At 43.3% G+C, this 115,343-nt stretch carries 90 protein-coding genes and 5 pseudogenes (2 of these 95 only partly in view); 42 read left to right on the top strand and 53 right to left on the bottom strand.

The features are described from left to right. Nucleotides 1-356: pseudogene (locus tag AC3CH3_RS22575) on the top strand (tyrosine-type recombinase/integrase) (its annotated part extends 127 nt beyond the left edge of the window); the annotation flags it as partial. Between the two features lie 159 nt (nt 357-515). Here the strand turns inward: AC3CH3_RS22575 and AC3CH3_RS22570 are convergent. Both AC3CH3_RS22570 and AC3CH3_RS22565 read right to left on the bottom strand, forming a co-directional pair. Next, nucleotides 516-1,511: a D-alanine--D-alanine ligase gene (locus tag AC3CH3_RS22570; protein ID WP_488538512.1), complete on the bottom strand. Its 996-nt coding sequence runs from the start codon at nt 1,509-1,511 to the stop codon at nt 516-518. Between the two features lie 179 nt (nt 1,512-1,690). Then, nucleotides 1,691-2,254 carry an SPOR domain-containing protein gene (locus AC3CH3_RS22565; protein WP_488538511.1) on the bottom strand — a complete coding sequence of 188 codons (564 nt, stop codon included), beginning with the start codon at nt 2,252-2,254 and terminating at the stop codon, nt 1,691-1,693. A 216-nt stretch (nt 2,255-2,470) separates the two neighbouring features. Between AC3CH3_RS22565 and AC3CH3_RS22560 the strand changes: the two genes are divergently transcribed. Continuing rightward, nucleotides 2,471-5,152: a bifunctional acetate--CoA ligase family protein/GNAT family N-acetyltransferase gene (locus AC3CH3_RS22560; RefSeq protein WP_488538510.1), complete on the top strand. Its 2,682-nt coding sequence runs from the start codon at nt 2,471-2,473 to the stop codon at nt 5,150-5,152. On the opposite strand, the gene AC3CH3_RS22555 is transcribed toward AC3CH3_RS22560, so the two are convergent. Further along, nucleotides 5,144-6,031: a LysR family transcriptional regulator gene (locus AC3CH3_RS22555; protein WP_372073413.1), complete on the bottom strand. Its 888-nt coding sequence runs from the start codon at nt 6,029-6,031 to the stop codon at nt 5,144-5,146. The genes AC3CH3_RS22560 and AC3CH3_RS22555 overlap by 9 nt on opposite strands. Before the next feature lie 224 nt (nt 6,032-6,255). On the opposite strand from AC3CH3_RS22555, the gene AC3CH3_RS22550 reads away from it, so the two are divergent. Further along, nucleotides 6,256-8,403: a TonB-dependent hemoglobin/transferrin/lactoferrin family receptor gene (locus tag AC3CH3_RS22550; RefSeq protein WP_488538509.1), complete on the top strand. Its 2,148-nt coding sequence runs from the start codon at nt 6,256-6,258 to the stop codon at nt 8,401-8,403. 355 nt (nt 8,404-8,758) lie between these two features. Here the strand turns inward: AC3CH3_RS22550 and galE are convergent, their stop codons facing one another. From galE to AC3CH3_RS22530, 4 genes are all read right to left on the bottom strand, one after another. Beyond that, on the bottom strand, nt 8,759-9,772 hold the full coding sequence (galE, locus tag AC3CH3_RS22545; protein ID WP_017079232.1) for a UDP-glucose 4-epimerase GalE: 1,014 nt from the start codon (nt 9,770-9,772) through the stop codon (nt 8,759-8,761). Between the two features lie 82 nt (nt 9,773-9,854). Continuing rightward, complete coding sequence (locus AC3CH3_RS22540; protein WP_488538508.1) at nt 9,855-11,831, bottom strand: diguanylate cyclase domain-containing protein; 1,977 nt, start codon at nt 11,829-11,831, stop codon at nt 9,855-9,857. Beyond that, nucleotides 11,831-12,367 (bottom strand): YfiR family protein, encoded by a 537-nt coding sequence (locus AC3CH3_RS22535; RefSeq protein WP_019826590.1) that lies wholly within the window; start codon nt 12,365-12,367, stop codon nt 11,831-11,833. The genes AC3CH3_RS22540 and AC3CH3_RS22535 overlap by 1 nt, the downstream gene beginning before the upstream one ends. Further along, nucleotides 12,357-14,420 (bottom strand): TonB-dependent receptor plug domain-containing protein, encoded by a 2,064-nt coding sequence (locus tag AC3CH3_RS22530; RefSeq protein ID WP_488538507.1) that lies wholly within the window; start codon nt 14,418-14,420, stop codon nt 12,357-12,359. Before AC3CH3_RS22530 ends, AC3CH3_RS22535 begins: the two co-directional genes overlap by 11 nt. 170 nt (nt 14,421-14,590) lie before the next feature. Between AC3CH3_RS22530 and AC3CH3_RS22525 the strand changes: the two genes are divergently transcribed. From AC3CH3_RS22525 to AC3CH3_RS22515, 3 genes are all read left to right on the top strand, one after another. Beyond that, a complete protein-coding gene (locus AC3CH3_RS22525; RefSeq protein WP_488538506.1) occupies nt 14,591-15,334 on the top strand; it encodes a 5-oxoprolinase subunit PxpA in 744 nt (247 codons plus the stop codon). Nucleotides 15,335-15,497: 163 nt separating this feature from the next. Continuing rightward, entirely contained in the window at nt 15,498-16,250 is a 753-nt protein-coding gene (locus AC3CH3_RS22520) for a 5-oxoprolinase subunit B family protein (RefSeq protein WP_488538505.1), read from the top strand. Further along, nucleotides 16,243-17,193, top strand: a complete 951-nt coding sequence (locus AC3CH3_RS22515) for a 5-oxoprolinase subunit C family protein (protein WP_488538504.1) — start codon at nt 16,243-16,245, stop codon at nt 17,191-17,193. Before AC3CH3_RS22520 ends, AC3CH3_RS22515 begins: the two co-directional genes overlap by 8 nt. Nucleotides 17,194-17,373: 180 nt before the next feature. Here AC3CH3_RS22515 and AC3CH3_RS22510 read toward each other — a convergent pair whose 3' ends face one another. The 3 genes from AC3CH3_RS22510 to AC3CH3_RS22500 form a co-directional block, all read right to left on the bottom strand. Next, complete coding sequence (locus AC3CH3_RS22510) at nt 17,374-18,828, bottom strand: FAD-dependent oxidoreductase (RefSeq protein WP_488538503.1); 1,455 nt, start codon at nt 18,826-18,828, stop codon at nt 17,374-17,376. 532 nt (nt 18,829-19,360) lie between these two features. Next, complete coding sequence (locus tag AC3CH3_RS22505; RefSeq protein ID WP_488538502.1) at nt 19,361-21,799, bottom strand: ABC transporter permease; 2,439 nt, start codon at nt 21,797-21,799, stop codon at nt 19,361-19,363. A gap of 1 nt (nt 21,800) precedes the next feature. Next, nucleotides 21,801-22,475, bottom strand: a complete 675-nt coding sequence (locus tag AC3CH3_RS22500; protein WP_019826604.1) for an ABC transporter ATP-binding protein — start codon at nt 22,473-22,475, stop codon at nt 21,801-21,803. Between AC3CH3_RS22500 and AC3CH3_RS22495 the strand changes: the two genes are divergently transcribed. From AC3CH3_RS22495 to mrdA, 5 genes are all read left to right on the top strand, one after another. Then, complete coding sequence (locus tag AC3CH3_RS22495; protein WP_488538501.1) at nt 22,474-23,091, top strand: arylesterase; 618 nt, start codon at nt 22,474-22,476, stop codon at nt 23,089-23,091. The two genes, AC3CH3_RS22500 and AC3CH3_RS22495, sit on opposite strands and share 2 nt — an antisense overlap. 81 nt (nt 23,092-23,172) lie before the next feature. Next, nucleotides 23,173-24,372 (top strand): enoyl-ACP reductase FabV, encoded by a 1,200-nt coding sequence (gene fabV / locus AC3CH3_RS22490; RefSeq protein ID WP_019826606.1) that lies wholly within the window; start codon nt 23,173-23,175, stop codon nt 24,370-24,372. A 178-nt stretch (nt 24,373-24,550) separates the two neighbouring features. Further along, a complete protein-coding gene (locus AC3CH3_RS22485; protein ID WP_488538500.1) occupies nt 24,551-26,458 on the top strand; it encodes a sensor domain-containing phosphodiesterase in 1,908 nt (635 codons plus the stop codon). Nucleotides 26,459-26,578: 120 nt separating this feature from the next. Further along, nucleotides 26,579-28,234, top strand: a complete 1,656-nt coding sequence (locus AC3CH3_RS22480; protein ID WP_488538499.1) for a P-loop domain-containing protein — start codon at nt 26,579-26,581, stop codon at nt 28,232-28,234. Between the two features lie 367 nt (nt 28,235-28,601). Continuing rightward, entirely contained in the window at nt 28,602-30,500 is a 1,899-nt protein-coding gene (gene mrdA, locus AC3CH3_RS22475; protein ID WP_488538498.1) for a penicillin-binding protein 2, read from the top strand. Nucleotides 30,501-30,645: 145 nt separating this feature from the next. On the opposite strand, the gene AC3CH3_RS22470 is transcribed toward mrdA, so the two are convergent. Continuing rightward, nucleotides 30,646-31,266, bottom strand: coding sequence for a DNA-J related domain-containing protein (locus AC3CH3_RS22470; protein ID WP_488538497.1), 621 nt, complete (start codon nt 31,264-31,266; stop codon nt 30,646-30,648). A 298-nt stretch (nt 31,267-31,564) separates the two neighbouring features. Beyond that, complete coding sequence (locus AC3CH3_RS22465; protein WP_139685091.1) at nt 31,565-32,404, bottom strand: isopenicillin N synthase family dioxygenase; 840 nt, start codon at nt 32,402-32,404, stop codon at nt 31,565-31,567. A 201-nt stretch (nt 32,405-32,605) separates the two neighbouring features. Here AC3CH3_RS22465 and AC3CH3_RS22460 point away from each other — a divergent pair, with 201 nt between their 5' ends. After that, nucleotides 32,606-33,214: a DUF2238 domain-containing protein gene (locus AC3CH3_RS22460; RefSeq protein WP_019826618.1), complete on the top strand. Its 609-nt coding sequence runs from the start codon at nt 32,606-32,608 to the stop codon at nt 33,212-33,214. Nucleotides 33,215-33,302: 88 nt separating this feature from the next. Here the strand turns inward: AC3CH3_RS22460 and AC3CH3_RS22455 are convergent, their stop codons facing one another. The 5 genes from AC3CH3_RS22455 to AC3CH3_RS22435 all read right to left on the bottom strand — a co-directional run bounded on the left by AC3CH3_RS22455 (nt 33,303) and on the right by AC3CH3_RS22435 (nt 37,115). Continuing rightward, the gene (locus tag AC3CH3_RS22455) at nt 33,303-33,554 is read right to left on the bottom strand and encodes a hypothetical protein (protein WP_017067298.1); all 252 of its coding nucleotides are present in this window, start codon (nt 33,552-33,554) and stop codon (nt 33,303-33,305) included. A 21-nt stretch (nt 33,555-33,575) separates the two neighbouring features. Next, the gene (locus AC3CH3_RS22450; RefSeq protein ID WP_488538496.1) at nt 33,576-34,481 is read right to left on the bottom strand and encodes a DMT family transporter; all 906 of its coding nucleotides are present in this window, start codon (nt 34,479-34,481) and stop codon (nt 33,576-33,578) included. A 30-nt stretch (nt 34,482-34,511) separates the two neighbouring features. Then, nucleotides 34,512-36,206 (bottom strand): SgrR family transcriptional regulator, encoded by a 1,695-nt coding sequence (locus AC3CH3_RS22445; RefSeq protein WP_488538495.1) that lies wholly within the window; start codon nt 36,204-36,206, stop codon nt 34,512-34,514. A 154-nt stretch (nt 36,207-36,360) separates the two neighbouring features. Then, nucleotides 36,361-36,594: a DUF3389 domain-containing protein gene (locus AC3CH3_RS22440; RefSeq protein ID WP_019826625.1), complete on the bottom strand. Its 234-nt coding sequence runs from the start codon at nt 36,592-36,594 to the stop codon at nt 36,361-36,363. Between the two features lie 95 nt (nt 36,595-36,689). Then, a complete protein-coding gene (locus AC3CH3_RS22435; protein ID WP_488538494.1) occupies nt 36,690-37,115 on the bottom strand; it encodes a hotdog fold thioesterase in 426 nt (141 codons plus the stop codon). A gap of 139 nt (nt 37,116-37,254) precedes the next feature. Between AC3CH3_RS22435 and AC3CH3_RS22430 the strand changes: the two genes are divergently transcribed. Next, nucleotides 37,255-38,043, top strand: a complete 789-nt coding sequence (locus AC3CH3_RS22430; protein ID WP_488538493.1) for a M48 family metallopeptidase — start codon at nt 37,255-37,257, stop codon at nt 38,041-38,043. A gap of 137 nt (nt 38,044-38,180) precedes the next feature. Here AC3CH3_RS22430 and AC3CH3_RS22425 read toward each other — a convergent pair whose 3' ends face one another. Further along, nucleotides 38,181-39,263, bottom strand: a complete 1,083-nt coding sequence (locus AC3CH3_RS22425) for a site-2 protease family protein (RefSeq protein ID WP_488538492.1) — start codon at nt 39,261-39,263, stop codon at nt 38,181-38,183. Between the two features lie 356 nt (nt 39,264-39,619). On the opposite strand from AC3CH3_RS22425, the gene AC3CH3_RS22420 reads away from it, so the two are divergent. The 3 genes from AC3CH3_RS22420 to AC3CH3_RS22410 all read left to right on the top strand — a co-directional run bounded on the left by AC3CH3_RS22420 (nt 39,620) and on the right by AC3CH3_RS22410 (nt 44,105). After that, the gene (locus tag AC3CH3_RS22420) at nt 39,620-40,879 is read left to right on the top strand and encodes a porin (protein ID WP_016767434.1); all 1,260 of its coding nucleotides are present in this window, start codon (nt 39,620-39,622) and stop codon (nt 40,877-40,879) included. Between the two features lie 13 nt (nt 40,880-40,892). Continuing rightward, a complete protein-coding gene (locus AC3CH3_RS22415) occupies nt 40,893-43,325 on the top strand; it encodes a VolA/Pla-1 family phospholipase (protein WP_016767435.1) in 2,433 nt (810 codons plus the stop codon). A 222-nt stretch (nt 43,326-43,547) separates the two neighbouring features. Beyond that, a complete protein-coding gene (locus AC3CH3_RS22410; protein ID WP_017060062.1) occupies nt 43,548-44,105 on the top strand; it encodes a PhnA domain-containing protein in 558 nt (185 codons plus the stop codon). An 81-nt stretch (nt 44,106-44,186) separates the two neighbouring features. Here AC3CH3_RS22410 and AC3CH3_RS22405 read toward each other — a convergent pair. After that, nucleotides 44,187-44,570: pseudogene (locus AC3CH3_RS22405) on the bottom strand (BamA/TamA family outer membrane protein); the annotation flags it as partial. A gap of 18 nt (nt 44,571-44,588) precedes the next feature. On the opposite strand from AC3CH3_RS22405, the gene tnpA (AC3CH3_RS22400) reads away from it, so the two are divergent. From tnpA (AC3CH3_RS22400) to tnpC (AC3CH3_RS22390), 3 genes are read left to right on the top strand one after another with little or no spacing between them, the layout of a single operon-like run. Beyond that, nucleotides 44,589-44,900, top strand: coding sequence for an IS66 family insertion sequence element accessory protein TnpA (gene tnpA / locus AC3CH3_RS22400; protein ID WP_488538491.1), 312 nt, complete (start codon nt 44,589-44,591; stop codon nt 44,898-44,900). Beyond that, a complete protein-coding gene (gene tnpB / locus AC3CH3_RS22395) occupies nt 44,897-45,250 on the top strand; it encodes an IS66 family insertion sequence element accessory protein TnpB (RefSeq protein ID WP_261893880.1) in 354 nt (117 codons plus the stop codon). The genes tnpA (AC3CH3_RS22400) and tnpB (AC3CH3_RS22395) overlap by 4 nt, the downstream gene beginning before the upstream one ends. 59 nt (nt 45,251-45,309) lie before the next feature. Then, the gene (tnpC, locus tag AC3CH3_RS22390) at nt 45,310-46,857 is read left to right on the top strand and encodes an IS66 family transposase (RefSeq protein WP_488538346.1); all 1,548 of its coding nucleotides are present in this window, start codon (nt 45,310-45,312) and stop codon (nt 46,855-46,857) included. A gap of 34 nt (nt 46,858-46,891) precedes the next feature. On the opposite strand, the pseudogene AC3CH3_RS22385 reads toward tnpC (AC3CH3_RS22390), so the two are convergent. From AC3CH3_RS22385 to aspT, 7 genes and pseudogenes are all read right to left on the bottom strand, one after another. Then, nucleotides 46,892-47,731: pseudogene (locus tag AC3CH3_RS22385) on the bottom strand (BamA/TamA family outer membrane protein); the annotation flags it as partial. A gap of 256 nt (nt 47,732-47,987) precedes the next feature. Next, the gene (locus tag AC3CH3_RS22380; RefSeq protein WP_019825860.1) at nt 47,988-48,893 is read right to left on the bottom strand and encodes a LysR family transcriptional regulator; all 906 of its coding nucleotides are present in this window, start codon (nt 48,891-48,893) and stop codon (nt 47,988-47,990) included. A 155-nt stretch (nt 48,894-49,048) separates the two neighbouring features. Further along, nucleotides 49,049-49,474, bottom strand: coding sequence for a hypothetical protein (locus AC3CH3_RS22375; RefSeq protein WP_488538490.1), 426 nt, complete (start codon nt 49,472-49,474; stop codon nt 49,049-49,051). Nucleotides 49,475-49,490: 16 nt separating this feature from the next. Continuing rightward, entirely contained in the window at nt 49,491-50,663 is a 1,173-nt protein-coding gene (locus AC3CH3_RS22370) for a patatin-like phospholipase family protein (protein WP_488539089.1), read from the bottom strand. A gap of 204 nt (nt 50,664-50,867) precedes the next feature. Then, nucleotides 50,868-51,725, bottom strand: coding sequence for a pyridoxal kinase PdxY (gene pdxY, locus AC3CH3_RS22365; protein WP_488538489.1), 858 nt, complete (start codon nt 51,723-51,725; stop codon nt 50,868-50,870). 170 nt (nt 51,726-51,895) lie between these two features. Then, nucleotides 51,896-53,494 carry a bifunctional aspartate transaminase/aspartate 4-decarboxylase gene (locus AC3CH3_RS22360; RefSeq protein ID WP_488538488.1) on the bottom strand — a complete coding sequence of 533 codons (1,599 nt, stop codon included), beginning with the start codon at nt 53,492-53,494 and terminating at the stop codon, nt 51,896-51,898. Between the two features lie 155 nt (nt 53,495-53,649). After that, nucleotides 53,650-55,365 carry an aspartate-alanine antiporter gene (gene aspT, locus AC3CH3_RS22355; protein WP_488538487.1) on the bottom strand — a complete coding sequence of 572 codons (1,716 nt, stop codon included), beginning with the start codon at nt 55,363-55,365 and terminating at the stop codon, nt 53,650-53,652. Between the two features lie 471 nt (nt 55,366-55,836). On the opposite strand from aspT, the gene AC3CH3_RS22350 reads away from it, so the two are divergent. The 6 genes and pseudogenes from AC3CH3_RS22350 to AC3CH3_RS22325 all read left to right on the top strand — a co-directional run. Next, on the top strand, nt 55,837-56,049 hold the full coding sequence (locus AC3CH3_RS22350; protein WP_488538486.1) for a DUF1656 domain-containing protein: 213 nt from the start codon (nt 55,837-55,839) through the stop codon (nt 56,047-56,049). A 10-nt stretch (nt 56,050-56,059) separates the two neighbouring features. Continuing rightward, nucleotides 56,060-56,926 carry an HlyD family secretion protein gene (locus tag AC3CH3_RS22345; RefSeq protein ID WP_488538485.1) on the top strand — a complete coding sequence of 289 codons (867 nt, stop codon included), beginning with the start codon at nt 56,060-56,062 and terminating at the stop codon, nt 56,924-56,926. Nucleotides 56,927-56,935: 9 nt separating this feature from the next. After that, on the top strand, nt 56,936-58,291 hold the full coding sequence (locus AC3CH3_RS22340) for an FUSC family protein (RefSeq protein WP_488538484.1): 1,356 nt from the start codon (nt 56,936-56,938) through the stop codon (nt 58,289-58,291). A 323-nt stretch (nt 58,292-58,614) separates the two neighbouring features. Then, complete coding sequence (locus AC3CH3_RS22335) at nt 58,615-60,273, top strand: hypothetical protein (protein ID WP_488538483.1); 1,659 nt, start codon at nt 58,615-58,617, stop codon at nt 60,271-60,273. Nucleotides 60,274-60,464: 191 nt separating this feature from the next. Further along, nucleotides 60,465-62,579, top strand: a complete 2,115-nt coding sequence (locus tag AC3CH3_RS22330) for a carboxylesterase family protein (protein WP_488538482.1) — start codon at nt 60,465-60,467, stop codon at nt 62,577-62,579. Between the two features lie 84 nt (nt 62,580-62,663). After that, nucleotides 62,664-63,317 (top strand): annotated as a pseudogene (locus AC3CH3_RS22325) (phospholipase D-like domain-containing protein); the annotation flags it as partial. Nucleotides 63,318-63,338: 21 nt separating this feature from the next. Here the strand turns inward: AC3CH3_RS22325 and tnpC (AC3CH3_RS22320) are convergent. The 3 genes from tnpC (AC3CH3_RS22320) to tnpA (AC3CH3_RS22310) are packed head-to-tail and all read right to left on the bottom strand — an operon-like array spanning nt 63,339 to nt 65,619. Continuing rightward, entirely contained in the window at nt 63,339-64,898 is a 1,560-nt protein-coding gene (gene tnpC, locus AC3CH3_RS22320) for an IS66 family transposase (RefSeq protein ID WP_488538481.1), read from the bottom strand. A 59-nt stretch (nt 64,899-64,957) separates the two neighbouring features. After that, nucleotides 64,958-65,311 carry an IS66 family insertion sequence element accessory protein TnpB gene (gene tnpB / locus AC3CH3_RS22315; protein WP_261893880.1) on the bottom strand — a complete coding sequence of 118 codons (354 nt, stop codon included), beginning with the start codon at nt 65,309-65,311 and terminating at the stop codon, nt 64,958-64,960. Further along, nucleotides 65,308-65,619, bottom strand: coding sequence for an IS66 family insertion sequence element accessory protein TnpA (tnpA, locus tag AC3CH3_RS22310; RefSeq protein WP_488537056.1), 312 nt, complete (start codon nt 65,617-65,619; stop codon nt 65,308-65,310). Before tnpA (AC3CH3_RS22310) ends, tnpB (AC3CH3_RS22315) begins: the two co-directional genes overlap by 4 nt. Before the next feature lie 79 nt (nt 65,620-65,698). On the opposite strand from tnpA (AC3CH3_RS22310), the pseudogene AC3CH3_RS22305 reads away from it, so the two are divergent. After that, a pseudogene (locus AC3CH3_RS22305) lies at nt 65,699-66,523 on the top strand (phospholipase D-like domain-containing protein); the annotation flags it as partial. Nucleotides 66,524-66,823: 300 nt separating this feature from the next. Here AC3CH3_RS22305 and AC3CH3_RS22300 read toward each other — a convergent pair. The 5 genes from AC3CH3_RS22300 to AC3CH3_RS22280 all read right to left on the bottom strand — a co-directional run bounded on the left by AC3CH3_RS22300 (nt 66,824) and on the right by AC3CH3_RS22280 (nt 74,304). Then, a complete protein-coding gene (locus AC3CH3_RS22300) occupies nt 66,824-68,542 on the bottom strand; it encodes an autotransporter assembly complex protein TamA (protein WP_488539088.1) in 1,719 nt (572 codons plus the stop codon). Between the two features lie 198 nt (nt 68,543-68,740). Then, a complete protein-coding gene (locus AC3CH3_RS22295; protein WP_488538480.1) occupies nt 68,741-70,030 on the bottom strand; it encodes a DEAD/DEAH box helicase in 1,290 nt (429 codons plus the stop codon). A gap of 393 nt (nt 70,031-70,423) precedes the next feature. Continuing rightward, entirely contained in the window at nt 70,424-70,612 is a 189-nt protein-coding gene (locus AC3CH3_RS22290) for a hypothetical protein (protein ID WP_017058324.1), read from the bottom strand. A 313-nt stretch (nt 70,613-70,925) separates the two neighbouring features. Next, the gene (locus tag AC3CH3_RS22285; RefSeq protein ID WP_488538479.1) at nt 70,926-71,927 is read right to left on the bottom strand and encodes a TerC/Alx family metal homeostasis membrane protein; all 1,002 of its coding nucleotides are present in this window, start codon (nt 71,925-71,927) and stop codon (nt 70,926-70,928) included. A gap of 637 nt (nt 71,928-72,564) precedes the next feature. Continuing rightward, nucleotides 72,565-74,304, bottom strand: coding sequence for a bifunctional metallophosphatase/5'-nucleotidase (locus AC3CH3_RS22280; protein WP_488538478.1), 1,740 nt, complete (start codon nt 74,302-74,304; stop codon nt 72,565-72,567). A gap of 238 nt (nt 74,305-74,542) precedes the next feature. Here AC3CH3_RS22280 and AC3CH3_RS22275 point away from each other — a divergent pair, with 238 nt between their 5' ends. Next, nucleotides 74,543-76,288, top strand: coding sequence for an ATP-dependent endonuclease (locus tag AC3CH3_RS22275; protein WP_019821169.1), 1,746 nt, complete (start codon nt 74,543-74,545; stop codon nt 76,286-76,288). Nucleotides 76,289-76,464: 176 nt separating this feature from the next. On the opposite strand, the gene AC3CH3_RS22270 is transcribed toward AC3CH3_RS22275, so the two are convergent. Both AC3CH3_RS22270 and AC3CH3_RS22265 read right to left on the bottom strand, forming a co-directional pair. Then, nucleotides 76,465-76,959, bottom strand: coding sequence for a DUF1097 domain-containing protein (locus AC3CH3_RS22270; RefSeq protein ID WP_017059817.1), 495 nt, complete (start codon nt 76,957-76,959; stop codon nt 76,465-76,467). Nucleotides 76,960-77,163: 204 nt separating this feature from the next. Continuing rightward, on the bottom strand, nt 77,164-78,069 hold the full coding sequence (locus AC3CH3_RS22265) for a LysR substrate-binding domain-containing protein (RefSeq protein ID WP_017631156.1): 906 nt from the start codon (nt 78,067-78,069) through the stop codon (nt 77,164-77,166). Between the two features lie 273 nt (nt 78,070-78,342). On the opposite strand from AC3CH3_RS22265, the gene focA reads away from it, so the two are divergent. Continuing rightward, nucleotides 78,343-79,794 carry a formate transporter FocA gene (focA, locus tag AC3CH3_RS22260; RefSeq protein ID WP_488538477.1) on the top strand — a complete coding sequence of 484 codons (1,452 nt, stop codon included), beginning with the start codon at nt 78,343-78,345 and terminating at the stop codon, nt 79,792-79,794. A gap of 313 nt (nt 79,795-80,107) precedes the next feature. Here the strand turns inward: focA and AC3CH3_RS22255 are convergent, their stop codons facing one another. The 3 genes from AC3CH3_RS22255 to AC3CH3_RS22245 form a co-directional block, all read right to left on the bottom strand. Next, entirely contained in the window at nt 80,108-80,677 is a 570-nt protein-coding gene (locus AC3CH3_RS22255) for a YceI family protein (RefSeq protein ID WP_017059819.1), read from the bottom strand. After that, a complete protein-coding gene (locus tag AC3CH3_RS22250) occupies nt 80,674-81,213 on the bottom strand; it encodes a cytochrome b (RefSeq protein WP_050650437.1) in 540 nt (179 codons plus the stop codon). The genes AC3CH3_RS22255 and AC3CH3_RS22250 overlap by 4 nt, the downstream gene beginning before the upstream one ends. 153 nt (nt 81,214-81,366) lie before the next feature. After that, the gene (locus AC3CH3_RS22245; RefSeq protein ID WP_017059821.1) at nt 81,367-81,612 is read right to left on the bottom strand and encodes a DUF2164 domain-containing protein; all 246 of its coding nucleotides are present in this window, start codon (nt 81,610-81,612) and stop codon (nt 81,367-81,369) included. 252 nt (nt 81,613-81,864) lie between these two features. On the opposite strand from AC3CH3_RS22245, the gene AC3CH3_RS22240 reads away from it, so the two are divergent. After that, nucleotides 81,865-82,500 (top strand): hypothetical protein, encoded by a 636-nt coding sequence (locus AC3CH3_RS22240; protein WP_019821159.1) that lies wholly within the window; start codon nt 81,865-81,867, stop codon nt 82,498-82,500. A 577-nt stretch (nt 82,501-83,077) separates the two neighbouring features. After that, nucleotides 83,078-83,815 carry an EAL domain-containing protein gene (locus AC3CH3_RS22235; RefSeq protein ID WP_029405478.1) on the top strand — a complete coding sequence of 246 codons (738 nt, stop codon included), beginning with the start codon at nt 83,078-83,080 and terminating at the stop codon, nt 83,813-83,815. 180 nt (nt 83,816-83,995) lie between these two features. Here AC3CH3_RS22235 and AC3CH3_RS22230 read toward each other — a convergent pair whose 3' ends face one another. From AC3CH3_RS22230 to AC3CH3_RS22220, 3 genes are read right to left on the bottom strand one after another with little or no spacing between them, the layout of a single operon-like run. Beyond that, the gene (locus tag AC3CH3_RS22230; protein ID WP_488538476.1) at nt 83,996-87,055 is read right to left on the bottom strand and encodes an efflux RND transporter permease subunit; all 3,060 of its coding nucleotides are present in this window, start codon (nt 87,053-87,055) and stop codon (nt 83,996-83,998) included. Further along, nucleotides 87,052-88,107 (bottom strand): efflux RND transporter periplasmic adaptor subunit, encoded by a 1,056-nt coding sequence (locus AC3CH3_RS22225; protein WP_488538475.1) that lies wholly within the window; start codon nt 88,105-88,107, stop codon nt 87,052-87,054. The genes AC3CH3_RS22230 and AC3CH3_RS22225 overlap by 4 nt, the downstream gene beginning before the upstream one ends. Further along, complete coding sequence (locus AC3CH3_RS22220; protein WP_488538474.1) at nt 88,107-89,195, bottom strand: efflux RND transporter periplasmic adaptor subunit; 1,089 nt, start codon at nt 89,193-89,195, stop codon at nt 88,107-88,109. The genes AC3CH3_RS22225 and AC3CH3_RS22220 overlap by 1 nt, the downstream gene beginning before the upstream one ends. Before the next feature lie 150 nt (nt 89,196-89,345). On the opposite strand from AC3CH3_RS22220, the gene AC3CH3_RS22215 reads away from it, so the two are divergent. Next, nucleotides 89,346-90,089: a TetR/AcrR family transcriptional regulator gene (locus tag AC3CH3_RS22215; protein WP_488538473.1), complete on the top strand. Its 744-nt coding sequence runs from the start codon at nt 89,346-89,348 to the stop codon at nt 90,087-90,089. A gap of 115 nt (nt 90,090-90,204) precedes the next feature. Here the strand turns inward: AC3CH3_RS22215 and AC3CH3_RS22210 are convergent, their stop codons facing one another. The 3 genes from AC3CH3_RS22210 to AC3CH3_RS22200 form a co-directional block, all read right to left on the bottom strand. After that, the gene (locus AC3CH3_RS22210; protein WP_488538472.1) at nt 90,205-91,476 is read right to left on the bottom strand and encodes a DEAD/DEAH box helicase; all 1,272 of its coding nucleotides are present in this window, start codon (nt 91,474-91,476) and stop codon (nt 90,205-90,207) included. 57 nt (nt 91,477-91,533) lie between these two features. Next, complete coding sequence (locus AC3CH3_RS22205; protein ID WP_488538471.1) at nt 91,534-92,145, bottom strand: acyl carrier protein phosphodiesterase; 612 nt, start codon at nt 92,143-92,145, stop codon at nt 91,534-91,536. Between the two features lie 222 nt (nt 92,146-92,367). After that, the gene (locus AC3CH3_RS22200; RefSeq protein WP_017059831.1) at nt 92,368-92,496 is read right to left on the bottom strand and encodes a hypothetical protein; all 129 of its coding nucleotides are present in this window, start codon (nt 92,494-92,496) and stop codon (nt 92,368-92,370) included. A 446-nt stretch (nt 92,497-92,942) separates the two neighbouring features. Here AC3CH3_RS22200 and AC3CH3_RS22195 point away from each other — a divergent pair, with 446 nt between their 5' ends. Together AC3CH3_RS22195 and AC3CH3_RS22190 are read left to right on the top strand one after the other, a co-directional pair. Continuing rightward, nucleotides 92,943-94,166, top strand: coding sequence for an aromatic amino acid transport family protein (locus tag AC3CH3_RS22195; protein WP_488538470.1), 1,224 nt, complete (start codon nt 92,943-92,945; stop codon nt 94,164-94,166). Nucleotides 94,167-94,314: 148 nt separating this feature from the next. Further along, nucleotides 94,315-95,739, top strand: coding sequence for a methyl-accepting chemotaxis protein (locus tag AC3CH3_RS22190; RefSeq protein WP_488538469.1), 1,425 nt, complete (start codon nt 94,315-94,317; stop codon nt 95,737-95,739). 407 nt (nt 95,740-96,146) lie between these two features. Here the strand turns inward: AC3CH3_RS22190 and AC3CH3_RS22185 are convergent, their stop codons facing one another. The 3 genes from AC3CH3_RS22185 to AC3CH3_RS22175 form a co-directional block, all read right to left on the bottom strand. Further along, complete coding sequence (locus AC3CH3_RS22185; RefSeq protein WP_029405446.1) at nt 96,147-96,872, bottom strand: HAD-IA family hydrolase; 726 nt, start codon at nt 96,870-96,872, stop codon at nt 96,147-96,149. Nucleotides 96,873-97,177: 305 nt separating this feature from the next. Beyond that, a complete protein-coding gene (locus AC3CH3_RS22180) occupies nt 97,178-98,986 on the bottom strand; it encodes an HD domain-containing phosphohydrolase (protein WP_488538468.1) in 1,809 nt (602 codons plus the stop codon). Between the two features lie 60 nt (nt 98,987-99,046). Further along, complete coding sequence (locus AC3CH3_RS22175; protein WP_488538467.1) at nt 99,047-99,541, bottom strand: hypothetical protein; 495 nt, start codon at nt 99,539-99,541, stop codon at nt 99,047-99,049. Between the two features lie 248 nt (nt 99,542-99,789). Between AC3CH3_RS22175 and AC3CH3_RS22170 the strand changes: the two genes are divergently transcribed. The 4 genes from AC3CH3_RS22170 to AC3CH3_RS22155 all read left to right on the top strand — a co-directional run bounded on the left by AC3CH3_RS22170 (nt 99,790) and on the right by AC3CH3_RS22155 (nt 105,889). Further along, nucleotides 99,790-100,269, top strand: a complete 480-nt coding sequence (locus AC3CH3_RS22170) for a CreA family protein (RefSeq protein WP_017064645.1) — start codon at nt 99,790-99,792, stop codon at nt 100,267-100,269. Nucleotides 100,270-100,398: 129 nt separating this feature from the next. Next, nucleotides 100,399-101,703: an inosine/guanosine kinase gene (locus tag AC3CH3_RS22165; RefSeq protein WP_017069885.1), complete on the top strand. Its 1,305-nt coding sequence runs from the start codon at nt 100,399-100,401 to the stop codon at nt 101,701-101,703. Nucleotides 101,704-101,998: 295 nt separating this feature from the next. Further along, nucleotides 101,999-103,747: a formate--tetrahydrofolate ligase gene (locus AC3CH3_RS22160; protein ID WP_488538466.1), complete on the top strand. Its 1,749-nt coding sequence runs from the start codon at nt 101,999-102,001 to the stop codon at nt 103,745-103,747. 237 nt (nt 103,748-103,984) lie between these two features. Continuing rightward, on the top strand, nt 103,985-105,889 hold the full coding sequence (locus AC3CH3_RS22155; protein ID WP_488538465.1) for a sensor domain-containing diguanylate cyclase: 1,905 nt from the start codon (nt 103,985-103,987) through the stop codon (nt 105,887-105,889). A 63-nt stretch (nt 105,890-105,952) separates the two neighbouring features. On the opposite strand, the gene AC3CH3_RS22150 is transcribed toward AC3CH3_RS22155, so the two are convergent. After that, the gene (locus AC3CH3_RS22150) at nt 105,953-106,558 is read right to left on the bottom strand and encodes a beta-phosphoglucomutase family hydrolase (RefSeq protein ID WP_488539087.1); all 606 of its coding nucleotides are present in this window, start codon (nt 106,556-106,558) and stop codon (nt 105,953-105,955) included. A gap of 87 nt (nt 106,559-106,645) precedes the next feature. Here AC3CH3_RS22150 and arfB point away from each other — a divergent pair, with 87 nt between their 5' ends. Beyond that, a complete protein-coding gene (gene arfB, locus AC3CH3_RS22145; protein WP_017630397.1) occupies nt 106,646-107,056 on the top strand; it encodes an alternative ribosome rescue aminoacyl-tRNA hydrolase ArfB in 411 nt (136 codons plus the stop codon). A 69-nt stretch (nt 107,057-107,125) separates the two neighbouring features. Here arfB and AC3CH3_RS22140 read toward each other — a convergent pair whose 3' ends face one another. Beyond that, the gene (locus AC3CH3_RS22140) at nt 107,126-107,443 is read right to left on the bottom strand and encodes a helix-turn-helix transcriptional regulator (protein WP_488538464.1); all 318 of its coding nucleotides are present in this window, start codon (nt 107,441-107,443) and stop codon (nt 107,126-107,128) included. A 201-nt stretch (nt 107,444-107,644) separates the two neighbouring features. Here AC3CH3_RS22140 and AC3CH3_RS22135 point away from each other — a divergent pair, with 201 nt between their 5' ends. After that, on the top strand, nt 107,645-107,971 hold the full coding sequence (locus AC3CH3_RS22135; protein ID WP_488538463.1) for a hypothetical protein: 327 nt from the start codon (nt 107,645-107,647) through the stop codon (nt 107,969-107,971). Nucleotides 107,972-108,071: 100 nt separating this feature from the next. Here the strand turns inward: AC3CH3_RS22135 and AC3CH3_RS22130 are convergent, their stop codons facing one another. From AC3CH3_RS22130 to AC3CH3_RS22120, 3 genes are all read right to left on the bottom strand, one after another. Continuing rightward, on the bottom strand, nt 108,072-109,130 hold the full coding sequence (locus tag AC3CH3_RS22130) for a S1 family peptidase (RefSeq protein ID WP_488538462.1): 1,059 nt from the start codon (nt 109,128-109,130) through the stop codon (nt 108,072-108,074). Between the two features lie 264 nt (nt 109,131-109,394). Continuing rightward, nucleotides 109,395-110,528 (bottom strand): glycine cleavage system aminomethyltransferase GcvT, encoded by a 1,134-nt coding sequence (gene gcvT, locus AC3CH3_RS22125; RefSeq protein WP_488538461.1) that lies wholly within the window; start codon nt 110,526-110,528, stop codon nt 109,395-109,397. Nucleotides 110,529-110,975: 447 nt separating this feature from the next. Further along, nucleotides 110,976-111,599 (bottom strand): helix-turn-helix domain-containing protein, encoded by a 624-nt coding sequence (locus AC3CH3_RS22120; protein ID WP_128165239.1) that lies wholly within the window; start codon nt 111,597-111,599, stop codon nt 110,976-110,978. Nucleotides 111,600-112,040: 441 nt separating this feature from the next. Here AC3CH3_RS22120 and AC3CH3_RS22115 point away from each other — a divergent pair, with 441 nt between their 5' ends. The 3 genes from AC3CH3_RS22115 to gcvP all read left to right on the top strand — a co-directional run. Beyond that, nucleotides 112,041-113,333 carry a serine hydroxymethyltransferase gene (locus AC3CH3_RS22115; protein WP_488538460.1) on the top strand — a complete coding sequence of 431 codons (1,293 nt, stop codon included), beginning with the start codon at nt 112,041-112,043 and terminating at the stop codon, nt 113,331-113,333. A 51-nt stretch (nt 113,334-113,384) separates the two neighbouring features. Continuing rightward, on the top strand, nt 113,385-113,765 hold the full coding sequence (gene gcvH, locus AC3CH3_RS22110) for a glycine cleavage system protein GcvH (RefSeq protein WP_488538459.1): 381 nt from the start codon (nt 113,385-113,387) through the stop codon (nt 113,763-113,765). Between the two features lie 89 nt (nt 113,766-113,854). Further along, nucleotides 113,855-115,343, top strand: the 5' portion of a protein-coding gene (gene gcvP, locus AC3CH3_RS22105) for an aminomethyl-transferring glycine dehydrogenase (RefSeq protein WP_488538458.1). It continues 1,391 nt past the right edge of the window; only the first 1,489 of its 2,880 coding nucleotides appear in the window; its start codon is at nt 113,855-113,857; its stop codon lies off the right edge, out of view.

Raw genomic sequence — 115,343 nt, 5'->3', positions numbered from 1 at the left:
CCAGTGTTGCACTTCAACGTTGGCTTTCGTTTACTGGACCACAAGACGATTTGCCTGTGTTTCGTGCGATAGACAAGCATGAGAATATTGGTTTACAGCCTTTAGATGATTCGTCCATTTACCGAATATTGAGAAGAGCAAGCGACTTACTTCAACTTCCAGAAAACCACCATTTCTCTGGAAATTCGATTCGTGTTGGTGCCGCACAAGAGTTGTCGAAACAAGGTCTTAAGGTTAGAGAGATTCAGGACTTTGGTCGCTGGCTTAGCCCTGCCATGCCAGCCCAATATGTGGGTTTCACGGGAACGGCTGAGAGTGAAAAGATGAAGTTTAAGGCGCTAATACCTTGGCAATAAACGGTTCGTAATTACTTGGATATTGTTACTTGGATATAAGTTGTGGCTAAATGATAGATTCGTAAAAAAAACGGCTAGCTTTAAAAACAAAAAGTGCCTTGGCGAAAGCTTAAGGCACTTTTGGGTTCAGCTCTAAGTGAACGAAAACGAGTTAGAAACCTAAGAAAGGCTTGTTCTCACGCAGTTCTCTAAGAACTGGCTGAATTTGTGGCCGTCATGCTCAACCATTTTAGGGAACATGGAGATTGGCGTCATACCTGGGAAGGTGTTGACTTCGTTCAGATAGATTTCGTTGTCTTGCGTTAAGAAGAAGTCGATACGAGATAAATGGCGGAGCTTCATCTGTGTAAACACTTTTCGAGCGCTTTCTGCAATCAGTTCACGCTGCTCATCAGTGAGGTTGCTTGCTTCAACTTCAGTGATCGAGTGACTGTCTGCACTGTACTTCTCTTCGTAAGAGTAAAATGCGCCGTTCGGTGCAATCACCTCGCCCGGTTTGCTGATATGTAGCTCGCCATCGATTTCATAAGCAGCAACTTCTAGCTCTCTAGGCACCACTGATTTCTCAACCAATACTTGGTCCGAAAAAGTGAACGCCTTGTTGATCGCTTCGCTTAAATCTTCTACTTGGTTAACTTGGTAACAACCTACGGAAGAGCCTTGACGGGCCGCTTTCACGAACACTTTACCCCAATTTTCAAAGGCTTGAGTCGCTTGTGAGTGAGCTTGTTCATCGTTTTCTGATAAGAATAGATAAGGCGTGTTTGGAATGCCAAGCGCGTCGTACCAAAGCTTTGAAGTGATTTTATTGAAGCTGTTGTTACTTGCTTCTGAACCACAGCCTAGATACGGAATTTTAGCCATTTCAAACAGTGATTGAATATCACCGGTTTCACCTGGGAAGCCGTGGATGCAAGGCACAATGAAATCGACTTTAGATGCTAAATTGTCACCGCGTAAGGTTTGATCATTAATATCAAGATAAACCAATTCACCTGAATCAAGACACCAGCCTTCGTTTTTAATTTCAACTCTTACAACGTTAAAATCTGCAACGCTATTGAGTTGTTCAAAAAGGTAATTAGCTGAAACTAAAGACACTTCATGCTCTGAAGATCCACCGCCGCAAAGTAGAAGGATGTTTGTGGTGTTCATGGGTAAATTCGGTCCTTGAAACTAGGAATAGTGACTTCAATGATAAACAAAAGTCGAGATAGGTACAGTGTTTTGATTGTTAAAATTGCGTTCGAAAGAGCGAGCGATTAACTATTAAACAAAACAGCGAGTCTTAAAACAAAAGAAGGAGCATTTGCCCCTTCTTTATGAATTAAAACTTAGTTCAACTTGTTAAGCGTTGGGTATTCAGAGTTCTTGATGTCATCAATGCTCTTAACAAACGGCTTCAAGTTTTGGAAAGTGCTCGGCAGCGTTGAGATTGCCTTTTTAGCTTCTAAGCGCGTTGCATAGTCACCATAAAGTACGGTGAACCACTTAGTGCCGTTAACCATTTTGTAGTTTTCCCAAACTGGCTGAGAAGTCGTAGGTAGCATTTTCACGAAAGAATCGACTTTACTTTGGCTGCCAACAGCAACAACTTGAACTGTGTAACCAAAACGCTGGTTCATGTCTTGTTGTTTCTTCGTTGGTCCTGTCACTAATGCAACTGGCTTAGCTTTAGTCGTTTGAGTGACTTTCTGTTCAACAGGTTCAGTTCTGATCACGCTGACAACGTTTTCTTCAACAACGCCTGTTTGCTCAGATTGAGATACAACTGGAGCTTCAACTTTGGCCGTCTTGTACTCTTCTTGATAACTATCTGAAGTGACATTGGTAACGTAGTCGTCAGATACACATGCAGCCAAGAGCAGTGGCAAAGTCACAATTGCAAATTTTTTCATGGAAAGCTCTATATCCTTAATAATAATTACTATAAATCATGCCGATACGTCGGTTTAGAATCAAGTTAACTTTGAGATTATACACCATTAGTGGGTGACCTATTTCACAAACTTTATGCAGTGTCTGCTTATTCATCTTAATTCGGTGAATTTGCCATCAACCCGTTAGTGAAAAGTAAGTTACGATGAACTTACGTGCATTGCTAGGATATGTCTATGAATCATCTTGATCCCCTACTTAAACCCCGCTCAATCGCTGTTGTTGGTGCTTCTCAACGAGAAATGCGTGCAGGATATATCGTCATGAACAATTTGTTGCACGGGGATTTCAAAGGTGCGGTGATGCCGGTTACGCCAAAATATGACTCGGTGGCAGGTGTACTCTCTTACAAAAACATTTTGTCGCTGCCGATCGTTCCTGACCTTGCGATATTGTGTACCAATGCGACTCGTAATGTCGCCATTTTTGAAGAGCTGGCTGAGAAAGGCATAGCTTCTGTCATTGTGCTTTCATCCGACATGCAACAACAAAGTGATAATGGTGAGACGTATGACGCAAGATGCCTGGCGATAGCCAAAAAGAACAACATCCGAGTGCTTGGCTCCAATAGTTTGGGGGTGATTGTCCCTTGGTTAAATTTGAACGCATCATTCTCTCCAGTAACAGCATTACCTGGTAAAATCGCTTTTGTTTCTCAATCTGCTGCTGTGTGTACCACGATTTTAGATTGGGCTAATGACAAAGAGATCGGCTTTTCAGCGTTTATCTCGATAGGCAATGGCAGTGATATCGAATTCTCGGAATTATTGGATTACCTGAGTACCGATTCTCATACTGAAGCGATACTACTTTACGTTGATAGCATTACTGATGCTCGGCGCTTTATTTCTGCGGCGCGTGCGGCATCGCGAAACCGACGCATTCTGGTGTTAAAAGGCGGTCGCACGGCGAAAGGCAGAGCGGCGGCCATGGCCCATACTGGCGGTGCTGACACTTTAGACATTATCTATGACTCTGCGATCCGACGTAGTGGCATGCTACGAGTTAAGAACTTACATGAACTGTTTGCTGCGGTAGAAACACTGACTCATTCAGTGCCCTTGCGTGGTGAGCGTTTGGCTATTGTTACCAATGGGGGCGGCCCTGCAATTATGGCAGTGGACACCCTATTTGAGCGTGGTGGTAAACTCGCAGAGTTATCTGAAGAGACACTCGACCAATTGAACAAGGTGTTGCCATCGAGTTGGTCTCATAGCAATCCTATCGATATTGTTGGTGATGCTGGTGATCAGCGTTATATCGATACCATAAACATCTTACTCGATGGCGATGAAGCGGATGCGATTCTTATCATGCATAGCCCTTCAGCAATTGCACATTCCGCTAAAACGGCTGAACGAATTATTGAAGCGATTAAAAAGCACCCTCGCCACAAGCGCTTTAACATCCTCACGAATTGGTCTGGTGAGCTAACAGCAAGGCCTGCACGAAAGCTGTTTACCGAAGCTGGTTTCCCTACCTATCGAACCCCTGAAAGCTCAGTGGTCGCATTCATGCACTTAGTCGAGTACAGACGTAACCAGCGTCAGTTAATGGAAACGCCGACTACGGCAGAAAAAGTACATATTGAAGATCTAGCAGATGCGAAAAGTTGGATAGAACGACAACTACTGGATAAAGATACAGTTAGCCTTGATACTCACCAAAATAGCCAGTTTTTCAAGAGTTTTAACCTCGATGTGCTACCGACATGGATTGCTTCTGACCCAAGTGAAGCGGTACACATTGCAGAAACAATTGGTTATCCGGTTGCCGTAAAACTTCGTTCGCCAGACATTGCACACAAGTCAGACGTTCAAGGTGTGATGCTCAATTTGCGAAACAGCAGTGAAGTTGCCAATGCGGCTCAGGCAATTCTCGATCGTTCTCAATTATCCTTCCCTACAGCGCACATCCATGGCTTGTTAATTCAAGGAATGGCCAAGCTCGCGGGCGGCCAAGAACTGCGTATTAAGGTTACAACGGACGAAACCTTTGGCCCTATCATTTTACTTGGCCAAGGTGGCTCTGAGTGGGACGAATCGATTGATGCTGCGGCTGCTTTCCCACCGCTTAACATGACACTGGCGCGTTACTTGATTATTCGAGCGATAAAAAGTGGCAAAATTCGCCTACAAAAACTGCCTAACCCCATTGATATAGAAGGTTTGTCTGAGCTGTTGGTCCGTATTTCTCAAATGGTGGTGGATTGCCCAGAGATACACGATTTGGATATACACCCAGTACTAGCTAATGGAGACAAATTTACGATATTGGATGCCGATATTATATTGAAAGCCTACGAAGGTGATCCACAAGAAAGACTGGCGATTCGCCCTTACCCTGTAGAGCTTGAAGAGCGCATCCAGTTAAAAGATGGGACAGAAGTGTTGCTGCGCCCTATTCTTCCCGAAGATGAACCGCTTCATGCTGACTTCATTAACCGTGTGTCTAAGGAAGATCTCTATAAGCGTTTCTTTAGTGATGTCGGTGAATTCAATCATGAGGCGTTGGCGAATTTCACTCAGATTGATTTCGATAGAGAAATCGCCTTTGTGGTCGTTCGTAAGGAACAAGGTGTGCCTGCGATCATCGGTGTTTCAAGAGCACTAATTAACCCTGAGAACACAGACGCCGAATTCGCAATATTGATTCGTTCTGACCTTAAAGGTGTTGGTCTAGGTCGCATTCTTATGACCAAGGTTATCGATTACTGCTGTGCGAAGCAGACCAAGCAGATGTCGGGTATGACGATGCCAACCAATAGAGGGATGCTGACACTAGCTCAAAAGCTCGGTTTTAAGCTAGATATCAGTTTTGAAGATGGTACTGCAGATATGGTGTTACCGTTACTTTAACGCCCATGTCTTTTTAAGATGTTGGATACACCAAGACTTGGCGTCGCCCATTTTGTTGCGTCGCCAAGCCATAACAATATCGATCGGTTGTGGTTCTGTACCGGAGATCTGCTGTAGTACGCCAGATTCAATCAAAGGTTTAGCGACACTATTCGGTAAGGTGCCAATCCCTAGTCCTGATGTCAAAGCCTCTACTTTCGCAGGAAAGCTTGTCACGGTTAAACGTGGCTGTTTCTCTAGAATATTGATGCTTAGTGCTGGCTGATCGCGTGCGGTGTCTGCAATGGCAATAACCCTGTAACTTTCTCTCGCCTTCTGATCGAATTCACCAGAACGCTTGTGAACATAGTGGCTTGATGCCGCGACCCACACCATCTCCATTTTACCAATTACGTCACTTTTCATATCGTTTGGAATTGTATCGAGCTTAGGGCATACCAATAAGTCAGCACGACCATCTGTGAGAGATTCCCAACAACCCGCTAAGATTTCCTCTTGCAAACGAACGCGTGTTTTACTGATTTTTCCTAGTTCATCTACCAGTGGGAAAAAGTTAGCAATCGGGATAATGCCATCAAAGGCGATGGTCAAATCGAGCTCCCAACCATTGGCTAGAATGCTTGCCTCGTTAACAAGACGTTCTGTAGCTCCAAGAATGATTCTACCTTGCTCAAGTATCAACTGACCCGCTTCCGTGAAATTTGCACGGTGGCCTGAGCGGTCAAAAATCATGATGTCTAGATCTTGTTCAAGCTTCTGTATTTGATAGCTGAGTGATGAAGGCGCTCTGTCCATTTCATTGGCCGCGGCGGCGAAACTTCCACGTCGGTCGATGGCGTCTAGGATGTGTAACGCTTCAAGTGTTATTGGACTATGCATAGCTTTCCTACTTTATAAATGAGACTTGAATCACAAAAACAGAAGTATTCAGGATGTGAATGGAACTGTAAAAGTCTTTTTAATACAGATATTTAAGAGTATTAATTATGAATTAGTTGATAAGATTGAAAATTACTTAAATGCAAATAATAGTAATTATCATTTAGATCCAATATTATCTCTCGCAAATCAAGATAATACTATGGAACTAAGGTAACTATCAGATGTATAAGCAATCCCTACTCTCTGCTTCAATCGTTTTAGCGCTTTCATCAACATCAGCCTTTGCTGACGATTATGCCCTATTTGATGAGGTTGTTGTATCTTCGACTCGTACTAATCAAACACTTATCAATACAGCAGCTTCTGTTACTGTCATCTCGGATAAGCAAATTGAAGAGAATATGGCGAAAGACGTGAATCAAATCTTCGAATACACCCCGGGTGTAACGATGAACTCAAGCCCTCGCCAAGGTGCACAAACCATCAACATTCGTGGCATGGAAGGTAAACGCGTTAAGATTTTGGTCGATGGCTCTTCTCAGCCAGGTTCATTTGATGGTGGTCCATACGCATTTATCAATTCTAGCGGTATTTCAATCGATCCCGACATGCTTAAAAGTGTCGAAATTATCAAAGGTGCTGCTTCAAGTTTACACGGAAGTGATGCTATTGGCGGTGTTGTTGCTTTTGAAACTAAAGACCCTTCTGATTTCTTGAAAGGTGGCGAAGACTTCGGTGGCCAAGCGAAACTGTCTTACTCTTCAGAAGATAACTCTTTCAGTGAGCACGTTGCATTAGCTAATCGATTTGGTGACTTAGAGACATTGGTTGCCTACACTCGTCGTGACGGTGAAGAGCTTCAAAACTTCCGCGACTCTAATAACTTAGAGAATTACGCAGTAGAAGATCAAGACACATCTGCAGATAACCTATTGGTAAAATTGCAATACCAATTGAACGAAAGCCATCGTATCGAGTTTCTAGCTGAGCTAATCAAGGATACTTCTGACTCTGACATTTATCACTCAAGCTACGATAGCTACACGGGTGCAGATGATACAGAGCAAAATCGATTTGCGATTAAACACATTTGGTTCGCTGATGGCGCTATCGCTGACACAGTGACCAGTAAAGTGTCATACATATCTAAAGAAGAAAATGGTGTGACGAAGCGCTTTAAGCCTGCGGGTCCAGGTATGCCACCTTGGGTGCCAGCTAACAACGATAACTTACAAACAAAAGACTATGAATACACCGAAGATAAGCTTGAGATTGAAACACAGTTAGATAAAGAGATTAACAACCATTACTTAGTTTACGGGGCAACCTATACACACAGTGACATCAGCAATACCAATATGGAGTACAACTCTGATACTGCGACGGATGATAAGCTTTATGTATACACTCCTGATGCTAAAGAGCAGAAGTTTGGTCTGTTTGTACAAGACGAAATTAGCCTAATGAACGACAAACTTGTTGTTACTCCAGGCGTTCGTTTCGATCACTTCTCTACAGACCCTGGTAAAAATACAGGTGAGTCACTTACGGACTTCTCTGATTCTGCGGTAACTGGACGTTTAGGCTCAACATACAAACTTACTGATACAGGCACCATTTTTGGCCAAATTAGCCAAGGCTTTAGAGCCCCTTCTTTCGATGAACTGTACTACACGTATGACAACCCAGGACATGGTTACGTAAACGATCCAAACCCGGATCTTAAGTCAGAAACCAGTATCTCTTATGAGTTAGGTTACCGTCATAATACACAGGCTTCATCGTCTGAAATTGCGGCTTACTACAGTGATTACGATGATTTCATCGAAACAGTGGTAACGAAAAAAGTTGGCGGAACTACACACTACTCTAACGTTAACTTAGATTCGGCAACAATTAAGGGAGTTGAATTCTCTAACACGTTACTATGGGATGTTTTGGTAGGTGCACCTAAGGGGATTTCAACTCACTTCGTTGCTTCATATACAGAAGGTGAAGACGGAAACGGTAATGCACTGAATAGTGTTAACCCTTGGAATGCTGTACTAGGTCTTAACTATGATGCTCCAAACCAAAACTGGGGTACTAGCCTTAAGTTAAACTACACAGCTAACAAGTCTGGTTCAGACATCAACTTCGATGACGAAAGCGGCGGCAACGCTGGTCAAGCTGAGCTTCCAAGCGCTGCGGTTGTTGACCTGACAGCTTACTACAAGCCAATGAAGGATCTTACTATCCGTGGTGGCGTATTCAACTTAACTAACGAAGAGTACTACCGTTGGAACGACATTCGTGGCGATGATGAGCTTTACAAAGAGAACTCTCAAGCGGAAAGAAACTACGGCATTTCAGCTAAATACGAATTCTAATTCGTTAGTAAGCTGAACCACAGAAACGTATACAGCAGAGACTAAAAAGCCAGCTAAATGCTGGCTTTTATTATTTCACTAAAAATTGTATCAAAAAGGGATAAAGTGAAATTACTTCTCTGCCATCTCTTTCTTAACCATAACTGCAGCAGCAATGATGAAAGTGATAATTAGGCCTAGTTCCATGATTAACTCCAAAGAAAATTAACATTAAACATATAATTCGCGAGCATGATAACAACAACCGATACAGAATGATACTTTTTAACCACTAATTCACTTTTTATTCGATTTAGATCAAAAAAGATGCCCTAAAGTATCTTTTTGTATATTAATCATTCATGAAACTACTAGATCAGCCAGGGAAACCATTAGGATTCGTTGACTGCCAGCGCCATGTATCTTCCGTCATTTCAGTCAATGTACGCGTCGCATTCCAGCCGAGCTCTTTCTGAGCTTTAGCAGGGTCTGCCCAACATTCTGCGATATCACCTGGGCGACGATCGACCAGTTTATAAGGGACTTGTTTACCGCTCGCTTTCTCGAACGCTTTAACCATATCTAATACACTCGAACCGTTACCAGTGCCAAGGTTGTAGATATGAAGACCGTCTTTACGCCCTACTTTCTCAAGCGCTGCGATATGACCATCAGACAGATCCATGACGTGGATGTAATCACGAACACCAGTCCCATCTTTTGTTGGATAATCGCTACCAAATACCGATAGGAATTCACGGCGGCCCACGGCTACTTGAGAGACAAATGGCATTAGGTTATTTGGAATACCTTGCGGGTCTTCACCTAGCTCACCACTTGGGTGTGAACCTACTGGGTTAAAGTAACGCAGCAGTGTAATGCTCCAATCTGGATTGGCTTTTTGGAAATCGGTTAAGCACTCTTCAACCATTAGCTTACTACGACCGTAAGGATTGGTTGCGCTTGTTGGAAAATCTTCTGTGATAGGCACACTCGCAGGATCGCCGTAGACCGTTGCTGAAGAGCTGAATACTAAGGTTTTCACACCAGCGTCACGCATTGCATCAACAAGAACTAACGTACCGTTCACGTTATTGTCATAGTATTCAAGTGGCTTGGCCACAGATTCACCAACCGCCTTTAGGCCAGCGAAATGAATAACGGCTTCAATGTTGTGTTGCTTCATGGTTTCAGTCAAAAGCGCTTTATCACGAACGTCACCTTCAATGAAATTAGGGCGAACACCAGATACTTTTTCGATACGCTCTAGAACGCTTGGTTTACTGTTATACAAGCTATCAAAAAGTACAGGTGTCATTCCTGCGTTGATCATCTGGATACTTGTATGGCTACCGATGTAACCCATGCCACCTGTAACTAAAACATTCATGTTTAGCAGACCTTTTAATTAAAAATATTCAACCTATCACTTATGATACAACAACTTAGGGTGAGCTCACAAACACCTGTGCCTATTTACCCTCACGAGCGAACACAAACTGACCTTTTCCTTTGCGTTTCGCTTGGTACATAGCCTCATCAGCAACCTTTAGAATCACGTCAATATCACGCTCTGAGCCCTCAACTAAATGGATACCTAAGCTCGCCCCAACATGGAGTGAACGCTGTTTATAATTCACTTCTTGCCCGATCAGATCCAACAATCGCTCGGCTAACTTCGCTAATAAGACTTTGTTTGTCTGTTTAATAATAAGAACAAATTCATCACCCGACAAACGTGCAACCAAATCCCCCGCTCTTACCTGAGATAATAACCGGTTTGACACTTCTTTAAGGATTTCGTCACCCGCATCGTGACCATAATTGTCATTCACTTCTTTGAAGCCATCCAAATCCAAGTAAATAACAGCAAAATGCTGATTTGAATAGTGGCTCGACGTGACAACATCATCCATAATCTTATACAGCTGCGCTCTATTCGCTAACCCGGTTAATGCATCGTGATGAGCCAAGTGTTCGAGTCTTTCCATCTCTTTAACGTTGGATAAATCAGACAGCGTTAATACCATATCAAACTCGTCTTTCTCGTTGTCTGAGGCAATTCGATTCACTTTGACAAACATTGGAACTAACGTGCCGGACGCGCTTTTCTCCCACACTTCGCCTTGCCATTGACCATAGTTGTCTAACGAACTGCGAATTGTCGGCATCAATGATGAAAATTGCTGCCACGAAAATACTTCAAATGGTGTTTTGCCCACCAGCAGATCAGAGTGATAACCGAGAAGTTGTGTGATCGCCGGGTTAACCATGGTTATCACATTGGATGAGTTGAGCACGATCAAGCCGTCTTTACTGTTTTCGAAAACACCCGCAGCAATACGTTGGCGACTCATGGCCGTTTCTATGTCGGTGACATCTTGGATTGCATAAAGAATACGACCATCTTTTGTCAAAGAACGACTGCTCACACGAAGCCAGCGTTTTGATTGAAAGAGATCGGTGGTTTCCAGCAATTCGTCATTAAGTTCAATATTGGCATCAATAACATCTTGTAAGTAACCCGTTTGCTTGGTCGCGATCAACTCTTGGATCAACAAATTCTCAAGAAAGGCTTCCGAGCATTTAAAAATATCCCGAGTAGCTGCGTTCGCATGAAGAATGAGCCCTTTTTCATCCACCACCAACAAAGAGTGCTGAACGGTTTCAATGACCTCATTTGCGAATGATTTTTCTTCTTGTAACTTGTCTAACGTAAAATTGATTTGGTTATCGCGATGTTGAAGCCTTTCTAACATGGTATTGAAAGCTCGAACCAGATCGCCGATTTCATCGCGGTTCGTTACGACTAATTTAGGCTGCTTCGAACGACGCTCAACAAAGGCTTGCATCGCCTCATTGAGGTCAAACATCGGTTCGATAATCAAGCGTTGCACCAATTTGACCACTACTCCGCCTAACATCACCAGAAACAACAGGTAGACGACCGCAACCTTGAAAATATTCGTTAAGATCGAATTAAACGTCTCTTTCGATATTGTTACTCTCAAGTTCGCAATCACTGCGCCATCCAGTGTCACTGGAACGAGCAAGAAGATGAAATGCTCAGAGATGGCAAATTGATGATCGGCGATATCGTCTAATTCTTCTGCGTTTGGCCTTGGAACCAGAGTGTTGCTCACCTGATAGCTGGCAAAAAGCTGTTCGTTGATGTCATAGAGCTTCACTCTAACAATATCTTTATCTGCGACGAAAGCTGACAATATTTCCTGAGCCGATGACTTGTCTTCAAATAAAATCGCAGCTTGTAAGTTATAAGCAACACCTTGTGCCAGCACTTTAACACGCTGGATAAGACTCTCTTTTTCCCTTTCAAAAGTGACAGTGTAATTTACTGATTGAATCGTGACAAAAGTGACTGCGATAAAGATGATAATAGGTAATATCAGTTTGTTTTTAATCGATATGTTATTAATGAAAGACAACATTATTGGCCCTCCACTATAGCGATTCGTAACAGGTTTGAGCCAATGACGTAGTCACCCCGCCTTGCGTTCTCTAGGTTGATCTTAGGTTTGAGCTTATTATCGATGTGCGTGAGTTCAATGACTCCACCTAGGTCCGTAAAGTTAGGAATGTCGCTGATTGTCACAGTATGTGGCGAGTGCTCTTGACTACGAAATTGATCATTTTGACGATCAGACAAATACGTAATATCACACTTAGAAGTAATCGACTGTTGAACTTGGATATCGAGTGAACGAATAGATTTACCCTCGGTAATTGACGTCAGCACTTGGCTTACCTTTTCATCGCCAATCACACAAAAGTTCACAGCGTTCATAGAGCTTTCATCATTCCAACGTATAAAATTCGCAATTCTAAAAAGGTACACCGCTTTCACTTCATAAGGTTTGAAGCTTGCCGCTGAGGTGTTCAAAGGCACGATAAGCATCGTTAAAGCAGCTAAGCCTAGTTTAGAGAAGCCGAGCTTAAAGCGGTGCTTAAGCCATTTAGAATTCATGAGAGATCCTCACATACACCGATTCTTGATTGACGCTTTTCTGAGATGTGAATTCAGCTTGATAGCCGTCACTCTTACCTATGTTTTCAACAACCACTTCAATTAAAGGCGCTGCGGACGATTTTTTCCATGCAAGACGCGCATCAAAGGTTATTTCATGTGGGTAAGACTGCCATTCATATTGAGTGCCATCGCCTGCTTCCCAATAGTCTGGGTAATTCACATTAATGTACTGGCCTATCACATCGAATTGCCAACTTTCGGTTATATTCCACATCAACTGTGCCGTGGCTAAATGTTCATTATCAATATCGTAATAAATACTCGTTTGAGGGCTAGATTTAGGGTCGTCACCTTTATTCTTACCTTCTAACGTCGTATAGGCGTAGCTCAGGTAACTGGCTAGATCTGCGGTGAGCTGGTAACTCGCGCCTAATTCTAAGCCATAAGTTTTTGCTTTATAATCATCAGACAGCGCACCGACATAGACATGATTCGCGGGGATATCATTTGGGTCATAACTGTGGAAGCGAAGGTTGTCATGTTCACTCAGGTAAATCGTTGCATCGAGTTCGAAATTTGAATTGTTTGAGTAGCGATAACCCATTTCCGCCGTTACGACGTTCTCTGTTTCAAGACTCGAGCTTGATTTATATACATCTAGGTAGCTGTTGTTTGAGTCAGCATTGTAACTATTAAAATAATAGGTGGAATTGGAATCCATATAAGATGGTGCAACAACCGCACGGCTAAGCCCCGCCCATACGGAGTGACGTTGAGTTAACTTATATAAACCACGCAATTGAGGTGAAAGCTCAGTTGAATCATTCTGTGTAAAGTGTTCAACCTTAGCACCAAGAGTAATAGACAGCGCTTCCGTCATTTGAATTTGAGACTGTATAAAAGCGTTCGCAATATAATCGTTGGCAGATTGGATGTTGTAAGCTCGACCGTAGTAATCAGGGTTGTACCAATCCACGTCCGAAACTTGGCTTGAGGAGAAATCAAGATACATATATCGCAGGCCACCGCCGAGTGTTAGCTGATGGTTTTCCGATAGTTGGTTGATATAAGTAGAGTCAAAATCAAGGGTCGAATAGCTTCCCGGAGCGTCTGGCGCATTATCCTCATTATATTCACCCCATAACGAATATGAGAGTGTCGAACTTTCATCAAAATGGCGAGAGTCGTTGAATTGGACGTAAACAGATTGACTCTTGTTATCGAAATCATTGGCTTGTGATCCGACAAACGATCCTGAGTTATCATATTGGAACGTATACAACTCCGACTCATAAAAGCTCTTCTCACCACCAATACGTAATGACCAATTTTCTTCTGCATTGCTTGGCTGAAATACCATCCCTGCCGTTTGTGCTTTCCATTTTTCAGATTCGTTTGTGCGATACGTCGGTTCTTCTCGGTACTTATAAAAGGCACGAGCATTCACACTGTCGTTTAGGCTTAATCCCTGACGAACACTAAATTCATAGTTATCAGTATTAGACGCGACACCGGAGAGATAAGTCCCCTGCGTATCATTGGCAGACTTAGTAATTATATTGACAACACCATTAACCGCGTTGCCTCCCCAAATTGTTCCGCCGGGGCCTTTTAGTACTTCGATGCGTTCGATGTCGGCTAGCACATAATCAACGTCGCTCCAATACGTACCGCCATAGACTGGGCTAAACAAGCTTCGTCCATCCATCATCACGAGCATCTTGTTATATAGCCCATCATGAAAGCCGCGCGTCGAAACAAACCACGAGGTCTCGTTAAACTTGGTCACTTTGAGGCCGGGTACTAGCGTTAGGACTTCAGCAATGGTTTTCGCCCCACTACGCTGAATTCGCTCATTAGAAAGCACATACACCGACGAAGGAATGTCAGTGAGTTTTTGTGTTACTTTCGAAGCCGTTTCCATTTCGACATCTAACATAGACAACTCTTCAAGGCTCATCGACATGAGCTGGTCTAGAGAGTTTTCTTGAGCAGAGACAAAAACAGGTGTCGTTAATGCTAGTCCTAAGCAAACCTGGCGGGATATCATGTGCTCACCTAATATACAGATAGATATTAATCCTTTAATCAATAGTTCAACTATATATGAAATGCCATACTGGTAAATTTACGGTGTCGAAAGTTTGAGTTAGGTCACTGTTTATTTATGGTATTTATAAGACCGTCATTACTTACCTCAACGTAAAGGATTAGCACCACGTGACAACGAAGATTTTGCTTAATTGCGACATGGGAGAAAGTTTCGGCAATTGGAAGATGGGCGATGACGAGTCGGTCATGGAATGGGTCGATATGGCAAACATCGCTTGTGGCTTCCATGCGTCTGATCCGCACGTTATGTCCAAGACGATAAAACTGGCACAGCACTATCACACCCAAATTGGTGCTCATCCCGGTTATCAAGATCTCGTTGGATTTGGTCGCCGTTCTATTCCACACACCATGGACGAGATCAGTGAACTGGTGTGCTATCAAGTCGGTGCATTACAAGCCCTCTGCCGCTATCACCAGACCTCTGTTGGCTATGTGAAACCTCATGGCGCCCTTTACAACGATATGATGTCAAACATCGATGTGTTTAATGCGGTAGCCCAAGCCGTCGCTGAATTTAACATCCCGTTGATGATTCTCTCTTCATCAGACAATCAACAGTATTTGGATATTGCTGACGACCATGACTTGCCTCTCTTGTTTGAAGCGTTTGCCGACCGTGCTTATTTAAATAACGGACAATTAGCGCCACGTACTCAAAAAGGCTCGGTTTACGTCAATCAAGACGATATCTATAACCAAGTTATGCAAATCATTAACTATGGCTCGGTTACGACTTTAGAGGGCGAAAGATTGCCTATTGAAGCCGATACCATCTGTGTTCATGGCGATAACCCTCAATCCATCGCATTAATTAGAAAAATCAGACAAGACCTCAACGCTTTTAATTAGTATGAAGCGTGTGATTGGTATGAGGCATGGTCTAATCACTCGCCCAACCGGGCACCTAACTAATTGCTCGTAAGATCTAATTGTTTTGTATTGGCTTGGACACGGAAGTGAGACACGCCAAGTAAGCTAGTAAAAGGCAAGATAACAAACGTATGGAAACGAAATGACGACGAATCAGATTGAATTCAATATAGCGCCAGTCGCGGAATGCAGCGTTTTGGTGACCTTGACACTATCGCCTTCAAATAATCAATCTAGCGCCGAATATGCGCAGTACATGGCTCACTTTTCCGATGCCATTCGCCAAAATTTAGCATCGGTGTTGATGAATGTGACGCCGGCTTACCACACAATATTGGTTGATTACCTACCTTATCGAATATCGGAACAGCAGCTCATTAAACAGCTCAATAATTTGTTGAGTCACGCTCTGTCGTCCTGTTCTAGTGTTAGTAAAACTCGCGATACGATTGAGCTTCCTGCCTATTATTCACCAGAAACGGCGCTTGATTTAGACCGATATCAAGACAAAGGTGTGACTCTGGACGATATTATTCAATATCACACCTCACAGACATACAGCGTCAGTGCGGTTGGGTTTACGCCTGGCTTTGCGTTTATGTCGGATGTGGTTAATGAGCTTGCCTTGCCCCGTCACTCCACACCCCGCTTAAATGTGCCCAAAGGCAGTATCGCCATCGCGGATACTAAAACAGCGGTGTACCCTTCGGATTCACCGGGCGGCTGGAATATTATTGGCAATTGCCCGCTTTCGTTGTTCGATCATAGCCAATTGAAGAACGCCGACATCATGCAAAGACCGCTATCTCTACTTAATGTCGGTGACACAGTCCGTTTCATCGCGATTTCAAAACAAGAATTTGTAGAGTTGGGTGGAGGCATCGTAAATGACTGAGATCAAAACTAAACCAACACTGACAGTGATTAAGCCCGGCCCGTTGAGTTTGATTCAAGACTTCGGTCGATTTGGTGTTGCTCATCTTGGATTAACGCAAGGTGGACCGGTTGATGATTACTCTTATAGCTGGGCCAATCATCTATTGGGCAACCCAGTAAACCAAGCGGCGTTGGAAATCACGCTTGGGCAATGTGCGTTACGAATCGATTTTGATTGTGAGATGGCGCTATGCGGGGGTGATTTACAAGCAAAGCTCGATGGTAAACCACAGGCTAACTGGCGCACTTTCCAAGCTTTTAAAGGGCAAGTTCTCTCATTTGGTTTGCCTAAAAATGGTCTAAGGGCGTATTTAGCCATTAAGGGCGGTTTCGATGTTCCATCAACTCTTAATAGCTGCTCTACAGTGACTCGTGAAAAGATTGGTGGATTAACGCAAGATGGAGAGCCATGCCAGCAAGGGCAACAAATCGCTTTTACCCAACATCAACTCTCTCGCCCGTTTAAAGCGTTGAGTGTTACCTTCCGATACACGCCTGATTACAATCTACCCGTAAACCTACGAGTGATTGAAGGCTATCAAAGCGAGCTATTCTCCGAGTCAGCAAGAGAGATTTTGTATAACTCGCAGTATCACGTTGACCAAAACTCTAATCGGATGGGTTATCGACTCAGTGGCGAGCCCGTAGACTCGCCTGACATTTCGCTATTGTCAGAAGGCATTGCCCTAGGTGCGATTCAAATCCCCCAAGACGGACAACCTATCGTGCTGCTTAATGATAGACAGACCATAGGTGGTTATCCGAAGATTGGGTGTGTCGCTAGGATTGATTTACCTCGCTTGGCACAAGCAAAACCTGGACATGCGATATCGTTCAGCAAGGGTGATCGCTTAGGCTTACAAGATGTTTGGTGCCAATGGGCTCAGTTTTTTGGCTACTAGTTTTTGCGATGTGTTATGTGCTAATTGCTATGTAGCTCAGAATAACTAGCTAGGAAGATGTCGTTTTGATGAGTTTCGGTATCTAAGTCGGCTTTGGAATGAAGATTCGGCTTACCTATTACAGTAAGCCGAATTGAAGAAGTTAAGCGCTGTCGATGATGATAGGCTAATTATAAGCTATTAAGCGTGATCTTGACCTGACACCTTGGCAAGCGCTTCTGGATATCCACGTTCTTGTGTCAATTCTATCGCTCTGTTTTCAATATCATTTAGATTAAGTGACATTGTCACCGAGTGCGTATCTTCAATAGATACCGCCTCTGATACGTCAAACCATTGCTCAGCAACCTTTTGTGCCGCTTCTAATGTTGAAGAAGCTTTCACGACTTCAAGTCGAGCATAGCGCTCACCACAGAATGAAACGTCTGAAGCTCTTAAGCTTGGATCGGTTCCCGGAATCTGTTGTGCACCAAACAAAGGTTTACCACCGACCAATGCAGAGCTGAAACTTGGGATGAACTGAGACATATGCGTTATTGCAGCGCGAGTTCTTAATTCAAGTTGCTCTTCACTCCAACCCGATACGATTTTCTTAAGCAGCTTCGAAGGCAACTGTGGCTGTGACGAGTCTGTTGACGATGAAACAAGCCCTCCCTCGAATAGAGTAATCCCTTCTGTCATACCGTGAAGTTGGAACACACCATCAGCATATGGCGTTAATTGCGCCATGCCTTGCGGTGTGCCTCTAGGGCCATGGAAGATAACCTCTGGCCACTCTTCCTTACATTCTTGCGAATATGGCCACTCCGTAACGTATGCAGCTTTAAACTCAACAAGTCTTTGCTGCTTAGAGCCAACAAAGTCGTCCACGATACCCGTTTCAAACCCACTCGCATTAATCAAGTAATCGGTCGTTAGTTGGCAGCTTTGGTTTTCGGCATCGGTATAAGTCAAAGACCAACCTTGACCTGTCGACTCAACAGATTGTAATCGGCTGTTGGTTAACACAGTACAGTTAGGTTGTTGCCCCAAAGAGAGTTGAGCGGTCGCAGAAAGTCGGAATACGCTCCAGCCATACTCTTGGACCACCGCAACAGGATACTTAAGAGTCTCTAAATCCGTATGTTTGGCAAAAGGAATGCACCAATCATCAAGCGATGTTGGTTTCAGAGGCTGCGTTTTTGCAGAAAGTGCTAATAAACCTTCTTTGCTGTACAGCTTATAATACTCTTCCGGATCACCGAGCACTTGGTTGCTTTTATCTTGTTTAACAAGATCGGCATAAGCGCTTTTGATTATCTTGAGGCGAGGAAGCAGATCTAATGGCTCTCCACCATCACTATGCGGCACGGCGATGATTGTCGGACGAATATTGATCGTATGAGGAAATAAGCGGACGGTATCAATTGACTGCGTGAGCAACTGAAGACACTGCTCTACAGAAATATCTCGATACAAATTGCCGCCAGCGTGCAGGTGGCAAATTGGTGGACCATTAACCAAACTCGGCCCTTTTTCTAAGATAGTGACCTTAAAACCCAACTCACTAAAGTGAATCGCGCTCGTTGTTCCGGCAATACCACCACCAACAATGGCAATAGAAGGTTGATTTGTATCCGTTTTGTTGTGGTTCATCGTGTTCTGTAGAATAAGATTAACTGCCTCTATTCTACTTTTGTTCTGCGATGAATTAAAACACATTTTTATCAAGGTCTTAGATAGGCGGGATTTAATATCTATGTAAAAAACATAAATAATCTCTTGACTCAATAACTCCAGATAGAGTTTTAAAGGTTATTCTAACAGTCAAATTTGTCCTAAGTGACGCCACATAAAGGCTGCCTCAGTACTCTTAAAACATAGAGGTTAACTTATCCCTAAAGTTATCCACCGTTTTTGTGGATAACTGTTGATAACGTTCTTGCTAAGTTGCGCAAACCCTTTGTTTACAGGGACTAACCTCTGTTCATTAAATCGGCATTATTAGGCAATTAGTTTTAAAAAATGCTAAAAACAGTGGAATCTAAGGTGCGATATTTTTTACTTATGCTATCGGTTGGTTAAATAAAAAACGGTCTAAAGCGACGTATTATAAATAGTGCATGACTAAGAATAAATAATCTCACTTTTAGACCGTTTTAAGCGCTTGGCTAGATCTCGCTAGCGACTAACCAAAATCCTTGTTTACTGGTGCCAACAAACGTTTGATTAAGCTATTCACTACTGCAGCCAATGTGATAAACGTCAGCATCGGTAGCGCTATCCACAGCATCGGGTGAAGTGAAGGTTGTAACTCAAAGCCAAAATTCATAACGCCTGCCACACTGAGCTCAGAACCGAGCGCTGCAATTGAGCCTGCGACTAACGCCATTAACCCGTACTCACACCAAATAGTATTGAGAATTCGCTTCCTACTTGCGCCTAATGTTCGATACAAGCGTATCTCTTGTTGTCTTTGAGATAAGCTCAATCGCAATAGAGTGAAGATAAGCAACAGCCCCGCCACCACACCTAACGCCGCAAGTACCGTTATCGACCAAACAATCTGTTTGAGCAGCTCTTGGATCTTGCTACCCATCTTGCGAATATCCATCAAACTCACGGTTGGATGATTTCGAGAGAGTTCATTGAGCATCTGATTGTGTTGTTCTTCTAATCTGAAGCTCACGAGCCAAGTAGAAGGAATTGAGCTCAAGACATCTGGAGTAAAGATGAAGTAGAAGTTCGGCTTCATTTCACGCCACTCTACTTTGCGGATGCTATTCACCTTGGCCGAGACATTCTGGCTGTTGATTGTGAATGAAAGCTCATCGCCAATCTTTAGGTCAAGTTGCTCCGCGACATCCGATTCCACAGATACGCCCTGCTCTTGTGTCCAGCTGCCTGCTAAAACTTCATTGTACTCAGGTAAGGTATCTCCCCAAGTGAAGTTGATCTCACGGCTTAGTGCGTCTGTTTCTCCAGAGGTATCACTGTATTCTGACGCTTCAACACCGTTTATCGTCGTTAGTCGTCCTCGGATAATTGGAAACGCTTGAGTACGCTCTACTTCGTTTGCATCAATCGTCTCGAGATAACTGTCTTTCTCATAGCTTGCAATGTTAAGTGCAAACGCATTCGGTGCGTTCTCTGGTAAGGTTTGCTGCCAATCTGACAGTAAATCACTTCTTACCAACCAAATGATAGACAGCAACATCAGTGAAAGCGCTAAAGAGCCAAATTGAATCCCAGTTGCTAATGGTGTGCGATTAATTCGGCTCAATGCTAAACGCATAGAAGTCGATGTCGGCAACTTACCAACCAAACGCAGAACAAGCGTACTAACGACCGCAAGCACTAAGAACAGGCAAGCGATACCCGCTAGAACTATCCATACTAATAGATTGTCGCCATACATCAGCATCATTGGAATAATCGGTACCAGTAACAAGAGGTATTTGTTGTAGCCTTCATTGGACTGGTGACTTGATTGGATAACGCTGATTGCCGAGGTGTTGACCAAGCCAATTAACGGGATACCAAGAGCAGGAACACCAATTAAGATGCTTGATAAAATCGCCAAGATAGCCGGTTCAATACCATAGCTAGGAAGTGGCGTTGGCAATAAGTCGCCCAGAGGTATACGAAGCAAAAACTCTAAGCCGATACCGATGGTTATTCCCAGTACTGCACCGATAACCACTAATAGAGATACCTGTACAGACAACCATTTAACGATCCACTGCTTGCTTGCACCTAAACTCTTAAGCATCGCGATGGTTTTACGACGACTCGCAACATAATGTTGGCACGTGAGTACCAAAGTGGTCGCAGCCATGATCACAACAATAGCCACAGTTAACGACAGATATTGAGTCGTGCTCTCGAACATATCATTAGTGCGACTTGCAGAATCTTGAGTACGCCAGCGATCACTTGGCGTTAATTCTACGCTGTCTTGCGCGGCTTGCAGTTTTGTATCATCACCGTTTAGAAACAGCCTAAAACTAACACGACTGCCCGGTTGAATCGCTCCCGTGGCATCGATATCGCTTGTATGAATCAGCACGGCTGGCATCTGTTGGAATGGGTTAAAGCTTAAGCCTGGTTCTTGAGTGATTCGTCCAGTTATCGCTAGATCGGCATCGCCAATAGTGACATTGTCACCAATCTCAACCTCTAACTGTGCGAATATGCGCTCGTCTAGCCAAAGTTCACCCGGCTTAACATGGTTACTTGATGCTTTGTCAGCGCCCTCTAAGATCATTTCACCGCGTAACGGGTAATTACTTTCAACCGCTTTCACCGTCACTAACTGCATCGAGTTGTCACTGAATGCCATGGTTGAAAAACGAGTCAACTGAGAGCTTTCTAATTGTTCAACTTGAGTGAGGTCTAACAAGGATTGTGGAACTGGGTTTGCTGAGATAAACACGCTATCGGCAGTAAGCGCATCTTTGCCCTGCTTAACAATTACCTGCTCCATACGTTCGGCCAACGCCGACAATGCAAATACACAAGCAATAATAAGCGTTAAAGCGATTGAAACTGGCCACAATTGACCGTGTCGAATCTCTTCGATACTCCATGAAAACAGGCGTTTATTCAGTCCGTTTGATGAATTCAATTTAGACTTCCTCTATCTGACCGACATGCATCTTAAGCGTTCTTTGGCAACGTTGTGCAAGCTTAGGATCGTGTGTCACCAAAACTAACGTTGTGCCGTGTGATGCGTTCAATTCAAACAACAACTCAACAATTTTGGCTGCCGTTTGTTGGTCTAGGTTGCCCGTGGGCTCATCAGCAAAAAGGATTTTTGGCTTAATCATAAATGCGCGCGCCAACGCGACCCTTTGTTGCTCACCACCCGATAGCTGCGACGGCAAGTGATCAAGCCTGTCTTTCAAGCCTACTGATTCAAGCAGAGCCGTCGCGCGTTCGATGTCTTCGTCTTCTCCCTTCAACAAACAAGGCAACGTGACATTTTGTAGCGCAGAAAGGCTTGGAATTAATAAGAAGCTTTGAAATACAAACCCTACCGATTCACTGCGGATCTTAGCCCTTGCCTCATCATCAAGTTGTGAAAGTGGCTGTCCTAATAAACTGATTTCGCCTTTCGTTGGTACATCAAGACCAGCAAGCAGCGTCATTAGGGTCGACTTACCCGCGCCAGACGTGCCGACAATCGCGACAGTTTCGCCTTCACGAATATCGATATCGACGTGCTCTAGGATTGTTAAATGTTCTTGATTAGTAGACACTGTCTTCGAAACAGCTTCTGCTTTAATGATGGATGTATGCATGACTCGACTAATTTCCTTTTTATTCTTTATTTTATTTTCAACCGCTTCTTTGGCTCAAGATACCGACTTAGATTCTAAGTTACTGGTCCTTGGTGATAGCTTGAGTGCTGGTTACAACATGGACATCAAACAGAGTTGGCCAAGCCTGTTACCAGACGCGTTAGCAAAGCATGACAAAACGGTAACCGTGGTTAACGGAAGTATTTCTGGTGATACAACGGGCAATGGTTTAGCTCGCTTACCACAATTGCTTGAAGAACATGCTCCAGACACCGTTCTTATTGAACTTGGTGCGAATGATGGACTTCGTGGGTTCCCACCTAAGCTGATGTCTGCGAATCTTGATCAAATCATTAAGCAGATAAAAGCTGCGGGCGCCAAACCTATAATGATGCAGATTAAAATCCCACCGAATTACGGAAAGCGTTATAACCAACAGTTTGAATACGTTTTTGCAGCGCTTGCTGATCAACAAAACGTACCACTTTTGCCGTTTTTTCTAGAGCATATCATCCTCAAACCTGAGTGGATGATGAACGATGGACTGCATCCAAAACCAGAAGCTCAACCTTGGATTGCTGAATTTGTCGCCGAAGAATTATATCAGTATCTTTAAGTTTTAATGGTCTAGCTCAATATATTTTACACAGCTTTACGTTAGCCTGAGTGCATATCATCGTTAACTGTAAGGTTATTTATGCTTGTCGAACCTGTTATCAAGGGTGTGGTAGCCAAAAGCGCTCACCCTCTTGGCTGTCAAGAAGCCGTAAAGCAACAAATCAAGTTTGTTAAGAGTGCGCCGCAAATCAAAGATGGCCCTAAACGAGTACTGATTATCGGCGCTTCCTCAGGCTTTGGCCTTGCCGCTCGTATTGCCCTTACTTTTGGCGGCGCAAAAGCTGACACTATCGGCGTCTCATTCGAGCGCGGTCCAAACGAAAAATCCCTAGGTAGTGCTGGTTGGTACAACAACATCTACTTCAAAAAAGAAGCCGAACGAGAGCAACGCACTGCTATTAACATCGTTGGCGACGCATTTTCGCAAGAAACACGTTCACAAGTTGTCGAAGCCATTGAAACCTATTTCGAAGGTGAAGTGGATCTAATTATCTATAGCTTAGCTGCAGGCGTTCGTCCTAAACCAGATTCCGATGAGTTTTGGCGCTCTGCCATCAAACCTATTGGTGAAAGCGTAACTGGCGCAACCATTTCTCTGGAACACGACAACTGGGTGACCAACACACTTGATGCTGCGACGGAAGAAGAAGCCGAAAGCACACTCAAAGTGATGGGCGGCGAAGATTGGGAACAATGGATAGATGAGCTCATCAACGCTGAATCTATTGCTCCGGGTTGCAAGACAATCGCGTTTTCTTATGTGGGCCCAGAAGTCACACACCCTATCTATTTAGACGGTACATTGGGACGCGCTAAGATCGACCTTCACCAAACCAGCCATGCTCTTAATCTAGAGTTAGCTAACTTTGATGGCAACGCTTACGCGACCGTCTGTAAAGCCCTAGTCACTAAAGCGAGCGTTTTCATCCCGGGACTCAGCCCTTATTTACTTGCTTTGTATAAAGTGATGAAAGAGAAAGAGACCCACGAAGGTTGTATCCAACAAATGCAGCGTCTGTTTAGCAGTAAACTCTATGGTCAATCAAAAGTACCACTTGATGGTGAGCGATTGATCCGTATGGATGATTGGGAATTAGACCCAGAAACCCAAGCGCACGTAACTGAACTACTAGAAAAGATGGATGAAAACAACTTCCAAACTTTAGGTGATTACCAAGGGTTTAAAGAGGAATTTCTGCAATTAAATGGGTTTGCTCAACCCTCGGTTGATTATAGCCAAAAACTTAATACAGAAGATTTTATAAAGTTAAAGCCTTAAACGAAAATTATCTCATTACTGAGACCCGGATTCACATTTGAAAACCTCTGCATAATTGCGGAGGTTTTTTCGTGCAACATTTCTTATACTTACTAAACGTAAGGTTCATAGTTTATTTGGTTCATCATAATTAACACAGGATGTGTTGATGCATTTAGCATAATTGACTCGGAGTCATATGAAGAAGATAAAAACAGTAGACTTAGATATCCCAGACGATATGGTGTCTGGTTGGCAAAATATTGTCGACCTCTTGGCTCAAATCACTCAAGTGCCCGCCGCACTTATCATGCGTGTTCACGCCAATTATATTGAAGTATTCTCGACCAGCCGAAATGAAAATAACCCTTACAACAAAGGTGATTCTGAAACCCTAGGCAATGGGCTTTACTGTGAGACGGTGATGGATTCCCAGCAGCAACTTGTGATACCCAATGCGCTTGCCGATGTTGATTGGGAAAACAACCCCGACACGAAGCTTGGCTTAATCTCTTATTGTGGCATTCCGCTGCTTTGGCCGAATGGTGAATTATTTGGCACTATCTGCATTTTAGACTCGAAAGAAAACCACTACACACCCACCTATATCAAGCTTTTACAGAGCTTTCGCACCTCGATAGAGTCTCAGCTTAAAACCCTGTTTCAGCATGCTAAGCTCACTCAAATGAATAGAGACTTAAAAAACCGTGTTTACACTCGGACTAAAGATCTTGCGAGTCTTAATTATTCATTAAATCAAGAGATTGATAAGCGAAAAGCTGCAGAACAAAAGATCAATTTCCAAAAGAATCACGATCTCGGTACCGGCTTTTTAAACCGAAACGCATTTGAATCTCGCTTAAACCACAAGCTACTGTCACAGAGAAGGCTGACAGACAGCTCATTTGCAGTCGTTCATATTGGTTTTACCAACGGTAGACGCATACAAGCACGATATGGCTATAACGCGTTAGACCAAGTGCTTGTTGAATACCGAAAACGCATCGACAGTATGTCTGATATCGATGTATTAACTGCACGCCCTACTTCGGTCGATCTCGTATTGGCATTTAGCGTTAAAGATTTACACCATCGACTTGAAGAACTTTGCCAGACGCTCGTTAAAGTTGGTCATTCAGAATTCGACATCGAAAGTGACAAAGTGCATTTGCACGCGTTTATTGGGATTGCAATTACGAACGACGAAGATGACGCGGAAAGCATTCTGCAGAAATCTTCTGAAGCGATGTTAGCCTGCAAAGATTCAGGACAAAAGTTCGCTTACTACTCTCAATCCCATACCGAAGAACAAACTCACATTAATAAGATCGAAGGCTATTTGCTTCAAGCCGTTCGTAATGATGACCTTATGCTCTACTTTCAACCCAAAGTTAGCCCGTTGACGCATCGCTGGGTCGGTGCTGAAGCTTTGCTTCGTTGGCGACATCCTGTTTTGGGTGATATCTCTAACGAAACCCTGATCCACATGACTGAACAAAACGGTTTGATTTTCGAAGTGGGCAGCTTTGTTTTACGCAATGCGATTGAAAAAGCCAAAGAGTGGTCCGAATACGTTGAAGATTTCAAGATGGCTGTGAATGTGTCTGCAATTCAACTCAAGAACGTACACTTTGCGGAACAAGTGGTTCACCTACTCGAAACCTATCATTTAGAGCCTCGTTTCTTAGAACTTGAAGTTACGGAGAGTGGACTGATAGCAGATGAAGTGGTTGCCAAGAATACCTTGGGGTCTTTGCACGATATTGGCGTTACATTGTCACTAGATGACTTCGGTACGGGCTACGCCTCCTTCAGTTATCTGAAGAAGTTCCCATTCGACACCATTAAGATTGATAAGAGCTTTATCGACCAAATGCTCAACTCACACGAAGACTCGGAAATTGTTCGTTCTATTGTCCAAATTGCCAAAAAGCTCGACTTAAAAGTGACGATTGAAGGCATAGAAACGGAGGTTCAGGAGCAATTTATTATTAATGAAGGCTGCGATGTGGGCCAAGGTTACCTTTACGGAAGACCAATGCCGAGCCAAGAATTCGAACACAGCTTAATCAATCAAAACTATTTGGGGACAACTCGTTACGCTTAAAGCGAAAAAGAGCCGTTAGTTTTGGATTTAGGCCTACTTTCTCTTTACTCTAAAGGTGGTGATTTTTATAATCGCCGCCTTTCTGTTTTTATCTTTCCCCTTATATAGGCATTCCTCGTTATGGATCAGTTGACTGCAAAGCTTAAAAAGCTCGAAAAACAAAACTACCGTGCATATCAACAAATTAAAGGTCAATACGACTTTGCTGATTTTGAATTACACATCGACCACATCCAAGGTGACCCATACTCGTCAGCTTCTCGTTTTCGTGCAACGCGCGCGTGGTCTTTGACCGGGTTAGATTGGCTTAAAGAAAAATCTTACGAATACCAAGTAGCCGCTCGTGACTTTATCGCACGTAGCTTCTCTGAGTTCGCGAAACAAGAGTCGACCGTTTCTATCGCGCTGACGGGTCAAACCGTATTAGACAACACAGCTGTTGTATTCACAGACCACGGAATCGAAATTCGTTTCCGTATTAATTTACCAGCTGATGGTCGTAGCATTCTTGCTAAGAAAGCGAACAACATCATCACTTTCTACTTACCGAAGTTTATTCGTCGCGCGACGCTTGAGCGTGAATTGAATATCGATGCAATGATCAAACATTGTGAAACGATTGAAGACCAAGAAGCGCTGCGCGCTCAATTGGATGAAAACAACCTAGCGGCATTCGTTGCAAACGGCAGTGTGTTACCTCGTATCGCGGGTAACTGCGACCTGCCAATGAAAGACGCGGTACCTTTCGCGGCTCCAGAATCATTGAGTGTTACGTTAAATACTCCAAACCAAGGTGACGTGACTGGCTTAGGCATTCCAAAAGGCATTACGCTGATCGTTGGTGGTGGTTTCCATGGTAAATCGACACTGTTGAACGCTGTTGAACGTTCTATCTACAACCATATTCCTGGTGACGGTCGCGAAGGCATTGTAACTGCGATTGATACGATGAAGATCCGCGCTGAAGATGGTCGATGTGTGCACAGCTTGAACCTGTCAAACTACATCAACCATTTACCAATGCAGAAAGACACGTCTGATTTCAGCACACAAGATGCGTCAGGCTCTACGTCTCAAGCGGCTTGGTTACAAGAATCGATTGAAGCCGGCGTTCAAACTCTACTTATTGATGAAGATACGTCAGCGACTAACTTCATGATTCGTGACGAGCGTATGCAAGCACTAGTGTCAAAAGGCGATGAGCCAATCACACCACTTGTTGACCGCATTGGTCAACTTCGTGAAGAGATGGACATCTCTACCATTGTTGTAATGGGCGGTTCTGGTGATTACCTAGATGTAGCGAACACTGTGATTCAAATGCACGACTACCAAGCGGTAGATGTGACAGAAAAAGCAAAAGACGTGATTGCTCAGCACCCTACTCAGCGTACTAACGAATGTGAAACTGCTTTAGAAACGTTTATACCACGTTCATTGAACCGTGCTTCACTCATGAACATTCTGACTGACGGTAAGTTCCGTGTTAACGCGAAAGGCAAAGAGTCACTGCGTTTTGGTAAAGAGTTCGCAGACCTTTCTGCGCTTGAGCAGTTAGAATCACCGTCTGAAGTGAACGCGATCGGTTGGGCTTGGTTCCAATTCGCGCAAACTCCAGGTTGGTCAAGCAACCCTGCGAAAGAGTTCAACGCTATTTTAGAAAACGAATGGCACGCTAATATGCCTAACTACGGTGACCTAGCGAAGCCAAGAACATTAGATGTGATGGCTGCTCTGAACCGTATGCGTAAATCTCAGTTCAAGCCTTCGAACTGATTTCGTTAAATATCGGATTTATTGTGCTTCTAGGCTTTTGAAGTTCCAAGCTTCCAATTTACTAAGCTACTAAGTCAGCAAATTAACGGTATACGGCTCTCATTCTGAGGGCCGTAAATCTTTCTAACCTCTATTTGCCCAACTTGTAGTGTTATCAAAACTCTTCAACTCTAAAAATTCACAAAACTAATCTTTACATCAATTACTTATCAACTTTTGTAATAAGAAAATTAAAGGCGCTGTTTACCGCCATCTAATGCTGTCGTTCCCTAAAATCATGACACAGCTTTTACAAAACCCTAGTGATATTCAGATAAAGTCCCGAGTCGACAAGTGTAACCAAATGTAACAAACCCTTGAGGCTTCAATGAATCATAAACGCGTTAAGATGCGTGACCATAAAATCGAAGTGAACCTATTCAAAAACCGCGTAATCGTCGCATTTTGTGGGATCTTGATGTTCACTCTTGTCTTAGTCGGCAACCTATACCGACTTCAAGTTGAAAATTTTAAAAGCTATCAAACTCGTGCCGATGGTAACAGGATCAAAGTGTTGCCTATCGCCCCTACTCGTGGGCTGATTTACGACCGCAACGGCGTATTGCTTGCAGAGAACAAACTTGTCTTTGATCTGACTATGATTCCAGAGCAAACCGATGATGTCGATGCAATGCTCGCCAAGCTAGACAAATACGTCCCACGTGATGCCGAGCAGATCGCTCGTTTCAAAAAACGTTATCACAACACCCGCCGTTTTAAATCAGTGACCATTCTAGAGAACTTAACGGAAGAAGAGATTGCGAAGTTCTCTGTTCATCAGTACCAGTTCCCCGGGTTATCTATCGATACCAGCTTAAAGCGTTTTTACCCGAATGGTGAGGTTCTTACCCACGTTCTTGGTTACGTGGCGCATATCAACGATAGCGATCTAAGAAAACTTGAAGAACAAGGGATAGATGCGAATTATCAAGCTACAACAATTATAGGTAAACTCGGCGTTGAGCGTTATTACGAAGATATCCTACATGGAACCAAGGGCTATCAGGAAGTAGAAGTAAATAGCCGCGGACGAGTTGTTCGAACGATTGAATACGTGCCGCCAGTAGCCGGCAAAGATATCGTGCTAAATATCGACCTTGAACTGCAAAAATACGTTTTTGAGCAACTTGACCATAGAACTGGCAGCGCAGTTATTCTCGATCCGAAAGACAACAGCGTGTTGGCAATGGCATCAAGCCCGAGTTACGACCCTAACCTATTTGTCGACGGTATTTCGAGTAAGAACTATCAACGCTTATTGAATGACCCTGCTCACCCGTTGGTTAACCGCACCACTTTAGGTGTTTATCCTCCCGCTTCAACCGTTAAACCATTTATGGCTGTGGCAGGACTGCAAGAACATGTCATCTCTGAAGATACCATTCGTAACGACCACGGTGTTTGGAGAATTCCTGGCTCTAAACGAAACTCTAAATCATGGCGTGACTGGAAACGTTGGGGGCACGGACCTGTCGATGTCACTCAAGCCATTGAAGAGTCGGTAGATTCATTCTTCTATCAAACCGCTTTCGATTTGGGTATTGACCGAATTTCAAGTTGGATGAACCGATTTGGATTTGGTGAACCGACAGGCATTGATATCTATGAAGAAAGTACCGCCAACATGCCGACTCGAGAATGGAAGATGATGCGTTATCGCACCCCTTGGTATCAGGGTGACACAGTACCGATTGGTATTGGCCAAGGTTATTGGACTTCGACACCGATGCAACTTGCTAAAGCAACGTCAGTATTGGTTAATCATGGTAAGGTGATGCCACCGCATATCTTACGAGCTACCTTAGACCACGGTGAAGATTTCAGTACCCAAAAACTTGTCGAACCGGAGCCAATGCCCTCAATCACCGAAGTGCCGGATAGAATTTGGGATGTACCAATCAACGCGATGCGACTCGTGAACCACGGAAGTAGAGGCAGCGGCAGACGTGCATTTAAGGGAACTGACTATACGAGCGGCGGAAAATCAGGAACTGCACAAGTCTTTGATCTTGCGAAAGATCAGGTCTACAACTCGAAGAAACTCGCTAGGCATTTACTTGACCACGCGCTTTACACGGCTTTCGCACCGTATGAACACCCTGAATATGTCGCAACTGTGGTCATTGAACACGGTAACGGCGGTTCAAAAGTCGGTGCGCCTTATATCCGTAAAGTACTCGACTATGCCTTTGAACATAAAAGTGGCGAGAGCAAAGATCACTCCTAACACCAACAACTTAAGTCGCTACAACACATAACGTAGTTACCCAAAACATAACGTAATGACGACAAAGCCCCACTTGTGTCACTCACAATGTGGGGCTTTCTGTTTTAGGGTTCTAAGCAATTAGACAGCTAAAAATGCCTGTCGATTATGAGCTTCTTAATACATGCCATGCTTCACAGAGCGTCTGAAATTTTGCGGTGTTGCCTTCGTCTCTGTCCGGATGCCATCTCAATGCCAGTTGTCGCCAACGTTTTCTAATTTCATGGTGTGTCGCGTCTAAAGGTAACTCAAACAGGTTCAATGCTCGACTTCGATCCATATCGAGTTCATCACCACCCACATACTTTCTGTACCGAGTCCAAAATTCGTTCAACAGCCTTTTGACTTCGCCTTCATCCGCTTCATAGTTAACCCAATTAATGTAGTATTCTCGAAGTGGGTCTTGATGATCGATGCTGTGACTGCTTCCGTGATAACGACCATTCATCAATTCGATGTCCATCGCTTGGACTTGGAGCCAACCATCTGGGTGTAAGGTTTCTTGAAGCTGATAAAGCGCATTCATGATAAGGAAGTTCTTTTTAAACAACTCTTTCTCAGGCACAGCATCCAACACTGGCACAAACCCAAGGTCGTTCAGATGAGCTGCCAATGTGTGTACTTTCCATCCGCTTGGCTTTTGCTTAAGCACTTCCATTATCGGCCAAAGCAATGGGTTTTCCATATGGCAATGAAAGTTTGCTCTCACATCTTGATGATTCGACATAGTTGACTCAGTTAGCTTTTCTGAATTAATGGATTTCTAGAACAGTGGAGAATATAAGTAACCTATTTCGCATCCGTTGCGTATCTTCTTTAATTGAAAGCGATTTTCTACGATTTGTCGAGCTTAAGGACAAACAACTTTCTAACGCTTGGCTTAAATCGTCAAAACTGAGTACCATTTCGTTGAATGCAACCGTTAGTAATAAAGCCGCTCTTTTTTGGTCCGGATACAAAAAAGGTCAGCGATTTAGCTGACCTTTCACATCTATCCCAATTTTAGGGACGAAGCATTGAACTTACTAGATAACGCCAAGCTCTCTTAGACGTTCCATTAGGTATTCGTTTGCTGTGTACTTTTCAGACAGCACTACTTCTGGTTTCGGGTGAAGGAATAGAGGCAAAGAGATACGAGACTTCTCTTGGCGTTCACCTGATGGGTTGATTACACGGTGAGTTGTCGATGGGAAGTAACCACCTGACGCTTCTTGAAGCATGTCACCGATGTTGATGATCATGTTACCGAAGTCACATGGAACATCTAACCACTCGTTATTTTGCGCTTTAACTTGAAGGCCCGGTTCGTTTGCAGCAGGAAGAACTGTCAGTAAGTTGATGTCTTCGTGTGCCGCAGCGCGGATTGCACCTGGCTCTTCATCACCTTGCATTGGTGGGTAGTGAAGCACACGAAGCAGAGTCTGTTCACTGCCGTTGATCATTTCTGATAACGCAATAGAGAATTTCTCTTGTACTTCTTTAGGAGCATGAGCTTCAACCCAACCTAGCAGCTCTTGAGCAAAAGCATTCGCACGTTGGTAGTAATCTAGAATCTGTTCTTTCAGCTGCTCAGGAATTTGGCCCCAAGGGTATACGTGAAAGTACTCTTTGATGTCTTTTACAGTGTGGCCCTTAGCAACTTCAGACACTGAAGGTGGAAAATATCCATCTTGTGTTTCAACATTAAAGTGGAAGTTCTCTTTTTCTTCAGAGATGAAGAATTGGTACCAGTTTTCGTAAATTGATTCAACAAGCTCTTTCGGGATTGGGTGGTTCTTAAGCACACCAAAACCAGTTTCACGTAGAGAGCGAACAAATTGTTCTGCTGCGTCGTCAGCAAGGTAATCGACAGTTTCCAGTTTCATGACTTTCTTTCTTGTTATGTAGCAATAAGGCGATTTTAAGGATCGCTTTGTTGTAAATCAAACTTTTGTGAAACTCTAGCAACCGTTTGTCTAGATACTGGGCGACAACGCTATTTTTCAACAAATCTGGTAATTAAAGCTCAATTGAACGCTGTTCATTATTGTGTAAAACTAATAAAAACTTCGACGAGAGATCTTGATATGACAATCACGCCACTTGCTCAAAATCGACCATTACTGTCATTGACGACGCTGTATCTGATTGTGTTTCTATTTTCAGCGTTTGCTCCATCTTCAAGATCGGTATGGATTGCCGAAATTGTCCCAGCGCTTGCGATATTGGTGGGAATATGGTGGTTATCAACAAAGCTCACCTTCACTAAGACAGCCTACGTTTTGATGTTTATCTGGCTGATTTTGCATACGATAGGCGCGAAATATACCTTCGCAGAAGTGCCATTTGATTGGTTCAACAACATGATAGGTTCTGAACGGAATAACTTTGACCGTGTCGCGCATTTCTCTATTGGCCTTTATGCTTACCCACTCGCTGAGTACTTGATTCGTAAAAAACTGGCTCAACCGGTGCTGGCATGTTTCTTTGCGCTATTTGCGATTATGAGTGTTGCTGCAGGTTATGAAATTATCGAGTGGTGGTACGCGGAGATCGCAGGTGGTGATGAAGGTATCGCATTCCTTGGTTCACAAGGCGATATTTGGGACGCACAGAAAGATATGCTGTGTGATACCACAGGCGCAATTGTCTCACTATTACTTCTTAAGCTTCAAGGGCGTGTCAAAGCTTACTAAGCTCAATTATTTACTCTGAGTATCAAAAGCAACGTTGAAATGCCACACACAAACCGTGCTGTGGCATTTTTTGTTTCACCATGACGGGTTATTTCATCGTTACCTTGCCGCCAACAAACTTGTAGGCTGGTGTACCTCGAACCAAAGTGTCACGCGCAAATTCAATCCCGCATTCAGGGCACACACATGGCTCTGTCGTGAAATCTTCAACGATACGCTCCTTAAAACATTTCACGAGTGCACCTTTGCCACCTTTCCGATACTTAAAAAGCTGCGTTTTACATTTGGCACAGAAAATCTGAACCGTCTTGGTCGGTTGTTTCTTGTTTGGTTTAGCCATAAAAGTTAATGATTGAACTCTTTATTTCTTAAGTTTAGGGGCGACAAGAACCAAGCTTATCCCAAGAAGTATAACGGTTGATGAGACTATAAATTGCATGGTGACAGGTTCAGATAAAAGTAATACGCCACCAAGTGTCGCGATAACTGGAACAGAAAGCTGTGCAATAGACGCAACCACGGTATTCAGTTTTTTCACTACGTAATACCACAAACTATAACCGATACCAGAAGCCACAGAGCCCGATATAACCGCGTAAATCAAACCTTGCTCAGTGATAGACACTTGCGTTAACGCATTAGGTATCAAAACTAATAAGCTCAATGCCACAAGGATAACTAGCGAGCTGAATCCAAAGTTAGCGGTGGTCGATTGCAGTGCGTTTGACGATTTCTTTCCTGCCAATGTGTAAATGCCCCAACCAACTCCGGCCAGAGACATCAAGATAATAGAAACTAAGTCGGGTGCTTGAGTCGATTCCGTTGGCATTAACAAGTAAACAAGCCCTGCCACAGACAACAAACATCCGCACCACTCAATGAGTGACATTCTGTTTCCAGAAAACAAGTGCGCGGCAATCATCGTAAATTGCACTGCGACAAACAACACCAGCGCACCAAGACCTGCTCCGAGCTCTAAGTAAGCAAACGAAAAACCAAACATATACACGAGCAGTGACAATATTGATGTTAATTGAAACTGTGATTTGAGCTTTGTATATAGCGATGTGTTGTTTGCTAACTCACGTTTAGTTTTAGATTGGGAAGATAAAGCTAATAAAATCAGAAGAGTAAGCGCACCAGATAAGATGCGCACGATCGAAAAGCTCAAAGGATCAATCGTTTGATCCATTAAGGCCCAGCGACACAAAACTGAATTAGCAGCAAATGCCACCAGCGTAATAAATGTAACCATCAGAGTTTGCATCGTTTTTTCCTAAATGAGTTTTCTTGGATTTCAATCAACGTCAGGCTTCACCCAAACTTGGCTAAAGTCGAACCATCCGAGTGCATTACACTTAGCATTTTGCAACGTACCGCATTGGTCTTTGTTTACGCCTAGCCAACAGTGAAACATTGGGATCAATTGGTTGCTTTGTACCAGTTGCTTACCAAGTTGTCTCGCTGGAAATTGTTCAAACTCGCCGGAGCGCCAACGATCAATCATGTGGCACCATTGATCAAAGTCTTCTGCTGGGCTCGATTCATCCAGAAAGCTGTAATCCATCAACCAACCGGCCAATGCATCGTCTCTATTGTTGGCAATCCCCATTGGGTTGATCCAAATATCGACATCATCAGCGTGTGGTGGATCGGTTTCGTAACCGAATAGCTCAACATCGACATTGTACTGCTTCAACACAGTGACGATCGCTTTTGCAAGGGTTGGGAACATCGGATGTTGGCATTGATACGCCAATTTGATACTTGGTTTAACACTTGCTGGTGGACAAACCGGAACCTTTAACTTGATGTCATACCAACCGGGTTTAATTCCGTAAGCATGCAAAACACCCAAGTCGATAACGGTCTCTTTAGGGATATGGACAAACAAATCAGACGCATTTAACGCGTTCGATAGAAACTCAGCCCAAGCTGGAGCTTGTGCGATACCCTTCTTTCTATTCAATAGTAAATACGTACAGCCCGGATCAAGTTCTACTTCATCATCACTATCACCACGGTCTGCCATTATCGGCTTAGAAAGGCTTGGGTAAACCATTGAAGAATAAGCCTCATCCACCACCCAAACTTCAACGCGATCAATTAACGGTCTGAAACCAAAGTACCCATTAAAAGCGGTTAACACGAGTTGTTTCTCGTCGTTCTTTTCAATGCGATAAGGTCCCGTTCCAATCGGTCGAATATCGTAGTCTTCACCACGTAAAGTGATCGGTAACGTGACTTTAGCGACCGATTCCGTTAGTGCGAGCGGAAAATACTTGTCTGGACGTGTGAGAAAAACATCTACTACACAGTTTGCAGGTGAAGAGACATCTTTGATATGAGAAAACATGTTGAGTGGTTCGAGCGCTAGCAGCGTATCCACAACATGATTGGTTAACAGAGGTTCGCCGTTATGGAAACGAACACCAGGCCTCAAAAAGAACCGCCATTGATGATCGCTGATTTTTTGCCATGAATGAGCGAGATCGGGTTGAAGTTGGTCATTCTCATCTAGACGAGTCAACCCACTGAATACCTGACAAGCGATATGTTGCTCTGAACGACGCATCGATTTGGTTGGGTTAAGCATTGAAAGCGGTCGGTAATAAGGCAAACGAATAACTTGTTCGCCTTCTTGATACTGTACGCCCAAGTAGTTTTGAATAACTTGCGTGAGTTTAGCAGCATTGTGATCAAGCACTGACAGCGCCTGTCCAATTTTTCCTTCCTGCAAGTAGCGCCTTGCTAGGTTCTCGCTGACATCACAACGATTCTGTTTAAAGATAAGTTGAGATAACTTCCCTCGACCAGCTGCAGGTAACCATTCTACCCACCCTTCTTCTTCAAGCTTGTTGAGTACCATTCGGGCATTACGACGGGTACAACAAAGCACATCCGTGATGTCGTCGAGTTGAACATCAGAATCTTTACCATCGAAGTATTCAAACAGGGTTTCAAATTGAACGCGAAGTCTTGGGCTGCTCATAAAGAGGAAAACTTATTCAAAGGACATTGAATTCAGTTTCCCTATTTTATGGCGTAAAATCAATATTACTGACACGATTTTATTGTGAATTATTAAGTACGACATCCTAAGATGTTATTAAATCTGAAGGGGTAAGTGCTTTTACCGTAAAGGATTACATTACATCACAGCCAATTTCATTGGCGATTTCACGGAGCTGCTGTTCATCGTCTAATTTTATCGACCATTTACACTCAGAACCGTTAGCTGAAACGACATTTGCCCCTTTTCCGATCAATTGAATTGCATCAACTTGGGCTTGCAGCGTGACTCTATGCTCACCATCTAAACGAACAACCAATTCATGTGCGGTTGCGATGACTTTTCCACTTTTAAACGTTATGACCATGGGCTTCTCGGGTTACTTCTTTAAATACTGATTGCTTGTTCTAAGTACTGATTACTTCTTCTAAAGACAAAACCAGCGTACGACTGCCTAGTCTGTTATCGCTTATGTTTCTTAACGGCAATGGTTAAGCGGCTGGTACAAACTAAGCGTTGACGATCATCAGTGATATTGATCTGCCATACTTGAGTAGAGACACCCAAATGAATAGGCTCAGCAGTACCGATGACGTGTCCTTCGCGCATTGATCTTACGTGGTTAGCATTAATATCGAGACCAACGCAATAATAGCCTTCTGGTACGCAGAAGTTTGCAGCCAATGAGCCAAGCGTTTCTGCTAGCACAACCGACGCGCCGCCATGAAGCATACCCAATGGTTGGTGCGTAAAATGACAAACCGGCATGGTTGCTACTAAAGAGTTGTCATTTACTTCAGTGTAAACAATGTTGAGGTGTTCAATTAAGGTATTTTTTGAGGTCGCGTTGAAGGCATCTAAGTCAACGGGCTTTTTCCAAATACTCATGTGGGTTCCTTAATTATTGATCTTGTTATCACGTACATAGCTTTTTCTATATCACTGGCTGTTAGTTATCTTACAGCCCTTAGTTATTACGCAAGTTGATGTTAACATGCATAAAAACCGAATACACAGAGGATATTGTATGACGTCATGGATGAAGTTTGCCTCGCTTCTCACACTAGCCGGCCTGACCGCATGTAGCGCTTCCCCGACAGGAAGAAACCAACTGCTGCTTTTTTCAGATCAAGATATGTCTCAGCTTGGAGCACAATCTTTTGAGCAAATGAAGAAAGAACAGCCAATCAGTAAAGATGCAAAAACCAACGCTTATGTTCAGTGCGTAGCGAACAGTATTACTCAACACATCCCTAAGCAAGGCTTTAGTGAATGGGAAGTCGTTGTTTTTGATAGTGACCAAGTAAATGCGTTTGCCCTACCTGGTGGAAAAATTGGCGTATACACAGGTTTACTCAATGTTGCTGTTAATCAAGACCAACTCGCAACGGTTATCGGACACGAAGTGGCTCACGTTCTCGCTGACCACAGTAATGAACGTCTATCTCAATCTCAAATCGCTAATACTGGCCTATCTATTACTAGCGTCGCGTTAGGCGCATCAGAATACAAACAGTATCAGGGCATGACAATGGCTGCGTTAGGCTTAGGTGTTCAATACGGTGTTGTTCTACCTTATGGTCGAACTCAAGAGTCTGAAGCCGATATTGTAGGCTTAGAGTACATGGCTCAAGCTGGGTTCGATCCAAAACAAAGTGTCGATTTGTGGCAAAACATGGCGAAAGCATCAGGTGGTAACCAACCGCCAGAATTGCTGTCTACGCACCCTTCCCACAGTACGCGTATCAAAGATCTGCAGGCGACGATAAAAACGTTACCTAAATCAGTCTCTCCAAGGCCAAATTGCAAAGCGTAGTCTAAGTTAGAACCGCTTAGCTAGTGTAAATACAAAAATGCCCTATCCATATTGGTTAGGGCATTTTTAGTTTCTTGCTAACTATCAGTTCAAGTGAACTATGTTGCCAAATAAATCCAACAATAGAAACTCATTGGTTAAGTACCAAGAATTTGTAATGGTAGGCTTAATAGCTGATCACCAGTCGATGCAAAATACCAGATAACACCGATCAAACTGCTTACTAAACCCACATACCAAACGAATGACACGACTTGACCGTATTTGTCTAACGGTAACAAATGACTGTGATGACGCCCTTTCCATTCGAATAGTATTTCAACACTGCCCATGATCAATAAGAAACCAAACAAGGTTAAATTCAACTGATAACTCAATACCACACCAGCAACGGCAGCCGCGACACATAATACAATGCCAAGCACACTGTTCATCGAGAAACTGATACTTTTAAGAACATGACCGCCATCAAGAGGCAAAATCGGCAGTAGATTGAACAGGTTTAACAAGGCATTAAATACCGCAAGCCCAGCAAAGAACATCTCACCAGTTACCCAGTACAATACAGTAAATATCAACGACAATATCAAACCAAACAGTGGTCCCATGATCGAGATAACCACATCTTGCCAGCGCGTATTAATCTTTTCGTCGGATAACGCCAAACCACCAAGGAATGGTATTAAATAAATGCCCTTTGTTTTCATACCAAAGTATTTCATCGCTCTGATATGACCATACTCATGGAACATAAGGCAAGCGATCAAGGCTAGTGCGAACTGAATAGAAAACAGCCATGAATACGCCGCTAAACTCGCAGAAGCAAGTACGACCTTAATTAGCTTTGCGCTTTTTAGCGCTTTCATACCAAGTGATACTAAACCGATTAAGCTAAAACGCTTCTCTGGTTTAGGTGCTACAACGGGTGTTTGTTGCTCGATATCTTTAGTATTACGAGTGCCTTCAGTAATGGTTTGGCCATTAACTGACGCTTTATACGTCATCTCAAACGGTTGCCATTGAACCAAGGCTTCAACGTGACACTGCAACGTATCTTCACCAGCACGTAACGTAAATGTATGAATTCGAGCGTTATCTAACTCCGTAGTTGCATCAAGTTGCGACACTAACGTATTGTCCCAAAATAATTGCTGCCATCCTGCCATTGACCCTTCTAAACGAAGTGGCTTCCCAAGAAATTCTACAGCGAGTAATTCCAAATTTAAATTCCAATCTAATGACTTTCAAAACGAATCAACATTATGCCGATTTAGTGATAAACGGTAAACATAAACAAAACTGTTACATATTGAGCAATTGGACACTATTTATGCCGATAGTGCGCATAAACATTCTGGTCACACCTCCAACTACGAACAAGTCATTGATTACATGCATATTATTGATGTTAAAGCCCCGCACCCTAAAAATATAACTTCACAAAATGACAACTCATTCTTTGACTTTACATGAAACATGAATTTAACATGTTATTTACATTAGAGCATCGTTCACAAGAATGCTCCCTGTGTTTTCAACAATAAGAATGAGATTTGATGCCCTAGGAGGGTCAAGGATGAAAACAATACAACGCTCTCTCGTTTCACTTTCTGTGCTATTTGCATGTAACTCACTTGCGGCTGGTTTCCAAGTTGCTGAGCACTCTGCCTCAGGTCTTGGTCGCGCATTTTCAGGTGAAGGCGCGGTAGCGGACAACGCAAGTGTACTAGCGAGAAACCCCGCCGCGATGACCCTATTTGATACAGCCCAATTTTCAGGCGCGGTTTCTATCGTTGATCCAGAGGTAAATATTACTCAAAACAACGTCCCAGGTTCTGGTGGTCAAAGTCAAACTTCAAAAGATGTGGCTCCTCTCCAGGTTGTTCCAGCAGCTTACTACATCAGCCCGATTAACGATAAGTGGGCTTGGGGTATTGGCATGTTTTCAAATTACGGAGTTGCAACTGACTATCCTGACGATATATATGCAGGAGACTTGGCGGGTGATACTTCTCTTGTGTCTGTGAGCCTTAACCCAAATGTAGCTTACAAAATTAATGATCAGTTCAGCATCGGTGGTGGTGTAAACCTAGTTTACGCTGAAGCTGAATTAAATCGTCACCAAGGTTCCATTTCAAATATTACGGGGGATCCAGCTTCTACAAAACTGATCAGCATGACCGGTGAAACATTCGCTTTTGGTTGGAACGTGGGAGGTTTATACGAACTGAACGAAAATAACCGATTTTCTATCGCTTATCGTTCAGAGGTAGATCTTGACTTTGACGATGGCGACTTTACTGATTATACAGGCGGCATAGTACAAGGTAACGCGACAACGACAACAGGTCGCCTTAAAATCACCTTGCCTTCAATTATAGAAATCTCAGCTTTCCATCAACTCACAGACCAATGGGCTATTCATTACGGATGGCAACAAACTGGTTGGAGCAGCTTTAAAGAGCTTAAAGCAACAAGCCCAGATTGTACCAATGGGGAGTGTTTCAAAAAAACAGAGCATTACGATGACAACAACCGATACTCGCTAGGCGCTACTTATCAGTTGAATAAACAATGGACATTAAGAGCAGGTTTGGCTTATGACGAACAAGCTGGTGAAGCTACGTTGAGTATCCCAGACAGTGACCGTTACTGGTACAGCGCTGGCTTTACTTACCAATACAGCCCTGACCTTTCTATCGACGCCGGCTTCGCACTTGTACAAAGTAAAGATGGTGACTTCACTGAGACTAATCAGCTAGGTCAAAAACTTGAGTTCTCTGGTGATGCCGTAGCTTACTTATCTGCAATTCAAATGAACTACACCTTCAACTAAACGGACTATAAACATGAAAAAGTTATTTAATATTTCGCTGCTTGCTTCAGCAATGTTTCTTGCCGGTTGTGGTGATGACACATCTAGCTCCGGGGCTTCAACAACAATTCAATATGAGCAATATATTCAAGATTCACTTGCACGAGCAACGAACATCAAGTTTCAACTAACCGGTGCTGATATTGCTGTTCCTCTTCCTAGCTTCGCATTAATGGATGCAACCGATGGGACACTTGGTTTACCGACTGGTGATGATGACTCATTAACTAACCCTATCGCAGCAATGAATACAATGGATGGCTGGTCAACTTCAATGCCAATCATCATGGATTTTGAAGGTACTGGCTTAGCTGACGGTGTAGCTACTGGCGGGGTTTACCTATTAAAGCTTAGCGACTCACTCACCTCTGAGACGGCACCAACTGTTACTGGCGTATTGGAACAAGGCACTCATTTTAATGTTCTGTCTAGTGCTTCAACCGACACCTTTACGATAGTTTTCAACGATTCACTCGCTGCTTCGAGCGAATACGTGTTGGCGCTATCAAATGAACTCACGGATGTTAATGGTGATCCTGTTGGCATGTCGGCAAGTTATGCTGCACTAAAATCTAGTGCGGTAACGTATACTGAAGGTAGCCTAGCTCAAGCACAACAAGTCACTCAAGGTGTTGAAAAGATCTTCGCCGGAGCGACTGCAGCAGGTGCGATTAACCTTGATACTGAAAACATCATTTACTCTACGTGGTTTACTACAGAGTCTGTCGGCGATTCTCTTTTCGCTACCAAAGCGGCTACAGCAACTGGATTGGCCTCAGCAAATCTTAATGGTGTCTGGAAAGGCGGTGCGAACCCTAACTCTGTTGACCTGACAACAGCTTATGTGATGCAATTTGGTACTACAGAACTGTTCACAACAGCTTTAGCAAACGATACTGACTTTGATAAGTATGTTGCAGGTAACGATGCAACAACGATCGCAACCCTTAAAGGCGCGATTAATGGATTGTATGGCGCTACTGACAACGTTGATGTAACCCAAGGTTTTGTTCAATTACCCTATTATCTAGAAACTAGTGCTACTGAATGGAACTCACAGCCATTCGAATCGGGCATGCCTAGCTTAGCAAAAATTTCAAGTGCTTTAAGTGATAGTGCCGAGCAAGCAAATATGGCTACTCAGTTAGCTGCTGCTGGTATCGACACAAGCATATTAGCGACAGAGCAAACCGAACAACTAAAGTTAATCGGATTAAACTTAACGATGGCCGATGGTTCTCCACTTGATAGCGAAAGAGTTATTACGAAATACTCTCCAGTTCCTCAAGTTAAATCATTAGAATCTGTCGAATTCTTGCTATTTACGCCTAATGGTACAGATCCTACTGATATAGTCATTTACCAACACGGTATCACCTCTGCAAAAGAAAATGCTTACGCGTTCGCTTACAACCTAGCGAGAGCTGGAGTTGCTGTCTTAGCTATTGACTTACCAATACACGGTACTCGTAGTTTGGATGACCAACGTTCAGCAAATGCCGATGTCTTAGCTTATTTAAATCTTACTAACTTGCCTGTAGCGCGTGATAACGTTCGTCAAAGTGCACTAGATATTATGGGTTTGAGAGCTTCATTAACAGCATCTTTGAAAGCTGGTTTACTTACTAGTTCACCTTTGCAGGGATTTAACATAGCTACTGGCTCACAAGTTAAGTTTCTAGGTCATTCGTTAGGAGGTATTGTCGGAACGACAGCTGTTGCGTCTTCTAACCGTACGTTAGGTAGTACAACTGCTGATGCTCTTTATTCATTCAGCGCTGCTGCTATCGAAAACTCTGGTGGCCAAATATCTAACCTTCTGTTGGGTTCACCTTTCTTTGGCCCACAAGTTAAGCACAACGTAGCCTTAGGGGCTTCGACAGAGTACGCAAGCTATGCAGCTGCTAGCTGTACAAACAGCTCGGATAAACTGTGCTACGAAATGTTTGAAGGCAGTGCAACCACAGCACAACTGGCAACAATGACCGCAGCATTCCAACAGTTCGCGTATGCAGCTCAAACCGTGTTAGATACTATTGACCCTTACACAAATGCTGATTACTTGTTGGATGCTACTACTCCTATGCCAATCTACATGGGTCAAGTGCAAGGTGACGAAACAGTACCAAACACCGTTGCGAATGCTCCTTTTGCTGGAACAACACCGCTTGCTACAAAACTTGGCTTAACAGTTGTAGATGCAAGCAATACAATGCCAAACGGTACTAGCGACTTTGTTAAATTTGGCAAAGATGCTGTTCACAGCACATTCGTGGCACCGCAAGATGATACTACGCCTCTACCATTAGATTTAAACCATCACGTAAGTATGCAGACGCAAGCTGTAGACTTCTTAATAGATAATGCTTTAACTGCAGCGTCTATTACTGGTTCCGTATTGGAATAACAACGAGTTTTAAATGAAACCAATGCCAGCTTAACCGCTGGCATTTTTGTATCTGTCGTTCGAACAATCTCCCTCGTTAACCGTTTGCATAGAACCTTAAAACACAAATGGTTGATCTCAGCTAAAATTAATCAAGACAGAATACCGTACGACCTCTTTCTTTATTGTAAATAAAGTGGATAATAGCCTCGTAATTTAATACCTAATAAATGTGAGTCCATTATGTCTTCTGAAGCTACTATGCTAGAACGCTGCCAATCTAAATGTGAACTATGTGGTTCTGATTCTTCTCTTACTGCATACGCAGTGCCGCCACACAGCCACGTAACAGTGGATCACGGCATCATGGTATGTGACAAATGTCTTGGTGAGATTGACGATCCTAAAGATATCAACCACTGGCGTTGTCTTACTGACAGCATGTGGAGTCAAGAGGCGCCAGTTCAAGTAACTGCATGGCGTCAACTTACTCGTCTGAACACAGAAAGCTGGGCTCAAGACGCGCTAGACATGATGTACCTTGAAGAAGAAACATCAGTTTGGGCACAAATCGGCATGTCTGCTGATGACAAGCCTCTTGATGTAAACGGCGTTGAACTTAAGAAAGGTGACGACGTAACAGTAATTAAAGACCTGCCAATCAAAGGTACTAACCAAGTGATTAAGCAAGGTACTGTTATCCGCGGCATCAGCGTTGGTGACGATCCTAAGCTTGTTTCTGGTAAAACAAACGGCGGTCAATCAATGTACGTAATCGCTGAGTTCTGCCGTAAGAAGTAATTCTTCTTTTAGCTGAACAAAATCTAAAAAGGCGCTGAATAGCGCCTTTTTTCTTGGAAAAATTTCAACTCATGAGTTGTTCTAGAAACCACTGCCTATATTAAAGTAGATAGCTCGCTCTTCATGGCTCTGCGCGTAGTCCATACCAAGGTGTAAACCGTAACGTCTTGCGATTTGATATCGGAAACCGACACCTCCTGCATTTACCGTACTATCCTGACTTATCTTGCTATCTTGTTTTGCATTACCAGAACCGTAGAACCCAGAAACCTTCCAGCGATGATTAATGCTATACGTCAATTGCCCTTGTATAGTTTCAATCTCATCCCCTTGATAACGGTAAGAAGACACACCACGTAAAGAAACATAAGGCTTCGCTGTTGGTGATACAAACAGATCTTTCGTAAGCGCTCCATAAACCCCGCATTCTAATCGCCTAACACGAATAATAAGATCAAGTCTCCAACCATGAGGAGATTTGAAATGGGAAAACGACACACTAAACAAGAATGGCAAACGCTTATCGAACAATCTGAATCGAGTTCATTGTCAACGATCGCATTCTGTAAGCTCAATGAACTCAATCCCTCAACGTTTTATGCTAAGCGCCAACAACTCAAAAAAGCGGATGTATCTCAAGGCTTTGTCCGAACAGAGGTCGTCGAAAAGACAACGAAATACCAAGCTCAAATAGCAACCGCTAACATGACCCTTCTCGTCAATGATGTTGAGCTGAGTATTCCTCAAGGCACGCCTGCAACCTACCTAGCAGAGCTCATCGGGGCGCTGTCATGAAACGCATGCTGAGCGCACCAGACATTTATCTGTATCGTGAGAGCGTCGATTTTAGAAAGTCCATCAATGGCCTCGCTGCAATTATCGAAAGTGACACCGATTTACCCTTGGGGAGTGGCGCACTGTTCCTGTTCACCAACAAACAGCGCGACAAAATCAAAGTGTTGTACTGGGATAAAACAGGCTTCGCCCTGTGGTATAAGCGCCTCGAAAAAGCCAAGTACAAGTGGCCATCAAAAGAGAAAAATCAGGTATTTACCTTGACTCAATTTGAGCTTGATAGGCTGCTTTCTGGCTTCACAATTATCGGCCATAAACCTGTCACAATAAACGATTTTACAATGACTTAAACGATAATAAAGCCTTATCCACCAAGCGTTAACGGCACGATTTTAGTATAATCAATGTCATGAAAAAGACACTAAATATCGACCCAGAAAGTCAAGATATTGCCGAGCTACAAGCGATGGTGAAAGCACTGATGCTCTCGAATGAGCAGAAGGAATCACAATGGCAACAAGAGCGTCAATCGCTGCTTGAACAACTCAAGCTTGCCTTCGACCGTCAATTCGCGAAACGCTCGGAGGCGTTAAAGCCTTACGATGAATCTCAAGGAGATCTCTTCAACGAAGTGGAATGTGAAGCCGCTAAGGAAGAAGAGGTTGAGGTCACGACCACGACCACGACCATAACGAAGAAGCGTGGTAAACGTAAACCACTTCCAACGACCTTGCCTCGAGAGGTTATCGAACTCGATTTAGACGACCATGAAAAGCAGTGTTCATGCTGCAATCATAACCTACATAAAATCGGCGAAGACCGCAGTGAGAAATTAGAGTTCACACCAGCAGTGCTTAAAGTGCAGGAATATGTCCGCCCTAAATATGCGTGCCGCGAGTGCGAGAAAACAAAAGACAATAGCCGCATCGTTCAAAAGCCAGCCCCGCAGAGTCTTATCCCTAAGAGCTTCGCGACAGAAAGCTTGCTTGCCAATATCATTCTGGGTAAATACCAATACGCGATGCCACTTTATCGGCAAGAGTCGCTGTTTAATCAGTCGGGTATCGAGCTATCACGCACCACCATGGCAAGGTGGATTATCCAAGTCAGTGAGAAGTTCGAACCTTTATATGAAGCGCTGAAAGACCATCTTCTTCAACAAGTAGTGGTTCAAGCGGATGAAACGCCGCTTAATGTGCTCAAAGAAGAGAAACAGTGTTACATGTGGCTCTACTGCTCGGGCGCCGACTCACCCGAAGCCGCACTACCGAATATGAAAAATATCGCCTTGTACGACTACCAAAACAGTCGCGCGAGGGCGTGTCCCGTGGACTTTTTAGGTGACTACAACGGTTATCTACAAACCGATGGCTACGCGGCTTATGATGGTCTGCATCACGTCACCAATGTAGGGTGCTTAGCGCATGCTCGTCGCAAGTTCATGGATGCGAAGAAGCTTCAAGGGAAAGGTAAATCAGGCAAGGCTGATAAGGCGCTGGCTAAAATCCAAAAACTCTACGGGATAGAATCACGCTTAAAAGGTGCGCCTGCCCAAGAGCGAAAAGCAGAGCGTCAAGCGTATGCCAAACCGATACTGGATGAACTTTACGAATGGATGACGACCCAGAAAGTGATAGGCTCTAGTGCACTAGGTAAAGCGATAAAATATACGCTCGGACAATGGCCAAAGCTCATTCGTTATATCGACGATGGTCACTTATCTATCGATAATAATCGCGCTGAACGCGCAATTAAACCGCTGGTCATTGGCAGAAAAAATTGGTTGTTCTCTGACACACCAAACGGTGCTGGTGCGAGCGCGATGCTTTACAGCATCGTCGAGACCGCGAAAGCCAACGGACTTATCCTCTACGACTATCTGGTCAAGTGCATGAAAGAGTTGGCGAAAGCAGAGCCTGATATCGACGCACTCCTACCTTGGAACTTCAAACATTAGTAATATCGCCCCGTGGGTTCATGGGGCGGATACGATCTTTCTGTTCGAAGTTTTGATAGTTTGCGGCCAAGCCTAACGTCCATTTATTGGTGATTGGGATATAAGCTTCACCATCAATGTTGAGATTACGGTAATTGTAATCACTGCCAATGGCATCATCATAAATCATGTAATCAGCAGACAACTTATAGCCCTTAGTCGGATAAAATAGGTTATCTCGCGTGTCATATTCTACCTCTAACCCTAAACCTGACGTGACCGATTCGTTACCCAAGAGTTTATCTAAAAGTGTATTTTCGAATTCAATTTCAGACTTTGCCAGTAATTGCTTTATACCCAACATCCAAGGTGTATTTCCGAGTCTAAACTGTACCTTTTGAGACAGTACAGCAACGGAAGTTGATGTGCCTATTCTCAGGTCATGGTCAATCGGTGCCCAATCGATTGATGTGTACAAATCTAAATTCGCAACACCAAAACCGCCCCCCCCAGTATAACGAATAGCATCATTCATCCATGAACGTCTATGGCCACCAAAGACAAACCAAGTATCATTTTCTGTACCGACTGCGCCAACCACTGACATTGCAGAAGGAACAAGCTGCGCACCACCATCTATAGCAGAGAGCGCTGCCTGCTTTCGTTGTCGCTTTTCTTCATCCGTCTCATGTAGAAACAAGCCAGCTACACCGCCACCGTAACCCACTGCAGGCTCGGTAATCAAAATTGGAATAGGTAAAAAGCCCGTCGCATTTTCTGCGATGTGATGGCCCATATCAAATTTGCCATCCACAGGATCGTAAAAAGACGCCATAGTAGAAAAAGGGATCAATAAAGAGCTTGAAAATAACGCAAGCACACCACTGCAGTTCATATTAATTGCCTCAAAAAAACCGAGGCGCGAACCTCGGTTGAAAATTTGCTTCCGTGCAATAAACATTAAAAATAATAACATTTTGCTACAAAGAAAGTTCTTTAGCAGCGCAAGCATAATAGCTAGCTCTTAATATTTCCCCTACTCTCATATGGAGGGTCTCGCCCTACAAAATCAAATAATCCATAGATCGTATGAACGAAAAAGGCTCATGTAAATGAGCCTCTATAAACAAATAAACTGTGTTCTTGTGGGATTAATCTCGCTTTAGCAATCGCTCTATGTTCTCTTTAATAACGGATAATACCGATGACTTAACTTCGCTAATTTGTTTAGAATGAGGGCACCATAGTGCAAAGCCAAATTTAAATCCTTGTTCCATTTCAGACGACTGTATAGGTTCGATGTCGTAATGCGAAAATTCAGAATGAGCGAACGTTTTTGGTAGAAGTGCCCATCCTAGACCTGCTTCAACCATTTTGATAACCAGCGCTAATTGGTCGACTTCTTCATTGTCAGAACTAATGGTTATTTTTTCGGACATTCCTTCTTCAATGAAGGATTTTAAGACAAACTGCTTCGCATTTCTTAGCGCTAAAAGTACATCTTCTTTTGCCAAAGCAGAAAACTCGCCATTTTTTTGAACAAAAGGAAAAAATTCTATATGGCCTAAAAAGGTGGCATCAAAACTGTGTATTCCACGGCTGTCATGCACGTTGACCAGTCCAAAATGATACTCACCGCTCTGAAGTCCTTGTTTAATGTCTTTCTTATTTCGTACTAGAAAATTCACTCGTATCATCGGGAAATCACGACGCAACTTCTTTCGAATATCCACAAGGATTTGATGAGGTATCACACTTGAATAAGCAAAAGTAATGTTTTCCAAACCGCCATAAGATAAGCTCAAGGCTACCTTGTCGAAAGTGCGTGCTTGTTCAATTGTTTGCTTAGCATAGTGATAAAGGTGATGCCCGTCTTCCGTTGGTTCTACCGATCGACCGACTCTTTCAAAAAGGCTGACTGCGAGTTGATCTTCGAGATTAGTAATCACTTGCCCGATTGTCGTTCTGTGCTTGTTGAGCTTAACGGCAGCTTTACTGAACGAAAGCTGGTCATAAACGGTAACGAACGCGAGAAGTTGTTCAATGCTGAAATTCATTTTGATGTGCTTATTTTTAATCGTTATATATTTAAATTATCACAGGCTGACGAAATATCTACTTTGTCATAATAATAGTGAGATGAATTCGTCTAGTTGAAACAAAAAAACCTACTTAAGTCAGTAGGTTCTATCATTGAGTTGTAGCGAATAACTTAAATGTACTCGATAACTCGAGCTAGGTAGTTAAAGTCGCCTGAATCACCGTGGTAATTGCGGTAAATATCGACACTAAAATATCTAGGTTGATCCGCTTGAATATGTTCAGCAATACGCTGCTCAATGGACTCTAGAGTTTCACCCGTTTGCGAGTGAATGTATTTCTTGCTGCCCTTCTGAAGTTGGCGTTGCTTAGGTTCTTTATGTGTGATGTAGTTATTCACTTCTACCCACTGACCAATGTAATCAATTGTCACGTAATCTGAAGTCTCTTCAACCATCACCAACGCTGCTTCTTGTTGAACATCGACCAGTTGTAGCATGTCGTTATTTACTTTTTGCTGTTCCATTGAGGATGTGTTTTGTGCCATTGCAGCGCCAGACGTTGCAATAATAAGTAGCGTTAATGCCGTTTTTTTCATTTTACAATATCCCTAATTAAGGTAATTCGGTTACCCAAGGTTTGCCCTGAGTTGCTTTGTGATAGCCATACTCGTATATGGTTAATAGGTAATGTTCATCAAACATGTCTTTGGTTTGTTTGGCGTAACCAAAATCGTGTTCAATGTAAGTAAATTGCATATCAATATTGTTGGCTTCACTGATGTATTTCATTCGATATAAGTCACCACGAGTTTGAGCAAGAGTCAGGCTTGATACGCTCTTCGCTACCAAATCTAGGCCCTTGTCTCGTAACGAGTGGTACGGCGCTTTCAGTGCACCATTTCGAATCACATCAAGCTGTGGTGGTGTTTCTAATCCAAGTGCATCTGAGATCTGTTGATAGTCAAATTGCGATGGATTGAAGAACACTTGAGCCGCTAAGCCACCATCAACGTGTAACTCTTCAAAAGTTTCACCTTCATGTTCCACATTGATAAACTGCGGTGGGAACACTCCAGGAATAGATGCACTTGCGGCCAAAACCTTATAGATAAGCTCGGATTTATTTGGCATGTCACTGTTTGCAATTGCGCCCACATTCCAAATCACAAGCTCGCCGGAATCAAAATGTGTGCTGCCAATGAACAGACGCTTACCATTTCGATGTTGCTCTGCAATTTGCTCAATCATCGGTTCAGGGAACGCCGAAGCAATGAACTGATACAAGCTTTCTCCATCAGTAAACGCATCTTTAAAGACAGTGTTCAGAAAATTCTTTTTGCCAAGGACTGACTTGTCATTAATATTCAACATCACTTCCTTCATCTTCGGAAACGCATCTCCCCCGATGAACACAAACGGTGCCATTAACGCGCCTGCGCTGATGCCTGTCACTATGGAGTAGTCCTTCAGCTGGCCTGATTCTTCAAGCCCGATCAAAATACCGGCACCAAAGGCTCCGTTGGCGCCACCTCCTGACAACGCAAGAATGTTCAGTTGATCGCCTGATACGGTAATCGGCGTGGTTTTATCATCTGCAGAATATAAGAAATCTGGCGCCTCGTTAGACCAAATACGCAGTGGCTCACCTACGGTAGAGGTATCTTCTACTACTACTTCTTTGTAATTATCTTTATTTACACGTAGATCCAGTGTATGAGGTGAACTACAGGCCACTACGAGGAATGACAAAGCAACGGTAAGACTGGAAGAGATTAGACGGTTCATATTTAGGCTCATTTAATTTTCTCTAATGTGATTCAGAGACTCTGTTTAATAAAATTTGAAAACAGAAAAGTTAATAAATAGGAATAAAGTGAAGTCCATCTCTTTGTGGTCGTAATATAGCTAGAGTAAGGCTTAACTCGTAATCTTGTTTGTAGGACGCTATCCATCGAATAGCCATCGCCACCACATTTAGAGTTAAACGCTCTAGGCTATTTTGACTACGTTGAAATCGTGGGTAGGCTCAACAAATTCATATTGAGCATTAATCGTTTGTAGTTCCCAAGTGCCATAGCTCTTAGTCAGCTCCAATACACCGTAGACGGCGTTGTTTGCGTGACGGAATGCAGCCACCGGAGACATTTTTTTCATTAACCCTGCAGTAAATATGCCTGAGATAAGATCGCCAACACCAACTGGTTGCTTATCAAATTCAATATTCGGTCTTTGGACTAAATAACATGCCTTTTTCGTTGCGAGGATCATGCTGAACGCGTCGTCGGGTAATGAATGCAGATGTTTCACTAACACCATCTTTGGTCCAAGTTCCAATGCTTTCTTACAAGCGGTAACGGCATCATAAAGCGAGTGGATTTTGGTATTGGTCAATTCACTTAGCTCAAATTGGTTGGGCACGATCGCATCAGCAATCGGCAGTAAGTGTTTGGCTATGGCAGCTTTAACCCCATCATCAACGATACAACCTTTATCTGGATCGCCCATTACAGGGTCACAAATATAGAGTGCGCTGTGATTTTTATCTTTGATGAGATTTACCGCTTCAGCAACCGCTTTGCATTGGTCTGCACTTCCCTGATAACCCGAAAGAACCGCGCCACAGTCTTTCAATGCACTGATGTTGTCTAAGCCTTGAATTAAATTTCGAATATCGTCTGAACCAAATGTTTGTCCTGTCCACCCTTGCTCATATTGAGTGTGATTAGAAAACTGAACAGTATGGATTGGCCACACATCAAGCCCCATCCTTTGGATTGGAAAAACCACAGAGCTATTGCCTGCATGCCCAAAAACCACGTGAGATTGAATAGAAATAATGCTTTTCATACGCCGCTCTTTTTTAGTTTAAATTGGATTTTTAATTACTTGCGAAAGACGACTAAATAAACACAACGGAACGTCAAGATAAGCAGTTGTTACCTGCTAACCACTGTGCTTATTTGGTCGGAATAGCCTCGACATCGCCGAGGCATATTCTTGGTAAGTTTGACTAAAACTTATTCGCCTTGAAACTCAGCGAAGTGTTCGTCTAACACCTTGCGCGTTGCGCGACCAATCAGTTCGTACTCGTGGTGAGTAAGGTTAGCCAAAGAAACGCGAACAGAAGCGTGTACTACATCGAAGCCTTTGCCTGGAAGCAAGATAACGCCTGTTTCGTGTGCAAGTCGGAACAGGAAGTCTTTGCCCTTCTCGTTCGTTTTGAACCATTCAACGAAAGCTGGGCCGTACAATTTGCCGCCCAAAGTGTCGAGCTCAAGCAATGTGTAGTAGTCCACACGATCTTTGTTTTCTTCAATTTCTACACCCATGTTTTTGTACAGAGTTTTGTAACGCTCACGAATGATGCGTTTGCACGCTTCTTTGTAGTTTTGCTCTGAGTCCATGAGGCAGTTCAATGAGAACAGCGCCATTTGAACTTGTTGTGGTAGTGAAAGACCCGCGGTGTGGTTTAGTGCAACACTTCGGCTGTCTGCAACAATACGATCGATGAACTTAATACCGCGAGGTTCTGGATCTAACGTCTTGTATCGCTCATCCAGTTCAAGTTGACGCGTTTCTGGTAGGCTACGCATTGCATCATCGAACACATTGTTGTGTTGAATCGCAATCGAGCCAAGGCGCCAGCCTGTCGCACCGAAGTACTTAGAGAATGAGTAAACACAAAGCGTGTTGTATGGAAGTTTGGCAAACAGAGAAACAAACTCGTCTGCGAATGTCCCGTACACGTCATCGGTGATAATGAACAGATCACTACGTTGGGTGTTAACGAAGTCTGATAAGTTATCAAGCGTCTCATCAGAGAACTTCACTGATGCAGGGTTTGCTGGGTTTACTACACACAACAATTTAATGTCTTTATCTTCTAGCTTCTGGATTTCAGACATAGGAAGCTGCCATGTTGTCTCGTCTAAACGAAGCTCTACGATCTCAAGTTCGTATTCCGAAAGCTCAGGAATCTCTAGGTAAGGTGTGAAGATTGGTGTGATTAACGCAACCTTATCGCCTTTCTTTAGTAGACCGTTGTGAAACATGGTTTGGAACGTATACGTCATTGACGCCGTACCACCTTCAGTGGCAAACAGATCGAAATCCGTTGTCATTGGCATTGGGCCGTACATCTCTTCTGCTATGTACTGTTTTACAACCGTTTCGATATTCGTCAGCATACGTGGCGGCACTGGGTAGTTACACGCTAAGTACGCGTTAACCAGTTCATTCAAGAACACTTGCTTCTCGATGCCTAGGCGATCTTTTGCGTAGCTCAGAGCTTTTTCAATGAACTGAACACCTGGGTTCTGTTGATTATTGTTTGCGTAAGAATCAAAACGCTCAACAATACCGACACCATCTGGGATGCCGCCAAAGCTACCGTCTAAATATGAATATGTACGCTCCGCTTCCATTACGGCGAATTCACCTAAGCGAATAAACGCTTTACGTGGCAATGTTGCTAGGAAGTTTGGATTCCCACGGCCTGCATCTAATAAAGCACGGTCTGGTACTGTTTGTGCAACTTCAATTAATTTATCTTTCAATTCAAATGGGCTTAAATCAGCAAATTTTGAAAAATCGATAGTTGTATTTTGTGTAGTCATGATATTTACCTAATTATTTAATATTGAACACTTTCATTTAAACAAAGTGTTTTACTTGAGTTTGTTTATTCGAGCCTAACCAATATTTTTATTTGGCAGGCCTTTTAATAAATTGATAGTTCTTTTTAAAAATCGTATTAGATGTGTAGTTTTAATTACATGCCTGCGTTAACGGTAATAATGCCGACGATAATAGGTCCCCATAAAGTCAGTAACACGTTCGCTACAGCGTAAGTCACAGTGAAAGAGAACACTGGCGTTGCGTTGCCTGCTTTTTCCATCAATGCTGCGAAGGCTGGGTTTGCACTTCGACCACCGGTCACACAACCTAAAGCTTCAATTGGGTTCTTGATCTTCAAAACAAAGTAAGAGAACAAAAATGAAATAATCTGTGGAATGATAGTAACTGCCATACCTAAGAACAGGAGTGACATACCGTGTTCTTTTATGGTGTCAACCGCTTGAGGGCCAGCTTCTAGACCAACGATGCCAACAAATGCTGCTAAACCAAAATCACGAATGAAGTTCGTAGCGCTCGCTGGGAACTGAGCCACATGTGGATTTCGGCTACGTAACCAACCAACAAGTAAACCAGAGATCAAACAACCTGCACCAGAACCAATCGTTACGGGGATACCTGCAATTTTAAAGCTGATTAGGCCAATCAGAAGACCCAACACCATACCGAAGCCCATTACAATGAAATCTGTCGTGGTTGCAGAACCCATGCGCTTACCGATGTGTTTTTCAACTCGGTTGATGTCTTGAGCAGTACCCGTTAATTGAATAACATCGTTTTTCTCGACAATCAGGTCATCAGTAATGTCCATTGAAGTACCTGCACGCATGTAGTCTGTCACATACACGCCGCGGAATGAGCGCTCGTTTGAGCTGTCTTTGATTTCTTTTAGCGAGTGACCTATTAGCTTGCGGTTATCAGCGATAAGTTGACGATTTTCTTCAATAACTTCATAGCTTTCCGGTAATGCTACTTCATTGCTTTGTGCCTTGTTCTGTAGCTCATGAACCGCATTTCTACGGCCGGTAACCACAACCAGGTCGCCTGCTTTAAGCGCAGTGAACTTGTCTGCACTTAGCTCTTTTCCGTCGCGCTCAATAAGTTCGATACACGCAGCAAGTGATGATTGATTCAGTTGTGCTAGCGTTTTCCCAACCAATTTATCGTCGTGAGTTACTTTAAAAGCACGTGTCACTAGAGCGGTGACTGCATTAAATTCGCCGTCTGCTAAATCGCGTTTGCCGTTAGAGTTTTTCTCTTCTAAAGCGATAGCTTCAGAACGGATGTCCCACTTCATGAGTGTTGGGAATACCCAAGTCACCATCAAGATCGGGCCGAGCGAACCAAAGATGTATGTTACAGCGTAACCAACGGCAACATTAGTTTGCATTAAGTGTTTGGCTTCTTCAGTTACACCACCTAAACGTGCGATCGCATCACCTGCAGTACCAATGATCGCAGATTGAGTTAAGCCACCAGCGGCTAGACCTGCAGCTGTACCTCTATCTAGGTCAAATAACCATGCAGCGGCAAGTACACACAATAAGCCAGAAACCGTCATGACAACCGCAGATAGCAGAATGTTGATGGTTCTGAAGTTAAGGGCTTTAAAGAATTGTGCACCGCCCTGATAACCTACGGCATAAATAAACAGCGCAAAGAAAATACTTTTTACGCCAGGATCTATCTGAACACCAAATTGCCCAATTATTACGCCCATTAATAAGGTTCCGGCTACACCGCCTAATACAAATCGGCCGATCGTAATTTTACCGACCATATAACCTAATGAGAGTGTAATAAATAGTGCGACAAATGGTGCCATGTCAAACAGATTAGAAATAATGTCCATGACAAATTTACTCTTGTTACTAAATATAAGGAGTAAATAATCTAACGAATAAATTAATACTGATATTTGTTGGATTATTCAATTTAATAAAGCAGCTCGTTGCTTCGAACCGAATATTAAGAACAAAAGGTTTTATTATGTAATCCCATTTGATGGATCAAATCATCGCTTCGACTATTTGATGAGTGAGAGTAGCGCGGTTTATACCAAAAGTTGTTGTTTTAAAAGGACTTAACCAAATGTGAAAAATTTGAATTATTTTGGAAATAAATTTCAACTAAGTATTATTACCCCATGTCGTATCCCTTTCTTTCCTTAGCCAGCAGGCTTTGCAGCACTTAACAAGGATTCAAATCGAATCGTAAACCAGTATGGTCTTAAATTTGATGGATCTAATCCTCTATAAGCGATTATCACAATAAACCTAACTCCGTTATCTTTGCATTCATCAAACAAATAGAGAAAAGAACCATGAACACAATGCCACATGAACTTGTGTGGGGTGAAGTCTACTTCCCACCGCTGTTATTGGTTGTCGCACTGGCTTACATATTGACAATGCTAACAGGGTCAATCGCTACAAGGTTTGGCCTGCATAAGTACGTCGCCTTTCCTGCAATAGCAGAACTGAGCTTGATCGTGATTTTCACTGGCGCTATCGGCCATTTTATTACCATTTTTTGAGGCACTTACTGTGATCAAACGTTATCTCATCACACTTTTATTATTGGCTGCTGCGGGAACTGTCGTTTATAGCTATTATCAGTCTTATTCAAGTAACCCGTGGACCAGAGACGGGCAAGTTAGCGCTTATATCGTCTCGATTACACCTCGTGTAACGGGCCAAGTGATTGAAGTGCATGTCGAAGACAACTCGAAAGTAAAAAAAGGCGATCTTCTTTTTGAGATCGACCCGAGTATTTACAAAGCTACCTACCGAAAAGCCCTTGCGACCCAAAAACAAGCGCTTGCCCTACTCGCCAAGGCGAAAAACGAAGAGCAACGCGCCTTGAATTTAGAGAAAAGAACGCCCGGAGCAGTACCCGTTCTTACTCTAAACAACTTAAACAACGCTGTAGAAACCAGCACCGCGAATGTCGAACTGGCAAAAGCTAATGTAGAAGAAGCACATCTTAACCTTGAGTACACCAAGGTATATGCACCTACTAACGGCTATATTACTAACCTGAACTTACGCGTGGGTTCTCAAGTTGTCGCGAATTCACCTGTGGTTGCGCTAATTGATGAAGATAGCTTTTGGATTGAAGGTTATTTCAAAGAGACAGATTTAGTCGGCGTCGATGCTCAGGACACAGCCTATGTGACCCTAATGATGCACAACAATGTTCAACTAGAAGGACATATCAAAAGTATTGGCTTTGGTATCGCTAAGCAAGATGGCAGCACAGGTAATGATTTATTGCCAAACGTGAATCCAAACTTCCAATGGATACGTCTCGCTCAACGCATCCCTATCAAAGTTAAGTTAGACAAAATACCAGAAGACGTACAACTACGTGTTGGTATGACTGCCTCGATTAAAATAATCAAAAATAGCTAGGTGATTCTTATGTTCACTGCATCGACTAAAGACGCGATTAAAGCCGCACTATCTATCGTTATCGCAATCTGCCTAGCGTTGTGGTTTGGTTGGGAAAAACCGTATTGGGCGGCGATAGCCGTAGCAGTGATGGCATTGAACGAGAGTTTCGCCCATTCGATAAACAAAGGCCATAACCGGTTAATGGGAACCTTGTTAGGGACGGGGTATGCCTTTTTTCTCATCGCCATGTTCCCTCAAGATCGGTTCTTGTTTCTCACATTTTTCACCCTGTTTCTTGGCGTATGTATCTTCATGTCTAGCGATGAAAAGTACGGTTATATCTTTTCTATTGGATTTGCCGTGTGTTCAATTGTTGCTTGCATGGGCGGGTTTGATAGCCAAACCACCTTTCACTTTGCTGTAGTTCGACTTCAAGAAACACTACTGGGTGTCGTGGTCTTCTCTTGCGTGTATCGCCTCGTGTGGCCTGTGAATACAGAGCTCAATTTTGTACAACGTTTCGAAACCAGCAAACAAGCGTTGTTAGATGCTATGGAGAATACAGACCACATCGACATTGCCGCGCTTGAAAGTAACACCGCGAATATTGATAAGCTGTATCAACTTTTAGATCTGCCGCTGAGTGGTAGCTACCATCTTAAGGAAAACATTCAAGCGTGGCGTTTGCGCATCGATGAAATGGCGCATATTCAAGATGCATTACTCAAACAAACTAGCAGCGAATCAGGCTTGGGTATCCAATGGTCGGTTCTTACCAACAACTTGAATGCGTTCGATATACGGGTACCAAACCAATCACTTGTTGAAGGTGAACCCAATGCAATGGGCGATTATAAAGAAGTCTCTTGGCATCATGCTCATCGTACGTTTGTTGAACATTTAAACGAAGATGGGCGCAAAGTGCTGCAAGGCGTGTCGATGTTTATCACATCACTCTTGATTTGGATTTATCTTCCCGTGCCGGGCGGTTTTATATTCCCTATGTTAGCAGGTGTATTCTCTTCGATGGTGCCGACCATGCCACCAAGCATTATTAGAGATGCCTTTTATGGCGTGCTGGGCACAGGATCAGTGATTCTATTGCAATACATCTTTGTGATGCCATTAATGACAGAGCTATGGGAGCTCGCCCTATTCTATTTCCTTAACATTATGGTGATATGGAAAGTGTTCGCGACACCTAAGCTCATGATACATAGAATTTTGGGTATCAACTTATTGGTTGTTCTTACATCTGGTGCGCTCAACCTCACGCCGGTATATAGAATAGAAACGCCACTATTGATGCTGGTGAATATTATGATCATTTTGATGATAGCTAAGCTGTTTACTGATCTATTTAGAGTGAAGGTAACCGCTTAAAACTCAATACATTTACCACTATAACACCACGGCCTGCAAAGTATCTCACTAAGCAGGCCGTTTTTTTACCTGATAAAAACAACTACAAATCAAAGTCTTAGAATAAAAATCAACTAAAGTAGGATAGCGTCCATCAAACGCGATTAACGCGATCTGTCACCTACTCTTAAAATCCTCTCATTGATTGACGCAATGCATTTTTAGTCGCGACATTCACACTAGCAATCCTAATGGATAAATACATAACAACTGAACACGAAGTTCAGTTTTACATCGACTGTGTGAGCCTCGAAGGTTTGAGGTTACTCAGCGTGGAATCCGTCATGAGTTTTTTTGAAATCCGCAACAGCGCCCGTAAGACCCATACTCTTTCTGTGTTAGCGAGCGCTTTATTACTTACTACTCCCACTTTTGCGTCAGCAGCGGAAACCAAGACTTACACCGAAGTCATGGAGCAAGGTCGAGTACTGTTTGACAAATATGGTATCAGCCATGACTTACCAAAGCTTGCAATCAGCTCACTTGTACAGGGGGAGCACCTAGTTGAACACGCACATCGTACTCTGAAAGTTGGTGATGAAGTTCGTGACTCAAGCGTTTACCTCGTCAAGAACACCGATAGCAAAGGCAACATCGATCTTCGTATCAAATACAACCCAGAAGAACTGGATGATAACGAAAATCTGCTAGATGAAATCGAAGCGTTCACACGTACCGAATATCGCTTACGTGATTATGCAGAAAGCTTTGATTCATCTTCGGTTCGCGTGAAAGAAATCGACGACAACAAGATTACCATCAACTTCAACTATTCAAAGTATGGACTACCTCAAGACATCGCGTATTTCCGTTTTTTGAATGTCGACATCGAGTTAATCGATGGCGAACCCAAGCGAATGCTGATCACTAACGATAAGCCATTCAAACACCACGTATACAAAGTAGAAACTTATCGTCAAGAGATTGAGTTCCACACATTGGATTCAGGAAAGGTTGTTATTGCTAGTAAAGCGACTGAAGTCGTAGGTACTTCAAAGAATAAGCCTATGAAGATGACGAGTTTAATTGAGCCCGTTGCACTGTATGAAGACGACAACGGTGTACAAGTTGTGAATGAAGCCAGACTTCAAGAAGTCTCTGACCCAAGAATGCAAGAAGCAAGCGTCAAGCTAGACCGTGTTTTTCCATTAATGGGTGACATGGTGCGACGTCAGGGCATTGATTTACCTCTTCCATTCGGCGTATCAGTAGCTTATCGCAACCAAGACATGGACATTCCAATGACTGATTACGTGATTGGTGGTGTTCGCTTGAATGACTTATTTGATCCTGAAGATAGCGTTGCGACAGTTAAGGCTGAGAGTCTTTCGATACGCGGTGACGTTAATATCCTGCCATTCTGGAATGTATTCGGATATGTAGGAAAGGTAAACGTTGATGCGAACGTGGATGCCTCTTATACCGGCGCTGCAGGAGACTATTTAAAAGACAAGCTCAATGACAAACTGCCAGGGCTAGGTAACGCGCTTTGTGAAGGTGTCTCTGCCTTATGTAACAGAGGCCGTTTGAATGTACCACTGCATCTTGAATATGACTTACGCGGTGCGGGCACCACGCTATCTGTTGGTTACAAAGAGTTCTTTGCCTCAGTGACAGGTACCTATTCACAAACACGCCTGAAAGGATTGGATGATTGGGGCGACGGCATCGTCACTATTCAACCAATGTTGGGTTATCAACTAGTTGACTATCGCGCTCAGTTTTTCGTTGGTGCCGAATACCAAGGTTTAAATTCACGTATGCAAGGCACCGTAAAAACCGATGACATCGAATTTGATTATGACGTTGGTGTCGACATTAACCAGTGGGCATTCTTAACCGGATTCAACAAGCAGATTGGCAAGCATTACAACATGACTATGTTGTACAACAAGGGCGAAACGCGCTCGGCTGTAACATTGAACCTTGGTTATCGCTTCTAACCCTACATCATACATTGAGTGGTCACGGCCACTCTTGATGGGTGGCGTCCTACTTATGCGATTCCATCAATCAGTTAAATGTATTTAATATACATCCCATAAGAAAACTACATACATCCAAGCACGACAACGGTCGACGATAGCGCACGGAATTGCTGGTTTGGTAACAACAAATAACTGTGGACGTAATAATGAAACTCAACAAACAATTAATTCCTGCTGTGAGCATCTCAATGTTACTCGCTGCTTGTGGTAGTGATACAGAACCGACTGTTCCTATGCCAAACAAACCAGAACCTTTAGTACCGGCACCTGCTGAACAGTTTACTTCGCAAATCGGCGAAGTGATGATCAAAGCGACCAAACAAGAACTTGTTGTGTCTTCTAATTCTGAAGAAGACAAACTGTCTTCAGTTGAAATTTTTAAAGGGATTCGTTTTGCGGAAGCCGAGCGTTTTGAACACAGTAACTCTATCGACTTAACTGATCTGATGAACTCTGAAGGTATAGTCGACGCCACTTCATTTGGTGATGCATGTATGCAAATTCGCGCTACTGAGCAAGCTCAAAGCGAAGACTGTTTAAACCTGAACATTTGGCGCCCAGTAGGCGTTGATGCTGATGCAGATCTACCAGTTTATGTATTCATCCACGGTGGTGACTTTGAATACGGTTCTGGCTCTGAAGCACTGGTGCACGGTGACACCGTGGTTGCTCAAGGAAGCGACGATGGTAAGCCGTTCATCTATGTAAGCTTAAACTACCGTCTTGGTCAATTAGGTACTCAATGGATTAAAGGCGCGAACAAAGATGGCAACTATGGCCTAGGTGACCAAAAGCGTGCCATGGAGTGGGTACATAACAATATCACTGACTTCGGTGGTAATGCTCAAAACGTAACCGTTATCGGCCAAGGCTCAGGTGCCATGTCTATTGGTTTCTTGCAGCAAGATGAAGATATCGCAGGTCAATATTTCCAACGTGCCATCATGCAAAGTAACCCGTATGGTTTTGAATACCCTAGCTATGACGTAGCTAAGGGGCGCAACAATGGCTTTGGAGTAGACACTTCTATCGACGAAATCATAGCATCGCAAGAAACAGCGTTGAATGGTATCGAGCAGTTAAAGAATTGGTTGTTAGGTTCTTTGCAGATCCCACTTCTGAGCCCAACAGCAGATGAGACTCCAATGTCAAACCTGATGCCTTATGCTCCTTACATATTGTGTGAAAAAACTAAATTCTTGAGTGGCTGTAGCGAATCAGCAGAAACACCAATGCAAACTGGCTTCTCAGTACCAACGGTTCTAGGTGAAAATGCACATGAAGCGAATAGCTTTGGCATGTTATTTAGCGCTACATTCTTAATTCCGACGGTCATCGAGTTATTAACAAATGATGAGCCTGAACTGCTTACTAACGAAGACCCAGCAAAGCTTGCACTTGCAATGGTCAACTGGCTAGAAGAAGAAAACAACATCGTTCTTCTGAAGCAAAAACTAACTGAGCGAGCAAGTGATGAAGCTTCGGCAGAGCTTGCACTGCCAAGCAGTGCTTACAGCGCAGTAACTGGGTTATTTTATGGTGCTAAGCTAGAAGGTAATGTAACTGAAATGATTGGATGCATTGATCCCAATGATATTGCGGGTACCGTAGGTTGCTTGGTCGACATTGTTGATATCACTGGCCACCAGCAAACCCAAGATATTCTGGCTCTAACTGATTTCTACCCTAACTCAGAATCTGGTATAGGTGGCGCTCTTAACAACATGAAGCAATTTAAAACCTTGCTGAATGATACACTATTCAATGGCCCAGCTCGTTATATGGCAGCAAACAGCGAAGTAGAAGCAACCCTATACCACTTCGAGCACAAACCAGGCTTTAACATGTGGAACTACAATACCTTACCAAATGAAGAAGGTGAGTATGGCGAACTGTCTATCATAGATTTATTTAAAACCATTGGTTGTATCAGTGGTGCGTGCAACGGTTCTGAGCTGCCATTTGTGTTTAACAAATCGGTCCGTTTTGATGGTAGCGAAGTAAAACCTTCAAGCAAGGACAAAGCATTAATGAACGAAATGTCGCGTTTTTGGTTTAGCGATAAATTGTTCCAAGGCCACCAGTACAGCGATACAGCCGACAATGTACTTTTGATTGATGGTGCAGAATTCAGCGAAAACAGCACTACCTATGACTGGGACTATGTAGCAAACCCAGGTGTTGATCCAACGCTTAGTGAAGGACGCTTAAGCGGTCTAGAAGATCAAGGTCTTATGCCTTGGCAGTGGTACCTAAACTAAACATACTCAACACCCCTTCTACTGTAACGGCCAGCTCGCTGGCCGTTTTTATATCCAAATTTTACGCTCAAACGCAGGTTAGTTATGACGCTTAGCAAACTAAAAACAACATGCACAATGATGTTAATTGCTTTAGTCACAGGGTGTGCCCAACCTTATCCCGATGTTGAACCTGACTTCGAAGCAAATTGGCAAAGTACGGAACACCAAGCAGAAGTGTACCTGATCCCGACTGCCCCAGAAGCCTTCGCTCGTCGTATCGACCTCGTTCGCCAAGCACAACATTCGATAGATATGACTTACTTCTCTTGGGAGCGTGACACGTTAGGTTTGATGCTTCTAGATGAGCTAAAGCAAGCGGCGGATCGTGGTGTACGCGTCCGACTGACCTTAGATGACCTGCTGGTTTTTAATGACAAATGGTTAGCGGAATTGGACTCACACCCCAATATTGAGATTCGACTTTTCAACCCTTTTGAATCACGAAAAGCTGGCTGGGTTGGTCGTGCGTTCAACTTCTCGACTCATCAAAAACAACTGGATAATCGACTTCACGAGAAGTACTTCAATGTTGACCACCAATCAATGATTTTGGGCGGAAGAAACATTGGTAATGATTACTTTGGTTATAGCGAAAATGCCAATTTCTTTGATATGGACGTTCTGTTTCGAGGTACGGTAATAGCGTCTTTCGACCAAAACTACCAAGCTCTTTGGGAGAGCAAAGTATCCGCCCCATGAACCCACGGGGCGATATTGCTAATGTTTGAAGTTCCAAGGTAGGAGTGCGTCGATATCAGGCTCTGCTTTCGCCAACTCTTTCATGCACTTGACCAGATAGTCGTAGAGGATAAGTCCGTTGGCTTTCGCGGTCTCGACGATGCTGTAAAGCATCGCGCTCGCACCAGCACCGTTTGGTGTGTCAGAGAACAACCAATTTTTTCTGCCAATGACCAGCGGTTTAATTGCGCGTTCAGCGCGATTATTATCGATAGATAAGTGACCATCGTCGATATAACGAATGAGCTTTGGCCATTGTCCGAGCGTATATTTTATCGCTTTACCTAGTGCACTAGAGCCTATCACTTTCTGGGTCGTCATCCATTCGTAAAGTTCATCCAGTATCGGTTTGGCATACGCTTGACGCTCTGCTTTTCTTTCTTCGACAGACGCACCTTTTAAACGTGATTCTATCCCGTAGAGTTTTTGGATTTTAGCCAGCGCCTTATCGGCCTTGCCCGACTTACCTTTGCCTTGAAGCTTCTTAGCGTCCATGAACTTTCGCCGAGCATGAGCTAAGCACCCCACATTTGTCACTTGATGAAGTCCATCATAAGCCGCGTAGCCATCGGTTTGTAGATAACCGTTGTAGCTGCCTAAAAAGGCAATAGGGCACACCCTCGCTCGACTGTTTTGGTAGTCGTACAAGGCGATATTTTTCATATTCGGTAGTGCGGCTTCGGGTGAGTCGGCGCCCGAGCAGTAGAGCCACATGTAACACTGTTTCTCTTCTTTGAGCACATTAAGCGGCGTTTCATCCGCTTGAACCACTACTTGTTGAAGAAGATGGTCTTTCAGCGCTTCATATAAAGGTTCGAACTTCTCACTGACTTGGATAATCCACCTTGCCATGGTGGTGCGTGATAGCTCGATACCCGACTGATTAAACAGCGACTCTTGCCGATAAAGTGGCATCGCGTATTGGTATTTACCCAGAATGATATTGGCAAGCAAGCTTTCTGTCGCGAAGCTCTTAGGGATAAGACTCTGCGGGGCTGGCTTTTGAACGATGCGGCTATTGTCTTTTGTTTTCTCGCACTCGCGGCACGCATATTTAGGGCGGACATATTCCTGCACTTTAAGCACTGCTGGTGTGAACTCTAATTTCTCACTGCGGTCTTCGCCGATTTTATGTAGGTTATGATTGCAGCATGAACACTGCTTTTCATGGTCGTCTAAATCGAGTTCGATAACCTCTCGAGGCAAGGTCGTTGGAAGTGGTTTACGTTTACCACGCTTCTTCGTTATGGTCGTGGTCGTGGTCGTGGTCGTGGTCGTGACCTCAACCTCTTCTTCCTTAGCGGCTTCACATTCCACTTCGTTGAAGAGATCTCCTTGAGATTCATCGTAAGGCTTTAACGCCTCCGAGCGTTTCGCGAATTGACGGTCGAAGGCAAGCTTGAGTTGTTCAAGCAGCGATTGACGCTCTTGTTGCCATTGTGATTCCTTCTGCTCATTCGAGAGCATCAGTGCTTTCACCATCGCTTGTAGCTCGGCAATATCTTGACTTTCTGGGTCGATATTTAGTGTCTTTTTCATGACATTGATTATACTAAAATCGTGCCGTTAACGCTTGGTGGATAAGGCTTTATTATCGTTTAAGTCATTGTAAAATCGTTTATTGTGACAGGTTTATGGCCGATAATTGTGAAGCCAGAAAGCAGCCTATCAAGCTCAAATTGAGTCAAGGTAAATACCTGATTTTTCTCTTTTGATGGCCACTTGTACTTGGCTTTTTCGAGGCGCTTATACCACAGGGCGAAGCCTGTTTTATCCCAGTACAACACTTTGATTTTGTCGCGCTGTTTGTTGGTGAACAGGAACAGTGCGCCACTCCCCAAGGGTAAATCGGTGTCACTTTCGATAATTGCAGCGAGGCCATTGATGGACTTTCTAAAATCGACGCTCTCACGATACAGATAAATGTCTGGTGCGCTCAGCATGCGTTTCATGACAGCGCCCCGATGAGCTCTGCTAGGTAGGTTGCAGGCGTGCCTTGAGGAATACTCAGCTCAACATCATTGACGAGAAGGGTCATGTTAGCGGTTGCTATTTGAGCTTGGTATTTCGTTGTCTTTTCGACGACCTCTGCTCGGACAAAGCCTTGAGATACATCCGCTTTTTTGAGTTGTTGGCGCTTAGCATAAAACGTTGAGGGATTGAGTTCATTGAGCTTACAGAATGCGATCGTTGACAATGAACTCGATTCAGATTGTTCGATAAGCGTTTGCCATTCTTGTTTAGTGTGTCGTTTTCCCATTTCAAATCTCCTCATGGTTGGAGACTTGATCTTATTATTCGTGTTAGGCGATTAGAATGCGGGGTTTATGGAGCGCTTACAGAGCAAATATGTTGTTCCCATTCAAGAACGAATCAAAGTCAAAGAACAAGGTCGATACAAAGCATTTACTAAAGCAATGAACAAAGGCGAGAAGAATAAAGAACAGATCATTTTCGACGTTGAGAAACAGATAAATCACTTGAGTGAACCAGAATTTATTAAAGCATCTATAACGCCTCTATTTGATTCGTTAAAGAAGCTCGATGACAACAAGCCTTACTTTCGTCTACGTACAGAGCACTTAATGAAGCAAAAAGTAGCGACGCCGTCTAAGGCTCTAATTTCTACGCCTTATATGGTGCCCAGCGATAACCAGTTTGTATTTGTTGATGCGCTTAGAGAGAACCAAGCCGAAGTCACCTTACTGACCAACTCATCGGCTTCCAATGACTCCGGTTTTGTTCCAGCGTATTACGAGAAACACCGTGAGACTTTACTCGACAAAGGCGTAGGCATCTATGAGTACAAAAGCCAGGCTATCAATGATGATCACTACTTTCATGTTGATACCTACTACCACAACAAAACAGTAATTTTAGATGACCGAGTCACCTACATTGGCTCTTCTAACTTTGACCCAAGGTCAGACTTTCTAAACGTTGAGTTTGGTGTGTTGATTGATAACCCAGAGTTTGCGCAGAAAGTGACACACTACTTAACGCGTCAGAAAGAGGATTTGTTCTGGGCTGTTTCGCGAGCCCAATCAGGCGAAACTATTTGGACTTCAGGCGAACAAACACACAAGAAGAGCCCAAACTACAGTTCATGGAACAAACTACCGGATTGGTTATTTCGAAAAATGAATGGCGAGTTTGAGCTGTAATCCAATGGCTGAATGCTTGTCTTAGCTAGAGCAAAACTCTGTAAACTAATCTCTGAACCATAAAACAAAGAAACCGCGTCACATGCGCGGTTTCTTTGTCTGAAGAAAAACGAATCTTACATGCTTGGTGTAATGGTTCTATTGTCCACGTTATTGACCATTCTAACGTAGTTTAGTAGGTCCGCATCGTAAGTATGCCCACATCCTCCTGCCGTTGATAAATACCGACTTTCAACTCTGGATTCGACTCTTTAATTGGCTTGAATACCCATTAGCGAGAGCTCAAACAAAGTACGAGCATCAGAATTGAGTACCCAAAGAAAAGTGAATACGAAACTCATCGCCTTCAGGGGCATCTAAGCCATAAGCGAAGTCGAGTTTTACAGGCAAAAATTGCGAGTTCCAAATCAGGCTAAGGCCAGTACCACGCTTCCAATCAGCTTCATCATCAAACGCATCGCCAACATCGAGAAACGCGCCCACCCAAATTGACCGATAGACCTGATGCTGGTATTCAAGGCCTGCCGTTAACATGTAGCGCGCGCCGGTTAATTCACCGTTATCGTCTTTTGGAGAAATCGATTCATAACCATAACCGCGTAAACTTCCATCACCACCAGCAAAATAACGCAGTGAAGACGGTACTTCCGACAACGATTTAGCAATGTTAATACCGATGTTTGAACGAAAATGCAGCTTCTGACTGTCACTAATATCCCACGAAACAACGCTGTTTCCTTCTAAGCGAAGCAGCTTTGAATCAGAAAATAGATTGGGGTCAGAATACTCAACGGAATAGATGTGTCGATGATTGAGTTCTAGTTGATCATTCTTACGATCTACTTGAGAAAAACTGATGCCAGGTAGCAGTAATTGCGATTGGTCTTCCTCAGACGCCTGGCGATACTGTTCATGTAAGTATTTGACGTAAATAGTGCTTTGCCAATCGCTGTCTAGTTGCCAGTAACGTTCAAACTTAAGATCGTTTGAAAAGCTATTGGTGTCTCGATGATCAATTCGTTTTGACTCAAACTGAATTCCAAAGTAATCGGTCGTGACTTTCTCTGTTGGGATTTTATAACCCAACTGCAGTGATTGCTCTTGTTCAGACAAATACGTTTGTGTTTCAAAGCTGTGCCCTCTTCGGTTGTACCAAGGCTTTGACCAGTTGAGAGAGGCACGTAACCCGAGATCAGTAGAATAACCTCCTCCCACTTGTACGATGTTACGAGAGCTTGGCTCAGCAATGATTTCGATTGGCACTTCTAGATTATCATCAAGGTGGTTAAAGTCACCGTGTACAACGACACTACGAAACCACTGCGTTTCAGACAAATCAGACTGCAGTTCACCTAACTTGATGGTGTCAAAGTCGTCACCTTGTTTGAATGTCGGAATTTTTCCGATGCGGGTAGGTTCAACCCCATCTTCAGGAATGCTGATAGAACCAAACTTGTAGCGTGGGCCACTTGAAAAATGTAGGTAAATGTTGGCGATGTTCTCACTGGGAATAACTTCAAGCTTCGACTCGACAAACTGACCGTCAAAGTAACCTTTACGCTTTGCTAAGGAGAAAATCGCATGTTTAGTTCGGTCATATTCTTGGTGAGATAATGTTAAGCCAGAATTTAAACGGCTTTGCTTGAGTATGTTGATGAACTCTTCATCTTTACTCGCTTCTCCTGTGACTTTTACAATCGATTCCGCAATGTACATCACAGGCCCAGAATCGATGTTCAAGTTCATGTGGTCAGTATCATCAAGTTCGATATCTATCTGAGGGTGATAGTAACCATAAGGGTTAAGTGCGTCTTGGATTCGTTTCAATAGCTTAGTATGCGATAGCTGTGAAACTGGGACATCAGCTAACGGCTCTAAGTACAACTCTACATTTTCAGTAAGGGTTTTGTTCAACCCTTTAACTTTAAAGTCCGCGCCTATCGCAGACGCCTGAATAACCATGAGAAGTGAAGCTGCCAGTATGATTTGATTAATCGAGGTATTCACGCAGTTACCCAGTTGCTAAAAACCTGAATAGGTTATGAGCAAAGCGTGAAATTGCTGAATCTCTTATGGAGGACGTTATCCTACAAGGCAACTTGGTTGATTTTAAATATCAGGACATCCGTATTCTATCTATTTACATTCCCCATGCTTTAGGCACAAAAAAGGCGCCATTAAGCGCCTTTAGAATATCGACTGTTTACCGATTGTTGATCAGTTATTGTTTAGCCACACATCTTGGTTTTGTGCTGCTTTCTTCTTCTTTTTCTTCTTGCCTGTGCCAGCAGGTGGCGCAACAGGCTTAAGCGCTGCTATCAACTCAGCAACCGCTTCCGCATCTACCTCAAAGCCTTCGATTTGCTCACGTTCAAGACGAATCTTGTTCTTCTTCTCGATGATTTTAAAGTGGTGGTAATCTTCGTGATCAATCAGAGATAGCGCAAGGCCAACCTCACCCGCACGACCACTTCGGCCAATACGGTGCATGTAGTCTGATGGGCTACGCGGTAAATCAAAGTTGATAACCACTGGAAGCTTTTCGATATCCAGACCACGTGCCGCGATGTCTGTCGCGATCAGAACGTCGATCTCGCCAGATTTAAAATCTTCAAGGATACGAGTACGTGAGCCCTGCCCTTTATCACCGTGGAAGACTTCTGCAATGATGCCACGTTTGTAGAGCTTGTCTGCTAGGTGTTCACAGCTGTTCTTTGCATTAACAAAGATCAGTGCTTGGCGCCATTCATGTTGCTGAATCAGATGCGCTAACAATGCTGTCTTACGGCCTTTTTCTACTTCGAATACACGTTGAACCAGTGTGCTCGCATTAGCACTTTGAAGTTGAACTTCAATTGGATCTGTCAGTAGTTCGTGAGTAAGCGTTTGAACTTGTTCCGGGAACGTTGCAGAGAACAATAGCGTTTGCTTCTTGCTTGGCAGTAACTTCAAGATTGCGTCTAGTTCTTCTGTAAAACCAAGGCTTAACATACGGTCAGCTTCATCAAGCACTAACGTTTTAACTTTATCAAGCTTGACAGCATTGCTTGAAATAAGGTCAAGCAGACGACCTGGTGTCGCCACTAAGATATCAGTACCGCCACGTAGCGCTTGCATCTGAGTGTTTACCGATACACCACCAAATACACAAACCGTTTTGATCGCACCATTGAAGTGTACTGCGTAAGACTTAACGCTGTCAGCCACTTGCTTAGCAAGTTCACGAGTAGGAACTAAGATAAGACCAGACACAAAGTTACCTTTGCCTGCTCTGCGGTCTAAAGGTGAATCTTCATGGATTTGTTGTAACAGCGGCAGTGCAAATGCTGCAGTTTTACCTGAACCCGTATTTGCACCTGCAATTAGGTCGCGTCCTGCTAACACACTTGGAATAACTTGCGCTTGGATAGGCGTTGGCTGTTGGTATTCAAGCTCTGTTAAACGAGCCATCAAAGGAGAGATTAAGCCAAGATCAGAGAAGTTGGTTGGTGTTGTGGTGTTAGTCATTAATTGCAGGAACTCAAAGCTAAAATAATAGCGCGCTATATTAACGTATTTCAGCAGTATTACGTAACTAAATCGCCCTTTCGCTTCTATTTCCCCGATTAATACCCGTCAGAAACCAAGTTATCGATGCTAGAACCTCACTACTCACCGTATCCACCTCGTTTACATACATTCTTACCTTTATCATTGTCGCATTCGACGTGTGACATACCGTGATCCTTGTACAAAGCGAATTGAATGGCGCTCAAATAAAGACCGTTATGCCTAGGTTTTTCTTTCAGGTTCTGAGTTTGTGAAGAGATAAAGTTTTCTTTCAGATACAAAAACGCCAGCGTAAGAAGCTGGCGTTTTTTAGATTCTGTATTTCTTTTATTCTATGCGTTTACGCTTAGATTAACGGTTAATACCGATATCGCGTTGCATGTGACCAGACAGGTCGCTTGCGTAGTAACTACGTGGAGAGTTGTCTACGAAAAGAATATCAAAAATGTGTGCAATCAATCCTTTGAAGTTAACCGCGTAGGTCTTCTTATCCATAGAGTTAGGAACAGCGATAGTATTCATTTGTACTGCTTGAGCCATGATTGCCTCTCTATAAATTTGTTAATGTGTTTCGTTCTGATGACAAGAATAATAGGTGATCTTTTGCGGGTTAAAAAATGACTAAAATTAGACTTTGAGATTAGTTTTTCTAATAAAACAAACCATTAACAATACCAAAAAATACATATGCACCCATAGTGACTATAAATTCAATATTGTGTTTAAATCATGCATTTAGTACAAATACCCCGCAAACAACAGTGGCTGATGTCACAGGAAATTTACATAAATAAATTTCCCACTTCATCAGCCACGTGTTCATTATCGACTTTTCGATAAGTTATATTTGTTTTTAATTTACTTGTTCAATACCTGGCTTCTTCGCATAAATCGACGCTATAACCGCAATCGTCATGGTAAAAATGAGTACAGCGAGCGACCAGTAAGTTGGGATAGCCCATTCACTGTCAACCAATAGCATTTTCACACCGATAAATACCATGATGAATGCCAGTGCAGGCTTCAAGTAGATGAACTTATCCATCATGCCTTGCAGAACAAAGTACAAAGAACGAAGGCCAAGCAATGCAAATACGTTTGCAGCCAGTACTAAGAATGGCTCTCGCGTAACGGCGAAAATTGCAGGAATAGAATCCAGTGCAAACATCACATCCATAACCGCAATGGCACCAATCACCAACATCATTGGCGTGAGTACCCATTTAGTGCCTTGCTTGATCATCAACGCGGGACCATGGAAGTCTTCTGTCACAGGCATCACTTTACGAAGTAACTTCTCAGGTAGCGTATTCACACTCTCCTCTTCGCCCTTGTCTAGCGCCAGTTTAATACCCGTACCAATTAGGAATGCAGCAAATACATAAAGCACCCAATGGTATTCAGCCAATAGCTGAGCACCTAATGCGATCATAATTGCACGAAGCACCAATGCACCAATTACGCCCCAAAGAAGCGCACGAGGTCTTAGATGTTCAGGAACTTGGTACTGGGCAAAGATCATCGCGAAAACAAACAAGTTGTCTACGCTCAATGATTTTTCTAGCAAGTAACCGGTAATGAATGACACGGTTGCTTTTTGGGCTGTGTATTCACTATTCGGCGCATAGATGTCCCAAAAAAGGTAAATGGAACCAGCAAATAAAAACGCGAGCACAAACCAGAAAACGCTCCAAATTGCCGCTTTCTTGATGGTTACACTACCACCACGAGTCTGATAGATATCAATAGAGACGAGAATGACTGTCAGCAGGAAAAAGCCCGCATAAGTCGTCATGATTGGCGATGAAAAAAAGGATTCACTATTTGTAGATAATAGAGATTGAGTTGAGTTCATTATTCCTCCGGGCGGAAGAACTGTACAAAGACCTTCCGCAAACAAAACTATCAAGTTCCACGACGGATCTTGATTGTGATTGCGTTGGTCTCGTTGAAGTGAAATATGGGATTTCACCTTTACATACCGGATAGACTCTTGGCCTAACGAGATGACGATATGTAAACTTGCGCTAACTACTCCCCAAACGCGTGGATAATATTCCTCTATCTTTGTTTCGTCTAGAAAAATTTTCGGAAATAAATAAAAAAGGAGCAAAACGCTCCTCATTTATTTCTATAGGTTTGTCAAAACGACATTCGTATTGATTCTGAGGATACTACTGAGAGGGTTAACCCCTAATACCGTTACTCATGATACAAATCCGTTACTCAATGATACAAATAACGAACGAGTCTTGTACGCGCTTTGTCTTACAGTTAATTAAAGGCACGCTATGTTATAAACCTGCAGCGGGTACCAAGTACACTAACGCGGACCAAACCGATACCCAACCGACAACCGCTACCGCATCTAACCAATCTTTCTTATCCATGCATATCTCCACAAGAAGGCGACCTGCAGAGATAAAGCATAAACAATGCCAATTTTATAAATAACCCAACGTAATAACATTAAGCATCTGCATCAGTTGTGGTTATCTAAAACACTCCAAACAATTCAGCGGCTCGTTGTGTTGCAGTGACTCTGGGTGGTCTTGTAGAAACTCGATGAAACAGTCAGCCATTGAGTCGGTCGTAACCACGCCATCACCTATCATATCCAAGACGGCGTTATAGCCCTCTTTTCCTTTCATGGTATAGGCTGACGACGCGCCTCGGTAAATACGGTCACGAGAAACAGCCTGCCAGCCCAATACTTCAGAGTGAATTTCTAAATGGTGAACCCTATGCCCTAGAGGTGCTTCTTTGTGGTAACAAAACCTCAAGTTATGCGTATAAGGAAAGCTGCCTGAACCTGTCCCTACAACGCCATTATCCAAAGCATTGTTGATTGCACCTTCAAGCATGCCTGCGATCGTTTCACCCTTTACTTCATACACACCAATGGGTACGGCAAACGGTAGTAGTTTTCCGGCAATATCGGCAACAGAGACGTCGCCGCTATTCAGTGAATTTCTAACACCACCTGCGTTGTGAATGGCAAATTCAACCTGATGACCTTTTTTGTTCATTAGGTAGTGAAATGATTGAGCAACTAAGGGCGCTAGTTGGCTCGGGCCTTTCTCGTCCGGGATACGTATGTGGCGCAGTTTTGTATCTGCATGAGCAATAACTTGTTGCTGAAGCTTTCGAACTCTCGGCTGATATTTATCCGTAAGAATGCTCTGAAGTTCCGGATCTTTTTTACATACCGCAATATTGGGGTGGTTGTTCAAAAACTCACACGCCATATCGTGGGCATCGTCTTGCCCTACTTCACTCAATTTTGCGTCTATAAACAGTCGACGGCCTAATAGCAGTTCGTTCTTACCGTTAAAGTGAGTCACTTTGCCTTTAGTATCGAACTCAATTTCGCAGTGTCCTAGACTCATTGCATGGAAACCCGCTTGCACAACATAAGTGTCACCGATTTTCACGCCGTAATCATCATCTTTAACTAAGCCAATATCAGAGAAATCACCTTGTAAGCGATGACTATGACCACCAACAATGACACCAATACCTGTTACGTTGGCTGCTAACTCTAAATCAGCTTCGTAACCAAGATGGCTAAGTAACACAATCTTGTTGATACCAGCTTTATGAATCTGCTCAATGGTCGCTTTTGCTGTTTCTAAAGCATTTTCAAATGGTGTATCGATATCTGGATTAGCAATGCCTGCCATCTTGTCGATGCTTAAGCCGAATATTGCAACCTTCTCGCCATCAAACTCTTTCGTTATAAAAGAAGCACTTCGCGTTTCAGTCAGATAAGGCTTAACAATTTCGTTGTCCGCTAAGGTATGAGTTTTATTGATATCCTCATTCGATAGATTCCAGTTACCGGCCAACAATGGGAATTTGATTCTTTTCGCGAAAATCGCAACGGGCTCATTACCCATATCTAGCTCGTGATTGCCAAGCGTCATGGCATCTATATTAAGGGCATTCAACAAATCGGCGTTGGCTTTTCCCTTGAATAAAGAAAAGTACAAAGTCCCCTGGAAGCAGTCACCAGCGTGTAGGAACAGGGTTCCAACCTTCTGACGCTGGGCATCTTGTTCTATTTGTTTAAAGCGTGTTGAAATTCGAGCAAAGCCACCTGCACTCACATAAGGTTCAATGATGTGGTTGTTCATTTTAAGTGATAGCTGTAACGAGGTTGGTTCAAAGTATGAGTGGGTGTCGTTGATGTGTGCCAACACTATTTTTGTCGGCTTATTCTTTTTAGTCATATTTTCTTCTCTCTTTGTCCCTTCATACTAGGTCGAGAATCATGACAGAATCGTGAATTTTATGAAACTGCACTGCAAAAAAATACTCGAGATAGATCAAAAATCTCGTTTCGATCCGTATAAATAAACAGCGGGTTTTGTGACAGGTGAGCATACCGGATTGGTATTTTTCGATTATGATTAAAGATATCTGTTAGCTTTCAAACAATTAGCAGAGCCTTCCGTTAGGAGTAAGCCTATGCAACTAGAAAGAATCGAGATTTCTGGCTTTCGAGGTATTAAGCGCATGTCACTCGCGTTTGATGAGCTAACCACGCTGATTGGTGAAAATACTTGGGGTAAGTCTTCATTATTGGATGCCCTTTCCGTCGTTCTTCCCTCTGACGGTGTGCCATATCACTTCGAAATGACTGATTTTCATGTCGATTACTCGGTTTCACATCCACAGTCTCAACATCTTCAAATTGTTCTCGCATTAAAAGCCAATGACAAGAGCGAACTCAACGCTGGTCGTTATCGCAAACTCAAGCCGATCTGGGTTCAAGATGAGTTTGGTGTGTTTCGTATCTATTATCGAATCAGCGCGACACTAGAACAGTATGAAACAACCACACACTATGCATTTTTAGGGCTGGACGGCAATCCGCTCAAACTTCATCATTCTGAGAAGCTCGCTCAAGAACTCATGACTTTACATCCCGTAATACGCTTGCGTGATGCAAGACACTTTGATCGTCCTTTCAACAGCAAATCCCTTAACCACAACGCTCACCTTCCTAGCAATGGTCATGCGAATTCAAATGGTAACGGGGCGCATCATGCGAGTAATGGAAATGCTACAAATGGAAACGGCGCCAATAACGGTAATGGACGCCAAGCAAGAATAGAAAAACGAATCGACAACACCTGCCGTCGTCTCATGGCGATACCCGGACATGTTAATAAAGGTGAAATGCGCAGTAGCCTAGAGTCGATGCAAAGTTTGATTGAGCACTATTTTTCTTTCAAAAGTACTTCTCGTCGTAACCCTAGAAAACAGCGAGACGGATTGCTTTATTCTGCGGGTACCAATGATCAGAGTATTCATCAACTCGTCGAAGAGACCAAAAATAAACAAACCCGCTTATTATTCATGGGATTACTTAACGCTTATCTACAAGCTAAAGGGCCAAACGACTTAAGACGATGTGCGCGCCCTCTTTTGATCCTTGAAGATCCAGAAGGTCGATTGCACCCAACACACTTGGCAAGGGCTTGGAGCTTAATGCAGAAATTGCCCATGCAGAAAATCCTCACCACCAACAGTGGCGATCTACTTGCAGCCGTACCATTACAATCGATTCGCCGATTGGTACGTCAATCAGACAAAACCATCGCTAATCAACTCAACATGAACCACTTCAGTAAAGATGAGCTAAGACGAATTGGTTTTCATATTCGATTCCACCGTTCAGGAGCACTGTTTGCCCGTTGCTGGCTATTAGTAGAAGGTGAAACAGAGGTTTGGTTGTTTAATGAGTTAGCCAACCAATGCGGATATAACCTTGCTGCGGAAGGTGTGCAGATTATCGAGTTTGCTCAATCAGGCCTCAAAGCACTGATTAAGGTCGCGCAAGAGTTTGGCATTGATTGGCATGTGGTAACTGACGGCGATGCGGCGGGTAAAAAATACGCAGCAACGGTGCTATCGAAGCTTGGTAATGATCAGGAAAGACATCGACTCACGGAACTGCCAGATAAAGATATCGAACATTACTTGTATATGAACGGCTTCGAGAACTTTTTCCGTGACATGGTTAAGATTCCCTACGATCACCCTATCCCTCCAAAGAAAGTGGTTGCCAAGGTATTGAAGAAACATGCAAAACCCGACCTTGCACTCGCCATTGTTTCTCATTGCGAGAATCAAGGACAAGAATGCATTCCACTTTTGTTAAGGTGGACATTAAAACGCGTGATCACCATGGCGAATGGAAATACCTAAGCATAATTTGTCTTATAGATGCTATCAGTTACTCTACTGATGAAATATTTAGCTAGTCGCCTCAACCAAAAAAGGCACACCAAACGGTGTGCCTGTATAAATCGATATACAAATTAATTGGGGGTTATCTTGCAAGAGTTCACAGTGACTAAACTATCCTTTGCTCAACGTTTTGATTAAGCTTTTGCTTGTTTAGCATGTTGTTCAACAACTTCCGAAGATTGAGTCGATTTCTCGTGAAGCCATAGCCCCGTTGCTTTCATCAAGTATCCAAATACACCACCAAGCAGTAAAGATGGTACTACAAGTTGCCAATCGCCACCTGCAGCAAACGTCGCACAGCAACCAATAAAGGTTCCAGGGATATAACCGAGCCACGCTTGTTTTGCTTGAATACACATAAAGAAAGCCACAATAGCAGTAATCATGTAGCCTAAAATCTCTAACCCTGCGAAGGTTGAGCTTTCGATAATCACCATTGCCCAGAATACGCCTGTCATGTTGGTCAATAAGCTTCCTGCTAGTCCTTTAACACCGCCTGTTGGCGAAGCAAAGTAGCTGGTGCAACCTAGGAAACCTGCCCATGACAATAAGCCGAAAGAGATAGCTATCCATCCCCAAAGACCTGACAAAATACCTGTTGTTAATGAAATCGCGACTAATGTACTCATACTATTTCTAAAGCCTAATTACGTCATTGAACGCAACCGGATTTAGCCTCACTTAAAATCAAGTAAGCATACTATGGTAAGAACGCCTTCATTTAGACGATCTCGATCACATTAATAATGTACGCAAATGTGCATTTATCACTAGATAGAGACCGAAATCGCTTATTCAACACAATCGGTTATCAGCATTCTATCAATTTATCGTTACAGAACTGACGGTTTGCCTTTCATCATACGCTTGCCTTCACGCTTGATACATTCAGCAAGTGGGTTTTCTGCCATGTCGGCACGCCAAATGAATGAAAGCGTACGTTCCATCTCAAGCTCTGGAACATTCAAGGTCACAAGCTGACCTGATTCAACAAACTGCTCGACGTCTAGATAAGGTAAACACGTTAAATATGGGCCGTTTGCTACCAAACTTCTTAAAACAGGAACGTGTTCATACTCTCGCCAAACATCAAGATCACCAATTAAATGATGAATAGAGCTATCAAAAACTTTGCGAGTACCCGAACCGTGTTCGCGTAATACCCACTTCGCTTGCTCTAGTTGCGCCAAACTCACTCGTTCACGCTTCGCAAACGGGTGATGGGCGGATGCAACCACGGTTAAATGGTCCGTACACCACACTTCTTGGTGAACTCGGCTGTCGTCACAACGACCTTCGATAACACCCAAATCATATTTGTAATCTAATACGCCATCGATAACGGCATCGGTACTTTGTACACCGAGCGAGATTCGCATCTCTGGAAAGTCGTTATCAATAATACTGATGAGGTCTGGAACCAAGTGTTCTGCGGGTGTTTGGCTCGCACCTAATTTAAGCTCTCCGCTCAATAAATGCTGCTCATAGAAGCCCATTTCTATTTGCTGTGCGTCTTGCAGTAAACGCTTCGCTTTTGGCCTTAGCCACATACCCCAATGAGTAAGAGCCATTTGCTTGCCCTGCCTTTCAAACAAAGGCCTGCCGAGCATTTTTTCCAACTGAGCAAGAGACATACTTGTCGCTGATTGAGTCAACGCCAACTTGTCTGCTGCAATACTAACACTCCCGGAATCTGCCACTGCATCAAATACCGCGAGTTGCTTTAATGAATAACGCAAAATTCATCCTTAATGCTTTTAATTATTTGTGTCCTGATGCTCGTTTTTTATCAAGCCGATGAGCAATCGATTTCATTCTACTCGTAACCCAATCTATATCAATAAATTTGATGTGGTTTTTAAAAATTATCAATTTTACCTCTACCTCGCTACCCCCTAATCTGGAATGGCAGGACACAACGAGCCCTGCAAAACATTACTGATTAACCATTACGGATTAACCAAGTCATTAACACTAGGAATTACACATGACGGATTGTTCAAGGGGGGGATATGGCAACCAGCACTTCTGAAAATCATCAACTGTTCTCACCAACAGAAATGATGGCGGAAGCAGAGAAGTTTGCATTAAGCAAAGCAAATAAAACCAGCAGCATGACATTGAGTTTAGCAATCATGGCTGGCGCATTCATCGGGCTTGCTTTTCTATTCTACATCACGGTAACCACGGGCAGCGCTGATGCTGGATGGGGATTGAGTCGCTTAGCCGGCGGTCTTGCATTCAGTATGGGTTTGATCTTGATTGTGATTTGTGGTGGAGAGCTGTTTACCAGCTCAGTGTTATCAAGCATCTCATGGGCTAACAAGCAGATCACCTTCACTAAGATGCTGTCTATCTGGGGCAAGGTGTATGTCGGTAACTTTATCGGTGCCATGTTCCTATTAGCTTTGGTAAGCGCAGCAGGTTTGTATCAACTGGATGGCGGGCAATGGGGCTTAAACGCTCTGAACATTGCTCAACACAAGCTACACCACAGCCCTGTTCAAGCATTTGCTTTAGGTGTGCTTTGTAACTTGTTGGTGTGTTTAGCGATTTGGTTAACGTTCAGCTCTGCTAACGCAATGACCAAGGCAATGATGACCGTACTACCCGTAGCAATGTTCGTAAGCTCAGGCTTTGAACACTGTGTGGCGAATATGTTCATGGTTCCACTAGGCATCACGATTCAAGCATTCGCACCAGAAAGTTTTTGGATGCAAATTGGCGCAACACCAGCCCAGTACGCAGACCTAAACATCATGCAATTTGTCACCGCGAACTTAATACCAGTGACAATCGGAAACATCGTAGGTGGTTCAGTATTGGTCGGCTTAGCCAATTGGAGCATTTACCGTCGCCCACAACTTAAAGCAGCAAAAATTACCGCTATTACACAAACAACAGAAATTACGTCAGTTAAGGAAATTACTATGAACACAGCAACGACTATCAAGCAAATCATGAACACTCAACCAATTACACTGAGCGTAGAAATGCCTACATCAGTCGCAATTGATTCCCTTCTAGACGCTCAACTTGTTAGCGCTCCTGTTTGCGATGTTGAAGGTCGTCTGGTTGGTATCTTCTCTGTTCATGACGTATTGGTGGACCTTTGGTGCCAAGATTACATCCCAACTAAAGGCCAGAAAGTCGTAGACCTAATGAGCCGTGACGTTGTGGCTATCGATGCAAACGACAAGCTAGTAGACGTTGCTGAGTTCCTATGCATCGACAAAGAGCAACTTTACCCGACAACAAGCATGGGCTTCGCAACTCGCCTGACTTCTCTTTCTCTAGAAGAGCGTGCAAAAGCAATGAAAGTAAGCCAACCACATATGCTGCCAGTGTTAGAAAATGGCGTAATGGTCGGTGTGTTGACTCGCATTGAAGTGATGCAAGCACTACGTCCAATCTACGGTGACCGCCTAAACGTGGTTCCACAAGCTGAACTAGAAACGGCTTAACTAATCGTAAGTTGAACTAATAGGGATTAGTAGTTCAATTAGATAACTCAGTCATGGCAACGTTGACTGGCTAGGGGTAGATGGTGGCTTTTAACGTACTAAACGGTTTGACACAAAACAAACCTAAACACGTTGCCATTTATCTCAATAAAAAAGGCGCAAAGTGAAAACTTAGCGCCTTTCTCTATATTCTAGCTATTTTGCTACTTTCCCTGTTACTAAATAAATAGCTAACTGCTGACCTATTTAGTATCGACCAAACTTTGATGTTTCTAGAAAATGTTGATACCTGTCAGAGAGCTAGAAAGCTAGATTACTTCTTTACGCCTTCAACATGTAGATCCATATCTACATAGCTTGAAGCGCCCATTACTGGAATGTTGAAGTCAGCAAGCTCTAGACGAGTTGTACCAACGAAACCTGCACGCTCACCGCCCCATGGGTCTTGACCAGCACCGATGAATTCAGCTTCGATAACGATAGGCTTAGTTACACCGTGAAGTTTCAGGTCACCCATAACTTCAAGTTTGCCGTCACCTTTATCAACCACTTTTGTGCTGTTGAATGTCGCATCAGAGAACTTACCAGCGTCGATGAAATCACCGCTACGGATATGCTTATCACGTTCTGCGTGGTTCGAATCAAGGCTTGTAGTATCAACCGTTACGTTTACTGTAGACGCTTCAACGTTGCTTTCATCAAATGAGAAGTCACCTGAGAATGTGTTAAAACGACCTTGGATAAAGCTGTAACCTAGGTGGCTAACTTTAAAGTTAACTGAAGCATGCGCACCTTTTGTATCAATCACGTAATCAGCGGCGTTCGCAGCGAAAGGCATTGCCATTGCAAATGCTAACCCTGTAGCGATAATTGACTTTTTCATTTTGAAGCTCCTATCATTTTTCGTAGCGTATCGTCTTTGTCGATAACGTGGTGTTTTATCGCCGCTAAGGCGTGCACTGATGCCATGATGATCAGTACCCATGCAGCATAGTAGTGAATCGTTCCTGCGAGATCAGATTGGTTTGCAAACAGTTCACCCATACTTGGTACAGTGAACCAATTGAAAACCTCTATCCCGCGGCCATCTGATGTCGAAATCAAATAACCTGAAATAAATAAAACCGCTAAGTTGATGTACATGAAGCCGTGAGCGATCTTCGCTGCTGCAACTTCATAGCTTTTACCTTCCACTTTAGGTGACGCGGTAACTAGCTTCCAAACCAAGCGGATAACGGTAACAGCAGCCAAAAGAATGCCTACCGAGCGGTGATAGTCTGGCGCTGTTTTATACCACTCGCTGTAGTATGAAAGATCAACCATCCACAGGCCTACACCAAATAAGCCAAATACCGCGAGAGCTGAAATCCAATGCATCGCTCTTGCTAAAGGGTTGTAATTTCTAACGTTGTTGTCCATGCATCTCTTCCGAATGTTAACGAGTAGTGTAGTTTCGAAAAGCGTACCCTACACCAAGTTTGTGTAACATATTATTTACCAAGCTTTACATTGGTAACATTATTTCAAATTAAACGAGTTATTCAAATTATTTGAACAAGTTTGGGGTAAACGTTAGATTTCAACGATTTGTTCGATCTCGTAAAGCTCATCTGAAATATCTAACATTTTACGTTCCATGACTTTTTGAGCGTCTTCTATCCCTTTGTTGTAGTAAACCGCCCCAAACTTTTTACTTATGAAATCGACCAAGAATTCTGTGTCGAACTGGCCAAGCTCCACATCGAGTTCATCTTGCAGGTATTTTTGAAGAGTATGCGTAAGCTCAGACTTTTGCTTCGAATCTAGTTGAATGGTCATGAATGTTTCCAAATAAAGAGTAAGTAGATCAATTGTGATTTGCTAACTAGACTATAATCGAGGTAACTAGCTAGAATTCCTCATAATTTAGAATACAGACCAGTAGAGCGCCAGTGCTATCAATAAAATCACTCAGCAATGGTTAATTTTGATAGAGAGATCAAGAACTCGCACTTTGACAATAGGTAACGGCACCGCAAGTACCGTACTATTGCCCATCAATAAGATAGTAGCTGTGTATAAGGGACTTCATTGTTATTAGATCTCGTGATTAAAAGCGTCAATCATTTTCAAGACGATTGTCTAAAACTCTGTGAGCGTCATTACCCTACGGTGCATAACCAAGGGATCAGTGAGCATCACATCGGTAAAGCCTTTGCCCGCCGAATGGAGCACACCTTCGTTAGCTTTAATCATGCAAGCAACATCAGCCCACTTGAAATGCTTTCCTCTGGCGAAACGCCTCGACACTTCCGAATATCTTCCGAGATCGGTACCGTTTGGATGATCAGTCATCATATGGTGAGTGCCGGGAAAACCTGTCGTAGAAAGTTGATGTTAGACATCCATAATTGGCAACAAGAGTATGGATTTTCCATTCAACCCAATGACGTTTTGATCATTGTCTCCGACCATTGGATTAGCCGAAGTAAAAACAGTGGTGAATTACTCCATTGGTGGATGGGTGAGCTCCCAGACGAGGTTACGGAATATAGCCAACAAGGTATCACGCTAAGAGAGAGTGATTCTCAATTCGCCACTGAGTTAAATAACAACTTTAAAATCAGCCCTTGCTTTATTAAATTTGGACACCCTTTAAAACGGTCAGGAAATCAACAACTGGTTCGTAAATACCTGCAACTTTATGCGGTACTTCAATGGCAGTAGGAATACGGGTCAACTTTTTCAATCAGTTTTGAAAGTACATTGTTAGACCTCTATCCCAATATTTTATAAAAACACATATCAAGCCCTACCCAATAATCAATCAAAGTTTATCTTCGATAAAATAATAACTTATCAGATCATCTTTCATATTTTGAGAAGTAGATATCATTTATATGCAAGCGGAGCTGCTTGTTGATATTGCAACTTTGACATTCCCCCATAACCTGGGGCTTTGTCCCTACTTTTAACTGGTGTATTTACGCTGAAAGCTTATATTGATTGATGTTGATATGAGATAGATTACTCAGAGATTAAATTCACAATAATCATTATTAATGGTAAATGATAAGTAATTTTAATGACTAATATCAATTATCATGCTGTTTTTTCGTTAATTATATTTATTTAAATATTGGCTCTACAAATGAGTTTTTATTAATTGACAATTTACTTACACCTGTCAATATTGTGACAGCCGCGACATGTACGTCCGCCATTGAATAATCCCTCTTTACTAGCGACTATGATTTTATCAGACAGAAGTGAATTTATTAGCTGTATATCCGTAGATGCTGATATGCAGTTTATTGCGAAATACCAAGACCTGACGCTTAGAAGCGTCTATCAACCTATATTCGACTCTTCTATGACTCAAATAGGTGTTGAGGCTTTGGTGCGCATTTCAAATAACAAAGGTGATATTGTTCGTCCTGATCACTTCTTTCATTCCGACGAAACTTCAAGCACAGACAAAATCAATGTCGAGAGGCTGAGTCGAGCGATTCATATCCGTAACTTCGCACAATCGACAATCCGTCATTTACACCTATTTTTGAACGTTCTTCCAAACGTTGGGGAGTTGTTTGCTGCAGAAAAGGTCAGCGATAGCTTGTTAGCTAAACGCCTTCACGAGCTTAACCTTTCATGCGACCAGATAGTGATGGAGTTGGTAGAGTTGAATGCAGAAAGTGAAGAGCGTTTGAAAGATGCCGCCCTTTCGCTTGCGGATAATGGCTTTCAAATAGCGGTCGATGACTTTGGAACACAAGCATCAACCGAACAGCGCGTTCGCCACATTAACCCTCATATCATCAAGATAGACCGCTCGGTTATGTTGGACTTTGAACAAGGCGACACTCGAGAAATGGTGCTAGTGCTTGATCTTGCAAACCAAATTGGCGCAAAGACTGTGATTGAAGGCATAGAAACCCAACAACAACTCGAAGCGATGCAGGGCTTAGGCTTCAATATGTATCAAGGCTATCACTTAGCCATGCCAAAGCCGATTGAATTAGACATACGCCTCGCAATCTAGAATCGCCCTATCCTTCTCAAAGCCGCTTGAACATTGAGTAGCGGCTTTTTTAATGCTTGCCTATTCGTACCCTCTTGCCGCTCTCACGTGTCAACACATTTCAGGACGGGACAACACGCATAAAAAAACCCAGTCAAATTTGACTGGGCTGGCTTAAAAGAATCTGTTTTATATCATTCCCTAATAACCCGCAGTGGACGGTTTGATTCTATATAAAATAGCGAACATCACCGGTACTACTATTAGCGTTAGTACGGTAGCAAAGCCTAAGCCTGCCATGATTGTAATCGCCATCGAGCCGAAAAATGCATCGAATACCAAAGGAATCATACCCAAGATAGTCGTCAATGCTGCCATAGATACCGGTCGTACACGACTAATCGCACTGTCGACAACCGCCAAATATGGGTCTTTACCTGTTGATAGTTCAGTGTTGATCTGGTCAAGCAGTACGATACCGTTTTTCAAGATCATGCCGCTTAGACTTAGTAAGCCCAAGAACGCCGTGAAGCTGAATGGCATATTAGTTCCTAACAGACCAATCGAAACACCAATGATAGAAAGTGGTACCGTAAACCAAATCACAAGTGGCTTACGAAGCGAGTTAAACAGAAGCATAGTGATGATAAACATCAGCAAGTAACCCATTGGCAGTGAACCAAATAGAGATTCTTGTGCGTCTTTTGAGCTTTCGTATTCGCCACCCCAACTGATGCTGTAGCCTTCTGGTAGGTCTAATGCTTCTACCTTTGGTTTCACACGAGCAAACAAGCTTGCTGGCGTTTCATCACCAAGTACATCGTGGTCAGCCAGTACGGTTAACGTACGCTTTCTGTCACGACGTTGAATCAGTGGTTCAGACCATTGAAGCTCTACACCATCAATCACTTGCTCAACCGGAATGTAAGTTTGTAGCGATGGGCTCCAAATCTTCACATTGTTCAGTGATTCAAAGTCAAAACGCTCTTCTTCAGGTAAACGCGCAACGATAGGTAACATATGAGTACCATCACGCAGTAAACCGATGTTGTAACCGCCGAACGCCATTTGTAACGTCTCAGACAAATCAGTTTTTGAAATGCCAAGGCGACGTGCCTTTGATTCGTTAAACAGTGGCACTAGCTCTTTGGTGCGTTCACGCCAATCGTGACGAACATTTCGTGAGCCTGGATCGGCAAGTAAGACATCTTCTACTTCAACTGCAATGCTACGCAATACTTGAGGGTCAGCACCGATAATACGCGCTTCAATCTTTGAAGCCGGCGACGGACCAAACTCAATCAATTTAAATTGGAACGTAGGTTGTTCAAATTTATTGGCCAAGTCTTGGTCTAGCCCTTCTAGGACTTTAAACATGGTGTCTCGATCAGTCGTTCGTACCTGCAGTTGACTATACGCTTCGTAACTGTTCTCTGGTTGGTATGTCAGCGCAAAACGTTGCATGCCCTGTCCAACCGTTGTTGCCACAAACTCAACGTCGTCTTGCTGGCGAATGTAGCTTTCAACCTTTTCTGTCTGCTTGATCGTTTCACGAACATCGGTGCCTTCTGGCATCCACATGTCTACGTAAAACATTGGCGTGTTTGACGGTGGGAAGAACTGCTGCTTCACCATACCAAAACCGACAACAGAAACTGCTAATAGCGCAACCATACTGACTACAGTAAGCCATCTAAATCGAAGTGCTACTTTCAGGCACGCACCGAATACAACAAACAGGATGCCTTTGTATGGGTCTTCGTTCTCATCAACCTTGTCTTCTTCTTTAAGCAACATCTCGGCAAGGAATGGCGTTAGTGTTAGTGCAGTTACCCAACTCAAAAACAGTGAGAAACACAGTACCCAAAACAGTGAACCCATGAATTCGCCTGTCGCATCTTTCGACAAACCAATCGGTGCAAACGCGGTGATAGCGATAATGGTAGCACCTAACAGTGGCCATTGTGTTTGCTTGACGATGTCTTTCGCTGCTTGAAGCTTGGTTTTGCCTTTCTTCAAGCCAACCAAAATACCTTCAACGACAACAATCGCGTTATCCACCAGCATACCTAGCGCGATGATCAAAGCACCGAGTGAGATACGGTGCAGTTCAACATCGTTGTAATCCATCAAGATGAACGTACCGAACACAGTCAGTAGCAGTACTAAACCGATGATCAAACCACTGCGTAAGCCCATCGCGAACAGAAGTACGATGATAACAATTGCTACCGCTTCCACTAAGCTTATCAAGAAATCAGCAACGGACTTGTCCACTTCTTGTGCTTGGTTGTAGAAGTAATTCAACTCAACACCGGCTGGCTTAATGCTTTCTAAACGATCAAGTTCTGCATCAAGCGCATTACCGATTTCCACCACGTTTACGCCCGATGAGAACGCAATGCCTAGGTTGATTGCTGGTTTGCCATTGTAAGTTAATACGTTACCTGGCTTTTCTTGGATTCCGCGAGTGACCTCAGCGACATCTTTCAAGCGAATTAGGTTACCCGTATCGCGGCCATGAATGATTAAGTTTTCTAACTCTTCAACCGTGCTCAGCGTGCCGTTAGGTTTGATGGTTAGGCTTTGACCATTGAGCATTACCTCACCAGCCGATACCACACTGTTTTGCTGTGCGAGCAATGCTGTCACCGTCGACATGTCTAGATTTAACGCCGCTAAACGCTCAAGTGACATCTCAACGAACAATTGCTCTTGTTGGTCTCCTGCAATGCTTACTTTGCCTACGCCTTCAACCAGTTCGATTTCACGTGTGAGGTAATCAGCATACTGTTTGAGCTCGACGTAATCGTATCCATCACCCGTCAGCATAATCATCACGCCAAACACATCACCGAAATCATCAATGATCTGAACTGAGTTGACGCCACTAGGAAGCGTGGGCTGTAGATCGTTGATCTTGCGACGCATTTCATCCCATATTTGTGGTAGCTCGTCTGGACCGTAGTCCATCTTCATGCTCACCATAATTTGAGACATACCATTCGACGACGTTGAGGTAATCTTGTCGATATAAGGCAGCTGTCTTATCTCTTTTTCAAGCGGGTAAGTCAGCTCTTCTTCAACTTCCATTGACGTAGCGCCAGGGTAAGTTGAAATAATCATTGCATCTTTAATAGTAAAAGCTGGGTCTTCCAAACGGGATAGATTACCAAAAGACGTCACGCCACCAATGGCCAATATGACGAGAAATAACCAGCTGATTACTTTGTTTTTTATTGAATATTCTGCGATGTTCATTCTGCTTTTCCTGACAATTTGATTCCGTCACGGAGTTTTCTTAGATTCGAGTTTACGAGTCGATCACCTTGCTCAACACCGTGAGCGATTAATGCGCCTTGGCCACTGATCTTGTCGACTTCTACTTCGCTTTTGAATGCTTGTCCGTCTTCCATTTTCCACACATAAAACTGATTCGCTTCAGAACCCGCTTCTAAAGTTGTCATTGGTAATTGGTAGCCTTGAACATCGCTCAAGCCAGCTTTCGCCATATCCACGTTCACCGTAACGCTGGTGCCCGGCAGGATTTCGTTTTTAGGTTGTTGCATCTGCATCCAAAATTCGTAAGTACGCGATTGCGGGTGCAATTCACTGGTGTGCTCCAAATACGTCAGTGGATATTGGCCAGTGTGACCGCCAAAGGTCGCCTTAGGACGATAGCTATTTGAACGCATGTCTGGACTGATCGATGCCAAGATCGAATCTGATACTTGAATTCGTACATATACCTTGTCGTTCTGGTACACGCTTAATAGTGTTTCCCCCGGTGTCGTGTTTTCGAAACGTTGCTTGTCCACGGTAGAAACGGTCCCGGAAAATGGCGCTAAAAGCTCTGTGTAACTTAGCTTGCGCTCTGCAGCCGCCAAATTCGCTGATGCCAGCTTATAGTTAGCCGTTAGTTGGTCTAGCTCTGACTGCGACAACATCTTGCTACCAAACATCTCCGTACCACGGGCTAACTGCTTGCTCGCCAGTTTGAATTGAGAGTTAGCGTCAGTAAGATCTTGGAGATACGTTGCGTTGTCTAAGGTCGCAAGTAACTGCCCTTTTTCGACGTTGTCACCGGCTTCTACCAAGACTTGTTGGATTTCGCCTGCGAGCTTAAATGCCAAGGGGGTCAATTCAGCGGGCATTACCTGACCGTTAAAACTTCTGAATTGATCAGTCAGCGGCGCGCCAACTTCAAAGGTAGAAACTAGCAGAGGGCGTTGTTCACGGTGTACGGCTTCACTGTTACAGGCTTGAAGCAACATAGCCGACGCGACAACAATTGATAATTTGGAAAGGTTCATTAAATACCTCCCTCACATAACCAAGCTTTTACTTGCTGTCCATCGGATAACACATCCACACCCGCTTCAACGATAAGGTCGCCAGACGACAACCCATCAATAACCTTGCCTTGCTCATCAAGAAGGACTTGTACTTTAGAAATCAATTGAGAGTCAGGGTTATAGCGCCATAGCTCACCATGGTCAGCTTCTTTGGTTAACCAAGCTGAATCAACAATGCCAATACCGTAGTCAGATTTATGCTTCTGAACTTCAACTTGCGCTGTCATTCCAGAAAGTAAATTGATGCCTTCCGGCTTTTCGATGGATACAACCGCTTGGTAGCTGTTGGTGTCTTCATCTGGTTGTGTAGAGATTTCTTTAAAGCGAGTCGGGATACGAATACCACGGTGGCTATCCATCACAACCCACATGTTTGAGCTCGTTAGGTCTTGAATAGAACGGTCTTCAAGCTTTGATACTGGAATTGAAAACGTCACGTCCATCTCACTGTGATTCAAAATATTCAGTACAGGCTGCTTTTCTGCGATCAATTGATATTGTTTTCCAAACACCATCGATACCACGCCATCGAATGGAGCAACTAAGGTGGTGTAGCCAAGGTTTGTTTTTGCTTGGTCCAACTCAACGTCAGCGGCAGTAAAGGTGTTCACGGCTTGGTCGTAGTAATCGGTACTGACTAACTTTTTCGCGTACAACTCAGAAGCTTGTTTGTATTGGCTATTCGCAAGATCAAATTTGGCTTGTGCTGCATCAACCGCAATACGGTAATCCGTCGCATCTAATACGGCGAGCACCTGACCTTTCTTCACTTCTTGTCCCATGCGAACATCAAAGGTTTCAATGTCGCCTCCTACTTGGAAGGAAAGCGCAGCACGGTCGGTTGCATCCACTTTTGCGATAAAACTATCAAGCTCGATATCTGTCTGTTGGGGGATCTCAAACAGCTTTACTGGCTTAACAACTTGAACGGTTTCTTCTGACTGAACCTTATTACATCCGGTCAAAGAGCCTGCGAGTAAGAGTGTGGCAAACGCCACTCCTAACTGCTTACTCGTCTTCGTTTGAATAGACAAATTGGATTGCATTATGCTTCTCCATTTAATTATTATGATTTATTACACAGGTGGGCAGTATATTGAAAATTTTAGATTCCACAAGCTTTACTTTCCACCTGTGCAGTATTTTTTATTTCAGTAAAAACAGTGTAGAATGTGGTAATCAGGTAATTATGTGAAATGAAGATGACCGAAAAGAAACAAGGTAGAAGAAGTGCAAAAGACGCTGAAGAAACGCGTTTTTTGATCATGAGCGTTGCCGCGGAGATGTTCTGTGACTCAGGTTACGATCGTGTATCACTACGAAACATCAGTGAAAGAGCAGGCGTATCACATAGCCTTATCCGCCACCATTTTGGTAGCAAAGAAAAGATCTGGCATGCTATAAGTGATTGTTTACACGATTATTTTCAGTCTTACATCAGTAAGATTATGGAAGAGCTACCAAAAGATGTTGCGCCAAATATCGCTATCTACCTGTTTAGCATGCGTCTGTTTACCAACATGATTCACTCACGTAGGCCAATGCAACTTATTTCAGACTCTGTTCGCCAAGAAGACAACCTTGTCGATTACTTCATCGACAATGTCGGCGATGTTGAAAAAGAGATTAACGGCCTTGCCGCTGAGTACAATGCAGCTAACCCAGACAAAATGATCAACATTTACGAAGTTAAATGGCAAATGATCATGTACGCAAACGGCGCTGTATGCCTCACTCCCTTTATGGAAAGCACTTGGAATGAAGGCGATATGGTTACCTCTCCTGAAGATGCGCTACTTAAACATTGGCAGCTTTTCAACACGCAGATGGTCAGCAAGTTCAATATTGATGAAGAGTGGGTTCTAAACCCAACCTCGATTGAAGAGCTGATTTATGAAGTGCCCTGTGTATGGAAGTGTAACCAGGAACATAAAGCTTAATCGGGTTCATACCCATTATGAGCTTTTAAGATACAAAAACGCGCCGTTACAGAAGTCACTGTAACGGCGCGTTTTTATATGTATAGATCTTTAAACTGGAGCTTTGTCCAGCTGGTTAACGACGTGCTTTACCGCGGTTTTGGTGAATCTTAAGCTTTGCTTTCATCTTACGTTTTTCTGATGAACGGCTTTTGCTGCGACCACCACGATCGGGCGCTAGATCTTTTTCTAAGCTTGGTTCAAAGCCCTCTAGCCACTCTTGAGGCAAGCGCGTATCAAGTAATCGCTCAATATCACCCAATAGGTAAGCTTCGTCCTGACTCATCAAAGAGATCGCTAAACCACTGTTGCCCGCACGACCAGTTCGTCCGATACGGTGAACGTAATCTTCTGCTTTGAATGGCATGTCATAGTTCACAACTTGTTCTAGCTGCTGAATATCAATACCGCGAGCTGCTACATCCGTTGCGATCAACGCACGAACTTTGCCTGACTTGAAATCGTCTAAGGCTTTTTGACGCGCACCTTGGCTCTTATCGCCATTGATTGATGCCGCTTTAATGCCGTCTAACTTAAGCTCTTTAACGAGAGCATCAGTGCCCTGCTTAGTCTTAGTGAACACCAACACTTGTTGCCAGTTTTTTGAACCAATCAAATACGCTAATAATTCACTTTTACGCGACTTATCTACCGGGTAAACCATCTGTGTTACGGTTTCAGCGGTGCTGTTTTTTGGAGTAACTTGGATTTCACTTGGCTTTTGCATCATACGGTGTGCAATCGCTTTGATTTTGTTATCAAAGGTTGCAGAGAAGAACAGGGTTTGACGCACTTCGTTCATGCGAGAAAGAATACGTTTGATGTCAGGCATGAAGCCCATATCTAACATACGGTCAGCTTCATCCAGTACCAGTACTTCCGTTTGGCTCAACATGATGTTTCTAGTGAACATGTGATCAATAAGACGACCAGGCGTCGCGACAAGAATATCTGCGCCACCGCGTAGGTTATCAGTTTGCACCTTCATGCTAACGCCGCCGTAAGCCACCACGACTTTAATGTCGGTGCCCTTTGCGTAGCTAGTTAAGTTATCGAAAACCTGTTGTGCCAATTCACGAGTTGGCACTAACACAAGAGCACGAACGAGCTTAGGGTTCGGAATAACGTTGTCTTTCGTCTCGATTAATCTTTGAATAATCGGTAAACCAAACGCGGCCGTTTTACCTGTACCCGTTTGAGCACCAGCCAGTACATCTTTGCCTTCTAATACCAATGGAATCGCTTGTTCTTGAACGCTGGTCGGAGCCATAAAATTAAGCTCTGATAGTGTGGTAAGAAGATGCTCAGATAATCCTAGTTGGTTAAAAGATTTTGTAGATTCAGACATAGTATGATGCTCAAAGATTAAATAGGCGCGGATTGTAGCAAACCTGCATTACACTGTTTACCTTTCCTTTTGATTTTTCTTCATTTGAAACGTATTAAACTGCTTAGCTTCCTCTAAAACGTTGGGATAAAGCTCATTAAAGTGACACTGCAACGTATCATAGTGACGTTCGAGGTCATCGTAACATGCCTCGAGCATACCGAGCTTAGGCCTTCTCAACGCCATTCGCTGCAACACCACCTCTATAGATGACATGTCTTGATAACTCTCTAACCATCTATGCTCAGCCATTTTCTGATGAACCATAACGAAATTTTCAGGCCAGTGTGGCTCTTGATGTTCAAAGATCTGCTCATGGCTATCGAAACAAAAACGCTCTAATGTCTGCTGCGAATATTGAGCCCAATGATTGGCTAAGCAGTGATCCCAAAATACATCGAGTGCGATAGGCGCAAAGTGTCGTGTTTGGTCTGAGAAAAGTGATTTTGCAGAACGAGATACATCATGACGATCAGTATAGCTATCAACAAATCGATGAAGCCTAATGCCGTCAGAAAGCGAATCAGAATAGTGTTTATTAGGGTCGCCTTTAACAAAATCACCCAACAGGTTACCTGCTAAGTTGCTGTTACAGTGCTTGGCGATGTGAAGGTGTGCGAGAAAGTTCATTGAACCTCATTAAAGTATCGAGAACTAAGTAACATGGTAAACGTACTCGTTTATCTTCGCGAACTTTAATGAGGATAGTTTTGATATGACGTGTGAGCGAAAGAGATTTGCTCAGTTTAAGAATTGTCTAATTTGAGAACGTTGAACTACAAAAACTTTTAGCTAAGGAAGCTTTCGTTTAAGTACTTTTGCTTAAAAAGCTCAAGTTAAAGGTTTAAAAGCTTAGTTCGAAGACTTAAAAAGTTCTTCTGCTAATTGTTTAACTGTTTGTTCATAGTCAGATAAATCAATGCCAATTTCCATAGCATCTAACAACTCAAGACTTTCGTCATTATAAGATTGGTCACTCATTGTGCCCCCTCTATTCCTTGATGTGGACATAATGTCCTGTTAACTAGTACACCATCTTGGACTTATATTATGTCACTTTGATGAACGCACTCTACTCTACCCATTCCATATTTATAGCTTGAAGCTACTCGCGATCATTAACGCTTATTTACGTTAAAGGGGTATACGCGAACGACATATGTACTGCTACCTTACACCAAGTACAACAAATTACTCTACAAATTTTGAAGCAGATCATGGTCAAACGTTTGCTTAGACATTTCTGATGCCCTGTCACTCATTATTGTAAATATTAATTTACAGTGGATATTTTTAATTACATTAGAGATTGCATTTGGAATTAAACTCAATCAGAATACTTGAAAATCGAGATATTCTTTGGGTTTATGCGCTTAATCTAGAAGAATCACAATGAAAACACACTCTAACGTAAAGAATTATATACAATGAATAAATCAAAGGTTTTTGGTAGTACTTTGATCATTGCAGGCACCACTATTGGTGCTGGCATGCTCGCTCTTCCACTTGCTTCTGCAGGTATTGGCTTCTCAACTTCGCTTTTCTTAATGCTGTGTCTTTGGGCATTAATGGCCTTTACCGCTTTATTAATGGTAGAGCTTCATCAATTCGCAGAATCGGACGCAACCCTACACACTTTAGCTCACACAATTTTAGGGAACAAAGGAAAGTGGATTGCGAGCTTCGCCGTTATGTTTCTGTTTTACGCTTTATGTGCAGCCTACATTGCGGGCGGTGGTGCTCAATTCAACCAACGTATTTCGGATATTGCAGGCATTAAACTCAACGGCCAAATCACAACCCTTCTATTTACTCTGTTAGTTGCCGGTGTTGTGACGATTGGTACACACAGTGTTGATAAAGTTAACCGCGTTTTGTTTGGCTTAAAGCTAATCGCGATGGTTCTAGTGCTTAGCTTTCTAGCACCCAACATTACTTCTCAGTACCTAATGAGTATGCCTTTGCAGCAAGGCCTGATTGTTGCGGCGATTCCGGTTGTGTTTACCTCTTTTGGCTTTCACGGCAGCATTCCTTCGATTGTTCGATACCTTGATGGTGACGTCCGTTCTTTACGTAAGGTCATGATCATTGGTTCTGCATTGCCTTTGGTCATCTATGTTTTCTGGCAGAGCGTGACTTTAGGCGTGATTAGCCAAGAGCAGCTATTGTCAGACACCAGCTTGGGCGCACTGTTAGTCTCACTGTCACAGACCGTTCATCAATCTAACCTTAGCGTGATCGTTGGTGTATTTGCCGATCTTGCACTGTTAACCTCATTTATTGGCGTGAGCTTGGGCCTATTCGAATTTATGGGTGATTCATTGAGCAATAAGCTAGGCAGCGCTAAGCGTGTCAAAACAGCATTGATCACTTTCGTTCCACCACTCGGTTTTGCTTTGTTCTACCCACAAGGCTTTATCATGGCTCTGGGTTACGCAGCAATTGCGCTAGCAGTGCTCGCAATCCTGTTACCGACAGTGATGGTTTACAAAGTTCGTTACACTGATTTCGCCGTTAATGGCCAAAATACTCAAGAGACTTACCAAGTATTAGGTGGAAGCAAAGCGTTGTTTTTAGCGGGTAGCTTTGGCGTGTTTATCATTGCAATTCAAATCCTTATTTCAGTAGGGTTACTACCTTCATTAGGCTAATAAACCTATACGCAGTATAAATGCTTGATTGAGATCTCATAAACGATATGTTGGTATCATTAATTTTCACAATTAGTCGATTGGTATCACATTTTTATTGAGGTCGGTTATTTAGAGTCCACGGTAAAGGATTTACCGTGGAGTTTTTATGAAAGAAGTACAATTTCGAACGATAGACAAACTGTTTATCAAGATGTCGATCAACGACAAGTTTTGGGTCATTTTCTTAATCTTTTTTGCCGCTCTGGCAAGCCTAGCTGGACTGAACTACGTCAACAAAATGGAACACATTGACGTAACTGCAAAACAGCAGGTCGAGTATCAACTGCAAGGCATTTTATCAGCATCAGATTCCCCTGCATCTGTTCGCTCTGTTAGCCAGCAAACTCGCGCTCAACAAACCACTATTTCAAATAATGGTTCTGTGACTGCCACAGCACTCGCACAGGATGGCAACTACTACTCACTTACCGTTTCAACTAACGATATACAGAATCAAAAGCAGCAAGCACTGTACACTTTATTACTTAGCTTCTTGTGGTGTGTGCCTTTTGGTCTTTTCTGTTACTGGGTAGCGACTTTCCTAGGCGGCGCACTTTGGGTTCTTTATTCAACGACTCAAAAGATTGGTGATGGTGACTTAACATCACGCCTTGGCTTCCACCCTGGCCGTGATGAATTCGGCACGATTGGTTGTGCGCTTGACCGTTCAATGGACACGCTTAGTGAGTTAGTCAACAACGTAAACCACAGTGCAGCAACGCTAAGCGAAACATCGGCTTCTTTCGAAACAGAGATGAAGCGCAGCGAAACACAAATCATGAGCCAGAATGCGTCTCTTGACTCTGTAGCGACAGCAATGGATCAGATGACAGCGTCAGCCAATGAAGTCTCTAACATCTCCGCACGTTCGACAGAACAAACAGAGCAAGATGCTCAACAAATCAACGATAGCCATGCGAAGGTCCAACAAGCAATCTCAGAGATCACCACCCTTTCTTCTTTGATTGAGCAAACCTCATCTTCTGTTACTAGCTTGAATGTGAATACGAGCCAAATTAACGAAGTCATCACGACGATTAACGCTATTTCAGAGCAAACTAACTTACTTGCTCTGAATGCCGCGATTGAAGCGGCTCGTGCAGGCGAACAAGGCCGAGGTTTCGCAGTTGTTGCTGATGAAGTTAGAACACTGGCAAGCCGCACTCAGTCGGCTACTGTTGAAATCCAAGCGATGATTGAGCGCTTACAACAAGAGAGCCAAAATATCGCGAAGATCACCGAACAAACGGTTGATCAAGCGCAAACCAGTAGCCAGCTGATTTCAAATATTGGTCACGACGTAAACTCTATTGCAGATTCAGCTCAAGCACTGATGGATATGAGTATCCAAATCGCAACATCGGCAGACGAGCAAAGCAACGTAGCCAATACCATTGCAGCAGAACTTAACGATATTCGCAGTCAATCCGATGTGATTAAAGAAGTGGCTCAAAACTCTTCAAATGGTGTATCTAGGCTAACAGAAGCGTCGGTTTCTCTGTCTCAGACGTTGGCACGCTACCGCACTTAAGACTCAACTGGCGACTAGCGGCGTCAATTGAAAACAAACTAATGAGGACTCGTAATGGGTCCTTTCTTTTTGGCTTTTGTTTAATAACATTACAAGAACCATGGTTAATAACGATGACATTATCAATTACCATGAAGCAAGTCGCAAAGGCGAGATTAAGAAGTGTCAGAACTGTCTAATATTCGAGCTTAGGAGTAATCTAATTGAACGGGTCTTTTTTCGCTTACCCTCTTGCTGCAGGTGACACATAATGAATAAAACAGAAACACCAAACACCGACGAGATTACATGCCCTTTGTGCCAACACGACGAGTATCTGCTTTCAGAAAGTGGAGAGAAGTTTACTTGTGCATCTTGCGGTTTCCATACCAAACAATTTAGTAAGGTAGTCAGCCTTCAATTAAGCTCTACCCCACCAAAGCTGCAGAATTCGATATACCACAATTTGAGCAGTGCTTGCCATTAATCCAAACTGAAATTTCTTCTAAACTGTAGATATCCTGAGCCGCGAGTTCTGCTGAGTCGGCTTCGGGATCTACGATTGCTTCATCAATACTCGGGCGCAGTCGAAACGATTGGATACCCGCACGAACACCCGCTTCAATTCCTTTTAAAGTATCGTCCACATAGATACACTCATTGGGTAAAAAGCCCATATTCATGGCTGTATACATAATCAGGTCAGGTTCTGGCTTCCAGCTGTTGGCATCAAAAGCTGAAAACACTTTACCTTTGAAGTCGTCGAGCATGCCAGTCATCGCCAATGAAGACTCAACTCTAGATTTCGGTGCATTGGAAGCAATACAAAACTCGATGTCTTGTCGTTTGAGGAATTCAATAAGTTCGATAGCGCCATCCATCGGCTTTAAATGACGCTGGAACAGTGCTTCTAATTCAGTGCGATATAACGGTTCAAGTGTATCAATTGAGATAGATAGCCCAAGACGTTCTTGTGTATCCATTAAGATGTCGGCTAACTTCCCGCCTTGAAAGTGCGCGTAACAGTCGTTGACGTTTAGCTCTGCCCCAAAGCCAGTGAAAACGTTCACCAAAGCTTGACAGCACAGCTTTTCACTATCTATAAGTGTTCCGTCACAATCGAAAATCACACATTTAGTCTGTTCTAACCGCATAGGTATCTCACTCAGATTGAATCCAAGTTTTATCCTATAGTGTTCTTTCAATGGGCGAGATGATTGAGGTAACAGTTTGCAGATACAGGCTTATTTCTCTTCGCGAAATATGGAGTTGATCACTTTATCGCCCGGCATAAGCAACAGTTTTCATCAAATTAACCCAGATTCTACGAAATCAAATGCTGCGAATTTGACATAAGTGTCTCTATTTCAGCGACAAATATAAATCACCACTTCCTAGCCGGATCGTGGTGGATAGATAAAGAAACCAAGACGTATAGGCTACTCAGATAGAACGACAGTTAGCTAACAACCGACTCTTCTAAGAACTTAGCTTCAATCGAAGGTACAGACGCATATTCTACAGTTCCAGTATCGGGATACGAATCTCGGATGGCGACAAACTCGGGCAAGTGTTTCAGTAGCAGTTTGGTTAGTTTAGGGTCAAATTGATAGCCACACTCTCTATCGAACAAATCGACGACCATCTCTAATGGCCATGGCTCTTTGTAGCAGCGGGCACTAAGCAATGCGTCAAATACATCGGCTACCGCAGTAATGCGAGCAAACAAATGAATTTGTTCACCTACCTTACCATTAGGGTATCCAGTGCCATCCCAACGCTCATGATGTTCGTTAGCAATGATTGCTGCGAGGTTGGTAATATCACCCGCTCCGCTCTTCAGTAAATTGTAGCCCGCAGTGGTGTGAAGTTTCATTACATCCCACTCTTGGTCTGTCAATTTACCTGGTTTATCCAAGATAGATTCCGGAACCGAAATCTTACCTACATCATGCATCGGGCTTATGATCTCAATCATCTCGACCTCGCGATGGCTCAAGCCACGATACTTGGCAAGCAATGCGGATAACTTAGCTACACGCTTAACGTGATTACCCGTCTCGCCAGAGCGAGTTTCAATGGCTTCACCCAACACATGAATCATGTCCTTTTGAACATTCAAAGTTTGTTTCTGTAGAGCAAGGATTCGCTTGTTCTTTTTTGCCAACTCTTTCTTTTGGCGCAGGGTAATAAATTGCATCACGATAATCACGCTCAGCCCTGTAATGACCATGATTAAGCCCAACAACAATTGAAAGTTCTTTTGTAAAAAGGAGGAAGGCTCGTTAACAATCACAGATCCTGTCGGCAGTACATTATCACCAATACCAAACTTTTTAAGCGCCGGATAATTGAAAACAAAACGCTTGTTGTCACCGGGAACTAAAGGTGTAGAAAAATTAAGAGGCACATACTTATCCAATGCACTAACGGCCTCTTCGCCCATACTTCGCGAGTGGTTTACATAGCCTCCGAGTACATCACCGACTATATTAAACTGCCATAACGCAAACACTGGTGCGGCGCTCGATGCAGATAAGGTTTCCGCGACCTCTTGATAGGTATGATATACACCTTGATCTAACTCAGTATTGTAGTGGCTCAGTAAGACCGCATCGTCAACAGAGACCCCTTTCAAGAACTCACTTGTTTGCTTGAGCGACAAATCGCGTATTTCTACCAAATTAATCGATGGAAAGTCTGCCATAATATGGCTTATATCTTTACGGATTAGTTCAGAAGTGACACTGTAATCATTGATGAAATAGAGGTTCTTTAGATTAGGTCTTAGTTTAGAGATCAGCTTAATATTGACGTCTATCTGATCGTTCTCATAAAGCACCGTCGCTCTATCAGACACCGCATACATGTCGGTACTGAAATCATTGATGCCAGCAGCAACGACAGGTGTTGAGCGATCAATCAAATTAGGCAGAGATTCAAGAAAATTGGCCGCGTTATCGTCCGTCGCAATTACGCCATCAAACTTATAACCTGCATATTTCGCACGTAAGTAGTTCGCGAGAGAGTCGTAATACTCTGGGCTGTGAACACGCTTAGAATCCAAATACTCTATTGAGAGTTTAACTTCGGTTTGAGACTGGCTGAACGCACTGTCTATCCCTTTCTGGAAGTCAGCAGTCCATTGATAAGAAGGTTCGTATGAGTGTAAAACTAGGATGCGTTTTATATCCCAGTCGTTAGCAAAGCTGAGTGAAGAATAAGCGCTAACACACAATACAGCGATTGATATCAATAGCTTGCACATACAATACCCTTTAAATAAGACGGGGTATTGTACTTAGATTAACGCTTTGTCAAAGAATCTTTAGTTCTCGATCCATACTTTATCGCAAGAAGCATGATCTTGTGCCCAAAAATCGTGTAACTGCTTAGCAAAGTTGTTGATACTTTGACCATTTCCAGCAACGACATCCGAGATCAATAGGGAACCATCCGCTTCTGTGACGATAGCGCTCGCCACAACTTCACCGTTTTGAGTACCAATATATAATACATGATCGTCAGAAAGCATAATTTGGCTCAAGAACTCAAGCATGTGTGCCCTTTCGATTTCATCTTGGTAAACGCTTGCTTGGTTGAGTGAAAATAGCACGGTCAATTTATGGAAATCGACTTTATGCAGTTCATCAATTTGGGAAGGAGTTTGATCTTGTGCTAGGAGTTGGTATGTCTTGGATGGAAGTTTGCTTTGATAAAGTTCACGGCCAAGGAGGCTCTCTTTTGCGGGGTAAGCAATATCGAGCTGACTAAATAGCCATTGGTTTTTCTTGTGTGCAATTTCAGGTATTTCGTTATTCATTCTTTTAGTACCTACGGTTAGTATCCCCAAATATCGCAGTTATTTGGAAGACATACGGTCGGCTGAGGTGCCGAGCTACAAGCAGAGAGCATACAGAGCATGACCAAGGCCAACAAGTACTTTAAATGCTTCATATTTTTCATTATCCAACAACATCCTTTAAGAACTTAACGAAAAGCTCTACACTCGTATCCAAGCTTTCAATATCCTTATAGTAAACAGAACTATATAAATAAAAAGGACTTCTTATGAAAAAAGCCTTAATAGCAGCAGGTATCGTGACAATGTTAGCTGGCTGTTCGGACAACGAGGTTGGCGACGTCTCACTGGGTTTCTTCACAATGAAGGATATCAAGATGTCTTCATTAGATGACGATAAGATCGCGGGTGTTACCTGTCATATCGCATCAATCGAAGCAAACCTTAGCCTTTCTGATCCAAGTGATAGCTCTATCTCTTGTCGTCAAACAGGTGAAATTACACCAGAAATGATTGCTCAAATAGACAAGAGTAAGTCTGGCGAAGTGGTATTCAAGCAATCGAAAAGTATCTTCTTTAAAACAATGAAGGTTCGTCGTATCTACGATGCAGAGAATCAGTCGCTGCTTTACTTGTCTTACACCACCAAAGAAACAGAAGGTAGCTTCAAACACAGCCTTTCAACTGTTCCACTATGGGGTACAGAGGCTTACGTTGATCCAGCGACGTTAGTGCAGCCAACCGAGTAGTTTCAAACATATAGTTAGTTGAATCACCTGTACAGACATTGTGCAGGTGATTCAAAATGTAATAAAAATGAAAGAAACAGAAACAAAATGTGATATCATGCGGCAAAATTTTTTCACTGTATTTTTCATATGAAGTTTCCTGGACAGCGTAAATCTAAGCACTACTTTCCAACTCACGCACGTGATCCGTTGGTCAACCAAATTCAACAGACGCCTAAGCTTCACCGCGCAACGATTGTCGGTGTTGGCCAAACGATTGTTGATATCGAAGCCCGTGTTGACAACGAGTTCCTAGAAAAATACGAGCTGAGTAAAGGTCACTCACTGGTATTGGAAGAAAGTAAAGCAGATGCGCTGTATGAAGAGTTAGTTGAGCGCGGTTTGATCACGCATCAATATCCTGGCGATACTATCGGCAACACACTGCACAACTATTCCGTACTGGCAGACAGCAAATCTGTCCTGCTTGGTGTGATGTCTAAAAAGATTGAAGTTGGCTCTTTTGGTTATCGTTACCTTTGCCGCACTTCTTCTCGTATGAATCTAAACCACCTACAAACTGTTGATGGTCCAATTGGGCGTTGTTACACGCTGATTTCTGAAGATGGCGAACGTACGTTTGCAATCAACGAAGGCCACATGAACCAACTTCTTCCAGAAAGCATTCCTGAAAAAGTGTTCGAGAAAGCGTCTGCATTGGTTGTGTCGTCATACCTAATGCGTGGCAAACCTGAAGATCCGATGCCAAAAGCGGTACAAAAAGCGATTGAATACGCGAAAGCGCACAATGTGCCTGTTGTACTAACACTTGGTACTAAGTATGTGATCGAAGGCAACGCTGAATGGTGGCAAGAATACCTGAAAGAAAACGTAACCATCGTCGCGATGAACGAAGACGAAGGTGAAGCGCTAACGGGCGAAAAAGATCCTCTATTGGCTGCTAACAAGGCACTTGAGTGGGTTGACCTAGTTCTATGTACTGCAGGTCCTATTGGTCTATACATGGCAGGTTACACTGACGAACCAGCGAAACGCGAAACCACACTGCCATTGTTACCGGGTAACATCCCTGAGTTCAATAAATACGAATTCAGCCGTGCGATGCGTAAGCAAGACTGTAAAGACCCAGTAAAAGTGTACTCTCACATTGGCCCTTACCTAGGTGGCCCACTTGAGATTAAGAATACCAATGGCGCTGGCGATGGTGCACTTTCAGCACTACTTCACGACATGGCAGCAAACAGCTACCACCACGTGAATGTACCAAACTCAGAGAAACACGAGCACACTTGTCTAACTTACTCTTCACTGTCTCAAATTTGTAAGTACGCAAACCGTGTAAGCTACGAAGTGTTGACTCAGCACTCTCCTCGCCTTTCTCGTGCATTACCTGAGCGCGAAGATAGCTTAGAAGAAACATACTGGGATCGTTAATATACCATATTAGGCAGTTACCTCTTAAAGGTTAACGCCAAGTGAGATTACCCATTCCTTGAAGGGCTGCCTATATGCAGCCCTTTTTGTATTCAACACCAATATAACGGTAGCTGAAGGTAATCATATCGAATATTTTGCTCGTTTAAGATTTGATCTCGCGCAATGACTCTTTAGATCTGTTATCTTCCAGCACATAATTCGTGTGGTTTGCCTTTACTTGGCAAATTTATACAGTACCATCGCCACGCAAACGTTTACGTACCACCTTTCGGTTCTGATATAAGGATCAAATATGCTGTCTGATATTGATATTTGTCGCTCTACTCCCCTTAAAAACATCAGTGAGGTTGCCAAGCAAGCTGGCCTGCACCACAACGAACATCAGCCATTAGGGCAATTCAAATCTAAAGTGTCTCTCACATCACTTGAACGCCTCGCCAACCAACAAGATGGTAAGTTAGTCGTAGTCACGGCGATCACACCGACACCTCTTGGTGAAGGCAAAACCGTCACTACTATCGGATTAGCACAAGGCCTCGCAAAGATTAACCAATCTGCAATGGCCTGCATTCGTCAGCCTTCAATGGGCCCGGTATTTGGTGTAAAAGGCGGCGCAGCGGGCGGTGGTCACTCTCAAGTTGCCCCTATGGAACAATTAAACCTGCATCTCACGGGCGATATTCATGCTGTTACGGCCGCTCACAACCTCGCCTCCGCCGCCATTGATGCACGTTTGTATCATGAACAGCGTGAAGGGTTAGACGCCTTTGAAACGCGCTCAGGCTTAAAAGCACTGAATATCGACCCAAGTAGAATCGTTTGGCGACGTGTACTTGACCATAATGATCGCGCATTACGCATGATCACGGTTGGCAAGAACGAAGCAGACAAAACAATTAACGGCTTTGAGCGAGAAGATGGATTTGATATCTCAGCCGCTTCTGAACTAATGGCCATTCTTGCTCTAGCCAATGACCTTCAAGATTTGAGAAAGCGCATCGGACGAGTGGTACTTGCTTACAACAAACAAGGCTTGCCGCTAACCGCAGATGACTTCAACGTTGCAGGCGCAATGACCGTGACCATGAAGGATTCTATTGAACCAACATTGATGCAAACCCTTGAAGGCGTTCCTACCCTAATTCACGCCGGGCCTTTCGCGAACATCGCACATGGTAACTCTTCAATTATTGCCGATAAAATAGCGTTAAAGCTGAGTGACTTTGTGGTAACTGAAAGTGGTTTCGGCTCAGACATGGGCTTTGAGAAAGCGTGCAACATAAAAGCGAAAGCGTCGAACAAGAAGCCCGATTGCGCTGTGGTTGTCGCAACCTTACGTGGATTAAAGGCTAACTCTGGTTTATACGATTTGAGACCGGGCACTCCATTACCAGATTCAATCTTTAATGATGACCAAGACGCGCTAATTGCAGGCTTTGAGAACCTAAAATGGCACATCAACAACGTTAAGCAATACACAGTGCCTACAGTTGTTGCGATTAACCGATTCCCACAAGACTCAGTTCAAGAGCTCGATGCTTTGAAACAGATGATCACCGACTTCGATCAAGGCGTTAGCGTTGAAGTAAGCGAAGCATTTGGTCAAGGTGGCGAAGGGGCAACTCAACTGGCTCACGCCGTGGTAAAAGCTTGCCAAAAACAGAGTGGATTTAAGCCTTTGTATCACTCAGAGCAAAGCCTAGAAGAAAAGCTGATGGCAGTCGCTGAAGTTGGCTATGGCGCAGCAAGTATTACTCTATCTCCACTGGCTAAAAAACAACTGGCCGAATTCAAACTGCATGGCTATAACGACCTATCGGTTTGTTTAGCAAAAACACCATTATCGATCTCGACAGAAGCACACGTAAAAGGTGCACCAACCCAATTTGAGGTGCCCGTTAGAGAACTAAAATTGTGTGCAGGTGCGGGTTTTATTTACGCTTTATGCGGCAATGTGATGACCATGCCAGGCTTACCTGACAAACCGGCGTTCATGTCGTTAGATATTGATAGTAATGGAAATATCGTAGGCCTAAGCTAGATGCTCTTAGCTAGATTGATGGCAATTAATCGCGATTAATTTGGCTTAGGTTTCGGAGCAGTGTTCTATACTGAGCAATCATTTACTAACTAAGTGGTTGCTCAACAATCAAGCTTAAGTGCAAAAAGTTGCAGTTAAATCGTAGTTATATGCGAATCTTGTCTTAACTTCTGGGTCAAGATCACATTAAAAACCCTATAAAATATATAGTATTGCGCTGATTCTTTGAGGACAGTGATGAATACAAGTATAAAAAAACTAGTCAGCCAATTTCTATGTACCATCTTTGCCCTAGGACTAGTCCCTGCCCTCTACATCAATTCTGAACTTGACAGAATTGATGCTCAGCACACTCTAAATATTAAGCAGTCTAGCCAAAATCAAATCGAATACAGCTTTCATGAACTCGCTGTTATTGTTGAGCAAATCTCTAACTCTGTTCCTTCAATCGCCGACTCTCAAACACTACTCCGAGCGATTCGAGAACCTTCTATTATCCATAAAGAAACCCTGCAAGATCTTTGGGTGATGTTAGCTCGTGGCCAAAAATACTATTCCCAGCTTCGTTACCTCGATCTAGCTGGCAACGAAGTGTTTCGCGTTAATTATAAAGACAATCAAGCAATCGTGGTTCCAGATAGTGAACTGCAGAACAACTCTTCGCGTGATTACTATGAGGTACTACAGCAATTAAAGATTGGTGAGATTAGCTCTCGCGGTATTAATCTTGAAGTCGAAAACGGAGAGATCGTTCGCCCTTTGATTCCAGCGCTACGCATTATGACGCCAGTCGCTGAAAACAAACGCATTATTGGTTACTTCATCGCAAACCTGAACATGCTTGAGATTTATAAGCGCCTTCACTATCAAATTGGTGCATCTTCTGCTGTTCCTATTATTCTCAACAAAACCGGACACATCATCATGGGGCCGGATCCTACGGAATCTTTCGGACATGTAATTGAATCACGTTCAGAGCAGACTTACGCAAAGTTATACCCTGAGCTTTGGACTGCGATTCAAGACAAGACATCTTCGAGCTATTTCGATGGTGAGAACTGGTATTTTCATTCCGACATCAGCCCTAAAATCAAACAGTTTGAAGGCCCTATTTACATGGTTCTTCACATTGAAAATCAGCAGTTCAGCAGTCAATACCGACAAGAAAAACAAGCGATCGTCGTTCAGATCATCACCTTGTCTTTCTTGATTTCGATGATCTCCGCTGGCTTCGTATTGTGGAACAGCAACCACAAGAAGAACAGTATCGAGAGCCAACTTGCTAAGGCCGCAATGAATGGCATGTCTGCCTTGGTGATTACCGACAGAAACAACCGAATCATCAAAGTAAACCAAGAGTTCACCCGTGTGAGTGGCTACGAGTTAGAAGACGTAAAAGGCCGCCAACCGTCCATGTTTGCCTCTGGTCGCTACAACGAAGAGTTCTACATCAAGATGTGGAGCATCATCAAAGAGAAAGGCATGTGGGAAGGCGAAGTGGTTAATCGTCGTAAAGACGGGTCTTTGATCACGGAAATATTGCGAATCCAAACCATTAAAGACTCGAAAGACGTGATTCAGTTTTATGTCGCTTCATTTGTGGATATCAGTAAGCACAAAGAGCTAGAAAACAAACTGAGAAACCTGAGCGAAAAAGATGCATTAGCTGGATGTTGGAACAGGCGTAAATTTGACCTTGAGCTTCGAGATGAATGCACTCGCGTTAATCGTTACCCTACTCGCGAACAATCTTGTTTAGCCATTTTGGATATTGACTACTTCAAACGTATCAACGACAGGTTTGGGCATGATTATGGTGATCGCGTCATTCAAACCGTTGCTCAGGTATTACAACGAGAATGCCGTGAAACTGATTTTGTGGCTCGGATTGGTGGCGAAGAGTTTGGCGTTATTCTGCCTCATACCACAACAGAAGAAGCTGAGTATGTACTTAACAGATTGAGAATCGCAGTCAGTATTGAGCTCGATAACGTGGTGACGGTCAGTGGTGGAATTACCAACCTGACCAACGACCCTGCTCTTAACTACAAGTGCGCCGATTTAGCACTTTATGAAGCCAAAGCAGCAGGTCGAAACAGTGTGTGCCTGTTCCTAGACAGCGAAATGAGCGAAATCGCCTAACAGAAAATCAGTATTGTTCCGCTAGGCTATTAGTTTGGCGGTTTAACAACCCAATCCTTGCAATCAGCTTGGTGCAGGATAGAACTCTAGTTTGTTCCCCTCTACCACTAGAATACAATCCATGTTCGCAGCATGAGCAGCCTGCTTACCTAGGTTCGTATCTTCAAACACAACACACTGCTTTGGCTGCAAACCCATACCAAAACACGCATCTAAGAAAGTATCCGGATTTGGTTTGTGATTCTTAACGTCTGTTGCTGTCACGAGAATATCGAGCTTACTCAAGATCTCTGTCTTATCCAGTAACTGTTCGGCACTTTTACGTTGACTGCCCGTTCCGACTGCAATCTTCTTATTACCCAGATGCTCTAACAACAGAGAGTGAGTACAAGGGATAACGTCTCCTTTGTCTTCGATAGCCGCAAACGACGCCATTTTAAACGTAGAAACCGCTTGTGGGTCGAGCGACAAACCGTACTTGCTGTTCACTTCACCCACTATCTTATAACTCGGCATTCCACCTAAACTGTGTAACCAAGACGCTTCAAAATGAAAACCAAACTCTTCTGCTGTCTGCTGCCATGCTTTCACATGAGCAGGCATTGTATCGATCAACGTACCGTCCATATCAAAGATTAATCCTTCATACGCCGTTAAATCTATTTTCATCACTACTACCACTCTTTAAGAAAGTTACTGATACCATAACCAATATTCAGTATCATGACCCCATATTACCGTTCAAAATGGATGTTTATGTTACAAATATCTAACTCTGTTTCGATTCAGGACTGGGAACTTCAGTTAACTGCGATCAGAGCACAAGGAGCAGGCGGTCAAAACGTCAATAAAGTATCGAGCGCGATACATTTACGTTTTGATATCAAGCACTCCACCCTACCTGATTTCTATAAAGAAAAACTCCTCGCACACAAAGATAGCCGCATCACTAAAGACGGTGTGATTATCATTAAAGCGCAACAATATAGAACTCAGGAACAAAACCGAGATGATGCTTTAGTGCGTTTGAAAGAATTGATCTTGGAAGCGACAAAGGTTCAAAAAGTAAGAAGAGCAACAAAGCCAACGCGTGGTTCTCAGAAAAGACGTTTAGAAAGTAAAAAACAAAGAAGTACCACCAAACAGCTACGTGGAAGAGTGAACTGATTGTTTCATGTCCCCCAGTGAGCGCATCACCCATGAAACAACCGTTCTAACTCTGTTATCAGAAACAGACTACTTCTGTTTTTTGACCGACAAAATCAGCTTGATCAACAACAGGCGCTCTTCGCTGGTCAGCAGACGACTGACCGCCGCTACATCTTCCGCTGTCGCTTGTGATGCACCAACAATATCAAGCACCACATCCAAATCCGTCACTTTTAAGGTTCTGGTGATTGAACGATACTGAGACATCTTGATGTCCGCCTCGCCGCGTTCAATCCTTTGATAGGTTTTTAAGCTCATTCCTGCACTCGAAGCTAACTTTTCTTGAGACAAGTTGGCTTGTTTCCTACGCTCAATCAGCGCCATGATTATGGGTTCTTGTGACATAAGATCATCCTCAAAAGACAGTTATGTCCTAAATTCAGCAAGAAGCAGACCATATTGACTTGTGATGGTTTACATAAGCTATCAAAGGCATATTATTCGCTTGATAAAAACCGTTACGTTTCATAAACCTTCACACTGATATCAGTTGTGAACGTACAGGCTAGGTAACTTGAGTATTCAAGTGTTGGGAAATTAGAAAAATTGCAAATTGCGAATAATAAAGACGTCATATTGGAAATTGCGAATCGTTATAAATTGGCATTTCCTTGCATTAAGCACGCATTAGAAACGGACAATACCCGCTCAGAAATTATTGCAGTGCAGCATAGGCTGCTGACTTACAAAGAAGTGCTGTTGCACGGAAGTATGTTGGAAGAGAAAGAATTGAAGCAGGCCTTTTCTGCTCTGAACCAAAATGAAAAAGGTGTCGCACAAAGCGGTATTCAAAACATCAACGACGCAGTAAAAGAGATGGATGTGATTCTAGAAAGATACAGCCGAAAAACGTTTGTAGAACTGACTAACTAAGCAACTAAGCGGGTAAATGACTAAACAGCTAAACCTGCAGACCTAAAAAAGTCGACGCTATCGTTAGATACAGCGTCGACTTGTTCAAAACATTGAAGTTCTAACGTAACACGGCTTTTCTAAGACCCGCGAACAACATCAGCATGCCTAAAAAACCAAATGAAACACTACCACCACTGCTACCAGAGCCAGTCGATGTACGTGCATTCACATAAGCTGTTCGCTTAGCATCAGTAGAAACAAACTTAGCGGTTTCAGTACCAGCAATAACACTGTCAATCCAAGCTTCATAGTCTTGGATTTCCGTAAATACAGACGTTACGGTTGAACTTCCACCACAAGTATCTGGTCCAAAGCTGGTAATACCAACTTGTCTGTAATCAGCACCATCTTTCCAATACACTGGGCCGCCTGAATCGCCTTGACACGTACCACCGTACAAACCAGAAGTAGCCCTGTCACCAACAAAACAGATTTGATTATCAGTTAACGCTGAACCATCAATAAAGGCTGAAGCACAAGTAGCGTTGTCTACGTAATTCAAGTCAGCCTTCTGCAACAAAGTTGTCCCGTCAAAGCCTGATCGTGTATCACCATGCCCAACAGCAACAAAGTCATTAACACCAACACGGTAACTCTCATCGGAAGGGCGCTTAACCACATCGTTAACTGAATCGATATTAAGTGCGCTTTCTAACTTAAGAATAGCAACATCATTGCGTAATAGATCACTCAACGCATTTGAATAATCACTGCGATAGTAAACTTCTGAGACTCGCGCTTTTTGAATGTTCCCATTAGGAAACTGAGAAGTATCTTCAATTTGAGGAACGACAACCGTAAATAACTGCCCTTCTTCATTGCCGTAAATACAGTGTGCCGCTGTCAAGATATGGTAATTATCTAAAATAGTCGCACCACAGTAAGGGCCTGTAGAGTAAACACCATCATAATCAATACGATCAATGAACAAGCTCGCCATTGAAGGAAATTCAGTCACTGAAGCGTTACTACCATTCACGATATAAGGTGTGACACCCACATCAGGAGCACTCTCGGCCGTGTTTTCCGTTGCCAATACACTAGATGTATAAATCAACGGTGCTAATAGCACTAAAACGGCTTTACGAACCGGACTCACTGTATAGTTCACATTCATAGTTAACTCCTTGTAACCACTACGACTTATTTATAAAAATGATATGTGGCCACCATAACACGGCATAACCCTGAGTATAGTAAGTATTTGTAACGATATGGCCACATCTCTCATTTTATAAACGAAATTTCAGACGACGTGTCTTTAGCCAATACTCAAAGTTATGTACGTTACCAAATACAAAAAAGCCTACCGTCAAACATCTTAATATAAAGAGGTAAACAATAGGCTTTCATTTAACTTAGTGGTTTCTCTTAAAAGAGATTAGCCACGGAAGTAACGTTGAGGCACGAAAGGCATTTTTTCTACTGTCATTGGTAGTTTCTTGCCACGAACGTCAGCGAAGACTTCAGTGCCAATTACTGCTAGGTCTGTACGAACGTACGCCATAGAAACAGGCTTGCCAGCGTTAGGGCCTGCTGTACCACTTGTTACTACGCCAATCTTGTTGTCTTCAGCATCGAACAACTCAGCACCTTCACGTACTGGTGCTTTAGTTTGGCCCACTAGACCAACGCGCTTACGTTGAACGTCTTTCGTTGCGATTTGCCCAAGGATGATATCAGCACCAGGGAAACCGCCTGCACGTTCACCGTCAGTACGACGCACTTTCTGAATACCCCATAGAAGGCTAGCTTCTACTGGCGTTGTTGTTGTATCTAGGTCGTGACCGTATAGACACAAACCACACTCAAGACGAAGTGAGTCACGAGCACCCAGGCCAATCCACTCTACTTCTGCTTCTGATGTTAGTTTACGAGCAAGTGCTTCAGCGTGATCGTTCGGTACTGAGATTTCGTAGCCATCTTCACCGGTATAACCACTGCGGCTTACGATGCACTCTACGCCATCGATATCGACTTTTTGAACATCCATGAACAGCATGTCGGCAACGCTTGGTTGGAAACGAGCAAGAACTTCAGACGCTTTAGGGCCTTGAAGTGCTAATAGAGCACGATCATCAATCACTTCCATTTCTACGTCTGCAGGAAGGTGAGCCGTTAGGTGGTCGATATCTTGTGTTTTACACGCCGCGTTCACAACAACAAATAGGTGATCGCCAAGGTTAGCAACCATAAGATCATCCATGATGCCGCCCTGTTCATTAGTAAAGAACGCGTAGCGCTGCTTACCAGAAGGCAGGTCGATAATATCTACTGGAACCAGAGATTCTAAAACAGCGGCTGCGTTTTCACCGTGTAGACGCAGTTGCCCCATGTGAGAAACATCAAAAAGACCGGCAGCGTCACGAGTGTGTAAGTGCTCTTTCTTTACACCTAGTGGATACTGAACTGGCATGTCGTAGCCAGCAAAAGGAACCATTTTTGCACCGACTTCAACGTGAAGCGCATGCAGAGGTGTTTTTAGTAGGTCTTGATTAGCGTGTTCTTGAGTCATTTTATTCTCCATGAAGCGTTGCAGGCTTTCCAAATCGAATCTGCCGCTTATATCTCTATTTAGAGTCGCCTCTAACGATATGGGTTAACGTTAGAAACAGTAGATAGTAAAAAGTGATGTCTTCTATATAGGCTTTTATTACTAGCGATATAAAAAGAGGCTTCTGTATAAAAGCTATACGACTCACTTTCTAAGAATTCACTTCAGTAAACTTCAATCAACATGAGTAAACCGTGTTCACTATAGTAAACAAGCCTGAGTCAGTTTTACACCCTTAACAAGATTAAAACAGCTCAAAATGTGACATTTAACAATTTAAAAACAATTTTCAGTCGCATACAAAAACGCGATATTGATGCTTTTCACACCAATATCGCGTCTTTTGGCAAACGTTAGAAACAAAAGCAAACGTTTGCATTCATTATAAGAAATTCTAACTTTGTTAACTTATTTTGCAGTCACCCACAAAATCAGTGCATCTTCTGTACTAGTAGAAATCAACATATGTCCCATGTTGGCGTCGTAATACATGCTATCACCTTCGCTCATGGGTACCGGCTCATAGAATTCTGAGTAGAACATCACATCACCAGAGATCACCATCAAGAACTCCTCTCCATCGTGGCGAACCCAATCGTTATACTCTTCAAAGGTGCGTGCTCTCACTCGGCTCTTGAACGGCATCATCTTCTTATTCGAAAGTTCTGTCGCCAGCAGTTCATGCTCGTAAGTCGGAGTTGGGTGAGGTTTACCCTGGCCTGCTTTAGTTAAGTCACGACGTCCTGTTGCCACTTTTTTTCTCGGTGGCTCAAAGAGTTGCGGCATGTCTATTTGCAAACCCATCGCCAGTTTTTGCATTGCTTGAAACGTTGGTGAGATCTGTTCGTTCTCGATTTTGCTGAGTGTAGAACGCGCCAAGCCAGTTCTTTGGCTTGCTTCTTCTAGCGTGATCCCAAGCTTGCCGCGGATATCTTTAATACGCTGGCCAAGCTTAAGTGGTTCGATATTCTGGTCTAACGTTTCCTTCGCCAACGTTAAAGATGGGTACTCATCATAAATGTCTTCTGACATAGGTCCCTCATTCATTTCTTGCTTCCTGTCTATTCATTTCATTGTTGCATGAAGCGCTTTGTTGATTAAAGAGCACACAGAGAAATAAAGCGTGCTCCCTGTAGCAAAACAAGAAAAGTTGTTTCCTATTGGAAATTTTTGTTGAAAATTGATTTTATCGGAGCTATGTTATCGACTTGTTAGATGAAGAGATGCTACTTCAGCTTGCAGCAAATGATAGATTTAACATTTGTAAGAGCTGTTTTTTACCCGAACTTTTTGGGAAACAATTCGTGCTGCATTGCCCCTACAACGATCGCTTAGATGCTGTAAGAGTATATTTATAACGCAATTCACGTTTATCTATACCTATATAGCGCAAACGATACCGATGCAGAAATCAACGTAAGACCTAATGGACTATAAAAACAATCACCATTAGCTTAATGAAAGGTCTCGACAATGAACGCTTACCAAAACCATAGCTTAGACAGTTTTTTCTCTACGAACCTATCTGCGACTGACGACGCAGTATTTGCTGGAATCCAAGCAGAGAACACTCGTCAAAACGAACAAATCGAACTTATTGCTTCTGAGAACATCGTTTCTAAAGCAGTAATGCAAGCTCAAGGCACTTGCCTAACCAACAAATACGCAGAAGGCTACCCAGGCCGTCGTTACTACGGTGGTTGTGAGCACGTAGATACTGTTGAAGCTATCGCAATTGAACGCGCTAAACAGCTGTTCAAATGCGAATACGTAAACGTACAGCCTCACTCAGGTGCTCAAGCGAACGGCGCAGTTAAACTTGCCCTACTTCAACCTGGCGACACTATCCTAGGTATGTCTCTTGACGCTGGTGGCCACCTTACACACGGTGCACGTCCTGCAATGTCTGGTAAATGGTTCAACGCAGTTCAATACGGCGTAGACCGCGACACTCTTGAAATCGATTACGAAACGGTTCGCGCTTTAGCAATCGAAAGCCAACCTAAAATGATTATTGCTGGTGGTAGTGCTATCCCACGCGTTATTGATTTCGCTAAGTTCCGCGAAATCGCTGACGAAGTTGGCGCAATCCTAATGGTCGATATGGCACACATCGCAGGTCTTATTGCGACAGGTGCTCATCCTAGCCCACTACCACACGCACACGTTGTGACTACAACAACGCACAAAACACTTCGTGGCCCACGCGGCGGCATGATTCTTACTAACCACGAAGACATCAACAAAAAGATCAACTCTGCCGTGTTCCCTGGCCTTCAAGGCGGCCCACTAATGCACGTTATCGCAGCTAAAGCAGTGGCGTTTGGCGAAGCACTTGGCCCAGAATTTAATACTTATATTGATTCAGTGATCGACAACGCAAAAGTTCTTGCTGAAGTGTTGCAAACTCGCGGTTGTGACATTGTGACTGGCGGAACAGACACGCACCTAATGCTGGTTGACCTTCGTCCTAAGGGCTTGAAAGGTAACGTAACGGAAGAAGCATTAGAGCGTGCAGGGATCACATGTAACAAAAATGGCATACCATTCGATACAGAGAAGCCTATGATTACTTCTGGCATTCGTTTAGGTACGCCAGCTGGAACCAGTCGTGGTTTTGGCACTGAAGAATTCAAACTTATCGGTGAATGGATCGGCGATGTACTTGATGGCTTAGTTGAAAGCCCTGAAGGCAATGCTGAAGTTGAGCAACGTGTTCGCAAGCAAGTTAAAGAGCTTTGCAAACGCTTCCCTCTTTACCGTTAAACCGTTTTTAAGATTTAAATTAAAACCTCATAAATTTTTGGAGAATAAGCAATGGACAATACACTAAAGTTTGCAGACAGCCACGAGTGGGTAAAAGACAACGGTGACGGTACTGTGACTATCGGTATTTCTGAGCACGCTCAAGAAATGCTAGGTGACGTTGTGTTTGTTGACCTGCCTGACACTGGAGACGAAATAGAAGCTGGTGAAAGCTTCTCTCTCGTTGAATCAGTGAAAGCAGCTTCTGATATCTACGCACCAATCTCTGGCGAAATCGTAGAAATCAACGAAGAATTAGAAGATAGCCCTGAGTTAATTAACGAAGAATCTTATGAAGGTGGCTGGATTGTTAAAGTGAATATGTCTGATGCGTCTGAACTAAACAACCTTAAAGATGCGGAAGAATACCTAAGCTCTATCGAAGAAGATTAATAGGTAACCTCATTACGATAAAGCTGCTCTTGTGAGCAGCTTAATTTTAGGGGCTAGCTCACGGCTCCAGAGAGAAAGTAGAACATATCATGACTGAATTACTTCAAAGCCAATTACTGAAAGACTTGGGTACTCAAAACGAGTTTGTTGCTCGTCATAACGGCCCTAATAAAGCAGACCAGCAAAAAATGCTTGAAGCGATCAACGCGACTAGCTTAGACGCACTGATCGACGAAACGGTTCCTGCACAAATCCGTCTTGAAAAACCAATGACACTTGCCGCGCCACTGAGCGAAATGGACATGCTGACCTCTCTTAAAGAGATCGCTAACCTAAACCAAGTGAAACGTACTTTCATTGGCCAAGGCTACTACAACACATTCACTCCAAACGTTATTCTACGTAACGTTTTAGAGAACCCAGGCTGGTACACAGCTTACACACCATACCAACCAGAGATTTCTCAAGGTCGTCTTGAAGCTCTACTCAATTACCAACAAATGGTAATGGATCTAACAGGTATGGAAATCGCGAACGCATCCCTTCTTGATGAAGCGACAGCGGCTGGCGAAGCGATGACACTGTGTAAACGTGCTGGTAAAAGCAAGAGCAAAGTATTCTTCGTTGCTGACGATGTTCACCCTCAAACACTAGAAGTTGTTAAAACTCGTGCTGAGTACATCGGTTTTGAAGTAATGGTTGGCGCTCTTGAAACACTGCCAGAGCAAGACGTATTTGGTGCGCTTCTTCAATACCCTAGTACTACGGGTGAAGTTCGTGACCTAACAGACATCATTGCGAAAGCTCAAGCTAACAAAACACTGGTTACAGTTGCAACTGACCTACTTGCTTCTGCTCTACTTAAGCCTGCGGGCGAAATGGGCGCAGACGTAGTAATCGGTTCAGCGCAACGTTTCGGCGTTCCTATGGGTTACGGTGGTCCACACGCTGCATTCATGGGTACTCGTGAAAAGCATAAGCGTACAATGCCAGGTCGTGTAATCGGTGTATCTATCGATACTCACGGTAACCAAGCGCTACGTATGGCAATGCAAACTCGTGAGCAACACATCCGCCGCGAGAAAGCGACATCGAACATCTGTACAGCTCAAGCACTTCTAGCAAACATGGCGTCTTTCTACGCGGTTTACCACGGTGCAGAAGGCCTACGTACTATTGCTCGTCGTACACACCACATGACAGCTATCCTAGCGGCAGGCCTGACTAAAGCGGGTTACGAGCTAACGAACAACAGCTTCTTTGATACTATTACGCTGAACACAGAAGACAAGACAGATGCACTGTACGCGAAAGCGCAAGCAGCAGACATCAACCTTCGTCGACTTGTTGGCAAAATCGGTATCAGCTTAGATGAAACAACCACAATCGACGACGTGAATGCCCTGTTCGCAATCTTCGACGTGAAAGAAGACGTTCAAGCACTCTCTTCTGACATTGCATCAAACGAGTTTGCAGCAATTCCAGAAAACTGCCGTCGTGAATCAGAGTTCCTAACTCACCCAGTATTCAATACGCACCACAGCGAAACGCAAATGATGCGTTACCTAAAACAGCTTG

Source organism: Vibrio sp. QJM3NY_35 (assembly GCF_057785915.1).
The sequence above is the reverse complement of the archived record's forward strand: the minus strand, read 5'-3'. Positions and strand labels throughout refer to the sequence as shown.

Bases quoted from the DNA above. Each gene is read 5' to 3' on its own strand.
- AC3CH3_RS22470 (WP_488538497.1), bottom strand. From the start codon at position 31,266: ATGTCGAATCATCAAGATGTGAGAGCAAACTTTCATTGCCATATGGAA.
- AC3CH3_RS22435 (WP_488538494.1), bottom strand. From the start codon at position 37,115: ATGAGTATTTGGAAAAAGCCCGTTGACTTAGATGCCTTCAACGCGACC.
- AC3CH3_RS22335 (WP_488538483.1), top strand. From the start codon at position 58,615: ATGAGTTTTTTTGAAATCCGCAACAGCGCCCGTAAGACCCATACTCTT.
- AC3CH3_RS22295 (WP_488538480.1), bottom strand. From the start codon at position 70,030: ATGACTAACACCACAACACCAACCAACTTCTCTGATCTTGGCTTAATC.
- AC3CH3_RS22175 (WP_488538467.1), bottom strand. From the start codon at position 99,541: ATGAATAACGAAATACCTGAAATTGCACACAAGAAAAACCAATGGCTA.
- tnpC (WP_488538346.1), top strand. From the start codon at position 45,310: ATGAAAAAGACACTAAATATCGACCCAGAAAGTCAAGATATTGCCGAG.
- AC3CH3_RS22380 (WP_019825860.1), bottom strand. From the start codon at position 48,893: ATGAATTTCAGCATTGAACAACTTCTCGCGTTCGTTACCGTTTATGAC.
- AC3CH3_RS22460 (WP_019826618.1), top strand. From the start codon at position 32,606: ATGACAATCACGCCACTTGCTCAAAATCGACCATTACTGTCATTGACG.
- AC3CH3_RS22430 (WP_488538493.1), top strand. From the start codon at position 37,255: ATGACGTCATGGATGAAGTTTGCCTCGCTTCTCACACTAGCCGGCCTG.
- focA (WP_488538477.1), top strand. From the start codon at position 78,343: ATGGCAACCAGCACTTCTGAAAATCATCAACTGTTCTCACCAACAGAA.
- galE (WP_017079232.1), bottom strand. From the start codon at position 9,772: ATGAATGTTTTAGTTACAGGTGGCATGGGTTACATCGGTAGCCATACA.
- AC3CH3_RS22465 (WP_139685091.1), bottom strand. From the start codon at position 32,404: ATGAAACTGGAAACTGTCGATTACCTTGCTGACGACGCAGCAGAACAA.
- AC3CH3_RS22185 (WP_029405446.1), bottom strand. From the start codon at position 96,872: ATGCGGTTAGAACAGACTAAATGTGTGATTTTCGATTGTGACGGAACA.
- AC3CH3_RS22375 (WP_488538490.1), bottom strand. From the start codon at position 49,474: ATGAAAAAAACGGCATTAACGCTACTTATTATTGCAACGTCTGGCGCT.
- AC3CH3_RS22120 (WP_128165239.1), bottom strand. From the start codon at position 111,599: ATGTCAGAAGACATTTATGATGAGTACCCATCTTTAACGTTGGCGAAG.
- AC3CH3_RS22180 (WP_488538468.1), bottom strand. From the start codon at position 98,986: ATGTGCAAGCTATTGATATCAATCGCTGTATTGTGTGTTAGCGCTTAT.
- tnpB (WP_261893880.1), bottom strand. From the start codon at position 65,311: ATGAAACGCATGCTGAGCGCACCAGACATTTATCTGTATCGTGAGAGC.
- AC3CH3_RS22155 (WP_488538465.1), top strand. From the start codon at position 103,985: ATGAATACAAGTATAAAAAAACTAGTCAGCCAATTTCTATGTACCATC.
- AC3CH3_RS22195 (WP_488538470.1), top strand. From the start codon at position 92,943: ATGAATAAATCAAAGGTTTTTGGTAGTACTTTGATCATTGCAGGCACC.
- AC3CH3_RS22330 (WP_488538482.1), top strand. From the start codon at position 60,465: ATGAAACTCAACAAACAATTAATTCCTGCTGTGAGCATCTCAATGTTA.
- AC3CH3_RS22540 (WP_488538508.1), bottom strand. From the start codon at position 11,831: ATGTTGTCTTTCATTAATAACATATCGATTAAAAACAAACTGATATTA.
- aspT (WP_488538487.1), bottom strand. From the start codon at position 55,365: ATGGACATTATTTCTAATCTGTTTGACATGGCACCATTTGTCGCACTA.
- AC3CH3_RS22560 (WP_488538510.1), top strand. From the start codon at position 2,471: ATGAATCATCTTGATCCCCTACTTAAACCCCGCTCAATCGCTGTTGTT.
- AC3CH3_RS22510 (WP_488538503.1), bottom strand. From the start codon at position 18,828: ATGAACCACAACAAAACGGATACAAATCAACCTTCTATTGCCATTGTT.
- AC3CH3_RS22190 (WP_488538469.1), top strand. From the start codon at position 94,315: ATGAAAGAAGTACAATTTCGAACGATAGACAAACTGTTTATCAAGATG.
- AC3CH3_RS22140 (WP_488538464.1), bottom strand. From the start codon at position 107,443: ATGTCACAAGAACCCATAATCATGGCGCTGATTGAGCGTAGGAAACAA.
- AC3CH3_RS22245 (WP_017059821.1), bottom strand. From the start codon at position 81,612: ATGACCATTCAACTAGATTCGAAGCAAAAGTCTGAGCTTACGCATACT.
- tnpC (WP_488538481.1), bottom strand. From the start codon at position 64,898: ATGAAAAAGACACTAAATATCGACCCAGAAAGTCAAGATATTGCCGAG.
- AC3CH3_RS22530 (WP_488538507.1), bottom strand. From the start codon at position 14,420: ATGATATCCCGCCAGGTTTGCTTAGGACTAGCATTAACGACACCTGTT.
- tnpA (WP_488537056.1), bottom strand. From the start codon at position 65,619: ATGGGAAAACGACACACTAAACAAGAATGGCAAACGCTTATCGAACAA.
- gcvH (WP_488538459.1), top strand. From the start codon at position 113,385: ATGGACAATACACTAAAGTTTGCAGACAGCCACGAGTGGGTAAAAGAC.
- AC3CH3_RS22480 (WP_488538499.1), top strand. From the start codon at position 26,579: ATGGATCAGTTGACTGCAAAGCTTAAAAAGCTCGAAAAACAAAACTAC.
- AC3CH3_RS22555 (WP_372073413.1), bottom strand. From the start codon at position 6,031: ATGCATAGTCCAATAACACTTGAAGCGTTACACATCCTAGACGCCATC.
- AC3CH3_RS22130 (WP_488538462.1), bottom strand. From the start codon at position 109,130: ATGAATGTGAACTATACAGTGAGTCCGGTTCGTAAAGCCGTTTTAGTG.
- arfB (WP_017630397.1), top strand. From the start codon at position 106,646: ATGTTACAAATATCTAACTCTGTTTCGATTCAGGACTGGGAACTTCAG.
- tnpA (WP_488538491.1), top strand. From the start codon at position 44,589: ATGGGAAAACGACACACTAAACAAGAATGGCAAACGCTTATCGAACAA.
- AC3CH3_RS22450 (WP_488538496.1), bottom strand. From the start codon at position 34,481: ATGCAAACTCTGATGGTTACATTTATTACGCTGGTGGCATTTGCTGCT.
- AC3CH3_RS22420 (WP_016767434.1), top strand. From the start codon at position 39,620: ATGAAAACAATACAACGCTCTCTCGTTTCACTTTCTGTGCTATTTGCA.
- AC3CH3_RS22565 (WP_488538511.1), bottom strand. From the start codon at position 2,254: ATGAAAAAATTTGCAATTGTGACTTTGCCACTGCTCTTGGCTGCATGT.
- AC3CH3_RS22165 (WP_017069885.1), top strand. From the start codon at position 100,399: ATGAAGTTTCCTGGACAGCGTAAATCTAAGCACTACTTTCCAACTCAC.
- AC3CH3_RS22455 (WP_017067298.1), bottom strand. From the start codon at position 33,554: ATGGCTAAACCAAACAAGAAACAACCGACCAAGACGGTTCAGATTTTC.
- AC3CH3_RS22205 (WP_488538471.1), bottom strand. From the start codon at position 92,145: ATGAACTTTCTCGCACACCTTCACATCGCCAAGCACTGTAACAGCAAC.
- tnpB (WP_261893880.1), top strand. From the start codon at position 44,897: ATGAAACGCATGCTGAGCGCACCAGACATTTATCTGTATCGTGAGAGC.
- AC3CH3_RS22445 (WP_488538495.1), bottom strand. From the start codon at position 36,206: ATGAGCAGCCCAAGACTTCGCGTTCAATTTGAAACCCTGTTTGAATAC.
- AC3CH3_RS22535 (WP_019826590.1), bottom strand. From the start codon at position 12,367: ATGAATTCTAAATGGCTTAAGCACCGCTTTAAGCTCGGCTTCTCTAAA.
- AC3CH3_RS22360 (WP_488538488.1), bottom strand. From the start codon at position 53,494: ATGACTACACAAAATACAACTATCGATTTTTCAAAATTTGCTGATTTA.
- AC3CH3_RS22115 (WP_488538460.1), top strand. From the start codon at position 112,041: ATGAACGCTTACCAAAACCATAGCTTAGACAGTTTTTTCTCTACGAAC.
- AC3CH3_RS22520 (WP_488538505.1), top strand. From the start codon at position 15,498: ATGACGACGAATCAGATTGAATTCAATATAGCGCCAGTCGCGGAATGC.
- AC3CH3_RS22570 (WP_488538512.1), bottom strand. From the start codon at position 1,511: ATGAACACCACAAACATCCTTCTACTTTGCGGCGGTGGATCTTCAGAG.
- mrdA (WP_488538498.1), top strand. From the start codon at position 28,602: ATGAATCATAAACGCGTTAAGATGCGTGACCATAAAATCGAAGTGAAC.
- AC3CH3_RS22485 (WP_488538500.1), top strand. From the start codon at position 24,551: ATGAAGAAGATAAAAACAGTAGACTTAGATATCCCAGACGATATGGTG.
- AC3CH3_RS22250 (WP_050650437.1), bottom strand. From the start codon at position 81,213: ATGGACAACAACGTTAGAAATTACAACCCTTTAGCAAGAGCGATGCAT.
- AC3CH3_RS22285 (WP_488538479.1), bottom strand. From the start codon at position 71,927: ATGAACTCAACTCAATCTCTATTATCTACAAATAGTGAATCCTTTTTT.
- gcvT (WP_488538461.1), bottom strand. From the start codon at position 110,528: ATGACTCAAGAACACGCTAATCAAGACCTACTAAAAACACCTCTGCAT.
- AC3CH3_RS22160 (WP_488538466.1), top strand. From the start codon at position 101,999: ATGCTGTCTGATATTGATATTTGTCGCTCTACTCCCCTTAAAAACATC.
- AC3CH3_RS22275 (WP_019821169.1), top strand. From the start codon at position 74,543: ATGCAACTAGAAAGAATCGAGATTTCTGGCTTTCGAGGTATTAAGCGC.
- AC3CH3_RS22150 (WP_488539087.1), bottom strand. From the start codon at position 106,558: ATGAAAATAGATTTAACGGCGTATGAAGGATTAATCTTTGATATGGAC.
- AC3CH3_RS22340 (WP_488538484.1), top strand. From the start codon at position 56,936: ATGTTCACTGCATCGACTAAAGACGCGATTAAAGCCGCACTATCTATC.
- AC3CH3_RS22210 (WP_488538472.1), bottom strand. From the start codon at position 91,476: ATGTCTGAATCTACAAAATCTTTTAACCAACTAGGATTATCTGAGCAT.
- AC3CH3_RS22200 (WP_017059831.1), bottom strand. From the start codon at position 92,496: ATGAGTGACCAATCTTATAATGACGAAAGTCTTGAGTTGTTAGATGCT.
- AC3CH3_RS22170 (WP_017064645.1), top strand. From the start codon at position 99,790: ATGAAAAAAGCCTTAATAGCAGCAGGTATCGTGACAATGTTAGCTGGC.
- AC3CH3_RS22215 (WP_488538473.1), top strand. From the start codon at position 89,346: ATGAAGATGACCGAAAAGAAACAAGGTAGAAGAAGTGCAAAAGACGCT.
- AC3CH3_RS22550 (WP_488538509.1), top strand. From the start codon at position 6,256: ATGTATAAGCAATCCCTACTCTCTGCTTCAATCGTTTTAGCGCTTTCA.
- AC3CH3_RS22415 (WP_016767435.1), top strand. From the start codon at position 40,893: ATGAAAAAGTTATTTAATATTTCGCTGCTTGCTTCAGCAATGTTTCTT.
- AC3CH3_RS22410 (WP_017060062.1), top strand. From the start codon at position 43,548: ATGTCTTCTGAAGCTACTATGCTAGAACGCTGCCAATCTAAATGTGAA.
- AC3CH3_RS22235 (WP_029405478.1), top strand. From the start codon at position 83,078: ATGCAGTTTATTGCGAAATACCAAGACCTGACGCTTAGAAGCGTCTAT.
- AC3CH3_RS22500 (WP_019826604.1), bottom strand. From the start codon at position 22,475: ATGCATACATCCATCATTAAAGCAGAAGCTGTTTCGAAGACAGTGTCT.
- AC3CH3_RS22230 (WP_488538476.1), bottom strand. From the start codon at position 87,055: ATGAACATCGCAGAATATTCAATAAAAAACAAAGTAATCAGCTGGTTA.
- AC3CH3_RS22270 (WP_017059817.1), bottom strand. From the start codon at position 76,959: ATGAGTACATTAGTCGCGATTTCATTAACAACAGGTATTTTGTCAGGT.
- AC3CH3_RS22515 (WP_488538504.1), top strand. From the start codon at position 16,243: ATGACTGAGATCAAAACTAAACCAACACTGACAGTGATTAAGCCCGGC.
- AC3CH3_RS22370 (WP_488539089.1), bottom strand. From the start codon at position 50,663: ATGAACCGTCTAATCTCTTCCAGTCTTACCGTTGCTTTGTCATTCCTC.
- AC3CH3_RS22440 (WP_019826625.1), bottom strand. From the start codon at position 36,594: ATGGTCATAACGTTTAAAAGTGGAAAAGTCATCGCAACCGCACATGAA.
- AC3CH3_RS22280 (WP_488538478.1), bottom strand. From the start codon at position 74,304: ATGACTAAAAAGAATAAGCCGACAAAAATAGTGTTGGCACACATCAAC.
- AC3CH3_RS22290 (WP_017058324.1), bottom strand. From the start codon at position 70,612: ATGGCTCAAGCAGTACAAATGAATACTATCGCTGTTCCTAACTCTATG.
- AC3CH3_RS22225 (WP_488538475.1), bottom strand. From the start codon at position 88,107: ATGAACCTTTCCAAATTATCAATTGTTGTCGCGTCGGCTATGTTGCTT.
- AC3CH3_RS22255 (WP_017059819.1), bottom strand. From the start codon at position 80,677: ATGAAAAAGTCAATTATCGCTACAGGGTTAGCATTTGCAATGGCAATG.
- pdxY (WP_488538489.1), bottom strand. From the start codon at position 51,725: ATGAAAAGCATTATTTCTATTCAATCTCACGTGGTTTTTGGGCATGCA.
- fabV (WP_019826606.1), top strand. From the start codon at position 23,173: ATGCTTGTCGAACCTGTTATCAAGGGTGTGGTAGCCAAAAGCGCTCAC.
- AC3CH3_RS22495 (WP_488538501.1), top strand. From the start codon at position 22,474: ATGACTCGACTAATTTCCTTTTTATTCTTTATTTTATTTTCAACCGCT.
- AC3CH3_RS22350 (WP_488538486.1), top strand. From the start codon at position 55,837: ATGAACACAATGCCACATGAACTTGTGTGGGGTGAAGTCTACTTCCCA.
- AC3CH3_RS22220 (WP_488538474.1), bottom strand. From the start codon at position 89,195: ATGCAATCCAATTTGTCTATTCAAACGAAGACGAGTAAGCAGTTAGGA.